This is a genomic window from Bacillus sp. EKM208B, from assembly GCF_011800725.1.
GTDB classification, from domain to species: Bacteria; Bacillota; Bacilli; order Bacillales; family Bacillaceae; genus Bacillus; species Bacillus velezensis.
Window position 1 is genome coordinate 110,949 of record NZ_JAANHO010000005.1, and the last position, 114,123, is coordinate 225,071.

General features: G+C 46.0%; 128 protein-coding genes, 1 other RNA gene, 2 pseudogenes and 2 riboswitches (1 of these 133 cut by a window edge). Of the genes and pseudogenes, 21 read left to right on the top strand and 110 right to left on the bottom strand.

The window, feature by feature from the left end; genetic code table 11:
- The 7 genes from G9F75_RS10905 to G9F75_RS10935 form a co-directional block, all read right to left on the bottom strand.
- On the bottom strand, positions 1-537 hold the 5' portion of the coding sequence (locus G9F75_RS10905) for a YpjP family protein (protein WP_167409099.1). 72 nt of this gene lie to the left of the window's left edge; the window shows 537 of its 609 coding nt (coding positions 1-537); it begins with the start codon at positions 535-537; its stop codon lies beyond the left edge, outside the window.
- Positions 538-799: 262 nt separating this feature from the next.
- Positions 800-1,570 (bottom strand): class I SAM-dependent methyltransferase, encoded by a 771-nt coding sequence (locus tag G9F75_RS10910; protein WP_017418003.1) that lies wholly within the window; start codon positions 1,568-1,570, stop codon positions 800-802.
- A gap of 39 nt (positions 1,571-1,609) precedes the next feature.
- Positions 1,610-2,044 carry a BrxA/BrxB family bacilliredoxin gene (locus tag G9F75_RS10915; protein WP_003153619.1) on the bottom strand — a complete coding sequence of 145 codons (435 nt, stop codon included), beginning with the start codon at positions 2,042-2,044 and terminating at the stop codon, positions 1,610-1,612.
- An 81-nt stretch (positions 2,045-2,125) separates the two neighbouring features.
- Positions 2,126-3,802 carry a dihydroxy-acid dehydratase gene (ilvD, locus tag G9F75_RS10920; RefSeq protein ID WP_007409524.1) on the bottom strand — a complete coding sequence of 559 codons (1,677 nt, stop codon included), beginning with the start codon at positions 3,800-3,802 and terminating at the stop codon, positions 2,126-2,128.
- A gap of 252 nt (positions 3,803-4,054) precedes the next feature.
- Positions 4,055-5,188, bottom strand: a complete 1,134-nt coding sequence (locus G9F75_RS10925; protein WP_032873313.1) for a conserved virulence factor C family protein — start codon at positions 5,186-5,188, stop codon at positions 4,055-4,057.
- A gap of 68 nt (positions 5,189-5,256) precedes the next feature.
- Positions 5,257-5,865, bottom strand: coding sequence for an HD domain-containing protein (locus G9F75_RS10930; RefSeq protein ID WP_021494211.1), 609 nt, complete (start codon positions 5,863-5,865; stop codon positions 5,257-5,259).
- 11 nt (positions 5,866-5,876) lie between these two features.
- A complete protein-coding gene (locus tag G9F75_RS10935) occupies positions 5,877-6,359 on the bottom strand; it encodes a glutathione peroxidase (protein WP_014418163.1) in 483 nt (160 codons plus the stop codon).
- Positions 6,360-6,642: 283 nt separating this feature from the next.
- Between G9F75_RS10935 and metA the strand changes: the two genes are divergently transcribed.
- The 4 genes and pseudogenes from metA to cspD all read left to right on the top strand — a co-directional run bounded on the left by metA (position 6,643) and on the right by cspD (position 9,336).
- Positions 6,643-7,548, top strand: a complete 906-nt coding sequence (gene metA / locus G9F75_RS10940; protein ID WP_014418164.1) for a homoserine O-acetyltransferase MetA — start codon at positions 6,643-6,645, stop codon at positions 7,546-7,548.
- Positions 7,549-7,772: 224 nt separating this feature from the next.
- Entirely contained in the window at positions 7,773-8,915 is a 1,143-nt protein-coding gene (locus tag G9F75_RS10945) for a diglucosyl diacylglycerol synthase (protein ID WP_022553174.1), read from the top strand.
- A gap of 93 nt (positions 8,916-9,008) precedes the next feature.
- Positions 9,009-9,120 (top strand): annotated as a pseudogene (locus G9F75_RS10950) (hypothetical protein); the annotation flags it as partial.
- A 15-nt stretch (positions 9,121-9,135) separates the two neighbouring features.
- Entirely contained in the window at positions 9,136-9,336 is a 201-nt protein-coding gene (gene cspD / locus G9F75_RS10955) for a cold-shock protein CspD (RefSeq protein WP_003153604.1), read from the top strand.
- 51 nt (positions 9,337-9,387) lie between these two features.
- Here cspD and G9F75_RS10960 read toward each other — a convergent pair whose 3' ends face one another.
- Positions 9,388-9,570, bottom strand: a complete 183-nt coding sequence (locus tag G9F75_RS10960) for a hypothetical protein (RefSeq protein ID WP_012117812.1) — start codon at positions 9,568-9,570, stop codon at positions 9,388-9,390.
- Between the two features lie 161 nt (positions 9,571-9,731).
- Here G9F75_RS10960 and G9F75_RS10965 point away from each other — a divergent pair, with 161 nt between their 5' ends.
- Positions 9,732-9,989, top strand: coding sequence for a DUF2564 family protein (locus tag G9F75_RS10965; protein WP_014418165.1), 258 nt, complete (start codon positions 9,732-9,734; stop codon positions 9,987-9,989).
- Between the two features lie 26 nt (positions 9,990-10,015).
- Here G9F75_RS10965 and G9F75_RS10970 read toward each other — a convergent pair whose 3' ends face one another.
- Both G9F75_RS10970 and G9F75_RS10975 read right to left on the bottom strand, forming a co-directional pair.
- Positions 10,016-10,198, bottom strand: a complete 183-nt coding sequence (locus tag G9F75_RS10970; protein WP_003153581.1) for a zinc-finger domain-containing protein — start codon at positions 10,196-10,198, stop codon at positions 10,016-10,018.
- A gap of 2 nt (positions 10,199-10,200) precedes the next feature.
- Positions 10,201-10,872 (bottom strand): ribonuclease H family protein, encoded by a 672-nt coding sequence (locus G9F75_RS10975; protein ID WP_014418166.1) that lies wholly within the window; start codon positions 10,870-10,872, stop codon positions 10,201-10,203.
- Positions 10,873-10,953: 81 nt separating this feature from the next.
- On the opposite strand from G9F75_RS10975, the gene G9F75_RS10980 reads away from it, so the two are divergent.
- The 3 genes from G9F75_RS10980 to sspL are packed head-to-tail and all read left to right on the top strand — an operon-like array spanning position 10,954 to position 12,213.
- Positions 10,954-11,634 carry a queuosine precursor transporter gene (locus G9F75_RS10980; protein ID WP_012117815.1) on the top strand — a complete coding sequence of 227 codons (681 nt, stop codon included), beginning with the start codon at positions 10,954-10,956 and terminating at the stop codon, positions 11,632-11,634.
- A 6-nt stretch (positions 11,635-11,640) separates the two neighbouring features.
- Positions 11,641-12,033, top strand: coding sequence for a reverse transcriptase-like protein (locus tag G9F75_RS10985; protein ID WP_103527232.1), 393 nt, complete (start codon positions 11,641-11,643; stop codon positions 12,031-12,033).
- A 51-nt stretch (positions 12,034-12,084) separates the two neighbouring features.
- The gene (gene sspL / locus G9F75_RS10990) at positions 12,085-12,213 is read left to right on the top strand and encodes a small, acid-soluble spore protein L (protein WP_003153575.1); all 129 of its coding nucleotides are present in this window, start codon (positions 12,085-12,087) and stop codon (positions 12,211-12,213) included.
- Positions 12,214-12,218: 5 nt separating this feature from the next.
- Here the strand turns inward: sspL and G9F75_RS10995 are convergent, their stop codons facing one another.
- The 7 genes from G9F75_RS10995 to G9F75_RS11025 all read right to left on the bottom strand — a co-directional run bounded on the left by G9F75_RS10995 (position 12,219) and on the right by G9F75_RS11025 (position 19,283).
- The gene (locus tag G9F75_RS10995) at positions 12,219-13,106 is read right to left on the bottom strand and encodes a 5'-3' exonuclease (protein ID WP_021494215.1); all 888 of its coding nucleotides are present in this window, start codon (positions 13,104-13,106) and stop codon (positions 12,219-12,221) included.
- Positions 13,107-13,199: 93 nt separating this feature from the next.
- Positions 13,200-13,343, bottom strand: coding sequence for a hypothetical protein (locus G9F75_RS11000; RefSeq protein WP_014418168.1), 144 nt, complete (start codon positions 13,341-13,343; stop codon positions 13,200-13,202).
- 76 nt (positions 13,344-13,419) lie between these two features.
- On the bottom strand, positions 13,420-13,677 hold the full coding sequence (locus G9F75_RS11005; RefSeq protein ID WP_012117818.1) for a YpbS family protein: 258 nt from the start codon (positions 13,675-13,677) through the stop codon (positions 13,420-13,422).
- Positions 13,678-13,744: 67 nt separating this feature from the next.
- The gene (gene dynA, locus G9F75_RS11010) at positions 13,745-17,326 is read right to left on the bottom strand and encodes a dynamin GTPase (RefSeq protein WP_167409100.1); all 3,582 of its coding nucleotides are present in this window, start codon (positions 17,324-17,326) and stop codon (positions 13,745-13,747) included.
- A 182-nt stretch (positions 17,327-17,508) separates the two neighbouring features.
- Positions 17,509-17,604, bottom strand: coding sequence for a Fur-regulated basic protein FbpC (gene fbpC / locus G9F75_RS11015; RefSeq protein WP_025284905.1), 96 nt, complete (start codon positions 17,602-17,604; stop codon positions 17,509-17,511).
- Positions 17,605-17,676: 72 nt separating this feature from the next.
- Positions 17,677-18,183: an isoprenylcysteine carboxyl methyltransferase family protein gene (locus G9F75_RS11020; protein ID WP_014418171.1), complete on the bottom strand. Its 507-nt coding sequence runs from the start codon at positions 18,181-18,183 to the stop codon at positions 17,677-17,679.
- Entirely contained in the window at positions 18,183-19,283 is a 1,101-nt protein-coding gene (locus G9F75_RS11025) for a type III polyketide synthase (RefSeq protein ID WP_014418172.1), read from the bottom strand. The genes G9F75_RS11020 and G9F75_RS11025 overlap by 1 nt, the downstream gene beginning before the upstream one ends.
- Positions 19,284-19,449: 166 nt before the next feature.
- Between G9F75_RS11025 and G9F75_RS11030 the strand changes: the two genes are divergently transcribed.
- The gene (locus G9F75_RS11030) at positions 19,450-20,058 is read left to right on the top strand and encodes a GNAT family N-acetyltransferase (protein ID WP_014418173.1); all 609 of its coding nucleotides are present in this window, start codon (positions 19,450-19,452) and stop codon (positions 20,056-20,058) included.
- Between the two features lie 28 nt (positions 20,059-20,086).
- On the opposite strand, the gene G9F75_RS11035 is transcribed toward G9F75_RS11030, so the two are convergent.
- Positions 20,087-20,395, bottom strand: a complete 309-nt coding sequence (locus G9F75_RS11035; RefSeq protein ID WP_167409101.1) for an MGMT family protein — start codon at positions 20,393-20,395, stop codon at positions 20,087-20,089.
- Between the two features lie 222 nt (positions 20,396-20,617).
- Here G9F75_RS11035 and G9F75_RS11040 point away from each other — a divergent pair, with 222 nt between their 5' ends.
- Entirely contained in the window at positions 20,618-20,881 is a 264-nt protein-coding gene (locus G9F75_RS11040) for a transcriptional regulator (RefSeq protein ID WP_167409102.1), read from the top strand.
- 729 nt (positions 20,882-21,610) lie between these two features.
- On the opposite strand, the gene G9F75_RS11045 is transcribed toward G9F75_RS11040, so the two are convergent.
- Entirely contained in the window at positions 21,611-22,174 is a 564-nt protein-coding gene (locus G9F75_RS11045) for a cysteine hydrolase family protein (protein WP_021494221.1), read from the bottom strand.
- Between the two features lie 347 nt (positions 22,175-22,521).
- Here G9F75_RS11045 and G9F75_RS11050 point away from each other — a divergent pair, with 347 nt between their 5' ends.
- Entirely contained in the window at positions 22,522-22,797 is a 276-nt protein-coding gene (locus tag G9F75_RS11050) for a hypothetical protein (RefSeq protein WP_007409505.1), read from the top strand.
- Positions 22,798-23,051: 254 nt separating this feature from the next.
- Here the strand turns inward: G9F75_RS11050 and pbuX are convergent, their stop codons facing one another.
- From pbuX to G9F75_RS11075, 5 genes are all read right to left on the bottom strand, one after another.
- Positions 23,052-24,356 carry a xanthine permease PbuX gene (gene pbuX, locus G9F75_RS11055; RefSeq protein ID WP_110085500.1) on the bottom strand — a complete coding sequence of 435 codons (1,305 nt, stop codon included), beginning with the start codon at positions 24,354-24,356 and terminating at the stop codon, positions 23,052-23,054.
- Entirely contained in the window at positions 24,353-24,937 is a 585-nt protein-coding gene (xpt, locus tag G9F75_RS11060) for a xanthine phosphoribosyltransferase (RefSeq protein ID WP_167409103.1), read from the bottom strand. The genes pbuX and xpt overlap by 4 nt, the downstream gene beginning before the upstream one ends.
- Before the next feature lie 99 nt (positions 24,938-25,036).
- A riboswitch (purine riboswitch) is annotated at positions 25,037-25,136 on the bottom strand.
- Positions 25,137-25,269: 133 nt separating this feature from the next.
- Positions 25,270-26,772: a carboxypeptidase M32 gene (locus G9F75_RS11065; protein WP_167409104.1), complete on the bottom strand. Its 1,503-nt coding sequence runs from the start codon at positions 26,770-26,772 to the stop codon at positions 25,270-25,272.
- A 110-nt stretch (positions 26,773-26,882) separates the two neighbouring features.
- Positions 26,883-28,802 carry an ATP-dependent DNA helicase gene (locus tag G9F75_RS11070; protein WP_137988088.1) on the bottom strand — a complete coding sequence of 640 codons (1,920 nt, stop codon included), beginning with the start codon at positions 28,800-28,802 and terminating at the stop codon, positions 26,883-26,885.
- Positions 28,803-28,905: 103 nt separating this feature from the next.
- Positions 28,906-29,097, bottom strand: a complete 192-nt coding sequence (locus tag G9F75_RS11075) for a hypothetical protein (protein ID WP_115940589.1) — start codon at positions 29,095-29,097, stop codon at positions 28,906-28,908.
- Positions 29,098-29,263: 166 nt separating this feature from the next.
- Here G9F75_RS11075 and G9F75_RS11080 point away from each other — a divergent pair, with 166 nt between their 5' ends.
- Positions 29,264-29,416 carry a YpzG family protein gene (locus G9F75_RS11080; RefSeq protein WP_003153548.1) on the top strand — a complete coding sequence of 51 codons (153 nt, stop codon included), beginning with the start codon at positions 29,264-29,266 and terminating at the stop codon, positions 29,414-29,416.
- Positions 29,417-29,456: 40 nt separating this feature from the next.
- Here G9F75_RS11080 and G9F75_RS11085 read toward each other — a convergent pair whose 3' ends face one another.
- The 9 genes and pseudogenes from G9F75_RS11085 to G9F75_RS11125 all read right to left on the bottom strand — a co-directional run bounded on the left by G9F75_RS11085 (position 29,457) and on the right by G9F75_RS11125 (position 36,831).
- Positions 29,457-30,623 (bottom strand): THUMP domain-containing class I SAM-dependent RNA methyltransferase, encoded by a 1,167-nt coding sequence (locus G9F75_RS11085; protein ID WP_022553050.1) that lies wholly within the window; start codon positions 30,621-30,623, stop codon positions 29,457-29,459.
- Positions 30,624-30,719: 96 nt separating this feature from the next.
- An RNA gene (gene rnpB / locus G9F75_RS11090) (RNase P RNA component class B) lies at positions 30,720-31,101 on the bottom strand.
- Positions 31,102-31,156: 55 nt separating this feature from the next.
- On the bottom strand, positions 31,157-31,456 hold the full coding sequence (gene gpsB / locus G9F75_RS11095; protein ID WP_003153541.1) for a cell division regulator GpsB: 300 nt from the start codon (positions 31,454-31,456) through the stop codon (positions 31,157-31,159).
- Positions 31,457-31,535: 79 nt separating this feature from the next.
- The gene (locus G9F75_RS11100; RefSeq protein WP_167409105.1) at positions 31,536-32,084 is read right to left on the bottom strand and encodes an SLOG family protein; all 549 of its coding nucleotides are present in this window, start codon (positions 32,082-32,084) and stop codon (positions 31,536-31,538) included.
- An 88-nt stretch (positions 32,085-32,172) separates the two neighbouring features.
- Positions 32,173-32,409, bottom strand: coding sequence for a spore coat protein CotD (gene cotD, locus G9F75_RS11105; RefSeq protein WP_003153539.1), 237 nt, complete (start codon positions 32,407-32,409; stop codon positions 32,173-32,175).
- Positions 32,410-32,492: 83 nt separating this feature from the next.
- Positions 32,493-32,600 (bottom strand): annotated as a pseudogene (locus G9F75_RS11110) (hypothetical protein); the annotation flags it as partial.
- Between the two features lie 121 nt (positions 32,601-32,721).
- Entirely contained in the window at positions 32,722-33,960 is a 1,239-nt protein-coding gene (locus G9F75_RS11115) for a ribonuclease H-like domain-containing protein (protein WP_012117831.1), read from the bottom strand.
- A 19-nt stretch (positions 33,961-33,979) separates the two neighbouring features.
- On the bottom strand, positions 33,980-36,226 hold the full coding sequence (locus G9F75_RS11120; RefSeq protein WP_014418230.1) for a DEAD/DEAH box helicase: 2,247 nt from the start codon (positions 36,224-36,226) through the stop codon (positions 33,980-33,982).
- A 98-nt stretch (positions 36,227-36,324) separates the two neighbouring features.
- Positions 36,325-36,831 (bottom strand): PTS sugar transporter subunit IIA, encoded by a 507-nt coding sequence (locus tag G9F75_RS11125; RefSeq protein WP_012117833.1) that lies wholly within the window; start codon positions 36,829-36,831, stop codon positions 36,325-36,327.
- A 138-nt stretch (positions 36,832-36,969) separates the two neighbouring features.
- On the opposite strand from G9F75_RS11125, the gene G9F75_RS11130 reads away from it, so the two are divergent.
- On the top strand, positions 36,970-37,383 hold the full coding sequence (locus G9F75_RS11130; protein ID WP_017418017.1) for an Hsp20/alpha crystallin family protein: 414 nt from the start codon (positions 36,970-36,972) through the stop codon (positions 37,381-37,383).
- Positions 37,384-37,412: 29 nt separating this feature from the next.
- Here the strand turns inward: G9F75_RS11130 and G9F75_RS11135 are convergent, their stop codons facing one another.
- Positions 37,413-37,880 (bottom strand): YppG family protein, encoded by a 468-nt coding sequence (locus G9F75_RS11135; RefSeq protein WP_105937586.1) that lies wholly within the window; start codon positions 37,878-37,880, stop codon positions 37,413-37,415.
- 186 nt (positions 37,881-38,066) lie between these two features.
- Here G9F75_RS11135 and G9F75_RS11140 point away from each other — a divergent pair, with 186 nt between their 5' ends.
- A complete protein-coding gene (locus G9F75_RS11140) occupies positions 38,067-38,249 on the top strand; it encodes a YppF family protein (protein WP_107994338.1) in 183 nt (60 codons plus the stop codon).
- Positions 38,250-38,287: 38 nt separating this feature from the next.
- Here the strand turns inward: G9F75_RS11140 and G9F75_RS11145 are convergent, their stop codons facing one another.
- Positions 38,288-38,656 (bottom strand): YppE family protein, encoded by a 369-nt coding sequence (locus G9F75_RS11145; protein ID WP_061862317.1) that lies wholly within the window; start codon positions 38,654-38,656, stop codon positions 38,288-38,290.
- Positions 38,657-38,701: 45 nt separating this feature from the next.
- Entirely contained in the window at positions 38,702-38,947 is a 246-nt protein-coding gene (locus G9F75_RS11150) for a DUF5446 family protein (RefSeq protein ID WP_014418233.1), read from the bottom strand.
- A gap of 205 nt (positions 38,948-39,152) precedes the next feature.
- Here G9F75_RS11150 and sspM point away from each other — a divergent pair, with 205 nt between their 5' ends.
- Positions 39,153-39,257: an acid-soluble spore protein SspM gene (gene sspM / locus G9F75_RS11155; protein ID WP_003153525.1), complete on the top strand. Its 105-nt coding sequence runs from the start codon at positions 39,153-39,155 to the stop codon at positions 39,255-39,257.
- A gap of 43 nt (positions 39,258-39,300) precedes the next feature.
- Here the strand turns inward: sspM and G9F75_RS11160 are convergent, their stop codons facing one another.
- Positions 39,301-40,263 (bottom strand): DUF2515 domain-containing protein, encoded by a 963-nt coding sequence (locus G9F75_RS11160; protein WP_022553046.1) that lies wholly within the window; start codon positions 40,261-40,263, stop codon positions 39,301-39,303.
- Between the two features lie 41 nt (positions 40,264-40,304).
- Here G9F75_RS11160 and recU point away from each other — a divergent pair, with 41 nt between their 5' ends.
- Positions 40,305-40,913: a Holliday junction resolvase RecU gene (recU, locus tag G9F75_RS11165; protein WP_014418235.1), complete on the top strand. Its 609-nt coding sequence runs from the start codon at positions 40,305-40,307 to the stop codon at positions 40,911-40,913.
- Between the two features lie 38 nt (positions 40,914-40,951).
- Positions 40,952-43,735 (top strand): PBP1A family penicillin-binding protein, encoded by a 2,784-nt coding sequence (locus G9F75_RS11170; protein WP_022553045.1) that lies wholly within the window; start codon positions 40,952-40,954, stop codon positions 43,733-43,735.
- Between the two features lie 77 nt (positions 43,736-43,812).
- Here G9F75_RS11170 and G9F75_RS11175 read toward each other — a convergent pair whose 3' ends face one another.
- The 18 genes from G9F75_RS11175 to G9F75_RS11260 all read right to left on the bottom strand — a co-directional run bounded on the left by G9F75_RS11175 (position 43,813) and on the right by G9F75_RS11260 (position 60,028).
- Positions 43,813-44,304: a YpoC family protein gene (locus G9F75_RS11175; RefSeq protein ID WP_021494228.1), complete on the bottom strand. Its 492-nt coding sequence runs from the start codon at positions 44,302-44,304 to the stop codon at positions 43,813-43,815.
- Positions 44,301-44,960 carry an endonuclease III gene (gene nth / locus G9F75_RS11180; protein ID WP_007612187.1) on the bottom strand — a complete coding sequence of 220 codons (660 nt, stop codon included), beginning with the start codon at positions 44,958-44,960 and terminating at the stop codon, positions 44,301-44,303. Before nth ends, G9F75_RS11175 begins: the two co-directional genes overlap by 4 nt.
- A gap of 18 nt (positions 44,961-44,978) precedes the next feature.
- Positions 44,979-45,677 (bottom strand): DNA replication protein DnaD, encoded by a 699-nt coding sequence (gene dnaD, locus G9F75_RS11185; protein ID WP_003153516.1) that lies wholly within the window; start codon positions 45,675-45,677, stop codon positions 44,979-44,981.
- 94 nt (positions 45,678-45,771) lie between these two features.
- Positions 45,772-47,064: an asparagine--tRNA ligase gene (gene asnS, locus G9F75_RS11190; RefSeq protein ID WP_003153515.1), complete on the bottom strand. Its 1,293-nt coding sequence runs from the start codon at positions 47,062-47,064 to the stop codon at positions 45,772-45,774.
- 134 nt (positions 47,065-47,198) lie between these two features.
- Entirely contained in the window at positions 47,199-48,380 is a 1,182-nt protein-coding gene (locus tag G9F75_RS11195; protein WP_014418237.1) for a pyridoxal phosphate-dependent aminotransferase, read from the bottom strand.
- A 22-nt stretch (positions 48,381-48,402) separates the two neighbouring features.
- The gene (tseB, locus tag G9F75_RS11200) at positions 48,403-48,888 is read right to left on the bottom strand and encodes a cell wall elongation/penicillin-binding protein regulator TseB (RefSeq protein ID WP_007409483.1); all 486 of its coding nucleotides are present in this window, start codon (positions 48,886-48,888) and stop codon (positions 48,403-48,405) included.
- A 9-nt stretch (positions 48,889-48,897) separates the two neighbouring features.
- Positions 48,898-49,068 (bottom strand): YpmA family protein, encoded by a 171-nt coding sequence (locus tag G9F75_RS11205; RefSeq protein WP_003153512.1) that lies wholly within the window; start codon positions 49,066-49,068, stop codon positions 48,898-48,900.
- A gap of 147 nt (positions 49,069-49,215) precedes the next feature.
- On the bottom strand, positions 49,216-52,002 hold the full coding sequence (gene dinG, locus G9F75_RS11210) for an ATP-dependent DNA helicase DinG (RefSeq protein ID WP_072177161.1): 2,787 nt from the start codon (positions 52,000-52,002) through the stop codon (positions 49,216-49,218).
- 121 nt (positions 52,003-52,123) lie between these two features.
- On the bottom strand, positions 52,124-52,507 hold the full coding sequence (gene panD / locus G9F75_RS11215) for an aspartate 1-decarboxylase (RefSeq protein ID WP_003153510.1): 384 nt from the start codon (positions 52,505-52,507) through the stop codon (positions 52,124-52,126).
- A 1-nt stretch (position 52,508) separates the two neighbouring features.
- Positions 52,509-53,369, bottom strand: coding sequence for a pantoate--beta-alanine ligase (panC, locus tag G9F75_RS11220; protein WP_029973653.1), 861 nt, complete (start codon positions 53,367-53,369; stop codon positions 52,509-52,511).
- 3 nt (positions 53,370-53,372) lie between these two features.
- On the bottom strand, positions 53,373-54,206 hold the full coding sequence (gene panB, locus G9F75_RS11225) for a 3-methyl-2-oxobutanoate hydroxymethyltransferase (RefSeq protein WP_007409480.1): 834 nt from the start codon (positions 54,204-54,206) through the stop codon (positions 53,373-53,375).
- A gap of 244 nt (positions 54,207-54,450) precedes the next feature.
- The gene (locus G9F75_RS11230; RefSeq protein ID WP_053284890.1) at positions 54,451-55,428 is read right to left on the bottom strand and encodes a biotin--[acetyl-CoA-carboxylase] ligase; all 978 of its coding nucleotides are present in this window, start codon (positions 55,426-55,428) and stop codon (positions 54,451-54,453) included.
- Positions 55,413-56,603, bottom strand: coding sequence for a CCA tRNA nucleotidyltransferase (locus G9F75_RS11235; protein WP_014418242.1), 1,191 nt, complete (start codon positions 56,601-56,603; stop codon positions 55,413-55,415). Before G9F75_RS11235 ends, G9F75_RS11230 begins: the two co-directional genes overlap by 16 nt.
- A 4-nt stretch (positions 56,604-56,607) precedes the next feature.
- Positions 56,608-57,741, bottom strand: coding sequence for an N-acetyl-alpha-D-glucosaminyl L-malate synthase BshA (gene bshA, locus G9F75_RS11240; RefSeq protein WP_015240093.1), 1,134 nt, complete (start codon positions 57,739-57,741; stop codon positions 56,608-56,610).
- Positions 57,738-58,451 carry a bacillithiol biosynthesis deacetylase BshB1 gene (gene bshB1 / locus G9F75_RS11245; protein WP_032873264.1) on the bottom strand — a complete coding sequence of 238 codons (714 nt, stop codon included), beginning with the start codon at positions 58,449-58,451 and terminating at the stop codon, positions 57,738-57,740. The genes bshA and bshB1 overlap by 4 nt, the downstream gene beginning before the upstream one ends.
- The gene (gene mgsA, locus G9F75_RS11250; RefSeq protein ID WP_003153499.1) at positions 58,444-58,857 is read right to left on the bottom strand and encodes a methylglyoxal synthase; all 414 of its coding nucleotides are present in this window, start codon (positions 58,855-58,857) and stop codon (positions 58,444-58,446) included. Before mgsA ends, bshB1 begins: the two co-directional genes overlap by 8 nt.
- Before the next feature lie 23 nt (positions 58,858-58,880).
- Positions 58,881-59,684, bottom strand: coding sequence for a 4-hydroxy-tetrahydrodipicolinate reductase (gene dapB / locus G9F75_RS11255; RefSeq protein ID WP_003153497.1), 804 nt, complete (start codon positions 59,682-59,684; stop codon positions 58,881-58,883).
- 8 nt (positions 59,685-59,692) lie between these two features.
- Complete coding sequence (locus tag G9F75_RS11260; protein ID WP_003153495.1) at positions 59,693-60,028, bottom strand: nucleotide pyrophosphohydrolase; 336 nt, start codon at positions 60,026-60,028, stop codon at positions 59,693-59,695.
- Positions 60,029-60,170: 142 nt separating this feature from the next.
- On the opposite strand from G9F75_RS11260, the gene G9F75_RS11265 reads away from it, so the two are divergent.
- On the top strand, positions 60,171-61,043 hold the full coding sequence (locus G9F75_RS11265) for a YitT family protein (protein WP_003153493.1): 873 nt from the start codon (positions 60,171-60,173) through the stop codon (positions 61,041-61,043).
- Between the two features lie 23 nt (positions 61,044-61,066).
- Here the strand turns inward: G9F75_RS11265 and G9F75_RS11270 are convergent, their stop codons facing one another.
- The 35 genes from G9F75_RS11270 to G9F75_RS11440 form a co-directional block, all read right to left on the bottom strand.
- A complete protein-coding gene (locus tag G9F75_RS11270) occupies positions 61,067-62,242 on the bottom strand; it encodes an oxalate decarboxylase family bicupin (protein ID WP_167409106.1) in 1,176 nt (391 codons plus the stop codon).
- A gap of 29 nt (positions 62,243-62,271) precedes the next feature.
- Complete coding sequence (gene ypjB / locus G9F75_RS11275) at positions 62,272-63,054, bottom strand: sporulation protein YpjB (RefSeq protein ID WP_025649791.1); 783 nt, start codon at positions 63,052-63,054, stop codon at positions 62,272-62,274.
- A gap of 67 nt (positions 63,055-63,121) precedes the next feature.
- Complete coding sequence (gene lhaT / locus G9F75_RS11280) at positions 63,122-63,715, bottom strand: lipoprotein heptaprenylglyceryl N-acetyltransferase LhaT (RefSeq protein ID WP_167409107.1); 594 nt, start codon at positions 63,713-63,715, stop codon at positions 63,122-63,124.
- A 106-nt stretch (positions 63,716-63,821) separates the two neighbouring features.
- The gene (locus tag G9F75_RS11285) at positions 63,822-64,589 is read right to left on the bottom strand and encodes a menaquinol-cytochrome c reductase cytochrome b/c subunit (protein WP_007409471.1); all 768 of its coding nucleotides are present in this window, start codon (positions 64,587-64,589) and stop codon (positions 63,822-63,824) included.
- A gap of 31 nt (positions 64,590-64,620) precedes the next feature.
- A complete protein-coding gene (gene qcrB, locus G9F75_RS11290; protein WP_003153485.1) occupies positions 64,621-65,295 on the bottom strand; it encodes a menaquinol-cytochrome c reductase cytochrome b subunit in 675 nt (224 codons plus the stop codon).
- 1 nt (position 65,296) lies between these two features.
- Positions 65,297-65,800 (bottom strand): Rieske (2Fe-2S) protein, encoded by a 504-nt coding sequence (locus G9F75_RS11295; RefSeq protein ID WP_003153484.1) that lies wholly within the window; start codon positions 65,798-65,800, stop codon positions 65,297-65,299.
- Between the two features lie 137 nt (positions 65,801-65,937).
- Positions 65,938-66,384, bottom strand: coding sequence for a YpiF family protein (locus G9F75_RS11300; protein WP_160216903.1), 447 nt, complete (start codon positions 66,382-66,384; stop codon positions 65,938-65,940).
- A 54-nt stretch (positions 66,385-66,438) separates the two neighbouring features.
- On the bottom strand, positions 66,439-66,978 hold the full coding sequence (locus tag G9F75_RS11305; protein ID WP_003153482.1) for a ReoY family proteolytic degradation factor: 540 nt from the start codon (positions 66,976-66,978) through the stop codon (positions 66,439-66,441).
- A 73-nt stretch (positions 66,979-67,051) separates the two neighbouring features.
- On the bottom strand, positions 67,052-68,323 hold the full coding sequence (locus tag G9F75_RS11310; RefSeq protein ID WP_085342147.1) for a tetratricopeptide repeat protein: 1,272 nt from the start codon (positions 68,321-68,323) through the stop codon (positions 67,052-67,054).
- Between the two features lie 316 nt (positions 68,324-68,639).
- Entirely contained in the window at positions 68,640-69,926 is a 1,287-nt protein-coding gene (aroA, locus tag G9F75_RS11315) for a 3-phosphoshikimate 1-carboxyvinyltransferase (RefSeq protein ID WP_029973648.1), read from the bottom strand.
- A gap of 11 nt (positions 69,927-69,937) precedes the next feature.
- Positions 69,938-71,053, bottom strand: coding sequence for a prephenate dehydrogenase (locus G9F75_RS11320; RefSeq protein WP_025284926.1), 1,116 nt, complete (start codon positions 71,051-71,053; stop codon positions 69,938-69,940).
- Positions 71,054-71,104: 51 nt separating this feature from the next.
- Complete coding sequence (gene hisC / locus G9F75_RS11325; protein ID WP_029973647.1) at positions 71,105-72,187, bottom strand: histidinol-phosphate transaminase; 1,083 nt, start codon at positions 72,185-72,187, stop codon at positions 71,105-71,107.
- A gap of 11 nt (positions 72,188-72,198) precedes the next feature.
- Positions 72,199-72,996: a tryptophan synthase subunit alpha gene (gene trpA / locus G9F75_RS11330; protein WP_007612229.1), complete on the bottom strand. Its 798-nt coding sequence runs from the start codon at positions 72,994-72,996 to the stop codon at positions 72,199-72,201.
- On the bottom strand, positions 72,989-74,191 hold the full coding sequence (trpB, locus tag G9F75_RS11335) for a tryptophan synthase subunit beta (RefSeq protein ID WP_014418255.1): 1,203 nt from the start codon (positions 74,189-74,191) through the stop codon (positions 72,989-72,991). The genes trpA and trpB overlap by 8 nt, the downstream gene beginning before the upstream one ends.
- Entirely contained in the window at positions 74,172-74,825 is a 654-nt protein-coding gene (locus G9F75_RS11340; RefSeq protein ID WP_095272875.1) for a phosphoribosylanthranilate isomerase, read from the bottom strand. The genes trpB and G9F75_RS11340 overlap by 20 nt, the downstream gene beginning before the upstream one ends.
- A 4-nt stretch (positions 74,826-74,829) precedes the next feature.
- On the bottom strand, positions 74,830-75,582 hold the full coding sequence (gene trpC, locus G9F75_RS11345; RefSeq protein WP_109567035.1) for an indole-3-glycerol phosphate synthase TrpC: 753 nt from the start codon (positions 75,580-75,582) through the stop codon (positions 74,830-74,832).
- Positions 75,575-76,591 (bottom strand): anthranilate phosphoribosyltransferase, encoded by a 1,017-nt coding sequence (gene trpD / locus G9F75_RS11350; RefSeq protein ID WP_109567036.1) that lies wholly within the window; start codon positions 76,589-76,591, stop codon positions 75,575-75,577. The genes trpC and trpD overlap by 8 nt, the downstream gene beginning before the upstream one ends.
- Positions 76,563-78,110, bottom strand: a complete 1,548-nt coding sequence (gene trpE / locus G9F75_RS11355) for an anthranilate synthase component I (protein ID WP_095272877.1) — start codon at positions 78,108-78,110, stop codon at positions 76,563-76,565. The genes trpD and trpE overlap by 29 nt, the downstream gene beginning before the upstream one ends.
- A gap of 223 nt (positions 78,111-78,333) precedes the next feature.
- A complete protein-coding gene (gene aroH / locus G9F75_RS11360) occupies positions 78,334-78,717 on the bottom strand; it encodes a chorismate mutase (RefSeq protein WP_061862332.1) in 384 nt (127 codons plus the stop codon).
- On the bottom strand, positions 78,714-79,802 hold the full coding sequence (gene aroB / locus G9F75_RS11365) for a 3-dehydroquinate synthase (RefSeq protein ID WP_014305310.1): 1,089 nt from the start codon (positions 79,800-79,802) through the stop codon (positions 78,714-78,716). Before aroB ends, aroH begins: the two co-directional genes overlap by 4 nt.
- Positions 79,802-80,974, bottom strand: coding sequence for a chorismate synthase (gene aroC, locus G9F75_RS11370; protein ID WP_003153459.1), 1,173 nt, complete (start codon positions 80,972-80,974; stop codon positions 79,802-79,804). The genes aroB and aroC overlap by 1 nt, the downstream gene beginning before the upstream one ends.
- A gap of 71 nt (positions 80,975-81,045) precedes the next feature.
- Positions 81,046-81,816, bottom strand: coding sequence for a protein-glutamate O-methyltransferase (locus tag G9F75_RS11375; protein WP_021494243.1), 771 nt, complete (start codon positions 81,814-81,816; stop codon positions 81,046-81,048).
- A 189-nt stretch (positions 81,817-82,005) separates the two neighbouring features.
- The gene (gene ndk, locus G9F75_RS11380; protein WP_007409456.1) at positions 82,006-82,452 is read right to left on the bottom strand and encodes a nucleoside-diphosphate kinase; all 447 of its coding nucleotides are present in this window, start codon (positions 82,450-82,452) and stop codon (positions 82,006-82,008) included.
- A gap of 120 nt (positions 82,453-82,572) precedes the next feature.
- Positions 82,573-83,535 (bottom strand): heptaprenyl diphosphate synthase component II, encoded by a 963-nt coding sequence (gene hepT / locus G9F75_RS11385; protein WP_003153454.1) that lies wholly within the window; start codon positions 83,533-83,535, stop codon positions 82,573-82,575.
- 28 nt (positions 83,536-83,563) lie between these two features.
- Positions 83,564-84,265 carry a demethylmenaquinone methyltransferase gene (gene menG / locus G9F75_RS11390; RefSeq protein ID WP_003153453.1) on the bottom strand — a complete coding sequence of 234 codons (702 nt, stop codon included), beginning with the start codon at positions 84,263-84,265 and terminating at the stop codon, positions 83,564-83,566.
- A gap of 5 nt (positions 84,266-84,270) precedes the next feature.
- Positions 84,271-85,026, bottom strand: coding sequence for a heptaprenyl diphosphate synthase component 1 (hepS, locus tag G9F75_RS11395; RefSeq protein WP_021494244.1), 756 nt, complete (start codon positions 85,024-85,026; stop codon positions 84,271-84,273).
- A gap of 156 nt (positions 85,027-85,182) precedes the next feature.
- Entirely contained in the window at positions 85,183-85,410 is a 228-nt protein-coding gene (mtrB, locus tag G9F75_RS11400; protein ID WP_003153449.1) for a trp RNA-binding attenuation protein MtrB, read from the bottom strand.
- 20 nt (positions 85,411-85,430) lie between these two features.
- Positions 85,431-86,003 carry a GTP cyclohydrolase I FolE gene (gene folE, locus G9F75_RS11405; RefSeq protein WP_003153448.1) on the bottom strand — a complete coding sequence of 191 codons (573 nt, stop codon included), beginning with the start codon at positions 86,001-86,003 and terminating at the stop codon, positions 85,431-85,433.
- 186 nt (positions 86,004-86,189) lie between these two features.
- Positions 86,190-86,468 (bottom strand): non-specific DNA-binding protein Hbs, encoded by a 279-nt coding sequence (gene hbs, locus G9F75_RS11410; RefSeq protein ID WP_003153447.1) that lies wholly within the window; start codon positions 86,466-86,468, stop codon positions 86,190-86,192.
- A 374-nt stretch (positions 86,469-86,842) separates the two neighbouring features.
- Complete coding sequence (gene spoIVA / locus G9F75_RS11415; protein WP_003153438.1) at positions 86,843-88,321, bottom strand: stage IV sporulation protein A; 1,479 nt, start codon at positions 88,319-88,321, stop codon at positions 86,843-86,845.
- Between the two features lie 185 nt (positions 88,322-88,506).
- Entirely contained in the window at positions 88,507-89,241 is a 735-nt protein-coding gene (locus tag G9F75_RS11420; RefSeq protein ID WP_014418263.1) for a hypothetical protein, read from the bottom strand.
- A gap of 19 nt (positions 89,242-89,260) precedes the next feature.
- Positions 89,261-89,464 carry a DUF2768 domain-containing protein gene (locus tag G9F75_RS11425; protein ID WP_003153435.1) on the bottom strand — a complete coding sequence of 68 codons (204 nt, stop codon included), beginning with the start codon at positions 89,462-89,464 and terminating at the stop codon, positions 89,261-89,263.
- Between the two features lie 318 nt (positions 89,465-89,782).
- Positions 89,783-90,820, bottom strand: a complete 1,038-nt coding sequence (locus G9F75_RS11430) for an NAD(P)H-dependent glycerol-3-phosphate dehydrogenase (protein WP_029973642.1) — start codon at positions 90,818-90,820, stop codon at positions 89,783-89,785.
- A 17-nt stretch (positions 90,821-90,837) separates the two neighbouring features.
- A complete protein-coding gene (gene der, locus G9F75_RS11435) occupies positions 90,838-92,148 on the bottom strand; it encodes a ribosome biogenesis GTPase Der (protein ID WP_003153433.1) in 1,311 nt (436 codons plus the stop codon).
- Positions 92,149-92,340: 192 nt separating this feature from the next.
- The gene (locus G9F75_RS11440) at positions 92,341-92,943 is read right to left on the bottom strand and encodes a YphA family membrane protein (protein WP_012117870.1); all 603 of its coding nucleotides are present in this window, start codon (positions 92,941-92,943) and stop codon (positions 92,341-92,343) included.
- A gap of 76 nt (positions 92,944-93,019) precedes the next feature.
- Between G9F75_RS11440 and G9F75_RS11445 the strand changes: the two genes are divergently transcribed.
- A complete protein-coding gene (locus G9F75_RS11445) occupies positions 93,020-93,151 on the top strand; it encodes a YpzI family protein (protein ID WP_003153429.1) in 132 nt (43 codons plus the stop codon).
- Positions 93,152-93,185: 34 nt separating this feature from the next.
- Here G9F75_RS11445 and fni read toward each other — a convergent pair whose 3' ends face one another.
- The 17 genes from fni to G9F75_RS11530 all read right to left on the bottom strand — a co-directional run bounded on the left by fni (position 93,186) and on the right by G9F75_RS11530 (position 109,026).
- Positions 93,186-94,235, bottom strand: coding sequence for a type 2 isopentenyl-diphosphate Delta-isomerase (fni, locus tag G9F75_RS11450; RefSeq protein ID WP_167409108.1), 1,050 nt, complete (start codon positions 94,233-94,235; stop codon positions 93,186-93,188).
- 14 nt (positions 94,236-94,249) lie between these two features.
- On the bottom strand, positions 94,250-95,398 hold the full coding sequence (rpsA, locus tag G9F75_RS11455) for a 30S ribosomal protein S1 (protein ID WP_003153426.1): 1,149 nt from the start codon (positions 95,396-95,398) through the stop codon (positions 94,250-94,252).
- 227 nt (positions 95,399-95,625) lie between these two features.
- Positions 95,626-96,300 (bottom strand): (d)CMP kinase, encoded by a 675-nt coding sequence (gene cmk / locus G9F75_RS11460; RefSeq protein ID WP_014418267.1) that lies wholly within the window; start codon positions 96,298-96,300, stop codon positions 95,626-95,628.
- Positions 96,301-96,378: 78 nt separating this feature from the next.
- Positions 96,379-96,555, bottom strand: coding sequence for a YpfB family protein (locus G9F75_RS11465; RefSeq protein WP_014418268.1), 177 nt, complete (start codon positions 96,553-96,555; stop codon positions 96,379-96,381).
- 46 nt (positions 96,556-96,601) lie between these two features.
- On the bottom strand, positions 96,602-97,258 hold the full coding sequence (locus tag G9F75_RS11470; protein WP_014418269.1) for a flagellar brake protein: 657 nt from the start codon (positions 97,256-97,258) through the stop codon (positions 96,602-96,604).
- Positions 97,259-97,345: 87 nt separating this feature from the next.
- Positions 97,346-98,695 carry a germination protein YpeB gene (gene ypeB / locus G9F75_RS11475; protein WP_007409448.1) on the bottom strand — a complete coding sequence of 450 codons (1,350 nt, stop codon included), beginning with the start codon at positions 98,693-98,695 and terminating at the stop codon, positions 97,346-97,348.
- A gap of 24 nt (positions 98,696-98,719) precedes the next feature.
- Positions 98,720-99,589, bottom strand: coding sequence for a spore cortex-lytic enzyme (sleB, locus tag G9F75_RS11480; protein WP_167409109.1), 870 nt, complete (start codon positions 99,587-99,589; stop codon positions 98,720-98,722).
- A 130-nt stretch (positions 99,590-99,719) separates the two neighbouring features.
- Complete coding sequence (gene prsW, locus G9F75_RS11485; RefSeq protein WP_003153415.1) at positions 99,720-100,376, bottom strand: glutamic-type intramembrane protease PrsW; 657 nt, start codon at positions 100,374-100,376, stop codon at positions 99,720-99,722.
- A 96-nt stretch (positions 100,377-100,472) separates the two neighbouring features.
- Positions 100,473-101,456 (bottom strand): YpdA family putative bacillithiol disulfide reductase, encoded by a 984-nt coding sequence (locus G9F75_RS11490; RefSeq protein ID WP_014418270.1) that lies wholly within the window; start codon positions 101,454-101,456, stop codon positions 100,473-100,475.
- A gap of 105 nt (positions 101,457-101,561) precedes the next feature.
- Positions 101,562-102,836: an NAD-specific glutamate dehydrogenase gene (gene gudB, locus G9F75_RS11495; protein ID WP_003153413.1), complete on the bottom strand. Its 1,275-nt coding sequence runs from the start codon at positions 102,834-102,836 to the stop codon at positions 101,562-101,564.
- A gap of 160 nt (positions 102,837-102,996) precedes the next feature.
- Positions 102,997-103,581, bottom strand: coding sequence for a genetic competence negative regulator (locus G9F75_RS11500; RefSeq protein ID WP_003153412.1), 585 nt, complete (start codon positions 103,579-103,581; stop codon positions 102,997-102,999).
- Between the two features lie 151 nt (positions 103,582-103,732).
- Positions 103,733-104,521 carry a metallophosphoesterase gene (locus G9F75_RS11505; protein WP_167409110.1) on the bottom strand — a complete coding sequence of 263 codons (789 nt, stop codon included), beginning with the start codon at positions 104,519-104,521 and terminating at the stop codon, positions 103,733-103,735.
- Positions 104,522-104,607: 86 nt separating this feature from the next.
- Positions 104,608-105,066, bottom strand: a complete 459-nt coding sequence (locus G9F75_RS11510) for a YpbF family protein (protein WP_007409443.1) — start codon at positions 105,064-105,066, stop codon at positions 104,608-104,610.
- A gap of 68 nt (positions 105,067-105,134) precedes the next feature.
- Entirely contained in the window at positions 105,135-105,905 is a 771-nt protein-coding gene (locus tag G9F75_RS11515; protein ID WP_014418272.1) for a LysM peptidoglycan-binding domain-containing protein, read from the bottom strand.
- The gene (locus G9F75_RS11520) at positions 105,883-106,470 is read right to left on the bottom strand and encodes a CPBP family intramembrane glutamic endopeptidase (protein WP_007409441.1); all 588 of its coding nucleotides are present in this window, start codon (positions 106,468-106,470) and stop codon (positions 105,883-105,885) included. Before G9F75_RS11520 ends, G9F75_RS11515 begins: the two co-directional genes overlap by 23 nt.
- Before the next feature lie 14 nt (positions 106,471-106,484).
- On the bottom strand, positions 106,485-107,975 hold the full coding sequence (locus G9F75_RS11525; RefSeq protein WP_014418273.1) for a RecQ family ATP-dependent DNA helicase: 1,491 nt from the start codon (positions 107,973-107,975) through the stop codon (positions 106,485-106,487).
- The gene (locus G9F75_RS11530; RefSeq protein WP_167409111.1) at positions 107,968-109,026 is read right to left on the bottom strand and encodes a YpbB family protein; all 1,059 of its coding nucleotides are present in this window, start codon (positions 109,024-109,026) and stop codon (positions 107,968-107,970) included. The genes G9F75_RS11525 and G9F75_RS11530 overlap by 8 nt, the downstream gene beginning before the upstream one ends.
- A 268-nt stretch (positions 109,027-109,294) precedes the next feature.
- Here G9F75_RS11530 and G9F75_RS11535 point away from each other — a divergent pair, with 268 nt between their 5' ends.
- Positions 109,295-109,543: a ferredoxin gene (locus G9F75_RS11535; RefSeq protein ID WP_003153403.1), complete on the top strand. Its 249-nt coding sequence runs from the start codon at positions 109,295-109,297 to the stop codon at positions 109,541-109,543.
- A 135-nt stretch (positions 109,544-109,678) separates the two neighbouring features.
- On the opposite strand, the gene fmnP is transcribed toward G9F75_RS11535, so the two are convergent.
- A complete protein-coding gene (gene fmnP / locus G9F75_RS11540) occupies positions 109,679-110,251 on the bottom strand; it encodes a riboflavin transporter FmnP (protein ID WP_003153402.1) in 573 nt (190 codons plus the stop codon).
- A gap of 147 nt (positions 110,252-110,398) precedes the next feature.
- A riboswitch (FMN riboswitch) is annotated at positions 110,399-110,533 on the bottom strand.
- A gap of 207 nt (positions 110,534-110,740) precedes the next feature.
- On the opposite strand from fmnP, the gene serA reads away from it, so the two are divergent.
- Positions 110,741-112,318, top strand: a complete 1,578-nt coding sequence (serA, locus tag G9F75_RS11545) for a phosphoglycerate dehydrogenase (protein ID WP_017418054.1) — start codon at positions 110,741-110,743, stop codon at positions 112,316-112,318.
- 46 nt (positions 112,319-112,364) lie between these two features.
- On the opposite strand, the gene G9F75_RS11550 is transcribed toward serA, so the two are convergent.
- Both G9F75_RS11550 and sigX read right to left on the bottom strand, forming a co-directional pair.
- Positions 112,365-113,468, bottom strand: coding sequence for a hypothetical protein (locus G9F75_RS11550; RefSeq protein WP_014418275.1), 1,104 nt, complete (start codon positions 113,466-113,468; stop codon positions 112,365-112,367).
- Positions 113,404-113,988, bottom strand: a complete 585-nt coding sequence (gene sigX / locus G9F75_RS11555) for an RNA polymerase sigma factor SigX (protein ID WP_014418276.1) — start codon at positions 113,986-113,988, stop codon at positions 113,404-113,406. The genes G9F75_RS11550 and sigX overlap by 65 nt, the downstream gene beginning before the upstream one ends.
- Positions 113,989-114,123: the final 135 nt, after the last annotated feature.

A 114,123-nucleotide genomic window follows, 5' to 3' on the forward strand; every position in this document is an offset into this window, starting at 1 on the left:
TCCGTCTTCAGCGGTATGGTAATGAAAATTAAACCAGTAGCCGTCTTGCGGAGGATGATCCCGGCGGACGTGGAACCTTAAAAGATCTTCACCCGTCAGCCTGTTATACACATGAAAAATTTTTTCGGTTTTTCCGGCCGACGGTTTACTGGAAATAACCACATCCTGATACGCTTCATCACCTTGAAACTTGGCTAAATGTCCTGTGATCACATCTTCGATTTTCGGCAGAATTTCACTTCTGTAATCATCTTCAATGACCGGAGAGATTTTGCTGCCGAATTTTAAAAATGATTGATTTTCAGCATCACCGAGAAGCTGCTGCTGATACGATTGAAACAGTAATTCAGGCTCCCGCCCTGCCTTCTCTTCTCCCGGCAGGGCATGTTCATCATAAAAAGCGGTGTAATCATTCTGCTCAAGACTGCTCGACTGTCCTGAAGGCTTGTCTGTCATCAAAGCAGCCGGAGGAGACACGAGACCGAACGTTACAATGGTAAACAGAACCACAAGGGTCTTTTTCATCCACAATTTCATGACAGATTGTTCCCCTCTGTTTTATTGTCCTCTTTTCCTTTATTTTAGCATAGATGAAAGCGCGGCGTCATGTCCGGCAGCGTATTATCATGCAATATGGGAAATTGGTAACTGTGACCGAGCGGATAAACCGCTTACAATAAGAAGGAGAAAAAGGAGGGGATGAGATGATTAACGCTTTATTTGCGACTGTATCACTTCTCACGCTGCTTTATTTTGTCGTTATGGAAATCACTGATTAACGAAAAAGAAGCCCATGATATCATGAGCTTACATGGATGACACCGAAGTGGAAAAGCGCCGTCTTTCTTTTCAGCACCTTGAAGCCGTATCGTTCAAACCGCGGGCTTTTCCAATGGTCTTTAAGCACTACGCATTTTTTCGCCGCCCGGACGGCTTGCGTGATGCACTCTTCGTTAAAACCCTCTTCTGCCAGCGCGCGGAGCGGTGCAATGCCGTCTGACGTTTCAACAGGTTCGTGAAACATCGGGTCAAAATAAATGACATCTACCGATGAATCAGGAAGCTCCCGCAAATAATCGGCGCAGTCGGCATGTTTGACCTGAATGCGTTTCATGGCGGTTTGGAGCTGCTCCATTCCGGTTTCCCACGTTTGAAGTCCTGTTTCAACAAGCAATGAGACAAGCTTGTTTTTCTCCAGGCCGATAACTTGTCCGCTTTTTCCGACTGCCAGGCTTGCCAAAATCGCATCAGATGCCAGGCCGAGCGTACAATCTAAAAAGGAATCCCCCTCGCGTAATCCGGCTGCTTTTAACAACGGCTCGGCTTCCCCTCTCAAAAACCGCTTTGCACGGAACATCGCTGTATTCGGGTGAAAAAAGAACTTCTCCCCTTGCTTCGTGTAAAGTTCGAACCGTTCCTTTCCGATGACTAAAAGATCGCCAGCCGCTCGTTCCAGCATTTTTTCAATGGGCTGTTTATTGCGGCTGCAGTAAGTGTCACCCAGCCTGACACTGAGTGACTGCGCTGTGTGTATCGTATATTCGCTTGGTCTGTAACTCGTTGTGATCATTTTTTTCTCCAAAAAGAAAATGCCCGGAAATCGGGCATTTCAGCAGTGCGCATCGAAGGCATCCGTCAGATTTTTCATAATTTCCTCCATGTCATGCCCTTCAATTTCGTGGCGGGGAATAAAATGAACGACCTCTTTCCCTTTTAACAGCGCCATTGATGGCGATGAAGGTTCCTGCCCCGTAAAATATTCACGCATTTTTGCAGTTGCGTCTTTATCTTGACCGGCAAATACGGTAACCGTATGATCAGGCGCTTTTTCATGCTGTAAAACAGCCTGAGTCGCAGCCGGACGGGCAAGACCGGCTGCACAGCCGCACACGGAGTTGACAACGACCAATGTCGTGCCCTCTGCCTGTTCCATAAAACTTTCTACTTCTTCAGCAGTCGTTAATTCCTGAAAACCCGCACCCGTCAGCTCACGGCGCATCGGCACGACCAGCTGGCGCATATATTCTTCATAAGCCATTGACATAAAAAAGCCCCCTCTAAAATCCTTATATGAAGTCAAGGATACTATAGAGGGGGCCGGAATTCAATTGTTCAGGCCTCTGTTTTATATTTTCATGATTCCGCCTGTATTGGCGCTTGTTACGAGTTTGGAATACCGGGCCAGATATCCTGTTTTTACTTTCGGCTCGAAGCCTTTCCATTCGGCCTTGCGTTTTTCCCATTCTTCTTCAGGCACTTGTACGTCCAAAATCCGTTTTTCTATGTCAACGATGACATGGTCGCCGTTTTCTACGAATGCGAGCGGGCCGCCTTCAGCCGCTTCAGGCGATACGTGCCCGATTGAAAGGCCCCGGGACGCTCCTGAAAAACGGCCGTCTGTAATAAGCGCCACTTTCGGGCCAAGCCCCATTCCGACAATCTGAGACGTCGGAGCAAGCATCTCCGGCATGCCCGGGCCGCCCTTTGGCCCTTCATAACGGATAATGACAACATCTCCTTCTTTTACTTTGCGGTTTATAATGCCTTCAAGCGCGGCATCCTGGGAATCAAAGACGACAGCGGGACCTTCATGTCTTGTAATCCCGTCCTGTACACCGCCTGTTTTGATAATGGCGCCGTCCGGAGCCAGATTCCCAAACAGGACGGCCAAACCGCCTTTTTCGGTAAACGGATTGTCAAGCGGATGAATCACGTCATAATCCTTTACTTCATGACCCGCAATTGTTTCTCCGAGTGTGCGGCCTGTTACAGTCAGCGCGTCAAGATGAAGCGCCCCTTCTTTTTTCGCCAATTCATTAAGGGCCGCCGAGACTCCGCCCGCTTCGTGCAGATCTTCAATGAAGACGTCCGAGGCCGGCGCCAATTTCGATAAGTGAGGCACTCGTTCAGCCACTTCGTTAATGCGTTCTAAAGAGTACTCAACCCCAGCTTCATTGGCAAGCGCAAGCGTATGAAGCACCGTGTTGGTTGAGCCGCCGAGAGCCATGTCTAACGCAAACGCGTTGTCAATCGCTTTTTCGGTGACGATATCGCGCGGCTTAATGTCTTTTTTGATGGTCTCCATCAATTGGGCCGCTGATTTTCTCACAAACTCTCTTCTCTCCGGTGAAGTTGCTAGAATTGTTCCGTTGCCCGGAAGCGCCAGACCGAGCGCTTCAGACAGACAGTTCATGGAGTTTGCCGTAAACATGCCCGAACAAGATCCGCATGTCGGGCAGCCGAACTGTTCCAGCTCCTGCAGGTCGCTTTCACCGATTTTCCCGGCTTGATATGCGCCGACGCCTTCAAATACTGAAGAAAGCGAAATTTTGCGGCCGTCGCTTGTACGGCCGGCTGCCATCGGCCCCCCGCTGACAAAAATGGTCGGAATATTAATCCGCATAGCCGCCATCAGCATTCCCGGCGTAATTTTGTCGCAGTTCGGAATGCAGACCATTCCGTCAAACCAGTGCGCCGAGACGACCGTTTCAACTGAATCGGCAATGATTTCGCGGCTCGGCAGCGAATATCTCATGCCGATATGCCCCATCGCGATTCCGTCATCTACTCCGATCGTGTTAAATTCAAAAGGCACACCGCCCGCTTCCCTGATTGCTTCTTTTACGATTTTTCCAAATTCCTGCAGGTGAACATGCCCGGGAACGATATCGATGTATGAATTACAGACCGCGATAAACGGCTTGCCGAAGTCTTCTTCTTTTACGCCGGCAGCGCGAAGAAGGCTGCGGTGCGGCGCTCTGTCAATTCCCTGTGTGATCATGTTGCTGCGTAATTCTGCCATGGTGATCCCCCTACTGTTTTTAGACTGTGCATTATTTTTAAAATTTTCAGTTTATTCTAGGGCGCGTTCTGCAAATTTTACAGTATCTTTGCCCTGTCTCGCTTTTCTATTCTTTCTGTATTTCGATAAAAACCCTCCAACAATTAATATTGTACTTACTATATAGAGTTTTGAATCATTTTTCAACAATATTCTAAATAATTTTTATAAAAAGTGAATTCAAATAAAAAAGGTGCATGGCGCACCTTTTTGTTATAACTGTTCTTTTTTTCTGCTTTCAGTCATCTGTTTCCAGACTGAACCTTTCGCCTCTTCTCCGTGCTCAATCCGTTCAATCGCCATTTTGACTTGCAGGCTGACTTCGAATTCCGGATCGTCTTCCGCCGCTTTTAATGCTTCCAGCGCGCTTTCATCGCCGACTTCATATAAAAACATGGCCGCGCGCCAGCGCACAAGCTTGCTTGAGTCACTGAGCGATTTCATCATGGCCGGGATGGCGCTCGCATCGCCGAGATCCGACAGACAGTCACCCGCCGTCCTTCTGACCGTCACCGTTTTGTCTTCAAGCGCTTTGTATAACAGCGGAAGCACAGACGGCTTTTCGATCATTCCCAAATAAACGACGGCTTGTCTTCTGATCGAAGTCTTCGGATCATGCAGCGCCTTTTCCAATACTGGTAAATCGTCTTCATCCGGATCCATTTGCTCAAGATGGGCATAGCGCTGTTTCCAGTCTTCATCATCGAGCATCTCCAATGTCACTTTATAAGCTTTCCGCTGCACTGCCGGTTTGGCCTCACCCTTTTGCTGTGCGGCTGCTTCTGTCAGACGTTTGAGCCGTTCATCACTGTAGGCGGCCTGAAGCTCTTCTGTGACATCATGTCCGATTTCGGTAAAATCTCCGAAGCGCACACCTTGTTCTTTCCAAGCCCGCTCAAATACGACATTTGAAGCTTCGGAACGCAGCTTTAAAATGGCTTCTTGGAAACGTTCCGGAAGGCCGAAGCGTTCTTCACGTTCGCCGTCCGTCAATTTGACCTGCATCGGGATTCCGCTGAACATTTGTACGAAAACCTTCACTTCACCGAACGATTCCTGTTCAGAACGGCTCTCAGACTGCTCCGTATGTTCCATTCCGAAAGCGGAACGGACCTGAGGCAGAATTTCCTTCCAGTCAAAACGGGCGTTTCTCTCCACAGCCAGGAAATCGGCAACGTGATAAACGCCCTTTACTCCTTCAATGTTTAAAATATCACGTACGACAGCCGGAGCATCATCTGCCTGATCGGGCTTGTAATTGTTGCTTTTCCCTGCCGGAAGCTCTTCAGTCAAAATCACTTTCATCGTGTTCGGACTCGGCGTCGGTTCTATTGATTTAATCTTCATATTGGTCCTCCTATGCGCAATCTGACACTTATTCTAACATAGTCGGCACAAGCGTTCTATTGCGCCGCTTAGCTTTTGCATATGCCGGCCTCTTTTTGGATACGGGCGGCGAACTGCAAAAGAAATTGATGCCGCTCCTCTGCTAAACCGGCCCCCGTTTTTGTATTCATTAAGCCTTTAAGCTTGATTAATTTATCCTCTATATGGGCCAGCACACTTGTTTGAGTTCCGTACATCGGATGACCCTTCGCCCCGGCAAACATAAAAGCCCTGCCGATGCCCGCTGCGCCGATCGCATCAAGCATGTCTGCATCCTGAACAACTTTCCCCTCCAATGAAAGCGGCCGCTTTTTCAGCAGTTCCCTGTGTCTGAATGACATTCTCGTGATAATATCCGTGATCTCCTGAATGGGGCCATCCGCGATGTTGAAAGCAGCCAGCCGTTCTGTCACTTCGCCTGCCGTCAGCCTTTCGCTTTTTTCGAGCTTGGCGTCAATCAGATCATGAACCAGCGCGGCCGTCTCAGTGATAAATAAGTCGGCGCCTTCTTCTTTTGCCATATAAACAGAAAGTGTTGCGACCCGGGAAATATGAAGCCAGTCATGGCCCGTTCGTTCATTGATAAGCTTGTCTCTGACCCAATTCCTAACGCTTTCCAGCTGCTCTTTTTCGTTCACCGTATCACCTCTTATCGGGCCAAAAGCTTCTGCACCGTATCTTCAAGCTCTTTTGGGTTGACGTTCGGTGAAAAACGCCCGGTGACTTCACCGTTTCGGTCCACGATAAACTTAGTGAAATTCCATTTGACCGCTTTTGTGCCGAGCATCCCCTTTGCCTGTTCCGTCAGATATGTGAAGAGAGGATGAGCGTCTGCTCCATTGACATCAACTTTCGCAAACATCGGGAATGTGACCCCGTAGTTTTTCACACAGAACTCTTGAATTTCCGCTTCGTTTCCAGGTTCTTGGTTCATGAATTGGTTGCAGGGAAATCCTAATATTTCAAGACCTTCCTCCCGATATGTATCATAGAGCTCCTGAAGCTGCTTGAGCTGGGATGTGAACCCGCATTTGCTTGCTGTATTCACAATGATCATCACCTTGCCTCTGTAAGCCGATAGCGTCATGTCTTCGCCTGTTATGGTCCGTACGTTTATATCGTAAATTGTCATCTGCGGCCCTCCTTTTTACATTCTTCATTTATTTTACCTGTTTTACACTGCAAAACAAACGGTAACCGCTTTTTCCTTCCACTTAACGGAAAACGTTTTTTTCGAGGAACCAAACGGCTCTTTACCCGTCATAATAAAGAGCCGCTCCGAATTTATGCCCATTTGCCGCTTTTATCCCTGTCATTATGCGTTAAATACGGTTTATTACGCCGGGATGGATTGAAAAATGGCTTAAAAATTTCTATAATGAAGAAAATTAACGGGGAATAACGGAGGTGGCATGTTGCCTATTAATATACCAAATCACCTGCCCGCTAAGCAGGTGCTTGAAAGTGAACACATCTTTGTAATGGATGAAAGCCGGGCTTTTCATCAGGATATCCGGCCGCAGAAGATCGTGATTTTAAATCTGATGCCGAAAAAAATCCAAACGGAAACCCAGCTCCTCAGGATGCTTGGGAATTCACCTTTACAAGTTCACTTTACGTTCTTAATTCCGAGCACACATACTCCAAAAAATACGGCAAGGCAGCATCTGGATGAATTTTATACGGATTTTTCCAACATCCGCCACAAACGGTTTGACGGAATGATTATTACCGGGGCTCCGATTGAGCACCTGCCGTTTGAAGATGTTTCTTACTGGGAAGAATTGAAGGAAATCATGGAATGGAGCAAAACGAACGTCACTTCAACACTCCATATCTGCTGGGGCGCTCAAGCCGGTTTATACTATCATTACGGCATTGAGAAAGTGGAGCTGCCGAAAAAAATCTTCGGTGTGTTTGAGCATACCGTTCTTAAAAAACATGAGAGATTGGTAAGAGGATTTGACGAGCTATACTATGTGCCCCACTCACGGCATACAGATATTAATACGGAGCAGCTGCAATCGGCTTCGGATCTGGATGTGCTCAGCGTTTCAGAGGAAGCGGGGGTCTGTTTAATCGTTTCAAAAGACGAAAAACAGATTTTCTTAACCGGTCATCCGGAATATGATACCGATACGCTACTTCAGGAGTATGAGAGAGACATAGAGAGAAATCTTTCAAACGTAGAAGCTCCTAAGCACTATTTTGCGCCCGGCGGGAAAGAACCTGTTAACCGCTGGAAAGCTCATGCAACGTTATTGTTTATGAATTGGCTGAATTATTACGTATATCAGGAAACCCCGTATGAATGGGATTAATTTTTGTTTTGAGTGATACGGTGACAAAAATATGATAAAATACTCTTGATTCAGTATGCGTATAACAAAACTTTAAAATAATGGAACATATCAATTAAATTTAGTTTAAATATGTTGCCGCGCTTATTATAAAATGATGCACTTGTGTTATGTTTATCTATAGACAATAACTCCTTACGATGCATGAAGCTTGCTTGTTGTTGATTACATTGAGGTGAATTTACTTGAATACCAATAAAAAAGTATTAATTTTGACTGCAAATTACGGAAACGGGCATGTTCAAGTGGCCAAAACGCTCTACGAACAATGTCTGCGTCTCGGCTTAGATGTGACGGTTTCCAATTTGTATCAAGAGTCAAATCCGATTGTTTCAGAGGTTACTCAATACCTTTATTTAAAAAGCTTCTCAATCGGAAAACAGTTTTATCGTTTGTTTTATTACGGAGTTGACAAAATCTATAATAAACGCAAATTCAATATTTATTTTAAAATGGGAAATAAACGTTTAGGCCAGCTCGTCGAAGAGCATAAGCCGGACATTATTATCAATACATTTCCGATGATTGTCGTACCGGAATACAGACGGAGAACCGGAAAAGTGATCCCGACGTTCAACGTTATGACCGATTTCTGCCTTCACAAAATCTGGGTTCATGAAAATGTTGATAAATATTATGTCGCCACAGATTACGTGAAGGAAAAACTGATTGAAATCGGCACTCACCCGAACAACGTAAAGATTACGGGCATTCCCATCAGGCCTCAATTCGAGGAATCGATGCCGAAAGAGGCGATTTACAAAAAATACAATCTCTCTCCCGACAAAAAAGTTCTTCTTATTATGGCGGGAGCGCATGGTGTGCTGAAAAACGTAAAAGAACTGTGCGAAAATCTCGTTCATGACGATCAGGTGCAGGTTGTGGTGGTATGCGGCAAAAACAGCTCGCTGAAAGAATCCCTCAGCAGCTTGGAAGGTGACAATGCCGACCGGCTGAAAGTGCTGGGCTATGTAGAAAGAATTGACGAGCTGTTCCGTATTACGGACTGCATGATCACGAAACCGGGCGGCATCACACTGACGGAAGCGACGGCGATCGGAGTACCCGTTATTTTGTACAAACCGGTTCCCGGACAGGAAAAAGAAAATGCCATTTTCTTTGAAGATCGCGGTGCGGCTGTCGTGGTCAACCGCCACGAAGAAATTTTAGAGTCTGTCACCTCCCTTCTTGCGGATGAGGAGAAGCTGAACCGGATGAAGGACAATATTAAAAGCCTTCACCTCCCCAACTCTTCTGAAGTCATTTTGCAGGACATTATAAAAGAATCTGAAATGATGGCCGGGAAGGCGGATATGGCATTATCGTAAAAGAAAAGCACACGAACGGTTCGTGTGCTTTTTGTTTTTTCCGGTTAAGCTTTGTTACTGGAAAAATAAAGATAAAAAATAGGGAGCTGCCGCTTGACGCCCGCTCCCATATGGTGTATAGTTGAACCATCATTTAACAACGTTTACATACGTACGGTTGGATGATGACAAAATTTTTTTTAGCACGAAGGTGCTACAGTACTAGGAGGAATTAAGCAATATGCAAAACGGTAAAGTAAAATGGTTCAACAACGAAAAAGGATTCGGCTTCATCGAAGTTGAAGGCGGAGACGACGTATTTGTTCACTTCACTGCTATCGAAGGAGAAGGATACAAATCATTAGAAGAAGGACAAGAAGTTTCTTTTGAAATTGTCGAAGGTAATCGTGGACCTCAAGCTTCTAATGTTGTAAAACTCTAAACTCAATACATGTTGATCAGATGACAAATAGAGGAGAGGCGTATGCCTCTCCTATTTGATTGCCGTCTGAATCTCGATGGCGACAAGATTCTGCTTGCAGCGCTGCTCGATTTCTTCAATTTGTTTCTCCATTGATGGCATTCCTTTTTTTGCCATTTCCGCTAAACTTCCCAAATCACCGTATATTTCTTTAAATGTCTGCTGAAGGATTGTTTTTAAATCTTTATCATTCACGGCTGGTTTTTCCCTTCTCTCCCAAGATACCCCGAATAATAGTAAATTAGCCCTAATTAATCAGGTTCAATAGTTATATCGGCTTATTTTCTATATTTTTTTCTATTTTCCGTACATATTTCAAAAAAAAATCTCCAAACTATTTGCGGAGGTGTTTTTTAATGGACTCTGAATTTTTTCCAAACGGACTGACGGATAAACGCCAGCTTGAATTAGCGGTGGAAACGGCCCAGAAAACAACGGGAGCGGCTACCCGGGGCCAAAATTCAACTTTGGTGGAATCTGCGCACCAGGCGATTCAGGATGCCAGAACGATGTCACAATCCAGTGAACTGCAGGCTCTCGACCAGGATTTTCTGCAAAAGCAGCGAATGCTTCTCGACGATTGCCAGCATCAGCTCGATGAATTCGAAAAATAAAACCGCAGAAGCTGCGGTTTTATTTTTTATTGATTTGTCAGCACCTTGCCGTAGGCTTTCAGCTTCTCCCCCACCGTGCATTGGTTGATGCAGAAAGAATGAGCGTGCGTTTTTCCAAACTCTTTGCGGAAATGCTTTTTTACGAAACAGTCTTTGCAATATTCATCCTGAAGCTCTGTCAATTCTTTATAAATGCTTTTTTTATCCAATATCAGTCATCTCCGTTACCTTCTAATGTTATGCGGCTTTCAATCTGCCGGTCCGAGAGAATTTTTCTGGCAAGGTCATCCGCTTCTTGATTTTCCTTTCTGTTTACGGCTTCATATGTCGGTGTCAGCTTTAAGGATTCGAGCAGCGCTTCAATTTTATCCAGCCATTCGTTTTGCGTTTCATCATAACACGGCCAGCTGCCGTCAAGCTGATGTAAAACAACGAGGGAATCCCCTCTTATCGTGATTGAATTTCTGCTTGCGCCAAGTTCCTGCACTTCCTTAAGCGCTTCGTACAAAGCGGCATATTCCGCCTCATTGTTCGTCTGAAGCGTTAAGCTTTTGTTTTTCCGTATGCGGTGCCGCTTGCCGCCGAGAGAATAATACACGACAATTCCGAGTCCGGCGCGTCCGCTTGTTTTGTCAAAGCCGCCGTCGAAATACACTGTAATGTCGTCAGGTTCGTGCGCAAGCTCTTCAGTAAGCTTTTCTAATTCTTTAAGCGTCCAGCTCGCGCCTTTTTCATCCTCAAAATAAATGTCTTTTATATAAGGAAAGCGGCTGACTTCTCTTGCAAGCATGCGCGCTTTCGGAACGGTCAGCCAATCTTCGGAAAAAAACGCGACGGGGCCTGTTCCTTTTGCTTCTATTTCGATATACGGCTTAAGATTCATTGAAATCACCTTACCATTCATTAGTTGACGGGCGTGTGCTATAATCAAACCATTCTCAAATTGAAAGGAAGTCAGCAGGTTTTGTTTAACGATGTGTTATGGATCTTATTTGCGGTCATTCATTTTATCATTGTTCTTCTGTTTTATAAAGGATTTGGCAAAACGGGCCTATTCGTATGGATCGGTTTCGCCACGGTGTGCGCCAACTTGCAGGTTGTCAAAACAGTCGAGCTGTTCGGGCTTACGGCGACACTGGGAAATATCATGTACGGCACCGTTTTCTTCGCAACGGATGTGCTGAATGAAAAATACGGTCCCAGGGAAGCGCGCAAAGCCGTCTGGCTCGGGTTTTCCACTCTGCTCGCTTTGACATGCGCCATGCAGGGGGCTCTTTTATATAAACCGGCTGCGTCAGATATCGCACAGCCGGCCCTTGAGACGATTTTCGGTTTTCTGCCGCGTGTTGCGCTCGGAAGCCTCTTGGCTTTTATTTTCAGCCAAACGATAGATGTTTATGTATATTCAGCCATTCGGAGAATCTTTCCTTCAGACAGGCTTCTCTGGCTCAGAAACAGCGGAAGCACGGCGCTCAGCCAGCTGCTGGATACATTTATCTTCACTGCCGTGGCCTTTATCGGCGTTTATTCCGCGGGAGTATGGTTCAGCATCTTCATTTCAACTTACCTGATTAAATTTGCGGTGTCACTCATTTCTGTCCCTTATGCGTATGCGGCAAAACGAATGACGCCGAATGGAGAGTGACGGATGATGCCCGCTGAAATTTATGTAGACGGTGCAAGCGCCGGAAACCCGGGCCCGTCCGGTATCGGTATTTTTATTAAACATGACGGGAAAACAGAATCTTTCTCAATTCCGATCGGCGACCATTCAAATCAGGAAGCTGAATTTCTCGCTTTAATTGAAGGAATGAAGCTGTGTGCCGCCCGCGGATTTGAGTCCGTGTCATTCCGGACGGATTCGGATATCGTGGAGCGGGCCGCAGATCTTGAAGTGGTTAAAAACAAGGCCTTTCAACCGTTTGTGGACGAAATCATCCGCTTAAAGGCCGGATTTCCATTGTTTTTCATTAAGTGGATTCCCGGCAGACAAAACCAAACAGCCGATCAGCTCGCAAAAAAAGCGATTCGGCTGAATAAATAACCGGAATGAAATTGCGTCTCACTGTTCATCCTACAAATGAGGTGAACAGCTATGAGAAAAGAAAATAAAGGCCGGCTGACCGGGGGCGTGAATCCTCAGGGAAATATGGAAGGAAACGCGCATAAAGACCCGAAATCAGCCCTTGAAAACAACGCAAAAAAAAGCAATACAAAACGCTAGAGGGATCAGCTGATCTCTCTGGCGTTCAGCTTTTCGAGCATTCTTTCAATTCCTTTTATCTGATGGCGTCTGAGCATTAAGGATGCTTCTTCCATCTTCAATGAAAAAAGTGCTTCTTCAAGCGTACAGACTAACGGCACCTCGCAATGTATTTCAGCAAGCTGCCTTGACAGCTCCAATTCTTTCAGGCTTTGCTGAATTTTCGTTTGCTGGCCCTTCGGCAAGAGAGCGAGGCTTTCTAATAACCGGTCTATGTTTTGATATTCACGGATCAGCTTGTACGCCGTTTTTTCCCCGATCCCTTTAACGCCTGGATAGTTATCGCTCGTGTCTCCCATCAGCGCCTTAATGTCAATCAGCGCTTTTGGCGGAACTCCCGTTTCTTCTCTGAATATCTCATCTGTATATACCTTATAATTGCCGATACCCTTTTGCAGCAGCGCTACTTGAACTTGATGATTCAGCAATTGAAGCAGATCTTTATCACCCGTTACAATCGTAATTTCCGCTTCCCCGGAAAATAGGGCAGAAAGCGTACCGATACAGTCATCCGCCTCATAGCCTTTTATGCCGATGTTTAAAAAACCGAGCTCTCGCGCTGCTTCTTTCGCCAGATCAAATTGCGGAATCAGCTCTAGCGGCGGTTCGCTTCTGTTGGCCTTATAATCTTGAAACAAATCATTACGGTACGTTTTGCTTCCCATATCCCAGCAGCAGACGACATGTGTGGGCTGAAACGTATCAACCGCCGTAATAAGATGCTTTAAAAAACCGTTGACGCCGTTTGTGGGAATTCCGTTTTCATTTATCATAAAATTGCGATGAACGGCCGTCGCGAAAAACGAGCGGAATAAAAGCGCCATGCCGTCAACGAGCAGTAATTTGTTATTCATATATCGAAACTCCTTTTTATTCAATGTTCCTATTTTACCAAAGAAGGCGGTAAAAAAACAGCATCCCCCCATTTGGAAGATGCTGCCGTCACGTTACTCACCGTGTCTTTTATTGCTTGCTATCAGCTTTTCAGCTTCACGGCCGGCATAAGAATCAAATTTCTGTCCGAAGCCGTTTTTCTTTTTGGCATTGTTGTTCTGCTGAGCATTTCTGTTTCCCAGTTTTGTTCTGCCCATGGTCATATCCCCCTTTAGAGAAGATACGAATAGTATGTACAGCAAGCGCTGATGACACACGCGGCAGGTTCATCCATTACTGTCTGCTGACGAATTCTTTCACCATCTCTTCACTTACGAATCGTCTTTGCGGCACGATGCCCTTTTTCGCCAGCTGGTTCATTTTTGCGGTGATGCCATTGATGGCATCTGTCGTGAACGGTTTATTCTGTCTGCATTTTACAATGGCTTCTTCAATGGCCTGTTCACGCTCATAATCAAGCTGTACAAATGTTTTGACGTGCTGATGCTGTTTTGCGGAATGTGCTGAAATTGCTTTATGGACTTCTGACATAAAAGGTTTCATCTCGCTTTTTTCATTTTAGTCTACCACGACTGATATCTGCCCGCCAACCGGATTTTTAAATTTTCAGCATTTCATCTTTCTTTTTCCATGCTTTTTCGGCTTCGTAAAGGTGTTCAATTTCCCTTGCACTCGTATTTTCCGCAAGACCTTGTAAATAAGTGTCCCGCTGCTCGCGGATCTGGGACAGGCTTTTATCCGCCATGTCTTCTTGCAGACGGCGCACCTGCTCAGCATATCGCTCTGAAAGGCTTTCTTTCTCCTGCTCAAGCCACTTTTCTGTCACTTTTTGCAGGCTGAGCCTGAGCCCTTCTACAAACGCTGCTTTTCCGTTCTGTTCAAAAAACTGCTTCGGTGATTTAACTTCCTTTACGTGATGTGAGAATGCCGAGACGTCAATGACCGGAGCGACCTCTTTCAGCTGAACGGCAAATTCGTTTTCACCGCTGACATAAATGGAGAAATCTCCGTCTTCCATAAGCTTCTTCTGACAGTTTTCCATCCATTCCTCAGTCATATGGCGCTCAATAAAACCGGTCATCCGGATATCGAGCGTTTTCAGCTCTTGAATATATTCAAAACGGAATTCCTTGAGCGCTTCATTCAGCGCCGCTGATATATTTTGTTTCCAATCACCGTTTTGAAGACCCGGATGGAAGGCGGTTTTCAGCATATCATTCGCATAAAACGTCAGGCGATGTTTAATGTGATAGAGCTGTTCTTCCGTATCTTTCATCACTTTTCGAATGATGACCTCAGACGTACGGCGCTTTGAAATGTCACCGAGAGCTTTTTCATAGGAAGACTCCAGACGCTGTTTCTTTTTCTCTTTTTCTTCTGCCGACTGGTGAAGAGATTCGTGAAGCTGTTCCACCATACCGCACAATTTGTCCGCCTCTGTTTTCAGCTGGGCGCAGCTGGCCCTCATTACATCTTCCTCAATAAAGTGCTCAAGCCCGGTTCTTACATCAGAGAACCTGTTATAAAAAGCTTCTTTTTTACCCGCAAGCTCTTCTTTACTTGAGACATGATATAATTTCGGCCGGTTAATTCCCTCTTTTGAGAGTTCTGAGCGGACATAGTCTTTGACGGTTTCCAGCTCGCTTTCGGTTTTGGCCAGATCGGCGGCGTTAATGACAAAAAACATTTTATCCATGCCGAATGATTCTTTGACGAGGCCGAGTTTCTTCAGAAAAGACCTGTCTCCTTTTGAAAAAGAATGCTGATAGTACGTCATATAAAAGAACGCGTCAGCATCTTTTATATATTGAAAGGCAAGTTCCGTATGGCGCTTATTGATACTGCTTGCTCCCGGCGTATCAACAATGGTGATGCCTTTTTGCGTGAGAGGCGAATCATAATAGACGGTGACTTCTTTTACGCAGCAGGCCGTTTTTTCTTCGGCTGCGTACGGTTTTACATCTTCAACCGGCACCGTCAGTGTCAGCCTTTGACGGATCTGTTCTTCATACGTATCAAACGCCTGCAGCATCGTCTGAATCACAGGAATAAGTTCACCCGGAACTTTTCCCTTTTTAATGGCATAATTCCATCTCTCTTTCAGTGAACGCCCCTTTACGTCAGCGTCTTTCAGCTCAGTCAGCTGAAGCATTTCAGCGTCCAGCTCCTCCTCCGTTTTAAAAACGATCTCCGCAGATTTATGCGGTTTGCCGTCTTGCGGTTTCGTTATTTTGTTGATCGTAGCCGTTGTGGGCGTCGGAGATGACGGAAGCACGTATTCACCGACAAGCGCATTTGCAAATGATGATTTACCGGAACTGAATCCGCCGAATAACGCCAAGGTAAACTGGCGCTTTTCAAGCCGCTCAATCCTGCTTCGAAAGGCTTCTGCCTGTTTTCCTAATATGCTTGAGGATTCAAGAATCCCGGCAAGCTCATAGAACCGATCAGTCTGCTCTTTTATAGGAAGTTCCTTCATCGCATTTTTTTCGGGCTTGCTTACTTCATGCCGTACAGCCTCTTTTGGTTTCTCTTTTTGGACGGGCGCTTTTGCAAGGCGTTTTTTTCGCGTATACCAGTCGCCGTTTCCCGTATCACAGGTCAATTCTTCTTCCCACAAAGCGCGGACTCGGGCTGCTTTTTCCAAGGCATTGCGTTCTTCTTTTGCCGATTGCGCGAGCTCATCCCTTATTTTCTTTTCTTTTTCGAGCCGGTTTTTCAAGTTCTCAATGAGCGGTCCGTTTTTTGTCTGAACATAAGCGGTCAGCTCCTCAATGAGTTCCGCTGTCTGTCTTTTGGCTTCCCTTCTGATCATTTCAGCGAGGTCTTTCGTATAAGTTAATACGTATTCAGATGAAAAGGCCGCTCCCTGCTTAAGGGCCTGAGCGGTGATATCATCAGAAAGCGGTGTACGGTACGCCTGGATTTTCCTGATCAGTTCGTCCGAATCCGCTTCATACCGCTTGGCCGCTTTCGTAAATGTGTCGATAATATGCCAATCCGCTTCCCCTTCCGTTCTTTTTTTAATATCGGCAAAAAATTCAGCACGCCTTCTTTCTTTTTCCGAAGCCGTTTTCGCTTTTGAAAAGAATAACCCAGTTTTAAATGAGGGCTGCTGTGATTCAATATAAGCAGATGCAAGCTCCCTCATCTCAAAGGGTGTCAGATTAGCGTTTTGCAATATGTTCTGCACGTCTTTTCTGATGTCTTTCTCTGCTGTTTCAGCCTGTTGAACGGCTTTTTTAAGCTCATCTTCAACAGAACGGACAAGTGCTTCTTGTTTGTCAAACTGCTCTCCGCTGCCGTTTTTATCTTCTTTTACGAGCATCTCTGTATGCTCTGTGACTAAGTGTGCGACTTTTCTCTCCGTTAAGGACCATAAATTTGTTTTTGCCTGCTGTTTCAGCTTCTGCAGATGTTTTTTCAGCTGTTCCATGCCGTTTAAAGGATGGTCAGGCTCAGTGACAGACGTAAAGAAAAGCGATTCTTTCGGTATTCCCGCGTCTTCAAGCATATCTTCCACCTGCCTGCGGTACGCTTCAAACTTCGTTTCAGTTTCATCATGCCTGTCAATTTGGTTGACGATCAGAAACAAATTCGGAATACGGTCTTTGATGGAACTGAGAAACATCATATTTTCTTCTGAATGAACGTGATTATAATGAACGACGTAAAATAAAGCGTCAGCCTGATGGAGAACCGAAGACGCAGATAAAAAATGCGCTTCGTCCGTCGAATCAATTCCCGGTGTGTCGATGTAGGCCGCATAAGGCTCTGACTCCTTAAAGCCGGCATAGACTTCCACCGTCTCAATTTGCTCACCATCTTTACAGAATTGCTGCACTTGTTCTTTATCGTAACTTCCTTTGATCTCTGCATAAGCACCGTCCGTCGTATGAAGCACGACTTTATCTTCACCGTGCCGGATGACAACGAGGTTGGCGCTTGTAGGAATCGGGCTTGTCGGCAGTATGTCTTCACCGAGCAATGTGTTTAATAAAGAGGACTTTCCGGCCGAATAATGCCCGGTAAACGCGATATAAACCTCTTCATCAGCCGCTTTTTTCATAATGGCCGCGAGCTGATCGGCCCTTTTTTCATCCTGATGATCCAAAAATTGTGCGTATAAGGCACCCGTTCTGCTGAAAATCTCCCTGTTATGGCGTTCTTCTTCTGTCATGTGTCTTTACCCCTTTGTGTCTGTCGCATCAAATGACGTTTTCATTTTTAGAAAGCTCTGAAAAAAACCTCTCCCCCATTTTACACAAGAATGGCACACTTTTCTTCAGGAAACGCAAAAAAGCCGCCGATATCGGCAGCTGATAAAGAAAAAACACCCGCGGCAGGAAAAACCGCAGATGTTTAAGAAGACATCGATTTATTCGAAACTTTTTTCAATACGAAACCAATTAAAACACTGTATGTACAAACGGCTGCAAATAAAAATAACATTGTCATTTTCGGCACCACCTTGAATGAGAATCATTTTCATATTTATACCTTATCATGAGTGAGAATGATTTTCAATCTCTATTTTGCGGTGTTTTCTTCTAGCGCTTTCTCTTCGGCGCGAATCCTCACAGTGAGCATGCAGGCATTGAGAATCGAAAAGAGAAACAGTGTCCAATACGCTCCGTATAACAGCGGCAGAAAAATAAATTCTAAGATGACGACCGCGTAGTTCGGGTGTTTCATCCACCTGTACGGCCCCTTTCTGACAAGCTCCGCATCCGGCACGACAAGGATTTTAGTATTCCAATACCGTCCTAATGATAATAGCGCCCAATACCTGATCCCCTGTACAAATAAAATGATACATATAATGGCGGCCCACCTTGGAGAAAGCGTTTTTTGAAACGCCGCCACCTCAGCTGTAAGAGAGACAAAAAAGAGCACATGCATCAGGACGAGAAAGGGATAATGTCCTTCTCCGTATTCGACTGCGCCTTGCTTTTTCACCTTTTGCTCATTGCGCCGGGCCACGATCATCTCCGCAATCCGCTGGGCCGCAAGCAGCATGATAAACAGCAAAAACATTAAGAAGCCCCCTTTTCCCAGCTGAACAGCAAAAGCTCAGACGAAAATCCCGGCCCGAGAGCGCCGATCAGCCCTTTTTCGTTTTCTTTCTGCCGTCCGTGGAGCAACTGTTCTTTTATCACATGAAAAATAGTTGCGGAAGACATGTTCCCGTGTTTTTGCAGCACCTTCCGAGATGCCGCAAGCTGACCGGTGTCCATTGAAAGACTCGTTAAATAGGCGTCAATGACCTTTTTCCCGCCTGGATGGGCAAGAAAGGTTTTAATGTCGTGAGGACTGACACCATATTCAAATAAAAATTCATCAACATTGTCCTTCAGCCACTGTGAAACCAGGGTGGGAATATCTCTTGAAAAAATGACTTGAAAACCGCTGTCGGTGAATTCCCAGCCCATCACATCTTCCGCATCCGGCATCATCACCGATTGAGTGGCGAATATCCGCGGAAGAAGCGGCTGTTTGACGTCGTTTCGGTTCGCCTTTTCTCCTCCGATTAGTACTGCGGCAATTCCGTCCGCAAACAGGGAAGTTCCGATTAAGTTGCTTTTTGACTTGTCGTTCGGCTGAAACGTTAAGCTGCAGAGTTCAGCCGCGATGACAAGCGCGTATGCTTCAGGATACGCGCGGCAGTATTCGTACGCCCTGGACAGGCCGGCCGCTCCGCCCGCGCATCCTAAACCCCAGATCGGTATCCGTTTTGTTTTCGCAGAAAACGGAAGCTGATTCATCACTTTCGCTTCAATGCTGGGTGTCGAAAGCCCGGTGCTGGAAATAAAAAAGATCGCATCCACTTTTTCATACGGAAAGGGATTTGTTAAACAATCCGGGTTTGTTAAACAATCAAGTGCCGCATCCGCACTGTGCTTGACGGTTTCTTCCGTATACAGCCGGTTTTTTTCTGAAAAACCCCGTGCCGTTTTATACCATTCAATCGGCCGGACAAACTGCCTTGATTCAATTTCGCCGTTTTGAAAGGCTTTTAACAGCCGGTCAATATCCTTAAATGAATCGGCAAACATCCCTCTCGCAAAATCCGCCGCCGTTTCTTGCGAGACATGATACTTCGGAATGCTCGTTCCGACAGATAACACATATGCCATGCCCATCACCTCTTTACATAAAGGTTTCCGCTTTTTTCCTGAATGTATGCATAAGTGTGAATCGAGAATTTCACTGACATGCCATTTTAATAGGAAATTGGCCCTTTTGAATAAGAAACCGTTCGACTATACTTGATCCATTCATAAAAAAAAGGTTGTGATAGGAATGCTGAAGCCTGTCATTCTTAAAGGGTCACTCGTTCAGTTAGAGCCGCTGGCGATTGATCACACTCAGGCACTTTGTGACGCTGCTTCAGAAAATAGGACGACTTACGCTTACACCCATGTTCCTGACGGAATCGAAGAAACAAAGCGTTATATTGAGCGCGCGCTTTCCGATTATGAAAAAAGACTTGCATTGCCTTTTGCAGTACGGAGTCTTGAAACAGACCGAATCGTCGGGAGCACGAGGTTTATGGATGCGGAAGTGTTTACGCGGCCGACAGATGCATCTCCGGAAGTGTGTGAGATCGGCAGCACTTGGTATGCCTCTGCCGTGCAGCGGACCGGTGTCAATACGGAATGTAAACTTCTGATGCTGACCCATGCGTTTGACGTGTGGCAAGCTGTCAGGGTGACGCTGAAAACCGACGTTCGCAACCAGCGCTCACGGACTGCGATTTTGCGGATCGGAGCCCAATTTGAAGGGATCCGCCGCGCACACATTCCGGCTGTCGACGGCGGCCTCAGAGATACCGCCTACTACTCCATCCTTCGGGAGGAATGGCCTTATATCCGGCAAAACCTTTCTGGCCGGCTCAAAGCATATAACTGAAAAACCTGCCGATATACGGCAGGTTTTTTTACATATTCGGATCATAGACGTATAAATTGAGATCGATCCGTCCGTCTGACGTGACCGCTACCCCCTCAGCTTCAAGAGACAGCTTCTGTACGAAAAACATCTCTTCATCTCTCAATCCGATTTCGCCCTTTGCATTGATGACCCTGTGCCAAGGAAGATGATGCTTTTTACTCATGGAGTGAAGAATCCGCACAACCTGCCTCGCTCCCCGCGGACTTCCCGCAAGACCGGCAATTTGACCATACGTCATCACTTTTCCTTCAGGTATCTGTTTGATAATGGCTACCGCCCGTGCCGTAAATGTCATGCAACTCCTCATTTCGCAAGAGCAGATGATTTTTGAGAAAATCAGCTACTTCCTGATCTTATTTTTATAGATGATAATTGCTTCATCATCATACTTATTTCAACTCTGCGTTTAAATAGATTATCTGTTTGTTCACAAAAAATTAACAAAGATAAGCATGTACTTATTTAACATAATATGTAATAATACAATTGTATTAAAAAAAGAAAAGGAGTGTTTACAATGAAAATGAAAAAAACTTTAGCCGGCTCAGCCCTATCACTCGCTTTACTCTGTTCTGCCGCCCCTGCTTTTGCCGCAGGTCCTGCTGATACACCTTCTGCAGAAAGTAAAACGAAGGAAGTATCTGCTTTGGCGACGTTCATACTTAATGGTTCTGGCCCTGATTATCCTACTTCAATTTACCGGAATGGAATCACCTATTATTTTGACAACATCACCTTCCATGGTGCTGATGGCACTTGGACAGCCGTCTACAAAAGCTGATTTTTCATGACGGGCGGAAAGTTTGTCTTAAGTAATAACTAAAAATAATCCGTATGTTACCGTGCAGATGAGAGAATAAATGATTGCTAACATGTATCTAAGAAGTGTCAAAATTGAAAATTATGACAGATTCTGTATTATCTCTTGCTCTACTTGTATCAGCATCTCCTGCTTTTGCAACTGCTGGACGGTATCAACAATTGGTATCTAAAAGGAGTTTCTTTCTGGAACGGAATCTGGTATGGGAATGATGAGCGCTGTTACGAATATGAAGGGGGCTCTGTCCCCTTTTTCTAGTTTCACTGACCTTAATAATTGATCCGATATATATGCCACTTTAGAAACTAATGGACAATTAGGCTACGAATTAAAAGATGACTGTAAACCATCAAAGATCTTAAAAATGTGATCGATCCAAAATGTCTTAACAAAGAGCCTCGGCCTCAAAAAGATGATCAAGCCAATATATTCGAGGAAATCAAAAAACACCAGACTCAGCACAAGCCAAAAAATCTTGAATAATTCGCGGATTAGTAAGCCTTTTGTTATTCAAAACCGAAGCCGAATCAGACCGTTAACCGCCGATCATTTTTTACCGAAACCGGTTTACAAGAAACAAAAAAAGCATCTGAAGCAGATGCCTTTTTTCAATCGATATTGCGATGATGAAAAGAGTCGGTAATCCCCGTATTTTCCGACGAGGTCCTTGTATGCGCCTGAATATGCTTTTCAGCCGGCTATAAAATCATTGATTAATTGATCAGTCGTTAATATTGTGGCGAATTCATCATGCAATGTTGCCAGAGATATATTGTGAATAGTCTCTGCATCATAATATGTATCATTTTGGTCTCTCATTCCAAAGGCTGCTGTTGCATCTGAAATCAGGTATGTATCAAATCCTAAATTACCGCTCATCCTTGTGGTTGTTGAAACACAGTGCGGTGTAGTCAAGCCAGTGATTACGACAGTTGTTATATCATTTGCTTTTAAAAGCTCTTCCAGATTAGTACCAATAAAGCTGCTGTTTACTTTCTTGGTTATAATGACTTCTTTATCCATAGGTTTAACGATTTCCTTTATAGCAACCCCCTCATTTTTTGGATAAAATAAAGAACCAGGTTTATCAGAAATATGTTGTATGTATATGACTGTCCATCCTTTTTCTCTCCATAATTTCAGTATTTTGCTGATATTTTCTTCCGCCTTTACGTTATTTCGGTCTCCCCACTTTTTATCATCAAAGGCTTTTTGTACATCCACAATGATTAAAGCTTTTTTCTTTTCTGCCATCAGATAACCTCCTATATTGAAAATTCTTATTTATAACATTTTAAATAAAGATTTTACTTTTGTACAATTGTTTCAGTGTTAAATTTCATATCGCACCTTCCCCGTTGGAAAAGCATTGAAATATCTAAAGCAAGCACTCACTCAAAAGCTGCAGATCACCAGAGGCCAGCAATATTCAACTCTTTTTCTCTATATACTTATCAATATCCTGACATAAGCCGCAACGGTGAATGAAAGGATTGCCCCTAACTAAATTTACACTCACAAAATATTAACAAAAAAACCCTTGGTTATTTTTGTATTTTATGTAATAATACAAGTGTATTAAAAACAAAGGAGTGTTTAAAATGAAATTGAAAAAGGTTTTAACTGGTTCTGCCTTGTCTCTCGCTTTACTCGTTTCCGCTGCCCCTGCTTTTGCATCCAGCCCTGGCAATACAAATAGCGACTCAACTCAAACAAAAATTTCGACACAAGCGACCAAAGATTCTTTTACAATGGATTACCTTCATAGATGGGATATCCCAAATACAACTGTTAAGAATGGTGTTACTTATTACCTTAAGAAAGTAGAGATAATCGAAGGGTTCTATCGAGCAACTTTTGAAGGATGGATTAATTAAAAGAAGGGGCATTCCCTTCTTTTCACTCTCTTTTGTAAGGATCTGTGCACAAAATACTCGTTCACGTACATATAGTGCGGGACGGTTTTTCGGCGAAATAAGGCGGATGCCTCATCACTCAATTTAGTTTCTTTTTCAAAAAATGAAAGAGAATGCCTCACAAAAAGTTCAGCAAACTTTCGGAAGCATCCTCGATCTCGGGATTTCATAAAGAAATGTTATTAAAATGTTATTTTTTTAAGAAAAACGGGTAACTAACCCTCTTGAACCCTTGTCACATCAAGGGTTTTTTTCGTTTTAGGAATCATGTTATAAACAATATTCAAAATCACGGCGGTAAAGCTTCCGGCGACGATTCCGTTTGTGGTCAGCAGATTTAAGTAAGACGGCAGGTGCTTAAACATATCGGGAACGACGGTTACACCGAGTCCCAATCCGACCGAACACGCGACGATCAGAAGATTTTCCTGCTTTTTAAAGTCAATTTGACTGAGCATTTTAATGCCGTAGGAAATGACCATGCCGAACATGGCCACCATCGCGCCTCCCAGCACCGAAGACGGGATGATGGTCGTGAAGGCTGCGATTTTCGGAAAAAGGCCGAAGAGCATTAAAAGTGCGCCCGTGACACCGATGACCGCGTTTTTCTTAATTCCCGTCAGCTGCACGAGGCCGACGTTTTGGGAATAAGCCGTGTACGGAAAAGCATTAAAAATGCCGCTGATGAATACCGCCAGGCCTTCCGCACGGTAGCCTTTTGCTAAATCACGTTCAGACAGGCGCCGGTTTGTCAGGTCACCGAGAGCGAAATAGACGCCGGTTGACTCAACAAGGCTGACAATGGCAACGATGGACATCGTAATAATCGGTGCCGCATGAAATGTCGGCGTCCCGAAATAAAACGGTTTAATCATTTGAATGGCGTCAGCATTCGCCACATTGTCAAATTGCACTTTTCCCATAAAATATGCGATGGCCGTCCCGATGACAATGCCGATTAAAATCGAAATGGATTTCAAAAATCCTTTTGTAAACCGATAAAGCAGCACGATGATGACGAGCACCGTAAATCCGAGGGCAAGGTTAGCCGGATCACCGAAATCCTTGCTGCCTTCCCCGCCGGCAATATGATTCATCGCGACCGGCATTAAGGTCATCCCGATAATCGTCACGACAGATCCGGTTACGACAGGCGGGAAAAACGATACGAGCTTACCGAAGAAAAACGACAGCAGAATGACAAGCAGACCCGATGCCAAAATGCTTCCGTAAATGGCTGAAATCCCGTACTCCTTACCGATGGAAATAATCGGCGCTACCGCGGTGAACGTACAGCCGAGCACAACGGGCAAGCCGATACCGAAAAATTTATTTCTCCATACTTGAAGCAGCGTAGCCGCCCCGCACATAAAAATATCAATTGATACGAGATATGTCAGCTGTTCTGCGTTCAGTCCCAATGCCGCTCCTACAATTAAAGGAACGACGACGGCGCCGGCATACATGGCAAGCACATGTTGGATACCGAGGGAAAGTGTTTTGGCATAGCCGTTTTTCATGAACGGACCTCCTGTACAAATGTCACTTTTCCGTCTTCAAGCGATTGAATTCTCGCCAGTGATTCGATCCGGCATCCTTTTTTCACCAGCTCATCTCTTCCCGGCTGAAATGACTTTTCAATGACGATTCCGATCCCGCAAACCGCTGCGCCTGCTTGTTTTACGATGGATAAAAGCCCTTCTGCCGCCTGTCCGTTCGCTAAAAAGTCGTCAATGATTAACACGCGGTCTTCTTTCGACAGATGATTTCCGGAGATTGCAATCTGACTTTCTGTTTTTTTCGTGAAAGAATAGACGGATGCCGTCAGCAGATCATCCGTTAATGTGAGAGACTTCCTTTTTCTCGCAAAGATGACGGGAACGCCGAGTTCAAGGCCGGCCATCACCGCAGGGGCAATGCCCGAAGATTCAATTGTGACGATTTTGGTTATCTCGTCTTTTTCAAAACGGCGCGCAAATTCCCGGCCAATCTGCTGCATGAGAACCGGATCAATTTGATGGTTTAAAAAAGAATCCACTTTCAGCACTTGATCAGAAAGAACAATTCCGTCTTCTGCTATTTTTCGTTTTAATGCTTCCACAATGATTACCCCCGCTTATAAAAAATAAAAAAAGCATTGCCCGCTCTCCAAAAAAAGAGCAAGCAATGCCGAATGATCTACACGCAACGGCCGAATAAAGCCGTTCCATTGCTCACTCATAGTCGGACATTTACGGTGACCGGTAGAAACTTGCGTGCCATATCCACGCGATTATATGAGTGTTCGTATGATATTAATCAAATTATAACAAGATACACTTCTTTTGCATAGTGAAATTTGAATATTTCCGAACTTTTACAAAGAATTGGTTTTCGATTATTCGTCTTTTTAGAATTTTTAGAAAAACACCCGGTGTATACCGGGCGTTTCGTTTATAAATATAAATTTGAATATTTGCCGACGAGATACTCAATGAGATATTGAACGTTCAGCTCTTCTCCCGTTGCATCTTTTATGATGTCAAGCGGCATTTTGCGTCTTCCGTGCTGATGAACCTTTTCTGTCAGCCATTGTTTGATCGGCTCAAAGTCGCCCCGTTCTATTAATTGATCAAATTCAGGCAGATCGTCAAGCATGGTATGCTTCAGCTGTGCCGCATACATATATCCTAGCGCATAGGAAGGGAAATAGCCGAAATCGCCGCCCGCCCAATGTACGTCCTGCAAAATGCCTTTTGCGTCAGATGGCGGTGTAATGCCTAAATAATCATGATATTTTTGATTCCACAATGCAGGCAGTTCTTCCACTGTCACTTCATTACTGAAGATCGCTTTTTCAATTTCATAACGGATAATAATATGAAGCGGATATGTCAGCTCATCGGCTTCAATTCGGATAAAGGTCGGTTTCGCCTCGTTGACAGCGCGTACAAAATCTTCTCTTTTCACATCTTGAAATTGATCAGGCGAAGCCTCAACCATTTTTTCATAATAGGCGGTCCAGAAATGTTGATTTCTGGCGATAAAGTTTTCATAAAATAACGATTGGGATTCATGAATTCCCATGGATGCACCGTCAGATAAGTTCGATCCGCTCAGTGCTTCGTCAATATTCTGCTCGTAGATCGCATGCCCGCATTCATGAATCGTTCCGAAAATTGCCGTACGGAAATCGTTTTCGTCATATCTGGTCGTCACCCGTACATCGCCCCGGTTGATTGTCGTCGCAAACGGATGCACCGTCTCGTCCAGGCGGCCGCCGTCAAAATCATACCCGAACTCTTTTAAGAAATACAAGGAGAGGTCTCTTTGTTGTTCTTTCGGAAACGTTTTCGTTATAAAGGAAGTGTCCGGTTTATTGCCGGATTCCGTCACTTTTTTGATAAGCGGAATGATCGCTTCCTTCAATTCAGAAAACAGCTGATCCAGCACCTTTACCGTAACACCCGGTTCGAAAATATCGAGCAATGCGTTGTACGGATGATCTTCATAGCCCCAATACGAAATAAACCGCTTATTAAAATCAATCAGCTTCTCAAGGTACGGAGCAAACATAGAGAAATCAGAGGCAGCCTTTGCATCCTCCCAAGCCGTTTCAGCTTTCGATGTTAAAATGACATATTCTTTATACTCATCTTCAGGAATTTTTTTATTATGATCATAATCTTTTTTCGCAAGTTCCGCCGCTTTCACTGTATCTTCAGGCAGCTCTTCTGCATGCGCGAGAAGGATGTCGATCAGCTCTTTCATCCGGTCGGATGTCTGGATTTGAAAAACGTCAGCCGAAAGCTGTCCGATGCTTTCCGCCCGGTCATCAGAGCCTTTTTTCGGGGCTCCCGTTCTTAAGTCCCAATGCATAAGCGCAATGGCTTCGACATAGTGGGATACTCTTTTTAACAGATCAAAAAACTCTTTTTCATATGTATGTAAATCCATATCCGTTCCCCTCCCTTTTCACTATCAATTACAGGCTAATGGAATGCCGTGATAAAGTCAACTTCCCGGATTTAAAAAAGCCGCAGGAGAGAATCCTGCAGCTTTTGTTTTTATACGATTTTCGGTGTAACAGGCAAGATCTTTTTGACTTCGGCCAAGACTCGTTCACTTTCTCCGCCCGCATAAATGGATATGGTTCCGCTGTCCTGATTAGAACGGATGAGGCGGCCGATTCCCTGCCGGACTCTCAAGAGCATGTATGGCAGATCAACTTCCTCAAACGGATCTTTTTTCGCTCCGTTCCGCTTTGCGGTAAACACCGGATCATGAGGCGGATACGGCAATGCCCAAATGGTCACATTCCGGAGCGAGTCACCGGGAATGTCAAGACCTTCCCATAAGTGGACGGAACAAAGCACGGATTCTTCATCCCGCTGGAACTTTTCGACCAGACTGCTGATCTCTTCGTCACCTTCGTAGTATATCGGATACGGCAGCTCCCACGCGGCAGCCTGTTCTTTAAATTCTTTCATGTCTTCAAAGGAAGGGAAAAGAACGAGGGTGCGTCCTTCATTCTCCTTAATGGTTTCAATCGTTTCGGCTGTTTTCTGCTCAGACGTCATGTCACCGTGAAGCGCAACAGACATTTGCTCCTCGTAATCGTACGGAGATTCAACGGTGAATGATAAAGGATCACGGATTCCGAGGCTGTCAGCGATATAATCAAATGAACCGCCCTCAGAAAGAGTGGCCGATGAGAAGATATAAGGAATCTTTTTAGAAAAGACCTTTTCTCCCAGCACTTCGGCTACAGTTCTCGGCATAACGACAAACGTTGAGTCTGTATCCCGCGTTTCAAGCCAGCTGATGGCATCCTTCTGATACAGCGACAGCGAATATGCCATTTGTTCGACGTATTCTTCTACAACTGACAGCTCGTACTTATCAATCGTATACATTTCCGATTCAAATACGAGCGCCTCGCCGATTTTATCGAGCAGACGGCACAGTTCGTCAGCCGCACGCTTAACGCGCTGGTCGTTTTGGATGTCCAATCGGTGAGAGCCGGCGATTTCCTTCGATTCCTCTGACAGCACATAGAAAAACTCATCGTTTGCGGCAAGGGCATCTTCAATCAGTTCGGCGAATTCCTCTCTGATGTCATTTTGAAGCAGACGCTCTAAAAACAGCTCGAGCGTCGACTGCTTCACGCGATAGGTTAACGCTTTTTGCGCGGCGAATTCCAGCAGATGTCCTTCATCAAACACGACGGCGCTGTGATCCGGCAAAAGCGGCAGCTGTCCTTCCCTTTTACGTGATTCTTCCGTCCATACATGCTCCATGTAGAAATCATGGGAGCAAACAATCAGATCCGTTGATTTTCTGTAATGATCTCTTGAAAGTGTTAAACCGCATCTATGTCTCATATCACAAGTTAAACAATCTTGGAAGGAATCATAGCTGACGCCTGCCCACTCTTCATTCGTCAAATCAGCGTACTGTTTGCGGTCGCCGTACGGATAAAAGCGCTGCATCGCTTGTGATTGGTGTACGAATGAAGGCAGCGACTCATAAAGATCCAGCCACTTTTCATCATCAGAACGCTGCATTGTTTTCTCAAGCTTTTTCAGACACAGATACTGCTCATGGGATTTGGACAGCCGTGTATCAATCTGCAGATCCAAATGTTCTGTCAGCTTGGAAATGTCGCCTTCTTTTTTGACAAGCTGTTCAATTAACGTTTCATCGGCGCATGCGATAATGGCCGGTTTACCCGTATATCTGGCATAGCTGATGGCAAACAGCAGATACACCAGCGTTTTCCCCGTACCGACTCCTGCCTCAGCGAACATGACCTTTTTCTCTTTAAATGCCCGTTCAAGCTGAAACGCCATAAATACCTGCTCATCCCGAAGGTCAAAGCCTTTCTCGGGAAGGATATCGTAAAACACGTCACCAATCCAATTGTTCAATTCTTCGTAAAAATTCTTTTCTTTTGTTAAAGCAAAAGGCAAACGTGATGTTGTCACCCAACTCCAACCCCTAACTATTCGGCATTCAGACCATCTATAATATCATTTAACCCTTTTCAATACAACAAAAAAACTTGGCCTCGCCAAGTTTTTGTCATGATCATTTCCAGTTAATGATATGTGTACATAGGAACGGATGGTCTGTTGAATGTGTATGTTTTACCGCATTTTCAAGTTCTTCCTGTGCGTGTGTCATGGCGGAAGGACCGAACTCCGATCCAGCTTCCTCCAGCCGGAAAGCAGTTGCGTCTAACGCCTTTTGTATTTTACTGAAGTGCTCGCTGTTCAGCATAAAATAAGATCACCTCTCAAATAGAAATAATCATCATTCTATGCCGATGTTTCACTTTCTATACATGCCATCCTGAATGATCCGCACCTGACCTGCACAAACTACAACAGATATTCGATCGAATATCCATCTTCACAAATTTATTCTACCCGGGAGTGATGGTTACATGAGTTATAAAGATCGATTAGATCAGCATTCTGAATTGTTTCATCACAATTGGACGCGGCCGAAACGCTCTAAATCACAAGTGAACGGCCACACCGAAATGTCCCAGACCAACATTATTTTACGGAGCAACGCAAAAGCGCACCGCTGGTAATGGCAGAATAAAACGTAAAGATGCCGGAGAAGACGCTGTTTCAGGCGTCTTCTCTTTGTTGCGGCTTTTTCCGCTGCGGCCGCACTTTAGCCCAGTACTGATAATAATCCGTTTTGATAAAACCGTTAAAGAGCTTCCGTTTTTTGGTTGCTTTTCTCCCGTAGGCCTCTTCAAATTGTTCATTTGACGTTAACATGTAGACAGACCATGTATCAAGAGATTCAAATGCCCGGCCCATTTCTTTATACATCTGCTCGACTTCTCTTTTTTCGCCGAGACGTTCGCCGTACGGAGGGTTTCCGACGATTACTCCGAATTCGAGTTTTGTCGTAAAATCCTGCACCCGCATTTGCTTGCATTCGATCAGGTCACCAAGTCCCGCTTCTTCTGCGTTTTCTTTGGCGATGTTTACCATCCGGTGATCCACATCACTGGCAAAAATCTGCAGCGGCTGATCATAGTTCGCCTTTTCCTCCACTTCAAGACGCGCCTTGTCCCACAGTTCTTTTCCGATCCATTCCCAGTCTTCTGAAACAAAATCACGGTTAAAACCGGGAGCAATGTTTTGTCCGATTAAAGCGGCTTCAATGGCGATCGTGCCGGAACCGCAGAACGGATCGACGAACGGACGGTCAGGCGTCCAGTTGGTTAACTGAATTAACGCGGCAGCGAGCGTCTCTTTAATCGGAGCTCCTCCCTGATCAACCCTGTATCCCCGTTTGTGAAGGCCTGTTCCTGATGAATCCAGTGTAAGTACGGCTTTATCTTTTAAAAGGGAAATCTCCACCTTATACTCGGGTCCCGTTTCTTCAATCCATTCATTTTGTTTTCCTGATTGCAGTTTCAGCTTTTCCGCTATCGCCTTTTTGACGATCCGCTGGCAGTCAGGCACACTGGCAAGCACTGATTTCACAGATTTTCCGATAACGGGGAACTTTGCGTTTTCCGGAATGTACGCGCGCCAGTCAATCGCTTTTGTTTTTTCAAACAGCTCATCAAACGTTTTCGCCTGAAACTCGGCGACCTGTACTTTGATGCGGTCAGCCGTCCGCAGCCATAAGTTAGCGCGGCAGATCGCAAGCGCATCTCCTTCAAAAATGACTTTTCCGTTGTCTACTTTGCATTCATAACCTAAATCACGCACTTCTTTGGCGACGATCGCTTCAATTCCCATCGGCGCCGTCGCTATTAGTGTGTACTTCTTCATCGTATCACCCTGTCTCTTTTAAGCTTTCGTTTCATTCAAGATAAAAGCTCCCCTTTTAAGGAGAGCTCTAATTTGTCATATCAATAATGTTTAACGTTCTGTAAGCCATGTTTTGTTCCGTCGTACTGCAATCGGCTCATCACCTCGTACTCAGGCGGCAATCATCTATCTACAGAAAGTATTCTGTCCTTCTATCTGTTCAGTTCCTTCAAGAAGGTTCCCCTACCAAAATTTGGGTTTCTCGCTCGAGGGGTTTACCGCGTTCCACTCTCACCATTTCTGATGAGACTTCGTCACTGTGGCACTTTCAAGGATACTCAGCCATATCCGGAGACGTAGGCTTTTTTCCTGCCGTCAGCCTATCAAGGCTGCCCTAGCTTATTTCTTCGCTAGGCACGAACACTACGGGCATCTCAGCACCGTGCGAGCATGGACTTTCCTCTACAGATTCAAAGATCTGCAGCGATTACCCGAACGTTAAGAACACTTGTTCATTATAAAGCAACTTGTCTCATTTGACAAGTGCTTCTGCCTTATTCGTCATAAAGTTTGCTGCCGAATACATGTTTCTCAAGGTTGGACAGCCTTTTCAGAATGTCAAAGTTGGTCGTATTGGACTGCACCGGCTGTTTTTTACTTGCTTCTTCAAGCTGTTTTTTCAGCTGCAGATTTTCCTGCTGCAGTTCTTCAATTTCTTGATGAAAGGTTTCATAATCCTTAATAATCATATCTAAAAATTTGTCAACGTCTTCTTGTCTGTAACCTCTAACGCCTGTTTTAAATTCTTTTTCCAAAATGTCTTTCGCAGAAAGCTTTACTTTATCAGCAAGCATCTTTTTCACCTCATATCGTGAATCATCATGTTATATTTTATTCAGAAACACGTCCCGTTGTCAAATATTCTCTGACGTGTTATGTAAAGAAATCTTCTTCTTCAACGGCGGCACGGAGATCATCCATCGTAATCGAATAAATCGGATATCCGTCTGTTTCACGGCGTTTTTCTGCCTGCTGCAGCATATATTTCGGCGATCCTTCCATTTCAGGATCATATAATAGCAAAAGCGCATCTGACTTTTCAATAAAGAACGCGTTTTTCTGCCGGAATTGGAGCGGACTTTCGTACGGCCGATGCGTCAGGCTCTCCTCATAATCTGCCTGAGCAAGCACCGCTTCATACATTTCTTTATTCGGCTCCTTCCACTTTTCCTCCTGGTCGTAGAAAGGCGTGATAACGGCAACCTTTAATTCCGGATACTCTTCTCTGAGATCGTACGCCGTTTCTGCCGCCCAAAGCTCAGTCCCCAGCTGTCCGGATATGAGAATCCATTCCAAGCCTTCGTCAATAAAGCTTCTGAGTCTGGTTTCTATCGCCTTTTTTATATAAACAAGCGCCCGGTCATCCTGTTTAAAAATCCCGAGTTCAAACGGCTTGTATCCTGTTACGGCTAATACTTTCAATTGATCACCTGCTTAAAAAATGGGGCTCCCCATCGGGCCCCATTTTGATTTGCTGATATCCTAACCGATCTTGCTTAAGCGTTCAATACTAATGATCGCAGCAAGGGCTTCCGCACTGAAAATGCTGGTGAGTTGTCGGGTCAACATTTGAAAAAGTGTGCGGATAGTAATGAACGTGCTCAAAGTTGTGGTGATTTACGTTAGTTGTATGTTGCGGATGAATATGCGGCACAACTGTGTTAGAAAAACAATGGTGTTCACAGCAATGAGTCGGATGGACAATCGGCGGCATCACGTTTGGTCTGCAACAATGATGATGAAACATGCTAAATCCCCTCTCCATTAACTTTTATTACACTGTTAGGTTATGAAGAAAAGAGGGTGCATGTTCTAATTCAATCACCCAATTTAAAAGTGTGTCAGCAAGCTGTCTTTAAAATTCGAAAATACAAACGCAATCAAAAAAACCACGACAAAGAACAAGTAAAAAACACCTTTATACATACCAACTCTCCCCTATAAATAACTAACGCTATTTTACAAGATGCGGCACCATTCTACAACAAAATCGATGCGGATTCAGAAAAAAATATTTTTGGCGAAACAGCTCGGCTTTTGCGCTTTCCCGGGCAATATTTCAAGAGGAATATTTCCTCTTGAGCCGGGCAATTCTCACATGGAGCTTCTCGGCTTCTTTTTCCGATATTTCCCCGTCTTCTGCCGCCTGCTGCGCGGCCTGCAGAGCTTTTTTGTAATCTTTTGCGTGATGCTCAAAATAGATCGCCAGCTCTACCGCTGATTGGTGTCTGCATATGTGAAGATCAGAGCCCGTCAGTTTCTCCCAAAGGGGCACGGCGTCTTGCCTGCGGTTTTGTTTTTTATAAAGCATTGCTAAGTCAAAAAGGGCCCGATCTGAATCTTCAAAGGCTTTGCCTTGCAGCGCTTCCAGCTGTGAAACAGCCCGGTCGGTTTCTTTATGAGCGATAAACCATTTCGCCATGGCGTATGCTTCCTGACGTTCTGACGTCTGATCAGAAGATGCAAAAATCTTTTTTGACATATGGATGTAAAGAGCGATGAGGGAAAGCACATCTTGTTCATTATGCGAGAGCACTCCCTTTAAAAGAGCCGGGTCCTCCGCCTTTAAAAATTGAAAATACAGCATCGGCGCCAAATAACCAGGTGTGTCTTCGTCCCTTTTAAAAGCAAGCTCTTCATTTTCAACCGCCGAAAGCGATACACGCTCTAATTTATGTTTCCAAAGCCGTCTCGCTCCGTGCAGAAGATCAAAGTGTCCGAAGTCAGGAAGTTTCGGAAGCCTGTCCCGCAGCAATGTATGCCTAGTTTTTACCTGCGGCCAGTCAAAGGCTTTTCCGTTATACGTAACAAGAGACGTAATGTCAACCTCACTTAAAAAGCTTTTGTAAAGAGCCGTCTCGTTTCCCGGTTTAGGAAGCAGATGCTGTTTAACCGCGACACGGTCTTCATACACTCTTGCATGACCGAGCAAAAAGATCATATTGCCGGCCCCGCCGCCGAGGCCGGTCGTTTCAGTATCAAAGAAGAACAGCTGGCTTTTTTCGTATCCTTCTGCTGATAAAGTATGTGTCAAACCGCCTTTATTCCATAATGCCATGACGTCATCAAGTTCACTGAAGCTGTACCGTCCGTGACGGTGCGAAAGCGGATAGACGGTTTCGCGGATAAGACAGTATTCATCCTCAAAAAAGAAAGGCTTCACTCCGAATGCCTCCCATTCTTCTCTAAATGGGACTTGAATATCCGGCACCGAAAGTTGTGAAGCTGCCGGCTTTTTTTCAGCTTCCGGCACATTCAGGTGGTTTTTCATCCGCTTTAATTTATTTTTCAAGGACATCTTTCGTCCCCCTTTTCTTTTACACGTAATTCAAGAGCCGGAGTATCGCTTTCTTTGCATCTATTCCTTCTATTTCGGAGCCGATGCAGGAAGGACATCCGTCTTGACATGGACATTGTCTGATCAGGCGCTCAGCCCCTTCATTGATTTCATCAAATCGCTTATATACTTCATCAGCAAGTCCGATTCCGCCCGGATAATGATCATACAGAAAGATGGTCGGAAGTCCGGTATGTGCGGCTTTGATTTGCGGCACGACATGCACGTCATTTCGGTCGCACATGACGTATACAGGCACGATATGCTGCAGGACGTGGGCAATGCCTAAAAGCAGCTGTTCAAGCGTTTTTTCGCCGATCTCCGAATCCGTCTCTTTCAATTCAAGCCAGGCAGCACTGGTATGCAGTTCTTCTTCTGGAAGATGAATCGGCCCTGATCCTATATTTTCAAATGTCGTCATTTTAATTTTTTTAAATATTGTCGGAAGTGCGTTCACGGTTACATCGCCGAAATGTAAGGCCGTTTTCTTTCTGCTGTCCGTTCTGTCAATGTCCAGCACTTTCAGCTGCACCGCTAAATTGGCATCTGTATAATATTCGACATCGACCTTTCGTACGTACGCTTTTTTATGGTCCCAATCAAGCTTTTCAACCTGGTACTGCACCCCTTCATGAAGATAAATCGCTTCATCATGAAGAAGCGTCATCGCGCTGAAACGGTCCATTTCTCCGATGATTTTTACATCAGCCGTCTCTGACCGGTCAACGATGACCACGTTTTCCTGTGACGCCGAACGGAGACTGATGTTGGAGGCGGGAAAAGATTCGCTCGCCCAGTGATAGCGTTCGCGGTTTTCGTGAAGCACCCCTTCTTCTTCTAAATACTCGAGAATGTCTCTTGCATCATTTTCTCCGAATGTTTCATCGGCTCTGAAAGGCAGCTCATACGCAGCGCATTTCAGGTGATCGACCAATATAATGAGATTATCAGGATTAATCCTTGCAGATTCAGGCGAGCGTTTAAAGAAATAATCAGGATGGCGCACAATATATTGGTCAATCGGATCAGAGTTCGCCACCATCACGATAAGCGCCTCTCCCTGCCGCCGTCCGGCCCGGCCCGCCTGCTGCCATGCGCTCGCGACACTGCCCGGGTACCCCGTCATCACGCAGACCTGAAGCTGGCCGATATCAACGCCAAGCTCCAGCGCGTTTGTGCTGACAACCCCGAGAATGCTGCCGTCTCTTAACCCCCGCTCTATATCTCTTCTTTCTTTCGGAAGATATCCGCCGCGATAACCTCTGACAGACTTCGCGCCGATTTCCTTTTTTACGATCTCCTGAATGTGGCTTAAAATAATTTCAACCCGCACACGGCTTCTTGCAAAAACAATCGTCTGGATCTTATTTTTCAAAAAAGTTTTGGCAAGTTCGTTCACTTCCACGGTGGCGCTTTTTCGAATATGCAACGGTTTATTTATAATCGGAGGGTTGTAAAAAGCAAAATGCTTTCTTCCGGCCGGGGCGCCGTTGTCGTCAATCAGGCGCACTGATTTTCCCGTCAGCTGCTCCGCCAATTCCATCGGATTGGCGATTGTGGCGGATGTGCAGATAAATGACGGCTTGCTTCCGTAAAAAGCGCAGATTCTCATTAAACGGCGGATGACGTTCGCCACATGGCTGCCGAATACGCCGCGATACGTATGTAATTCATCAATGACGATATATTTCAGGTTTTCAAACAGACTCACCCATTTTGTATGGTGGGGAAGAATGGCTGAATGAAGCATATCGGGATTTGTGATCACAATATGCCCGGCTTTTCTGACTTTCTGCCTGATGGCCGGAGACGTATCTCCGTCATAGGTGAAGCTTTTAATGTCCATGCCCGTCTCGTCTATGATTTCGTTCAGCTCGCTTTTTTGATCCTGTGCGAGCGCCTTTGTCGGAAATAAATAAAGCGCGCGGCTTGAGGCATCTTCCGCGATAGACTGAAGAACCGGAAGATTATAGCACAGTGTTTTTCCGGAGGCCGTCGGTGTGACAGCCACAATGCTTTCTCCGTTTTGAACCGTCTGAAAAGCGGAGTATTGATGTGTAAAGAGCCGCTCGATCCCCCTCTTTTCGAGAGCCGCCCGAATGTTCGGATCTACTTGCTCCGGCATCGGCATGGTTTTCGCCTCCCGCGGTTCCTCTTCATGCCAATGCACAATATTTTCATGATTTTTTAATTCCTGTATCAGTTCGCTCAGTGATTTTTTCTTCATCGTTCACACCTCTTTATGAGGTACAGTTTACCGAATATTTGTTTGCCTGGCTAGATGAAAATCCTGCACAAGAAAAAAAGCAGGGAATCAGCCCCTGCCTACTTCATTTTTATCGTAAAAAGCTCTGTTTGTCCTTTTTTCGCTTCATTTGCGCCTGCAAATTGCAAAGGTTCTGCGGCATCGCCATTCATAATCACCATAGGGATGACGGTGCTGCTTGCTTTTTCTTTTATTAAATCCAGCCGGCACGTTAAAAGCAGATCGCCTGTTTTCACTTTGTCGCCTTCTTTTACATGCGCTTCAAAGCCTTCACCGTTCATATTGACGGTATCCAAGCCGACATGTATCAAAAGTTCCGCTCCGGAAAGGGTGCGGATGCCGACAGCATGTTTTGTATGGAACAGCTGAATCACTTCTCCCTCAACCGGTGAAACAATGTCTCCGTTTGCAGGCTCGACGGCGATCCCATCCCCCATCATTTTTTGTGAAAATACAGGATCCGGCACTGAAGCCAAATCCATCACCGCTCCGTCAGCCGGAGAAAAAATCACTTCTTCGGCCGGCTTTTTCCGGCTGTCTCCCAATCCAAATAATTTTTTCAGCAATGTGTTGTGCTCCCCTTCCTAAATGTGAATCCGTTACCAGTTTATTCTCCACTATTTAACCATACTTTCTTTTTTCCTTCAATTCTTAACCATACGGCATAACATCGCATAGTCTGTTTGTAAAAAGGCGGTGGTCATATGGATCAATCACAAAACGATAAACTTGATCCGCAAAGAAATGAGGACATCATCAGCCATGCGATGGACCAATTTTTTCACTCAGGTCCCTTCGCAGAATTGATGCAGGGTTTTCAACACCTTGTCAATTCGGCTTTTACTGAAGCGCAAGTGACGATTGACGTCAGAGAAGAGCCGACGGGCCTCGCGGTTGATATCAGCGTTCCCGAGACATTCCGTGACGGGGATATGCTGGTGGAAACGAAAGGGTGCTACCTTCACGTTACAATCCGCTACGATCATAAACAGGCTCATTCATCCCACGTGTCTTCAAGCATGACAAGAACCGTTGTCCTCCCGTATAAGGTGAGTGAAGAAGATATGGAAACATCCTGGAATGAACAGACGCTTACCCTCTTTTTCCCTAAAAAATAAGCATGAATGATGGATATCATTCATGCTTTTTATTTGAAGATACTGGTGAGGCCTTTCACCAGCGATCCGACCTGATTTACGGCGCTTACCATCTGCCCCGTTGTATCCATCATTTTATTAAAGTCAAACTGTCCGTTCGTTTTTTTAAACTGGGAGAGTATGCCTGAGAATTGGGAAGACTGCTGCTGATTCGGTCTGGGAACAGGGTAAGGATTCACAAACCCCGGCTGCCCCCCGGGCATGGCTGCCTGAGGAGGAGGGGGAGCAAACGGCTGCTGCATATGACCGTATTCCTGATTCGGATAAAATTGCTGCGGGTACTGCCCTTGCTGTTGATATGGCGGCGGCTGCAATGGCTGTATCTGCTGCGGATACGGCGGCTGTAATGACTGTATCTGCTGCGGACTCGGCTGCTGTAATGGCTGTATCTGCTGCGGGTAGAAATATCCCGCCGGCTGCTGGTACATATTTTGATAGGGCTGCGCTCTCCATTGCATATGACATTCCCCCTTGTCTCTCACTAAGTTTCTGCTATATATGTATGAATTTCGCCTTGGTTATGTGCTTTCGGAGATTCTGATCTTTGTCAAATGCTGTCGAAAGTCTTAATTTTTTAAAAACAGAAAAAAGTCGAATCGTTATGTTACCATAATCTCAACATACATGAGAGGGGATGCACCATTATGAACGTATCATACTTAAGAAAGCGTTTTGCTGAAGTGAAAAAATATGAAACAGATTGTGCAGATAAACTGATGGACTTTGCAAAATTCCTCTATATTCAAGGCCATTTCACCGCAACCGAATTTCGAAACAGTATGAAGGTTCTCGAAGCAAGTGGAGCAGAAAACCCGGCGTATGAATAACATACCCGACCCCTTTATATAAAAGAAGGCAGCCGTTTTCAGCTGCCTTCTTTTTCAATTTCATCCCTTAATATACGAAGCGTATATAAAACAGATTCAGTTAAATCCCTGTATCTTTTTTTATGAATATGATGAACATATGATTGGAGCATCAGCTCTCCGAAATTTTCTGTAACGGCCTGAATTTGTGCGTGATGAACGTATTTCGGACGGTTTTCCTGAATAAACGCAAGCGCTGCTTTAGTCCAAAGCGCGCAAAGCCGGTCTCTTTTTTCAACATCGGGTTTAATAATCTCAAAAAAATCATATGAACGGCCGGACTCTTTTCCATCCTGATATCTTTTTTCGGCTTCAAGAACCGCCTCTATCATTAGTTCTGTCAGCTCCAATAACGACTGTGTCTGCAAACGGACTCACCTCAGTACATATGGTACCAAAGTTTTTGCATAAAATCAGCTGATCCGGCAGGCTCTCGGCAAATCCTTTTTACGCCGGTCAGCCAAAAACAGGTCATCAATACAAACATGAAGCTCCCGCGCCTCTTCCTCAAGGCGGGAAAGTTTCTCCTGTCTGATTTCTTCAGCTTCCGCCTGACAGGATCTGACTGCTTGGGTAAGCGTTTTTTCAGCAGCAGAAATCCGGATTTCAATATCAGAAAGCAGACGGAGAATATCAGCCTTGCTCGTGTAAACAGACATTCATGTTCCTCCCTTTTATCACTTGCGTCTCTTTAGAATATAATTCTCGTTTTCATACCGCTCTCCTCTGCACATGACAAAACTAGAAGCAGTTCGGCAAACAAACAGAGATTATCCTAAAAGGCGTGCCTTTCGACAAAAAAGTGCCGCAAACTTTGTATGAACCGGCACGTTAATGCAAACGATACAGTTGAGGAGGTGCCGTATGAAAACGAGACCGAAAAATGCAGGTAAACAGCAAAAAACCGAAGCAAAAACGACTGATACGCTTGATAAAAAATTAGGCGGCCCAAACCGCCCTTCCACGTAACACATCAGCAGCCCGAAACCCCAGCGAACGGTTTCGGGCTTTTTCATTTCTTCAGCCACTCTTTCACCGCGAAGAGCGCATGGAGCTCCCGTCTTTTTTGGAAGTACCAGTCCGTCAGTTCAAGCTGTTTCGGCATTTTCTCCTGTAAGAAAGCCCCTTTTCTTAACCTTTTTTGAAACCAATCCGCCCTTTCGCCGTCTAATGGGTGGGCAACAATGGGATAGGTTGTCCTCAGCATCGGTGATGTTCTTTTTTTGATGCCGATCATTTTCTCCATATCAAAGCGCGAACCGGTATGAGGCACGGTATCAAGAAAACGGTAAAAAGAAGCGTGCAGATCAGGACTGAACAGAAGGCGGGCCAGCTGTTTTCCGAGCGTAATTCTTTCTTCGATTTTCGAAAACCGTTTGACGGAAATTCCGTATAAATGTCCGTCAAATGAAGGGAATATCACCGTATTAAAGTGAAACCAATCACTTAAATAAAAAGGAATCGTGCCAAAAACATTCTTTTTAAACGAAGGATTTTGTATAATAGGTGCTTGGATAGTGTTTTGTTCATTTATAATAAGAGCATACATGAGCCGTTCCGTATCTCCGTCACGCCAAAAGCGAAACCATTCTTCCTGCATAAAAGCCGAGACGCGGAAATGAGGAAGATGACGGAAAAGAGGTTCGCCGATTTGTTTTGACCACTGGTAGACCAGAAGCTGAGGATAGGCATCAGAAAAAATCAGCCAATTCGCCCTTTCATACGAAAGGAAAAACCAGTTTTTCTGACTGCTGTCAAGACCCTCCTGATAAAGGACGCCTCTTAAATCAGTCATCGACCAGCCCGCATTGCGGGACACAAAGGATGCCAAAAGCGGCCACTTGATCTCAGGATGGCGGTCATAATATGCTTTATAGGCATTCGTCCGGGAAATATTATCGGCATTTTTTATTTTTGTCTCTTTTTCGATCAGGCGAAGAATGGCGGTTACGGTCTGTCGTTTATGCACGTTCATTCACTTCCGTCACTATTAGTTTGATAAGGAGGATGGAAAAAGTGATTCGGTACCCGAATGGAAAAACTTTTCAGCCGAACAAAACGGTTTCATCCCAAAACAGCCAGAAACGGACCCATTCATACAGTAATCGCGGCATGACCCTCGAAGACGACCTGAATGAAACGAATAAGTATTATCTGGCTAACCAAATTGCTGTCATTCACAAAAAGCCGACACCCGTCCAGATTGTAAACGTCCACTATCCGAAAAGAAGCGCCGCAGTCATTAAGGAAGCTTATTTTAAACAGTCTTCAACAACTGACTACAACGGCATTTATAAAGGACGCTACATTGATTTTGAGGCAAAAGAAACAAAAAACAAAACGGCATTTCCCCTGCAGAATTTTCATGATCATCAGATTGAGCATATGAAGCAGGTGGTCAGGCAAGACGGCATTTGTTTTGTTATTATATCCGCTTTCGGAAAGGTTTATTTCCTCGAAGCCGACAAGCTGTTTGTCTTTTGGGACAGAAAGGAGAAGAACGGCAGAAAATCGATTCGCAAAGACGAATTAGAAGATGCTTCCTTTCCGATTTCCCTTGGATACTCACCGAGAATTGATTATATTAGTATTATTGAACAGCTTTATTTTTCGCAGGAACAGTAGACTGAGCGAAAGGTTGATAAACGAAAGGTTGAGATGTTATGTCAGATCAATTTATGAGCCGTGAAGAACGCCGTAAGGCAAGGCAGACGAAAAGCACTAAGCCCTCTTCACCGAAAAAAGGCAAGAAACAGCGTAAAGGCGGTTTATTCAAAAAGATTGTGCTGTCCTTGGTTATTCTGTTTGTCCTTGGCATAGTCGGCGGAGCGGCGGCATTTGCCGTTTTGGTTTCCGGCGCGCCCTCTTTGGACGAAGCAAAGCTGAAAACGCCTTACTCTTCAACGATTTACGATAAAAACGGCAAAGAAATCGCGGAAGTGGGCGGCGAAAAACGAACCTACGTCCCGATTAAGGATATACCCGATGTTGTGAAAGAAGCATTTATCGCAACTGAAGACGCCCGTTTTTATAAGCACCACGGTATAGACCCGATCCGGATCGGAGGCGCCTTGGTCGCCAACTTTACGGATGGATTCGGTTCAGAGGGAGGAAGCACAATCACCCAGCAGGTTGTGAAAAACTCGCTTTTGACCCATCAGAAAACGATTAAACGGAAAGCACAGGAAGTGTGGCTTTCACTGCAGCTGGAGCGCCATTATTCTAAAGATGAAATCTTAGAAATGTATTTAAACAGAATTTATTTCTCACCGCGCGCCTATGGCGTCGGTAAAGCGGCTGAAGAATTCTTCGGCGTAAAAGATTTGAGCAAGCTTACGGTTGAACAGGCGGCGACGCTTGCCGGAATGCCGCAAAGCCCGACCGGATATAACCCGGTTAAAAATCCGAAGGCTTCCGAAAAACGCCGAAACATTGTTCTCAGCTTAATGGAAAAGCAAGGATTCATTTCAAATTCTGAATACCAAAAAGCGAAGAAAGTGTCCATGAAAGATGAAGGCGTCGTCAGCCAAAAGGAATACGATAAAAAGGACACAAATAAATACAGCGCTTTTGTTGAAGAAGTTATGAAAGAAATTGAGACAAAAGAAAAGAAAGACGTCGATATTTCAACTGACGGACTGAAAATTTATACGACTCTTGATACGAAAGCACAAGATTATCTTGATCAATTGATGAACGGCGACACAGCCGGATTTACCGAAGGCATGCAGGGCGGCGTCACGCTCCTTGATACGACAAACGGAGAAATCCGCGCCATCGGAGCAGGACGGAACAGAACTACCGGGGGATTCAATTATGCAACACAAGGTAAAACCCAGCCCGGTTCAACGATAAAACCGATTCTGGATTACGGCCCGGTCATTGAAAATAAAAAATGGTCGACGTATGAGCAGATTGATGATTCGGCTTATACGTACTCTGACGGCACACCGATTCACGACTACGACAATAAATACAGAAATATGATATCAATGCGAGAGGCCCTCTCAGACTCGCGTAATATTCCGGCTCTGAAAGCATATCAAGCAGCCGGTAAAGATAATGCCGTCGACTTCGCAAATGACTTAGGACTAGGATTAAACAAAGAGAGTGTAACCGAATCTTATTCGATCGGAGGATTTGGTCAGGATAACCGCGGTGTATCTACTATGACAATGGCGGGCGCCTACAGCGCTTTCGGAAATAACGGAACGTACAATGAACCGCATGCGGTCACATCGATTGAATTTAATGACGGCACTAAGCTTGATTTAACACCGAAACCGAAAAGTGCTATGAGCGATTACACGGCATTCATGATTACCGATATGCTCAAAACAGTCGTGCAGTCAGGAACAGGCAGACTAGCTCAAGTACCGAACGTGGAAGTCGCCGGTAAAACGGGTACCACTAACTTTACTAAAGAGGACATTCAAAAATATAATATCGCACAAGGCGGAGTCCCAGACTCATGGTTTGTCGGATACACCCCTCAATATACAGCAGCGGTTTGGACCGGAGTTGAGTCTGGCAACAAAGCAGGTAAGAAATCACTGTCTTCTGCTGACCAGCAAGTCGCAAAACGGATTTTCCAAAAGCTGATCTCATACGTTGATGACGGTAAAGGAAGCTTCAAGCAGCCTGACAGCGTCGTCAAAGAAACGGTTGAGAAAGGCTCGAATCCTGCCGCTTTAGCCGGACCGAATACACCGGATGATAAAAAAGTGACGGAGTACTTCGTGAAAGGAACGCAGCCAACTGCCGTTTCTAAAACGTACACGAAAGAAAAAGCCGATAAACCGACAGGATTGCAAGTGAAATACGACAAAGATAAAAAATCATTAACCTTAAGCTGGGATTATGACGGTGATGCAACATTCAATGTCAAACAATCCGTTGACGGCGGAAGCTATAGTGACATTCAAAACAGTTCGGCAAAAGAAGCCGTCGTCTCAGATGTCACGCCAGGCTCCACATACAGCTTCCAGGTGACAGCGGAAAACGATGACGGAAAAAGCGATACGGCATCAGCATCTTTCAAAGTCCCGAAAGATGAAGAAGACGATGCAGATAAAGATAAAGCGACTGACGATGAACAGAAGTCTGATGAAGATAAAGATAAAGACAAGACGCAAACCGATGATTCAAACACAGATGACAATCAGACAGATACGTCTGACGGATCGGATCAAACACCCACTGATGACTCAGATAAAAATCAGGATCAATCCGATAAGGATCAAACGGATGACAACAATCAGAATCAGCCCGGTAACGGGACGGATAACAACGGACAGCAAGATAACGGCTCTGATAATGATTCCGATTCCGGTTCAGACGGCACAAATAAACCTGACAGCGGTCAAACGGACAAAAACCAAGACTCATCTTCAAATATCAACGGGCAGTCCAATTCGTCAACCATCCAGTCAAATTCCGCTCATTAGCGGACGAAATCCTTCACCTCAAACAGGTGAAGGATTTTTTTCATACAAAAAAACCTCCTTATGAGAAAAGGAGGTTTTTAACATTTGTTCATGGCTTCATATTTATGATATTGTTTCTTCATCTCCGTCATCAATTCATCCAGCTGAATAAACGAGTGAAATTGAGTCGGTTTCGTTAAAATAAACGCCATTCGCTCCGCCCAATTGATCGGTTCGGCGGGAAAATGTTTTGTTTCAAGCACAGTCCAGTCGAGTGATGTAACCCGCTCCCCTGCCGTCCAGTGAAAAGCGGCAATCAGACAGGCAATTCCCTTCAGCATGTCATTTTGATCACATCTCGATTTTCTTGTTTGAAAAACGGGAAGCAGCGTTTCTTTCGTTTCGTTCCAAATCTGAAACAGAAACGGGACATATTCGCCCCTTTCCCTCCATGGCTGCACTGTTGGCTGACCGCTGAAATCCATATACAGCGGATGGCGGCGCAGCGCCGTTTTGATCTCGTGGCTTTCCAAGTCCGTAAGGCTGCGCAGGTATGTTTCATAGCCTGCCAGAATGTCAATCGCCGTCACCGTTTCACCAGCCCTTTTTTGTCACGCTTCTGCCCTTCTCTGCATAGCGGAAGCAAAGGACATTCCGCACAGCGGGGAGATTGCGCTTTACAATGATACCTGCCGAAAAATATTAATCTGTGATGCGTAACAGACCAATCCTCTTTCGGCACTTTTTTCATTAATGTTTTCTCTACTTCCAAAACAGAGTCCTTCCAGCGGCAGATACCGAGCCGTTTAGAGACCCGCTCCACATGAGTGTCTACTGCGATCGCAGGTACGCCGAAAGCAACAGACACGACCACATTTGCCGTTTTCCGTCCGACACCCGGCAGATTCACAAGCTCATCCCGGTCTTTCGGCACTTCTCCGCCGTACTCTTCGATGATCATTTTGCTCAGCTTTTGAATATTTTTGGCTTTATTACGGTACAGGCCGATTGATTTAATATCCTGCTGGAGTTCTTCCAGCGATACGGCAAGATAATCTTCGGGCCGTTTATATTTTTGAAATAGCGTTTTTGTCACTCTGTTGACGAGAGCATCCGTACATTGCGCGGATAATGCGACTGCCACAACCAATTCGAAAGGATTTGAATGGACAAGTTCACATTCTGCGTGCGGAAACATATCGCCGATTTTTTCAAGACAATATTCAATCTGCTTTAAATTTAACACGTTTCTCCCCTTCTCATGTTATTGTTCCAGCCAATTGTAAAAAGGCACCTGCCTCGTATACTCTTTTTGCGGATCATTTTGTTTCGTTTGAACACGCCGGAATTTTTGGCTGTGCGCCTTCGCCTGCTCAACCGTTTTGAAGCCGTTCTTTTTCCATTCAAATAAAATCCGGTCAATATAGCGAAAACTGAGTTTCCCCGATAAAACGGCTTCTTTTAAGGCGTGTTTAATCAGAATCGCATCATGCTGATCCTGATCCTGCCATATGGCCAGCGTCTCGCATTCAAGCGGCGACAGCGGTCTTCCGAACTCTTCTTCAAAGATGGTATACAGGCTTTTTTGTTCTCTTTCTGACGTTCTTTCCTGCGTTTCGTTTTGTGAATGCTGCATGTAATCATACAGCTTCGCCCATAACGGCTGCAGAGAATATTTTTCAAACTTTATGCCGTTATGGTCTTCACATTCTTCAATAAACAGAAAACCTTTTTGAATAAACATTCTCAGGCAGCTTGTACATTCTTCAGCAGAGATGGACATGCCTGATTGAAGTTCAAACGGCGTCGGAAAATAAGAGCCCTTTTCCAAATGCATTTTAATCTTCAAAAGCAGGATCAATTCGGTTTCATTCAGCCCAAGCTGCCGGTAATGTGTCAGCAGCAGGTTGGGAATGCTTGAAATGCCGAGTTCCTGCATATCTATAAATTGCTGTTTTTTCATCCTTACACCTCTTACTGTAAAAGGTTATCTCCGGGAGCTTTCCCCTTTACTTAGAAAAAGTCTCCCTTGCAGGAGACTTCGTTTTTCATAACTATTACGGATACAGACGGTTCAGAAGTCTCGGGAACGGGATCGTTTCACGCACGTGAGGCGCTCCGCTGATCCAAGCCACTGTCCGCTCAAGTCCAAGGCCGAAGCCGGAGTGCGGAACAGAACCGTATTGTCTGAGTTCAGCATACCATTTGTAAGCATCTGAATCCAGACCGTGTTCTTTTAATCTTTCTTCCAATAAATCCATATCATGAACGCGTTCTGAACCGCCGATGATTTCCCCGTAGCCTTCCGGAGCGATTAAGTCGGCACATAACACGACATCGTCACGATCTTTGGCAGGCTGCATATAAAATGGTTTTAATGACGTCGGGTAATGAGTGATAAACACCGGTTTGTCATAGCTTTCTGCGATCGCTGTTTCATGCGGCGCACCGAAGTCATCTCCCCACTCAATATCGTCAAAGCCTTTTTCTTTCAGGAATTCGATCGCTTTATCGTACGTAATGCGCGGGAATGGCGCTTTGATTTGTTCAAGCTTCGATGTGTCTCTTCCTAATGTGTTCAGCTCGATCTTACAATGTTCCAGCACGCTTTGTACGATGTACGCAACATAATTCTCCTGAACTTCAAGGTTTTCTTCAAATTCAACAAATGCCATTTCAGGCTCAATCATCCAGAATTCGATGAGATGACGTTTCGTTTTCGATTTTTCCGCTCTGAACGTCGGTCCGAAAGAGAATACTTTTCCGAGCGCCATTGCAGCTGCTTCCATATACAGCTGGCCGCTTTGAGACAAGAAGGCGTCTTCATCAAAATATTTCGTCGCGAACAGCTCAGTCGTGCCTTCCGGAGCGCTTCCCGTCAAAATCGGCGGATCAACTTTCACGAAGCCTTCTTTGTTGAAAAATTCATAAGTCGCACGGATGATTTCGTTGCGGATTTTCATAATTGCGTGCTGGCGTTTCGAACGGAGCCATAAATGTCTGTGATCCATTAAGAATTCCGTACCGTGCTCTTTAGGCGTAATCGGATAATCAGTCGCTTCGTGAATGACTTCAATGGATGTAACAGCAAGCTCATAGCCAAGCGGTGAACGCTCGTCCTCTTTCACAATTCCTTTTACATAAAGTGACGTTTCCTGCGTCACTGATTTCGCGATTTGGAAGATGTCTTCTTCTACTTCAGCTTTGACGACAACTCCCTGAATGAAGCCGGTACCGTCTCTCAGCTGTAAAAATGCGATTTTACCGCTTGAGCGTTTATTAGCGACCCAAGCTCCAATCGTTACTTCCTCGCCTGTGTGTTTATACACTTGGTTGATTGTTGTTTTCAAACTCTTTCCCTCCAGAACAAGAAAGACATTCAGGAATCTGCCTGAATCTCTTTTTTCATCACTTTATTATACCCGTTCTACTCTAACGGGGTCAATGCAAGTGAAAAGCGGCTTTAAAAGCCGCTTTTTCAGAATCAGCTGTGTTTTTCCGTGAAGCGGCGGATTCTTTCGACCGCTTCTTCTAAAAGATCAAGTGACGTTGCGTAAGATAAACGGACGTTGTCCGGTGAGCCGAAGCCCGAGCCCGGCACGATGGCGACTTTTTCTTCTTCCAGAAGCGCCTTGACGTATTCATCGACATCTTTGAATCCGCAGTTTTCTGCGGCCGCTTTGGCGTTAGGGAACAAGTAAAACGCCCCTTCAGGCTTGACACAGGTGAATCCGGGAATTTCACTGAACTGAGCGTAAATGGTGTTCAGTCTGTGCTCAAATGCCTGTCTCATCTCTTCCAGCGGCTCAGCCGGACCGTTATAGGCCGCAATAGCGCCGTATTGAGCGATGGACGTCGGATTTGATGTGCTGTGGCTCGCAAGGCTCGTCATCGCTTTAATAATCGTCTCCGAACCCGCCGCATAGCCGATCCTCCAGCCCGTCATGCTGTGAGATTTCGAAACGCCGTTAATGATGATCGTCTGCTCTTTCAATTCATCTGAAAGCTGTGCGATTGAGACGTGTTTTTTTCCTCCGTATGTAAGCTTCTCATAAATCTCGTCAGAAACGATCAGAATGCCATGCTCCAGACACACTTTTCCGAGTTCCGCAAGCTCTTCTTTCGTATACATAACACCTGTCGGGTTGCTCGGTGAATTGATAATGAGCGCTTTTGTTTTCTCGGTGATGGCCTGCTTCAGCTGCTCCGGTGAAATTTTAAACTGATTGGATTCCAGCCCTTCTGCATAGACGGGACGCCCCCCTGCCAGTTTCACCTGCTCAGGGTAGCTGACCCAGTAAGGAGTCGGTATAATCACTTCGTCCCCTTCATCAAGAATGACCTGAAATAATGTATACAGAGCGTGTTTCGCTCCGGTGCAGACAATGATTTCTGACGGCTTATATTCAATCCCCTGATCGTTTTTGAATTTTTTTGCGATACTGTCTTTCAGCGCCGGCAGACCGCCTGAAGGCGTATATTTTGTGTGGCCTTCATTCATGGAACGCACCGCGGCATCTATAATGTGCTGAGGCGTATTAAAATCCGGTTCTCCTGCTCCGAGGCCGATGACATCATGGCCTTCTGCTTTCAGCTCTTTCGCTTTTGCAGTAATTGCAAGTGTTGCAGACGGTGTTAATGCGGATACTCTTTTTGCCAATTTCAACTTGAACTCCCCCTAATACGTCTCACGGTGTGATGTTTTTGAGAATCTTGCCGCTTGTAAAGTCCACATAGCTAAAGCTATACTGCCCGCTTTTGTTGATATAGGTCACTTCCCATAACGGAACATTGTTTTCTCTCGCCGGGTGAACGCCATTCAGCTTGGAAACAAGCCCTTCGTCCCGAACGATCTTGGCAGCCTTGCCGCTTGAAATGCCGTCACTGGCTTTTTTTGAGAGAATTTTTGCTTTTTTGTCGGCCGGAACCCATACATACATATCTTTTCCATGTTTATCCGTTCCGGTAACAACATAATATTTCTGTTTGCCGACAAAGGTCTCCACTTTCTCAGCATCTGTCAGATCCGTTTTTTCTTTAGCGGCTGCGGCAGCTGTTTCGTGGCCTTCTTCTTTTTGAGCCATTGCAGATTTAAAAATGCTGGCCGAAAATAAAAGAACTGCTAAAAAAATAATACCAAATACAGCTGTAAATATTAATGCTTTTTTTCTCATCTTTTTCACCTATGTACGATAAATGGTGAAGACCGCTTCATTTTGATTTTCTTCGTCGAGCGCAAGGCCGAACATCAGATTGTCCCGTTTCAAAGTCCGGTTTAATGTATCGACGATTTTATATAAATCATCTGAATGCTCCACATTAATCGTTGACAGAATTTCAATTTTGCTTTCCATTTTTATACCCTCCATCGGTCGAACAAATTTTGTTAGTCATAACGGGATGCGCCCGCGGCATAATAAAATCACAAGGCGGCATGAACCCGCTTTTACTATAAAAACAATTCCTCATCCCACACCACGAAAGCCGCGTTTATGCGGCTTTTATTCCGTTTGGCTGACATAAGCCCCGAGTTCGGCATCCGTCAGCTCCAAAAGAGATGAAGTCGGGAGCGCTTCAAGAAACAGCCGTCCGTAACCCGCCGTCTTTACACGCTGATCTAAAAGAACGATTGTTCCCTTGTCTCCCGCCGTACGGAGCAGGCGCCCGATCCCCTGTCTGAACGTTAACACAGCCTCAGGCAGGGAAATCGTCTGAAACGGATTTTTCCCCTGCTTCTTGGCAAATTCGCATTTTGCGGCGTGAAGCGGATTGTCAGGCGCCCTGAAAGGAAGTCTTGCGATCATGACAGTTGACAATTCATCCCCCGGAAAATCAACGCCTTCCCAGAAATGATTCGTCCCGAGCAAAATCGCCCGGCTTGCCGTTTTAAAGGTTTTCATTAATTTACCGGGACTCCCGCCCGAAATACCTTGGGCGAGAAGCTGAATGCCTGAGATCTCCATACTGAGTTTCAGTTCCTGATACACTTTTTTCAGCATATCATGAGACGTAAACAGGACAAGGATCTTCGGCTGTTTTCCCTTTGACATGATTTCCGCATACTTGGCAATATGCTCAATGACTTCCCGCTCCCCGTCATATTTAACGGATTTCATCTCTTTCGGAATGATGACGTTCATCTGATCATCGTAAGAAAAAGGAGACGGGATGCTTTTGGTGCGCGGATAAAAATCCGCAAGTCCGAGCCTTTCAATCATAAATTGAAAAGACTGCTCCACCATTAAGGTCGCTGATGTGAGCACAACGCTTTTTTTGCGGGCGAAAAACTGGTCTGCCAGCATTTCACCGGGCTCCAAAGGCTGCGCATAGATGCTGACGGCGTTTTTTGCGCCTTTCGCGTCAATTTCAACCCAAACGGCTTCTTTCTCATCATTTTCAAACAGCAGCCTGCTGAACGTATCGCGATATTCTTTCAGCCCCCTGATACACTTTACATATTCGGCCGCTAAAAAAGCCGCTCCGCTTTTCATCTGATCAAGCTTTTGATGTAACAGTTTCTCCTGTACTGAAAACATGTCAAGCAGCTGATCCAGCATCGCACAAAGCCGCTCCGCTCCGTCCGTTATCATGTGAAACCCTTTATCCTGGCTTTTATGATTGAGACTATAGACGAGACGGTTCAGATCGTCTTTAGGTTTTCTTCGTTTGACAAAAGAATGCACTGAACTGAAAAATGCGTCGCTTTCCGATTGAATATGCTTCATCCACTCATCGGCGTCAAAAAAACTTTCCGCCGGCAGTTCATACGTATAAAACAGTTTCCTCATCCGCTTTAACAGTCCGTGTTCCTTTAAGGTTCCGATTCGGCTGAGCTTTGTGTGCAGTCCGATGTATGAAGCTCTCTTCCCGAGGTGCTCGCTGGCGGCGCGTTCGAAATGATGCGCTTCATCAATGATGACCGTTCCGCTTGCAGGCAGTTTTTTCGTTTCACTGCTTTGATCTGAAAACAGCAAAGCATGGTTTGTGATAATCAGATCTGCGGCCTGCGCTTTTTCTTTAGCCCGTTCATAAAACCCGGCAGCCGAGTCCTTCCCTTTTTTCAAAAAAGAATTCTCATCGTAAGCCATGCGCTCCCACAGCAATCTGCCGCCTGATGGAAGATTCAGCTCAGCGGCGTCGCCCGTTTCAGTCTCCGTCAGCCAGACGAGAAGCTGTGCTTTCGTCAAAACCGCATCATAGTTGTCATCTTCCTCATGCAGAATATGTTCAAACTTAGGCAGGCACAGATAATGTGATTTCCCTTTTAAAATAGCGGCTTTGACCGGCCAAGGAAACATACGCTCCAAAAGCGGAAGATCTTTAGACATGATCTGCTGCTGCAAAAGAGTAGAGTACGTGCTGATAATCACGGGAGTTTGTTCCGCTTTGGCAAATAAAACAGCCGGAACGAGATAACCGATCGTTTTTCCGATGCCGGGCGCCGCTTCAATCAGCGCATGCTCCCGATTGCGGAAGGCGCCAAGCACTTCATCCATCATCGAAAGCTGCCCTTTCCGCTTTTCATAGCGGGGGATGATATCGGATAAGATCTGTTCTTTTTCTTCGTTCCACTTTTCAAGGTCAATGGCCGCATTCACCGGACGGGAAACCGGAATGTGATCGGGCTCTTTGATTGAAAAAGAGGCGTATGGAATGCAGCTCTTTTCTTCCGCCGGCCTGCTTTCATGTATAAAAGAATCCAAAAGCAGCGTCAAATCGCTGATAAAATGCTGTGAAAGCCTTCTAAGCTGCTTTAACGTCGGTAAAGGCAAATGTTTCAGTTTATGTAAAATGTCTAAAAAGACCAGTCCCGTAACCTCCGCATCGCTGTCTGCGCGGTGAGGGCGGTCATGAACAATATTCAGCTCCGCGCACAACTCACCGAGCTTATATCCTTCAAACCCCGGGAAAACAATACGCGAAAGCTCAACCGTATCAAGCACTTCACAATCCGGCAGCTCATAGCCCGCTTCGCTCAGTTCATGCCGGACAAATCCGAGGTCGAAATGAATATTGTGGGCAACAAAATACGCGCCGTCAAGCAGATGAAAAATCTCCTCTGCGACCGCTTCAAACGGCAGTTCATTTTCAACCATTCCGGACGAAATTCCCGTCAGCTGTTCAATAAACGGCGGGATGGCCTGATTCGGATTGATATATTTTGAAAACCGCTCAGTTATTTGTCCATTTTCAATGACAACCGCTGCGATTTGAATGATTTTATCGCCCTTTTTCGGCGAATTTCCTGTTGTTTCGACATCTATGACAACGAACCGTTGTTTGTTCATTAAAATGGACACCTCAATTCTTGCATACGAGAAAAGTGTAACACGTTTTATTGAGAAATGGAGCGGAAAAACAGCTTTTGCCCCTAAATCTTAAAAGAAAACCCCCATGAAGGGGGCTCTTTTACAAAATCGTGTGTGCCGGCTCCTGGCCCAGCATCTGCTCGATTTTATTCTGATCATCCAGTACGGCCACCTTCGGCTGATGGCTTTTTGCTTCCTGATCAGACATCATTTGATAAGAAATAATAATGACTTTATCTCCTTCTTGGACGAGACGGGCGGCAGCTCCGTTTAAACAGATGACGCCGCTCCCCCGCTTACCGGGAATAATATACGTTTCAAGTCTCGCTCCGTTGTTATTATTCACAATCTGAACTTTTTCATTAGCGAGCATTCCGACGGCATCTAAAAGATCTTCATCAATCGTAATGCTGCCGACATAGTTTAAATTGGCTTCCGTCACGGTAGCGCGGTGCAGTTTTCCGGCCATCATAGTGCGGTACATATTATGATCTCTCCCATTCATCAATATCAATAATGATATTATCAATCAGTCTGGCTTTAGAAAATTGGACGGCGCAGGCCAGAATGACCTTGCCGTTTAATGTTTTAAGCGGAGTCAGCTCCGGATAAGCGTACAGTTCGGCATAATCAATGACGCCGCTTGTGTTTTCGATGATATCGGTGACGGTTTTTATGACGGTTTCCGGATTTCTTTCACCGTCTTTGATCAGTTCGGCACCTTGCTGCAATGCTTTATAGATCATCGGCGCTTCTTTGCGTTCCTGCTCAGTCAGATAGACGTTGCGAGAGCTTTTGGCAAGTCCGTCTTCTTCTCTGACCGTGTCCACTGCAACCAATTCGATATCCATAAAGAAATCCTCAATCAATCCGTCCACAACCGCTGCCTGCTGGGCATCTTTCAGGCCGAAGTAGGCGCGGGTCGGTTTAACGAGATTGAAAAACTTCGTCAGCACAGTGGCCACTCCGTCAAAATGGCCGACGCGGGAGGCGCCGCACAACACGTCAGTTCTCCTTTTCACTTGCACGGCAACATTTTGCTCGCCTTTATACATGTCACTTGGAGACGGCGTAAACAAAACATCTGCCCCCGCCTGTTCTGCAAGCCGGGCATCGCGCTTTAAATCCCGCGGATATGCTTCGTAATCCTCGCCCGGTCCGAATTGAGTCGGATTGACAAAGATGCTCATCACGACAATATCGTTTTCTTTGCTTGCTTTTTCAACCAGCGTCAGATGTCCTTCATGAAGAAAACCCATTGTCGGGACGAATCCGATCGTCCGGCCTTCTGAGCGGTATTGTGCAATTAATTCTTTCAGCTGTTGAGTTTCTGTCAGTTGTTTCATCGCTTACTTTCCTCCGTACAAGCCTTGCAGCACAGTTTGGTTTATCTGAAAGGAATGCTTTTCTTCCGGGAAAACCCGTTCTTTCACATCACGGACATAATCACTGAGGGCCGACTCAATCGTGCCGTCGATTTTGGCGTATTGCTTCACGAACTTGGGTGTTCTGTCCACGCCGTGGCCGACGACGTCATGATAAACAAGGACTTGGCCGTCCGCTTTTGAACCGGCTCCGATTCCGATGACGGGAATGGATACTTCTTCTTTTATTTTAGCAGTCAGTTCAGCAGGCACGCATTCAAGCACGAGCATCATCGCTCCCGCCTGCTCGCATTTGATGCTGTCTTCAATGAGCTTTTTCGCGCTTTGCTCATCTTTTCCCTGCACTTTATATCCGCCTAATACGCCGACAGACTGCGGTGTAAGGCCTAAATGGCTGACGACGGGAATTCCGCCGAGAGTCAGCGCACGGATGGATTCGAAAACGCCGTCTCCGCCTTCCAGCTTTAACGCGTCCGCGCCGCTTTCCTGAATAATGGCCGCGGCGTTTTTCAATGTATCCTCTTTTGAAAGGTGGTAAGACATAAACGGCATGTCAGTTACGATAAACGTATTTTTCGCACCGCGTTTTACCGCTTTTGTATGGTGAATCATGTCACTGACCGTTACGCCGACTGTTGAATCGAGTCCGAGCACGACCATTCCGAGCGAATCCCCGACTAAAATCATGTCGACTCCCGCCTGTTCCGCAAGCTTTGCCTGCGGATAATCGTAAGCGGTGAGCATCACGATCGGCTCTCCGTTTTCCTTCATTTTCATGAAATCCAGTTTTGTTTTCATTCTGTTTCTCCTCCTCTAAACGGTGAGGAGATGAGCCGCCAATTCTTCGCAAGCAAAAAAGCCTTCTGTAAAATAAGAAGGATTCCCACTTGTTTAACGTTCGGCGAATGTCATCCCTCTGTCCCAGTCCTTTTTTGGATCAAGGCAGACTTTTCGTAATCTCTGTTCTGCTGATCAGGTGCAGTTCATTATGATACTGCCCATAGGAAGTATACCAAATTCACGAGGCTTGTACCAACTAAGATTAATTGAGCTCAATATCGGCAGAATAGATCTTCTTTATACCGGCTCTCGTTTCCAGGAGAAGAACTCCCTCATCATCAATGCCGAGCGATTTCCCGTAAAACGTTCCTTGCAGCGTTCTCGCTCTGAGCTCGTTCCCCAGTCCGACCGCATAGCTTTCCCATAACAGCTTGATCGGTGTAAAGCCGTGCTTCAAATAATCCTGATAGCGTTTTTCAAAAGTCAGCAAAATCTCTTGTATCAGACCCGCTCTGTCAATTTTTTCGCCGGCTTCCATGCTGAGGCTTGTCGCAATGTCCTGAAGCTCGCCGGGAAAATCGGTTTCCTGCTGGTTCACGTTGATGCCGATCCCAAGAATAACCGAACGGACACGGTCTTCTTCTGCCTGCAGCTCAGTTAAAATCCCGACGGCTTTTTTGCCGTGAATCATTAAATCATTCGGCCATTTAATGGCGGGCTGTACACCTGTAAAAGCCTCGATGGCCTGTACGACCGCAACGGCGGATAACAGGGTGAGCTGAGGCGTTTTTTGCAAAGGAACGTCGGGTCTCAGAATGAGGCTCATCCAAATCCCGTTTCCCTCCTGTGAATGCCACACTCTGGCCATTCTTCCTCTGCCTGCCGTTTGTTTATCGGCGACTACGAGCGTCCCTTCCGGCGCACCGTCATTGGCAAGTTCATGAGCGGTTTTTTGGGTGGACGGCAGGACGTCCCGGTAATGAAGCTGTTTGCCCAAAACCTCTGTTTTCAGCCCGAAACGGATTTCGGATTCACTGAGTTTCCCCGGTTTTTTAATGAGCCTGTACCCTTTTCGTCTGACCGCCTCAACCTCATAGCCCTCTTTGCGGAGCTCCTCTATATGTTTCCAAACGGCGGTTCTCGAGCAGCCGAGCGCGTCACTTATTTTCTGCCCGGAGATAAAGCCGTCACCCGCCTCAGAAAATAAATCAATTAATCGGGTTCTTAATGTTGATCCCATGATGCGAGCCACTCCTTTATGTCATGTTTTCGGTTAGGGAGCTTCCCTGCCAATACCGCTTCTTCAATCCGGCGAAGTTCTTCGGCCACCCATTTACCCGCGCGGCGGTTTCTGAGCTCCATCAGATCAGCGCCTGAAATGTCGAGGTCTCGAAGGCTTTTGATCGGCAGCTGCTCATACAGGCTCTGAACCTCTTTCAGCTTTTGTTCATCAATCGTCTTATGCTTTTTCAGCATCCCGATTTTAACGGCTGAAAACAGCGCCTCTCCCGCCCGGTACATCGCTTCCGCTTCCAGCTGCGCCGGATAAACGCTTATGATCTGCACCGCTTTTTTTATGACTTTTCCCGGCAGTTTCCATTGTTTTAAAAACGCCTCGGCGCTTTTCGGACAAAGACCGAGAAACAATAACAGCGCTGCCCAGCGTTCTTCGCGTGCATCTAAAGAAGAAAACGGAAATCCGCTTGCTTCAAGCATTTGCTGCTCATAACCGGAAAGGCCGGGCAGCTCTTGTATCAGACCTGTTTGCACCATCGTTTGAATCGCTTCTTGTGAGGAAGCGCCCTGCAGCAGCTTTTCAAACTCGACGGTCTTTCGTTCTACTGATACATGTGCCAAAAGCTCCCTGTCTTTTATGACGGCCTCTCTTGTTTCTTTTTCTAACAGAAAGCCGAGCTGACTCATAAAACGGACGGCTCTCATCATCCGCAGAGCGTCTTCCCGAAAACGGTCTTCAGGATTACCCACCGTACGGATCAGCTTTTGACCGATATCATGCGCGCCTCCGAAATAATCAAGCAGCTCTCCCTCGGCAGACATCGCCATCGCATTAATCGTTAAGTCTCTCCGCTTTAAGTCTTCTGATAAAGAAGTAATGAACCGCACAGCTTCAGGGCGCCGGTAGTCCTTATATTCTGATTCGGCACGAAAAGTGGTGACTTCATAGGTTTCATCTTCCCACAAGACGATGACGGTGCCGTGCTCTTTTCCTACATCGACAGTCCGCTTAAAGAGGCGCTCCACCTCATTCGGCGAAGCGCTGGTTGCGATGTCCACATCACCTATTTTTCGTTTCATATAGCTGTCTCTGACGGCTCCCCCGACAAAGTACGCCTGATGGCCCGCCTTCATCAGATGATGAAGGATGGGGAGGGCTTTGACAAATTCCTGTTCCATAAGATCACTCCGGTCCTGCCAATTCGTCATAAATCCGTTCATACTGACTGACGATTCTTTGCGAAGAAAAGGCGGTCTCCACCATTTTCAGCGCATGATCAGTCAATCGTTTGCTGAGCTGTTTATCTTCTAAAACGGCAAGCGCTTTTTCAGATGCCGCCTGAATATCTCCGACTTCCACCAGAAAACCGCTTACTTGATCTTTAATCACTTCCGGGATTCCGCCGATATTTGTTCCGATGCACGGCACGCCGCAGGCCATTGCTTCAAGGAGGACGAGTCCGAAACTTTCTTTTTCAGACAGAAGAAGCTTAAGGTCGCTGATGGAATACAGCTCTTCCACCCTGTCCTGATTTCCGAGGAGCAGCACTTGATCCTGCAGTCCGTATTTTTCGACAAGCTGCCAAGCGACGCACTTTTCCGGCCCGTCGCCGACAAGCAGGAGCTTCGCCTTTGTTTTGGCTGCGATATTACGGAAAACACGGATGACATCTTTAACACGTTTTACTTTTCTGAAGTTCGAAACATGGATGACGACCTTTTCATCCGGCAAAATGCCATGTTTCTCTTTTATACTCTCTGTATTTTTCTTAAGATAAACACGTTCATCAATAAAGTTGTAGATGGTCTCAATTTTTTTATCCGGCTTGATTAAGTCATATGTTTCTCCGGCAAGCGCGGTTGATACCGCCGTCACTCTGTCGGACGCTTCGATGGCAAAACGGATTAAATCCTTTAATGACGGATCATATCCTAAAACGGTGATGTCCGTACCGTGAAGCGTCGTCACGATGCCGATGTCGCGCTTGAGCATCTGCTTGGCGAGATAAGCGCATACCGCATGCGGCAGCGCATAATGCGCGTGAATGATATCAAGATTTTCCCTCGCGGCAACCTCGGCGATTTTGCTCGCCAGCGTAAGGTCATAAGGCGGATATTTAAATACCGCGTATTGGTTGACTTCCACCTCATGAAAATGAATATTCGGATGATATGTATTTAATCTGAACGGGATGCTTGATGTGATGAAATGAACCTGGTGCCCTTTTTCCGCAAGCAGCTTGCCGAGTTCCGTCGCAATAATACCCGAGCCTCCGACACTCGGGTAGCATGTAATCCCTATTTTTAATGGTCTCATTGTCCGCCCCCAAAAACATCATCATTCAAAACGGGAAGCTGTTTTGAAAAGAAGCCTTCGGCATACCCCGTCCCGGCTTCTTTGCCATACAGTCTTTCCCGTGCTTCCACCATTTCGATATAACCGTTGGTCAGCGGTGTATTCACTGACTGCGCTGTAGGAATAAACTGGCTTTCATAGGCGTGCAGGCTTTCTTTTTTCAAATCGATGGTTTCCGTTATGTCGATTACAAAGTCCGGACGGTGAAACCCGTTGATCATATAATAGTATACGCGCTGAGCCTTATGAGCCGGCAGTTCCTGGTGATCTCTGTATTTATGAATTCCCGCCGAGAACACCGCTTCTTCGACCAAAGCCGCCGCATTGCCGTGGTCAGGATGGCGGTCTTTCGGATAAGGCATGAAAACGGTTTTCGGCCGGCAGGCTCTGATGACACTGACAATCCGGCGGATGCCGTCCTCACTTTTCAAAAGCCCGCGGTCGGGAAGCGTAAGCTGGATTCTCTCTTTTACGCCGAGAATTCGGGCCGCCTTTGCCGCTTCTTCTTTTCTTATCCCTACCGTTCCGTTAGATGATAGTTCGGCCTCGGTCAAATCGCATATCACCGCGGTTTTTCCTTGAGCCGTAAATTTTGCGATCGTGCCGCCCATACCGATCTCGACATCATCACTATGGGCGCCGAACGCCAGAATATCAACGTGTTCAGACATTCGGTTCTCCTCCGCGCACAAGATTGCGGAAATCAAATGCCCCGCCATCCAGCGTCCGGACGAGGATTTCCGCTGTTCCCATATTTGTGGCGAGCGGGATCGCGTATACGTCACACAGCCGGATCAGCGCCGAGACATCCGGTTCGTGAGGCTGCGCAGTTAACGGATCGCGCAGAAAAATGACGAGATCCAGGGCATTTGCTGCAATCAATGCGCCGATTTGCTGATCTCCGCCGAGCGGGCCGGATTGAAAACGTTCAACAGACAATCCGGTCGCTTCCTGGATTTTCAGGCCCGTCGTACCTGTCGCGTATAACTCATGATGGCTCAGTATATCTTTATATGCGGTCGTAAACTGAACCATATCCTGCTTTTTTTTATCGTGAGCAATCAAAGCAATTTTCATTTGATGTTCTCCCCCTTGCCGATTCAGTCGATAATATTTTCGAGTCCGTATACAAGCTGGTCGATTTTCATCACTTGCTCCACTGACAGCTTCACTCCTGACATAAAGGAAGCCCGGTTATAGGAGTCATGGCGCAGTTTCAGCGTCTGGCCGTCCATGCCGAACATGACTTCCTGGTGGGCGATAAGGCCCGGCAGACGCACGCTGTGAAGGCGGATGCCGTTTAATTCAGCACCGCGGGCGCCCGGCAGAATTTCTTTTTCATCAGGATGGCCCTGCTGCTTTTCTGTACGGACGCTTGAGATCATTTCCGCTGTTTTCAGCGCCGTTCCGCTCGGGGCATCCAGCTTTTGATCATGATGAAGCTCAATGATTTCTACATCTTCAAAATAGTTGGCGGCCATTTGTGAGAACTTCATCATCAGCACCGCGCCCAATGCAAAGTTCGGAGCGATGATGGCGCCGATTCCTTTTTCTTCAGTTAAAGCTTGAAGCTCCTCTAAATCCGCTTCAGAAAATCCGGTCGTTCCCACAACGGGGCGGACGCCGTGTTCAAGAGCGGCTTTCGTATGTTTTTTGCCGATTTCAGGCGTTGTCAAATCGATCAGCACATCCGGTTTTGTTTCTTGGAAACATGCGCGGATATCCGTATAAATAAGAGCGTCTGAATCAGCTGACATCACTTCCCGCAATGTTTGCTGATCGTATGTATGGTCAATAGCGCCGACAAGCTCAAAATGAGGCGTGCGGACGGCAAGTTTTACGGCCTCCTGGCCCATTCTGCCTCTCGGTCCGGCAATGACGACTTTAATGGTTTCATTTGACATGGTTTCTCCTACTTTCCTTCTTCTTTTCTAGTCCAGCGGTCTTTATCACGTGTATTAAATTTATGCATGACGCGGTTATGAGCTTCCTCCAATGAAATATCAAGGGAGTTGGCGAGGCAGATCAGGACGAACAGCACATCGCCCATTTCCTCTTCCATGCTTTTCTCATTTTCCGTCGTTTTCTTCGGCTTTTCCCCATAATAATGGTTGACTTCTCTTGCAAGTTCGCCCAGTTCTTCCGTGAGACGGGCCATCATGGCAAGCGGGCTGAAATAGCCTTCTTTGAATTGGCCGATATATTCATCGACCTCAGCTTGTAAGTCTTTCATCGTTTTGTCACTCACTGTGCGAATACCTCCTGTCATCTCTTCCATGTTAGCTAATTCAAGTACATTTGACAAATGTTAAAAACGGCAGTTTGCTGTTTTCTTTTGTATCCACTATAATATTTACGCAATCTTATGGAAGGAAAAGGGGTTTGATGCAATGCTTGGAGAAATCAGAATCAAAAACATTTGCTTTATTTTAATCGGCGCCGCTGTTTTTTCATTCGGACTGGTTCACTTTAATATGCAGAACAATTTGGCGGAAGGCGGATTTACCGGCATTACGCTGCTTTTATATGCGTTATTCCACATCAGCCCTTCTATTTCCAACCTGGTATTGAACATTCCTATCTTTTTCATCGGCTGGCGTATGCTCGGCCGGACGATGTTTGTCTATACCCTGATCGGCACCGTCTCTCTTTCTGTTTTTCTGAGTGTTTTTCAGCGCTACGAAATTCATATGCCGCTGTCCCATGATTTAGCGCTGGCCGCCTTGTTCGCCGGTGTATTTATCGGCGCGGGTCTCGGCATTATTTTTAAATACGGCGGCACGACGGGCGGGGTCGATATCATCGCCAGGCTGATCAACAAATTTTTCGGAATCCCGATGGGCCGGACGATGTTTGCCTTTGACGCCTGTGTCATTCTTCTTTCTTTGTTTACGTATCTTTCTTACAAGGAAGCGATGTACACGCTTGTAGCCGTTTTTGTCGCTGCGAGATTGATTGATTTTATACAGGAAGGCGGCTATGCCGCAAAAGGGGCAACGATTATTTCTTCGAAAAACGATTTGATCCAGCAAAAAATCATTGAAGAGATGGAGCGCGGCGTCACCGTTTTGAAAGGACAGGGATCATATACAAAAGAAGACAGGGACGTTCTTTACTGCGTCGTTCCGAAAAACGAAATTGTGCTTTTGAAAAGCGTCATCACTTCCGTTGACCCGCACGCCTTTGTTGCAGTAAGCGACGTCCATGATGTGCTCGGCGAAGGATTTACGCTTGATGAAAATAAAAATCCGATCAGACGATAATAAAAAGGCGGCTTTTGCCGCCTTTACTGTTCGTGTTTCCATTTGACAACCGGTGATTTTTTCTTTTTCAATCGGCGGGCGAATGCCGGACTGACATTGAGCGTCTGCTCGACGAAGCGCTGCGGCGTCAGTGCCAGCCATTGGTTTAAAGAGACGTCTTCGAAACGGTCGCTTTTGAAGATTTCCAGAAAGCGAAGCACGGTGTCACCGGTATTCTGAACATAATGTCCCATTGCAAAAGGAACATATCCTACGTCACCCGCTTGATAGTTAAATGTCCGCGCTCTTCCTTCCGCCGCAAACACCGTCATTTTCGCTTCTCCTGAAAGATAATACTGCCACTCGTCCGTATTCGGATGCCAATGCAATTCTCTCATGCCCCCGGGTTCGACCTCCACAAGAGCTGCGGCAATCGTTTTTGACACCTTAAACGTTTTTGAATCGACAATCTTTACTCTTCCCCCGCTGGTAACAAGGGGCTCCTGCCGGGAAAGCTTGTAGCTGAACGGCTCCAAAACGGTGCCTTCCGGGGAAGAAACTGCTGCCTGCTCGATAGGTGGAGGAGGTTCCAACTGGAACATGTAACGCTCTTTCTTGTGAATATAAGCCAACTCATATCCGGGAACACCGAAGTTCGCCTCCAGCACGCTGCGCGGGGTATGGGCAAACCAGTCCGTTACTGAAAAGGTGCTGTTTTCTGAAAAAGAGCCGTCATCAAAGACGAGCAAAAACTCACTTCCCTGCTCTAATCCTTGAATGGAATGAGGAATGCCGGAAGGAAAATACCACAGATCCCCTTCACTGACATTATCAATAAAATTCCGCCCATTTTGATCGACCGCAGTTAAACGGACTCCTCCGTAAATCACATATCCCCATTCGGCTTCTTTATGCCAATGAAGCTCCCGCACAGCTCCCGGCTTCAGTCTCATGTTCACCGCCGCGATGTTTTTGGATACCGGCAGTTCCCTGACCGTCACCTCTCTGGACCATCCGCCGTCTTCAAGCCTCATATGCGTATCAGAAAATGAGAATTTCAAGTTTTGAACCGTTCCTGCATCCGTTGAAGGCGGAACGAGCATGTCAGGATTCTGGAAGTCACGCGCGAGGTTTCGCGGTCCTTCGTCAGTCGCCCCTTTTCTGCCTCTGATCGGCTGCGGGAGGTGTTTTGAAGCCAATTGCTGGATGAGTTTTTTCACTGGCTTAGCTCCTTTACAGCAATTTGTGTTTATTTAGACTTAGGATATTCACGCTTTTTCTCTTTCTTTTTTTCCGCTCTGTATTTTCGGTAGCCGACATATGTCAGCGCAGTAATAATGATACCGCCTGTTGTCAGAATGACCCAGAGCAGCGAAGGATCAGCGTCATCCCGCTCCACCTTGTCAAAAACCCGCTTTAAATCCTGCTGCAGGAGCGTCAGACGCTCAAGCTTTGTTCCTTTTGTCATCTGCTGAAACCCTTCCTGCTCAATTACCTCGATATGTTTCGCCACCGTATCAAGCTGGCCGGCCGACACATCCATTGTCAGGCTGGGATAAATTAAATCATATAATGATATAAATTCATTCCACTTTTCATTGAAATTTTCACTTCCGTTTCCGCTGACATCTTCTTTTAAGGCGCTGAATGTCGCCATAATCGGTCTTTCAAGCGAACCCCACAGCGGATCGGAGTGGTCTTCCATCGCATCCATTACCAACCTGAACTGGGCGGCTGCCCGGATTTTTTCGTTATCTGAGGCGTCTGCCTGTTTCAGAACGCGCACTAAATCATTGAAACCCAGAGTCACCTGCCTGACTTCGGCGCCGTTCAGTGAGTTTACGTGTGTCATTTTTTTCTTAAAGTAGCCAAGCACTTGCAGAGCCTCATCATACTGCGAATGCCGCGTCATTTGGAAAACGGTATCCGAAAGGTCGTTCAGTTCCTTGAGACCGCCCTCATCTTCAGCTTTGGCAGTTGTGATGAAACACATAAGAGCAAGTAAAAGACAGATCGTCAGCTTTCGTTTCATAGAGGTCCCTCCCACTCCTTCTCTTTACAGAATATGAGGAGCGGGACAAGGTTAGACCAAGATTCTATCAGTGTAAGTCAAGCTTTATCCGTCTTTTGGAAATCACCAAATAGTATGCAAGGCCGAGTGAAAATATGCTCAGCCAGAATGTAGCATAGCCGATCTCTTGCATATAGTCATTGAGCATTGAGTAGCGGGGCATCATGCCGAAAAGATAATCAATGACATCATTATGAAGCGTCCAAACAGCGGCAACGGCAAGATGCCATAACCGGAACCGAAAATACGGGCTGTATAAAACGCCTTGAACGGCCATGGCAAAATGTGAAGCAATCAGCATGTACCCTTCCCAAGGCATCTGCCCCATTTTGGCCAACACAAAGACATTCATTCCGACCGCCCACAGCCCGTATTTTACAAGGGTTACAAGAGCCAGCGCTTCAAACAGCGGCGCGTTTCTTCCCATGAGAAATGCCAGAAGCACGAACAGGAAGAAAAACGTCGCCGTCGGGCTGTCAGGCACAAATATCAGAAATCGGAACGGCGTGTCCGCAAGCTGAGGCACATACCAATAATAGCCGTACACCGTACCGATAAAATTAACGGCAAGAACAAGCAGAAGCATGCCGCGCAACCCTAAAAGATAAGAAATCCACCTCATACCATCAACTCTCAGTCCGTAAAAGTATGTATCATGCAAAAAAAGCTGACATCCGGTCAGCTCTTTTCATAAAAGTATATCCTGCTATTGTCTGCTTCACAATACGTTATTTCGCTGTCGTTTCAGAAATGAACTTCGCCAGCTGATCAAGCTGTTTGTCATTCCCTTTAAAAATACCGGCTGGCATCTGTCCTTTCCCTTTGACGGCGATTTTTTTAATTTCTTCCGGGCTCAGCCCGTTATCGACCAGGGACGGACCGGCGCTTCCGCCTTGAAGATTATCCCCGTGACAGGAAATACAGCCTTGTTCTTTAAATACCTTATAACCGTCTGATTCAGTATCAATGGCGGCTTCTTTTTTGATTTTCCCTTGCTCCTCCGCCTTCGCCCAGTCATGCGTCGCGACTGACTGCCACGTTAAAAAGACCGTAGCACAAAGCGCCAAAAGCATCATCCCGACCGCAACCGGACGCTTCCACGGCCTTCTTTCAGACCCCCTGTCGAGAAACGGAGCCAAAAGCAGCGACCCGAAGGCAAGACCCGGTATAATCATCGCGCCGATAACGGTGTAGCTCCCTGCGGCATATTCATATTTTAATAGCTGGTATAAAAATAGAAAATACCAATCCGGCAGCGGAATATACCCTGTATCCGTCGGGTCCGCCACCCGTTCTAAAGGCGGCTCGTGCACAATCGTTAAAACGAGAAATCCGACGAGGAAAACGGCCCCGACCATCCATTCTTTCAGCAGGAAGTTCGGCCAAAACGCCTCTGTCTTTCCAGGATACTCTGAATAGTCTTTCGGTATATTCGGTTTTTTTTCAGCCGGTATCCTTGAATCTCCTACAAACTTCATTCCTTTCCCCCGGTGCATGTCATCCCCTCCCTTTTATATCAGATTTGTATTAAAGCGGTCCTGAAATTCCCTGCTTGCGGATCATGACAAAGTGGGCGCCCATGAGCGCAAACAAAGCGGCAGGGAGAAAAAATACGTGAATCGCAAAAAATCTCGTCAGCGTTTGGGCGCCGACAATATCGTGGTGGCCGGCAAGAAGAGTTTTCACCTGCGCTCCGATCAATGGCGTCGCCTCCGCAATCTGAAGACCTACCTTTGTCGCAAACAGCGCCTTCATATCCCACGGAAGCAGATACCCTGTAAAACCGAGACCGAGCATCACAAAAAAGATCAGAACACCGACGATCCAGTTCAATTCCCGAGGCTTTTTATAAGCTCCCTGAAAGAAAACCCGCAGCGTATGTAAAAACATCATCACAATGACTAAACTTGCGCCCCAATGGTGCATACCCCTTACAATCTGCCCGAAAGCGACTTCATTCTGCAAATAATACACGGATTCCCACGCGTTTTTTATATCCGGCACATAATACATCGTTAAAAACATCCCGGACAGCACTTGGATAACGGTTACAAAAAACGTCAAACCGCCGAAACAATAGACAAAAGCCGAGAAATGGTGAGCGGGATTTACATGTTCCGGCACTTCATGGTCGGCGATATCCCGCCACATCGGCGTAATATCGAGGCGTTCATCCACCCAGTCATAAATTTTATTCAGCATGTCACCCTTCCCCCCTAGGCTTTGCTTTTCCAAGATACAAAAAGCCGTCCTTTACTTTTTGCTCATAACGGTCAAGAGGCGCGAGCGGCGGCGTGCCCGGAACGTTCGTGCCGTCTTTTTCATACAGCCCGTAATGGCAGGGACAAAAGAATTTGTTCGGATTTTTAGGATCATTGTTCCAGTTTACGGTGCAGCCCAAATGTTTACAGATCGGAGAAAGCGCTATAATTTCATCCCCGTGCTTGTAAACCCAGGCTGACCTGGATTCTTCCGATTCGTACCAGGCGTCGACTTGATGAATTTTAAAGTCAAACCGCTTCGGCTCCTTCGTCAGCTCATCCACACTGACAACCTGCACCATTTTTTGATCTCCCGTCGGTTTTAATACCGGGTCCAGCGCAAAACGGACCATGGGCATAAGCGCACTGGCGGCCATAAATCCCCCCACGCCGGTGAGCGCATAGTTTAAAAATTGTCTTCTTGATATATCTTGTTTTCCGCCCATCTCTTCCCCCCCTAAAGATTGACCAAAAATTAACTAAAATAGAAAATAATTCTGAGATTTGACACCCTCATAATATATGAATCTTTCAGCAAGGTCAACAGAGGCAAAACGGGTGTTTTGCGGGATGTATGGAGTTTTTAAGAATTGTTCCACTTCTGTAACAAAACGTTCAAAATTTCTCCGCACTTGTCATCCGCAATTTTTCTCTTTAAAGAGTCTTTCATATGTTCAAACGGAACGGCAGGTATGTATATGACATCAGACCCTATTTCAGAATCCTTCCATTTTTCGTCTGCCGTCAGGAACAAGGCGTTCCGGAAGTTGGTCATCACCTCTTCTTTGAGTTTTTGAAGCAGGGCGATTTGTGATTGGTCTATATCAACATATGTATAAGAGGGAAATAAATATACCCGTCCCTTCAATTGGCGCTCAAGCTCTTCAGAAAGCAATTGGGTGCTTTCCCCCTGTTCAACGGCCTCTTTTAAGCCTCCTGAAGATGTTATGGAAATTAACGGAATGACAGCGGTATCAATGTAATCCGCAGATTGTAAATAGGCATCGGCATCAGCGGCCCTCCATCTCATGTCTCGTTCCTCCTCTTTACGCAACAAGCCTTGCATACTCTGCAAGGCTGTCATTTATGTGAGCTGATTCAATTGGCGGGAAAGCTTTTCAAATGTTTCTTTGTCGTGGCGGTCCAGCGCCTCGTCGATATCTTTAAGCAGCTTTTCCCGCTGGAAAGTGGAAATGGCATGTTCTAATATTTTTTCGGCCATTCCCTGATCCTGTTTATTTTCAAACAGGTCTTTCGGCAGATGCGGATTTGATTCAAGAACAGCGGCATATTCCGGTGAGCTGTAGGCCGAACGGAAATTCAGCTGGATAAATAAATCCTGCTGTTTATTTAACCGGATGTCGTGAAAAGATTTTTCCGCGTCCGTAGTCATGACATTTTCTTTGTAAAACCTAAACGGCACCTCATCAACGCAATGAGTAGACATGATAATGCCTCGCGGGCAAAATTCGGCTTGTTCTACAAAATGGACTTTTTCCATTAATGAATCATGACTCATTAAATAATTTAAAATCCAGACGCACTCCCGGCGTTTAAGCTGATAATGATTTAAAAACCAACGGATAAAATCCTTTTTTTCATTGACAGAAACAGGGGTCTGCATGTAATTCCCTCCTCTATCGATCGTATAATCTGACATCACTTATACATTCAGCAAGCGTGGTCCAAAATCCTGCTTATCTTAAAAATTCATCCTCTATCCGTAAGATTGTTTCTTCAAGCTCTTCGTTTGTTCCATCCATTGAAAGCACTTGTTTTAAAAGCGGCAGCGCTTCTTTCTGGAGACCCTCTTCCAATAAGAAGTGAGCGTATTCATATAAGAAATCCCGATCATCCTGATAATGGAGATACGCAGCTTCGAAGCTTTTTTTCGCTTCAGCGTATTGCTCAAGGCCTGTATAGGCACCCGCCAAATACCAATTGTATTTCGGATCTTCTTCTCCGTAGCCGCGGACTTCCTGAATCAGATCAATAATCTCTTCAAAGCTTTCTTCTTTATGATAGACGGCTAAAAGCGTATGGAGCGCTTCCACGTAACCCGGATCGAGCGCCAGCGCTTCCTGAAGAAGCTTTTTGCCTTCCTCTTCGCTGCCGAGCTTTAACGCCATTTTCGCCGCATAGAGAAAAAGCTCTTTATTGTATTCATCGTAAGTAATACCTTCTTTAGCAGTTTTTAATGCATCTTCATACATGCCTTCTGCCTCGTAGCTTTTTGCAAGCGGCATATAAAGCGATGAATAGGAAGGGTCAAGCCCTTTTAAATCAGACAGCTGCTTGATGGCTGTTTTGACCATTCCCGCCTGATAGGCTGTGAACCCGTACCCGAAAATCGTATTCGGTTCTGTATGTTCTGCCGCCGCTTTTTCATACCATGAAATCGCTTCCTCAAATTCACCCGCCGCGCTCAATGACTCAGCCAGCCTCTGATGAACATTTACGCCGCCGATTTCGTGCCGTTCTTTTGCCGTCTCTTCATAGTACGGAACGGCTTTTGCGTATGACCCCTGAGTGAAGTATAATTCCCCCAGAGCGAAATCAATAACAGGTTCATCTTGTAACATCGCTTTCGCCTGTAACAGCTTTTGCTCACTTACTTCAAATAAGCCCTGCATCTGATACAGATCAGCCATTAAAAGAAGGCTTTCCGCGTAAGACGGGTCTTCCGGAGAAATCGTCTCCAGCACCTCAAGAGCTTTTTCTTCTTCATCAATATCTATTAACAATTCGGCGTAAAAATTCGTCAGCTCAGACTCATCCGGATAAAGGTCATGCAGATCACTGATCAGCGCTAACGCTTTTTCGGCGTTTCCCCATTCATAGTAGAGCTGGGCTGCAATGGCTTTGTCTTCGTCATGAAGCTGCGTTTCAGCTTTTGAAAGCGCTTTGAGTCCCTTTTCGGTTTCACCTGCTTCAACTAATTTTATGGCTTCTTGAATCAATGTATTCAAATCAGACCGGTCCTTTCTTTTCCTATACCTCATCAACCAATGAAAAGGGTTTTTATTCGGGTTATTCTTATCATAATTCAGACAGGGCCTGCCCGCAAATAAGATGCTTCACCCGGCATTATAGTTTATCAGAAAATAGTTAAGAGGAAAACGGCAAAAAAGGGGACGGCATCTTTATACGCAAACAGCACAATTTGTTCCGGCTGTTTCTGTAACGAAAACGCATTCCCCCTTTCTGTTATTTTCTGTTTAAGACAAGCTATGTCAAAGCCCAAGATTTTATGACACATGAAGAAAAAAGCCCGAAGAATCGTCTTCAGGCTTTTTTGGCTAATTGATCTAAATGCTCAAAAAATGACGGATATGAGACATGAATCGCCTCAGTATCACGGATGTCAATCGGCTCTTCTGTCAGGCATGAAGCGATACCGAGCATCATGCCGATGCGGTGGTCGCCGTGGCTTGACACATCGGCTCCGCCCGCAAGCGTTTTTTTGCCGTGTATTTTCATGCCGTCTTCAGTCGGTTCAATGTCTGCACCGATTTTCCGGAGCTCTGATACGACGGTGTCGATCCGGTTCGTTTCCTTCACCTTCAGCTCCGCAGCGTCTTTAATGACAGTTGTGCCTTCAGCCTGCGTTGCCAAAAGGGCGATAATCGGGATCTCGTCAATTAAACGGGGAATGATTTCTCCGCCGATTTCTGCCGCTTTCAGATCTGAAGACTCAATAACCAGGTCTCCGTAAGGCTCCGCGCTGTCCGCTTCTGAAGGAATCACTTCAAGTGAAGCCCCCATTTGCTTTAAGACATCAATCATTCCCGTGCGTGTCGGATTCAGGCCGACATTTTTCAGCACAATCCGGCTTCCGGGAACGACAGCACCTGCCGCGAGGAAAAAGGCTGCTGAAGAAATATCACCGGGCACGAAAATATCAGCCCCCCGAAGCTTCTGACCGCCCGTTACGGAAGCGCTCGTCTCCGTTTCCGCAAGCTCGGCGCCAAAAGCGTTCAGCATCCGTTCCGTATGGTCTCTTGATTTATGAGGCTCAGTGACGGTCGTCGTCCCTTCAGCCTGCAATCCGGCAAGCAGCACGGCGGATTTGATCTGCGCGCTTGCAACAGGGGAGACGTAATCAATGCCTTTCAATTGTCCGCCTCTTACGGATAAAGGCGTAAATCCTCCGTCCGCTCTTCCGTCAATCGCGGCTCCCATCTGTTTTAAAGGCTCCGTCACCCTCTTCATCGGGCGCTTTGCAATACTTTCGTCGCCCGCTACCGTACTGTGAAATGGGCGTCCGGCTAAAATGCCGAGCATCAGGCGGATGGTCGTGCCGGAATTTCCGACATCAAGAAGGCTGTCAGGCTCACAAAGTGCGTCAATGCCCTTCCCGTATATCGTTACATCACTTCCGTTTTGTTCAATGGAGACACCCATTTTTCTGAAGCAGGCAATGGTGCTCAGACAATCGGCTCCGGGCAAAAAGTTTTTTACCGTTGTCGTTCCTTCCGCAAGCGCTCCGAACATAACAGAACGGTGGGAGATGGATTTATCCCCCGGAATATGAATTTCACCGTTTAAAGACGTCACTTTTTCTCTTTTCAATGTTTTCCACCTCAGTCAGCGTAAAATGTGTCATATTTAGCGCGGGATTGAATGCAGGTTTCCGCCCGCTTCCTGTCATCATCAGTCTGGAAACTGATTCTGAGAATTCCGTTAATATCTTCTCTTGTTTCGATAATGCGGATGTTGGTGATACTGATTTTTTCTTCTGCCAATATCGCCGTAATTTCCGAAATGACCCCCGGATGATCGGGAACATCGACATAAAGGTCATAAAAGGACGGGATCGCTCCTTTTTGACGGAGCGGCAGACCGTCGCGATAATCTTTCGCTTTTTTAAAATATCCGAACAGGCTGTCCGCATCTTCATTTTCTACATAAGATTCGATCGTGTCAATCTCCCGTTTCCATTCTTTGAAGCGGTCAAGCAGTTTATCTTTGTTATGAAGAAGTATGTCCCTCCACATCGCCGGACTGCTTGAGGCGATCCTGGTGATGTCCCGAAAACCGCCGGCTGCGAAACGTTTCAAAAACGGATAATCTTCTTCAGCATGATGAGCCTGATGTACGAGGCTTGCAGCAACGATATGAGGGAAATGGCTGATGACGCTCGTTACGCCGTCATGCTCCTCGGGAGTCATCTCCACAAAGTGGGCGTTTGCCGCTTTCAAGAGTTCCTTCAGATGCGTTACTGACTCTTTAGAAGTTGATTTTCCGGGTGTTAAAATGTAAAACGCATTTTCGAATAAAAATTCTTTCGCGGCAGCGGCCCCGGATTTATGAGATCCCGCCATCGGATGGCCGCCGACAAATTGATAGTGAGCCGGAAGCACTTTGTCGGCGTAGCTGACGACTTTCTGTTTCGTGCTGCCGACATCCGTAATCAGGAGTTCATGGGTGATGTCTGATGCGGCCAGCACATCGAGCATTTTCAGCGTTTGGGCGACAGGCGTGGCGATAATGACAACAGACGCTTGCTGCGCCCCTTCCGTAAATGAGCCGGCCCGCTCGTCAATAATTCCGAGCTTCAGCGCGGCAGTGAGCTGTTCTTCCGAAATATCCACACCGATAATCCGTTTATGCGGATGCTCCTTTTTGATGGCCAATGCGATCGATCCGCCGATCAGCCCGATCCCCGCAAGCAATATAGTATCCTTCATTTCACTCATTTCCTTTTTCAACTATTTTAATAGAGCAAAGAGGTGATGCCTGATCACCTCTTATAATATTGCAGCTAAAATTGTGAGAATTTCCTCATTCTGCTCTTTCGTACCGACCGTAATCCTTAACGCTGTCGGAAATCCGAGCGCCTGTCCTGAGCGGACGATATATCCTTTTTCCAACAGGGCTTGGAACAGTTCATCCGCCGGGCGGTTAAAATCAATGAGCACAAAGTTGGTTTGTGAAGGATAACAAGTTAATCCGTGAGTTTCTGCAAAATCATAATACTGCTTAAGGCCTGCTTTATTTTTCTCGACGCATTCCTGAATAAATGTCTGGTCATCAAGCGCTGCCAGTGCCGAAGCCTGACCGATTCTGCTCGTATTGAACGGCTCTCTCGCCGGTTCAATCTGGCGGATCAGCGCTTCGTCCGCAATGCCGTATCCGACACGCAGCGCGGCAAGTCCGTACGCTTTAGAGAAGGTGCGGAGGATCATGACATTCGCATATTGCTTTAAAAGCGGAATGCTTTCTGGGTAATCTTCCGCCGTGACATACTCGTAGTACGCTTCATCAAGTACAACGAGTATATGCTCGGGAACTCTGTTTAAAAAGGCAATTAGCTCTTGCTCAGAAGTATATGTCCCCGTCGGATTATTGGGGTTGCATACCCATATGACTTTCGTCTTGCCGTCAATTGCTTCCAGCATCCGGTCCAAATCATGAGCGCCGTCACTGCGGAGCGGCACCTCGCGCACCTCAGCGCCTTCAATCACCGCATTGTGTCTGTATTGCGGGAAAGTCGGGGCGGCGGTAATCGTGTTTGCCTGATCATTTAATAAAGAACGGCAGATAATCTGCACAAGCTCATCAGAGCCGTTGCCAAAAATGATCGAAGATTCACTGACCTGCAGATGCTCACTGAGCCGCGTTCTCAAAGCGGCACTGTAACCGTCGGGATACAGCGCAAGCTGCTCAATCTCCTGATGCAGCGCATCTTTAACGGCCTGTGAACAGCCGAACGGATTTTCGTTAGAAGCGAGTTTTACTACTTTCTCAAGCCCGTATTCCATTTTCACTTCTTCTATTGGTTTGCCCGGCTGATACGGTTTCAGCTGCCGCAGCTGTTCTTTAATCTGCAAATCCAGTCACCTCATTTTACACTGTACAGTCGTCCGAACGTCTTTGCGTATTCTTCAAATTCAAGAAGCGCATCAGCTCTTGTGCCGGGATTCACAAGCTTTGTTTTAAGCTCTTCAACTTTTTTGACAAGCGCGCTGCCGACAACGACACCGTCAGATATTTCATTCATCCCGTCAACCTGTTTGCGGTTTGAAATGCCAAAACCGACCGCCACCGGAACAGAGCTGAATTCTTTCACCTTACGAATGAAAGAGTATACAGACGGATCGAATTCGCTGCGTACGCCCGTCACTCCTAAAGAGGATACACAATACACAAAGCCGCAGGCCTGTTCAGTAATTATTTTCAAACGGTCTTCACTTGTCGGCGCAACCAGTGAGATATAAGCGATGTTCTCCTTTTTGCATGTCATTTGCAAAAGGGCGCTTTCCTCTAATGGAAGGTCGGGTACAAGCAGACCGTCTATGTCGTTTTCCCGCAGTAAAGCGAAAAAGTATTCTTTTTCTAATTGTAACACAGGATTATAATACGTAAAGAGGATAATTGGAATATGAACGCCGTTTTTTTTCATTTTGCCGCCAAGTTCAATTGCTTTTACGATATTCATTCCGTTTTCCAGAGCCCGTTTTGAAGCCCGTTGTATGACGGGTCCGTCCGCGAGCGGATCTGTGTAAGGTACGCCTATTTCAAGGGCAGAAGCGCCTGCATTCTGCAATGATATTGCCAGCTCAACAGAAATGTCAGGAAGCGGATCGCCAGCTGTAATAAAAGGGATAAATAATTTTTCAGAATCTCGCAGATTAAACATGTGTCTCCACCCCGTTTTCCAAAACATTCATCAGCGTATGAACGTCTTTATCTCCTCTTCCCGATAAACTGACGAGAATGATTTTATCTTTATCCATGTCTTTTGCCATTTCAAACGCTTTTGCCAGGGCGTGGGCAGATTCAATAGCCGGAAGAATACCTTCTGTTTCAGAAAGCAGACGTAACGCGGCAATCGCTTCATCGTCTGTCACGCTTTCGTACGTTACACGGCCGCTTTTATGCAGATAGGCGTGCTCAGGGCCGATCCCCGGGTAATCAAGGCCTGCTGAAATGGAATACGGTTCGATAATCTGCCCGTATTCATCTTGTATTAAATAGGTCATTGAACCGTGAATCACCCCGAGCGTCCCTTTTGCGATCGTTGCCGCATGCAGCGGCGTATCAATTCCTTTTCCGGCCGCCTCGGCGCCGATCAGCTCAGTATCTTCGTCTAAAAAGGCCTGAAAAATGCCCATCGCATTGCTTCCGCCGCCGACACATGCAACAACCTTATCCGGGAGCGTTCCTTCAACCCGGCGGAGCTGTTCTTTCGCTTCCTCGCCGATGATTTTCTGGAATTCGCGAACGATATACGGATACGGGTGCGGCCCCACTACAGAACCGATAAGGTAGAAATGATCTTCACAATGCTGGACCCAATACCTGATTGCCTCATTCGTCGCATCTTTCAGCGTGCCGTTGCCGCTTGTGACCGGCACCACTTCCGCGCCGAGCAGTTTCATCCGGAATACGTTCAGCGACTGGCGTGCAACGTCTTCTTCACCCATAAAAACCGTACACTTAAAACCGAATTTTGCGGCGGCTGTCGCGGCAGCCACACCGTGCTGTCCCGCACCGGTTTCGGCGATGATTTTCGTTTTGCCCATCTTTTTGGCAAGCAGAATCTGGCCTAGCGCGTTGTTAATTTTATGAGAGCCGGTATGGTTTAAATCTTCTCTTTTCAGATAGATTTTCGCCCCTCCCAAATACTCCGACACCCTGTCTGCGAACGTTAATGCAGTCGGTCTTCCGGAGTAATCAAACAATAGTTTTTTATATTCGGCATGAAAAACGGGATCATTCTTTAATTCTGTGAAAGCCGTTTCGATTTCCTCAAGGGGCCGCATCAATGTTTCAGGGACAAATTTGCCGCCGAATTCGCCGTATCTTCCGATTTCATTTGGATATGGATACATAGTGGTTCATCCTTTCTTCTAAAAGCCGGATCAGTGTTTGATCCTTTTGTCCGTTTTTTTCAATTCCGCTGGCAAGATCTATACCGCACGGACGCGATCTCAGTAAGCCGGTAATCGTTTCAGGATTAACGCCGCCCGCGATAAAACAGCGCTTGTTTGCATTTTGAGCCTGCTTTCGGTACAAGGGGACACGGGCCCATGAAAACGCGATTCCCGTGCCGCCTCTCATTCCTTTTACTGAAGAATCAATGACATAGCCGTCGACAGCAGGTGCAAATTGAGCCATCTGACGGAGCGTCCCTTCCCCGTGATGGAGCGCTTTCCATATCTCCGAGCGCACAAGCGGACGGAGGCGGAGGGCATCCTCAGGCGATTCATCACCATGAAGCTGGATGACGTCAAGTGCCAGATCAGAGGCGATTTGCGCGATGTTTTCTATCGTTTCATTTACAAATACTCCGACATGTTTCTTGTCTGTCCGGACCTGCTCTTTCCATTTCCGGACCTCATCCGGCGTTACTCTCCGTTTGCTTGCAGCAAAAATAAATCCCAGATAATCCGCTTCTGAAGCTGCCGCAAGTTCATAATCACGCTTCGATCGTATTCCGCAGTACTTTAACTCAGGCTTTTTCATATCGTCACTCCCCGAACAGTCCGCGGATCGCCTTTTGCTGCGAATCCTCTCTCATTAAGGATTCTCCGGCCAATACAGCCTGCGCCCCGTGCTTGTTGACAAATTGCAGGTCAGCCAAAGAACCGATTCCGCTTTCGCTGACCAGCAGGCAGCCGTCCGGTACAAGCTGCGCTATTTTTTCCGTTTGCGAAACAGAAGTACAGAACGTTTTTAAGTCCCGGTTGTTTATGCCGAGAATGTCCGGCTGAAACACTTGTAAAATCCGTTCAAGCACAGTTTCATCATGGACTTCAACGAGAACGTCCATGCCCTTCTCGCGGGCTTCCAGATAAAGCTCATGAAGCTCTGAAGGTTCCAGCGCTTCCCCGATCAGCAAAATGGCATCGGCGCCGATCCTGAACGATTCCTCCACCTGAAGGGAATCAATAATAAAATCTTTTCTCAGCACGGGAAGAGACACGGTTTGTTTAACATCTGTCAGAAATTGATTTCTCCCCTGAAAAAAACGGGTATCCGTGAGAACTGAAAGGGCGTCGGCTTTAGCCGCTTCATAATCCGCCGCAATCGTTTCCGGAACAAAATGCTCTTTAATCAATCCTTTAGACGGCGAAGCTTTTTTCACTTCGGCAATCAGCCCGATAAAACGGTTCGGGTTCAGGAGCGCTTTTTTAAAGGATCTCCGTTCAATTTGATAGGTTTCCGGCAGCACGATGGATTTAATTTCTTCTTTTTTCTGCTCAATGATTTGATCAAGCATACATTTCTTCCTCTTTCTGTTTCAGACGTTCGAGCTGCCTTTTGGCATCTCCGTTTTGAATCGCTTCTAAGGCGGTTTTCATTCCTTCTTTCAGATCGTTTGCAAGACCTGCCGTATAAATGGCCGCGCCCGCATTTAAGGCGGTAATATGCAGAGCGGATGACGGAGCTTTATTTGCAAAAATATTCTGAATGAGGAGCGCGCTTTCTTCCGATGAACTCACTTGAATATCCTTCAATGAACCTTCTGCAAAACCGAATTGTTCAGGTGAAACGGAATATTCCAGACGTTCACCGTTTTTCAGTTCAATGATATCGGTCGGTGCTGAGATGGACAATTCATCTAATCCGTCACGGGCAGAGACAAGCATGACGTGTCTGACATCAAATTGTTCCAAAGCGCTTGCCATCAGGCGCGCTTTATCAAATGAATAGACGCCGATCACCTGCCGCTTCACCTGCAGCGGGTTGCTGAGCGGGCCCAGCAGATTAAATACGGTTCGGAAGCCAAGCTCTTTTCTTGCGGCGGCGACGTGCTTCATTGACAAATGAAACAGCGGCGCAAACAAAAACCCCATTTGTTTCATTTCAATGCTGCGTTTAACGCTTTCTGGAGTGGCTTGAATGGAAACCCCCAGCTTTTCCAGCACATCCGCGCTGCCGCTTTTAGACGAAACGGAGCGATTTCCGTGCTTGGCAACTTTAGCTCCGGCGGCAGAAGCTGTAATCGCCGCTGCCGTGGATATGTTAAACGTAGAAATCCCGTCTCCGCCTGTTCCGCACGTATCAACGACATCCGCCAAGCCACCTGATGTCTGTGCCCGCGCCCGCATCACTTTTACAAATCCGGCAAGCTCCTCCGCCGTTTCACCCCGGTGGGCTAATACCGATAAAATCCCGCCTATCTCAGACTGCGACATGTCCCCGTTCATCATCATCTCCATCAGCTTTTCGGCTTCTCCAATTTTCAGCGTACGGCCATTAACGCACGATTGCAGAAATTTGTTCATCCGTCTTCTCCTCCCCGCCAGAAAAGATGTCTTCTGCGATTTGAATCGTTTTTAAAAGCGCCCCCGCTTTGTTACAGCTTTCTTCATATTCGGCTTCCGGGACGGAATCGGCGACTATTCCAGCGCCCGCCTGCACCGACGCCGTACCGTTTTTGACACTCATGGTGCGGATGGTAATACACGAATCAATTGACCCGTCAAATCCGATATAAGCGATACATCCGCCGTAGGTTTCTCTGGAAGTCGGTTCTAATTCATTTAAAAGCTGCATCGCGCGGATTTTCGGAGCGCCCGTGAGTGTTCCTGCCGGGAATGCTGACATCAGCGCGTCAACGGGATGGACGCCCTGTTTTAAACGGCCGGTTACAACAGAGATGATGTGCATCACATGTGAAAAAGAAACGACCTTTGTGAATTCCGGAACGGCTACGGAACCGTACTCCGCAACTCTGCCGATGTCATTGCGCGCAAGATCGACGAGCATGTAATGTTCAGCTTTTTCTTTTTCGTCATTCATCAGCTCTTTTTTCAGGCGTTCATCTTCTTTTTTTCCGGCGCCCCTTCTTCTCGTTCCGGCAATCGGATGAATTTCCAGGTGCCTGTCATGCACGCGGATCAGACGTTCAGGCGAACTCCCGACAATGTCTCTGTCAGGCAGTTTGATATAGTACATATAGGGTGAAGGATTGATGATGCGGAGCACCCTGTACAGCTCAAATGAATGTCTGGATACCGGAATGTCAAACTTTTGCGAAAGCACCCCTTGAAAAATGTCTCCCGCTTTTATATATTCTTTCAGTTTATTAACGCCGGCCATAAACTCTTCTTTCGTATAATTGGATGTCACATCGGCAAAACTTGGCGTGTCAAACGTTTCTTTAGAAAAAAACGGCTCTTTCATATCTTTCGATTCTGTCAAAATACCGATAAGCTTACGAAGCTCCGCGCAATTTTCTTTAAAAACGGCCCGCTTTTCTTCCTCCGTCTCCCGGCCGTTAAGCTCCGCATATTGAATGAAATGCACTTGTTTCGTTTCGTGGTCGTACGCGATGATTTTCCGGCAGACAAACAGCATGCATTTTTCGAAATCTGTTTCTTTCGCGTGGCTTGGCACGGAAGGCTCAATCAAAGGAATCATGTCATAGCTCAGATAACCGACCGCCCCTCCCGAAAATGGGATATCAAGCTCGGGTGTTTTAATGCGGAAGCTCTCATTCATCCAGTCAAGCACGGCTTTTAATTCTCCGCCTTCAAACAGCGTATGCCCATTTGGATCAGCGGCAGTGAATGTGTTATGACTTTCTTTAATGGTGATAAAAGGATCGAGGCCGATAAAAGAGTATCTCGACCAGCTTGACGACTCATCCTTGCTTTCTAAAAGATACGTAATGTTTCTGTCCAGTTTTTCAACCATCTGAATGGGTGTGATCGTGTCGACCGTAAAAGTCTCTGCGATTGGAATGGTGCGGTGTGTCAGACTGTCCTTTAAAAATAAAGAAACATCCGATTGTAAATTCATGATTCTCCTCCTTACGGTAAGGAGAATGAGATGAAGAGTGAGAGGAGTCTTGCGTATAAGAAATAAACCCAAAAGAAAGGATTCTTTTGGGCAGAATAAAAACGTGTTTATCTCAGCTCAGCTAAACTCATTCTCTGCTACCCTATTCTAAACTCAACTGTTCAATATCTTACTTACCAGCTCTATACACACTCTTGTGTATTTCTAAGCTTTGTTTATCGTATTACATGTCAGTATTTTTTGTCAATGATAAATCCGGCCTTAACACAACGGCTTTTTCTAAATAGACATGCTTGATTTCATCCTGAGGCGCATCCGTCTGAACCGTCATCAGGACACGGATACACTTTTGCAGAGCACCGGTGACATCCATTTCCTGCATGCACGTCACCGGGACGTACTGCCACCCGGAAAGGCGGCGGACCGCTTTTGCCGGAAATACGGAATGGATATCAGGCGTGGCGGATAACAGGATCTGCACAACGTCTTCCGGCTTGCATCCATTTTGTTCAATGATTTTTTCAAGCAGCTGCTGTGTTTTTTCTAAAATTTCTTGTTCGGTGTCTTGTTCCACCGTTGTTGCTCCGCGAATGCCGCGTATCATCATGCTGTTTCCTCCATTCGCCATTTGTTCAGCAAATTTTCGAGCTCATCTTTTGAAAGCATGCAGTCCCGCGCTTCGCCTAATTCCTTTAACACGATGAACTGTGTCATGCCTCCGCGCGTTTTTTTATCATTCATCATCCGGGCGGAGAGAACCGGCGTTTCAATATCTTGTCTGATGCTTCCCGGGTAGCCGAGCCCAATCAGCCATTGCGTGAGTTCTTTTCTGTTCATCTTGCATCCAGCAACCTGTTCACTCACGTAAAGGGCAAACTGCATGCCGAGGGCGACCGCATCTCCATGTGTAATCCGGCCGTAGCCGTATTCCGCCTCAACGGCATGGCCGAGCGTATGGCCGAAATTCAGAAAAGCTCTTATCCCCTCTTCCTTTTCGTCCTCACGCACGACGGCCGATTTGATTGAAATTCCTTTATAAATCATTTCATTCAGCTCAGCGCTTGTCAGTCCTTGCAACGTGTCAAACGTGAGAAGTTTTTCTAAAAAAGCATGATCGGCGATAAACGCGTGTTTGATCACTTCAGCCATACCCGATCTCAGCTCTTGTTCCGGCAGGGTTTTCAGTAGCTCCGTATCGTAAATCACCGCTTTCGGCTGATAAAACGCGCCGATTAAGTTCTTTCCGAGTTTATGGTTGACGGCCACCTTGCCGCCGACCGCGCTGTCATGGGCAAGCAGTGTCGTCGGCATTTGAATGAAATCAATTCCGCGCATAAAAGTTGCTGCGCAAAAGCCGGCCAAATCACCCGTCACGCCGCCTCCGAAGGCGATCATACATGAGGAGCGGTCCATATGGAAAGCGATCGCTTCCGTTTGAATCCGTTCATACTCTTTCAGAGACTTCGCTTCTTCTCCGCTTGGAACGATCACTTTTTTCACGGGCCATGTTTCGTTTAAAAGCCGGAACATCTCATCACCGTATAGCCGGTCAACTTCAGCATCGATGACGAGAAGGATCTTTGTCAGCGGCCTGTTCAGTGAAGACAAAAGGGCAGCGGCCTGTTTCCTTATGCCTTCACCGATATACACGGGATATGCGGAGGAAGCTGTCCGAACCTCAAGCTCTTTCATCAGAATTCCCTCGATAGTTTTTTCATGTTTTCAACATTTTCTTTAATGCGGTCGATCTGGTCAAGCCCGAATTGTTCGACGACGGCATTTGCGATTTCCCAGGCCACTGCTGCTTCAGCCACTACACTTGCTGCCGGAACCGCGCAGCTGTCTGAACGTTCAATGCTCGCTGTAAACGGTTCTTTCGTTTCAATGTCGACGCTTTTCAGCGGCTTGTACAAAGTAGGGATCGGTTTCATAACGCCGCGGACGACAATCGGCATTCCCGTCGTCATACCGCCTTCTAATCCTCCGAGCCTGTTTGTGGCGCGTGTATAGCCTTTCTCTTCATCCCATACGATTTCATCATGAACTTCACTGCCGTTTTTACCGGCCGCTTCAAAACCGATGCCGAACTCTACGCCTTTAAACGCGTTAATCGACAGAACGGCAGCAGCGAGCTTGCTGTCCAGCTTACGGTCATAGTGGACATAGCTTCCGACACCGACCGGCATACCTTCGACGATCACTTCAACGATTCCGCCGATCGAGTCGCCGTTTGCCTTCGCTTCATCAATGGCTGCCATCATTTGACGGCCAGCTTCTTCATCGTAGCATCTGACCGGTGATTCTTCCGTTACCCGTTTGAGATCCTCAATGGATGTGTAATCGGTTTTCTCTGCTTTTACGCTGCCGATTTGCAGGACATGCCCGGCGACTTTAATGCCAAGCTCCGCTAAAATCTTTTTAGCGACGGCTCCGGCAGCCACGCGAACCGTTGTCTCACGCGCGGAAGATCGTTCTAACACATTTCTCATATCGCGGTGATTATACTTAATAGCACCGTTCAAATCTGCGTGTCCCGGTCTCGGTCTTGAAATCTGGCGTTTCATTTCACTTTCTTCTTCTTCTGTAATCGGTGCGGCGCCCATGATTTTTGTCCAGTGGGTCCAATCTTTATTCTCTACAACGAGCGCGATAGGTGAACCGAGTGTCCGGGCATGCCGCACACCGCTTGTGATCTTCGCTCTGTCCGTTTCAATCTGCATGCGGCGTCCGCGGCCGTGCCCTTTTTGACGTCTGGCAAGCTCAAAATTAATGTCTTCTTCAGTTATATAAAGCCCCGCAGGCACACCTTCTATAATTGTCGTCAGCTGCGGACCGTGTGATTCTCCGGCTGTTAAGTATCTCATTTCTTTTTTCTCCCTTCATCGCATTAACGCTTTTAAGTAAAACTATAACACAAGTTTTCATTAAATGTCTTCTATCTTTTTTGATAAAAAAATGTATCAGTGCTCTCAAGGCCGAATTTTTCCGGGCTGAAAATTTGTTCTGTACTGCCGACAAACAGAATTCCGTTCTTTTTCAGACTGCCCGCCATTTTCACATACAGCTCTTCTTTTGCTTTTTCAGTAAAATAAATAAAGACGTTGCGGCAGACGATCAGGTCAAAATCCTGTTCATAGCTGTCGGCAAGCAGGTTGTGCCGCTTAAACCGGATGTTTTTCTGAATCTCTTGTTTTACTTGATAGCTGCTGTCAGCCTGCTTGGTGAAATAACGGCTTTTCACGGAAGCCGGCACCTCTTGCAGCGAGCGTTCCTGATAGATGCCCCGCTTGGCTTTGCTTAGCGCCTTTTCATCAATATCTGTCGCCAATATATCAAATCCGGCCAGTCCCGTCTGCTGATTGAGAATCATAGCCAAAGTATAGGGCTCCTCTCCCGTTGAACAGGCCGCACTCCATATTTTTAACGGTTTGTTATGCTTTATTAACGGAAGAATTGAGGTTTCAAGAACTTCCCACCGTTTATAATTTCGGTAAAATTCAGAAACATTGATCGTCATTCTGTCCAATGTTTCGTTTAATAAAAGCTTGTCCTTTTCCAAAGCGGCGGCAAATTCCTGAAAATCTCTGAACCCCTTCTTTTCATAAAGGGACGTCAGCCGCCTTTTCATCTGTGCTTCTTTGTATAAAGATAAATCAACGCCGGTTATTTGTTTCCACTTGGTGATAAAAATGTCGTAAGGCTCCATTGCTTCTCTCCCAATCTCGCTGTCTTTTGTCCTAGTATAGCCTGTTTTCTGTCGAAATTGTACGATTTCAATAAAAAAATCAGCCCGCGGGCTGATTTGTGAGAAACGAAAAGACAGGGCGGCGCAGCCTCTGTCTTTCATAAATGATGTAAACCTTTTCATAATACGAGAAAAAGAAAGGCTGACGGCTTAGTACACCCAGTCGGCCATTAATTTTTGATACGGTACAAGCTCTTCCTGTTTAAAGAAAATGTGAATTTCCCGCTCAGCGCTTTCTAAGGAGTCTGAACCGTGAATGATATTTTTGCCGACAAACATGCCGTAGTCACCGCGGATCGTGCCCGGCAGTGCATCTTTCGGGTTCGTTTTTCCGATCAGCTGTCTTGTGATCTCTACTACATTTTCCCCTTCCCATACCATTGCAAATACGGGTCCTGATGTAATGAATTCCACAAGCTCGCCGAAAAACGGCTTCCCTTTATGTTCAGCATAATGGTTTTCAGCCATCTGTTCTGAAACTTGCATTAGCTTGGCTCCTGCCAATTGTAAGCCCTTACGCTCAAATCTGGATAAAATCTCTCCGATCAGCTGGCGCTGTACGCCGTCCGGTTTTACCATGATAAAAGTTTTTTCCATAAGATTCTCCACCCCATCATTATGTATAGGCTTTCAAGTTGCACACCGAAATCGTAACATCTTTCTGACAATTAATCAATCCAGGGCGGAGAATGTTCACATCTTGTTCGTAAAAGGAATTTAAAATTTCCGTTTGCCGATATATTTGGCGATGGCGGCCAATGATGAGCGCGCACGTCCTCTCGGCAGTGTATTCAGTTTTTCAAACGCTTTTTTTAAGTACCTGTCACTGACGGCCATTGATTTTTCAATCGCGTCTGTGCGTTTAATATTTTCAATAATGGGGGCGAGCTGCTCCTGTGTTGTTTCACTGTTAATTAATTTCAGCTGATTTTTCAATTCAGGCTGACGGAGCGCGTACAAAACGGGCAGAGTGACATTTCCTTGCAGCAGATCCCCTCCGACCGGTTTTCCCAGTTCCTCTTCCGTTGAAGTGAAATCAAGAATGTCGTCAATAATCTGATAGGACATGCCCACGTAATAACCGAACCAATATAATGCTTTGTGAATCTTCTCATCAGCTCCCGAAGCGATGGCGCCGAGCTGGCAGCTGACGGCAATGAGAAGAGCCGTTTTCCGTTTGATGCGGCGCAAATAGGTTCTGAGGTTTTGCTCCATATTGTATTTATCTCTGATCTGTTCAATTTCTCCGAGGCATACTTCTACGATGGTTTTGGACAGGATCCGGTGGGCTTTCGGCTCATCCAATCTCGTCATCATCTCAAGTGAGCCCGCTAGCATATAATCACCGGTATACATGGCGATGCGGTTGTCCCACTTGGCTTTGATGGTCGGTTTTCCCCTCCGCAGCTCGGCGTCATCAATGACGTCGTCATGCACGAGGGACGCCATATGAATCATTTCCAGCGTCACCGCAACATATTTTATTTTATTAATGTCATAGTCGCCGAACATGCCGGAAAGCAATACGAAAACGGGGCGGATCCTCTTGCCTCCCGCCTGGAGCAGATGGAGCCCGGCTTCACTCAGCAAGGGATAGTCTGACCGCACCGTTTGCTCAAGCTCCCTTTCGATCACATCAATATCGTCATTTAAAAAAGAATAGGCCATTTTAAATTTCATATCATTCACCCAAACATCTGTATATTCATCATTTCCAACCGATATGCGTAGCGGCCACTCCGCCGGTAAACGAATGGTATTTGACATTCGTCAGGCCCGCTTCTTCAAACAGACGCGCAAGTTCTTTCATACCGGGAAATTCTCTTGCCGATTCTTGAAGCCAAGAATATTCTTTATAGCTCTTCGCAAACATTTTTCCGAAGAAAGGCATGATGTATTTAAAATAAAGAAAATATGCCTGTCTGAATCCGAACATTTCCGGCTGGGATGTTTCCAGACATACGACCTGCCCGCCCGGTTTGACGACCCGCCGCATTTCTTTCAGCACGGTCAGATAGTCGGGAACGTTTCGCAGCCCGAAGCCGATGGTGACAAAATCAAAAGAATCATCAGCGAAAGGAAGCTCCATCGCATTTCCGTGCAAAAGCTCAATTTGGCTGTAACCGCCCTCTTTCACTTTTTTCTCACCGATGCTCAGCATATTTTTGCTGAAATCCAGTCCTTTGATTTCGCCGCTTTTTCCGGCCGCTTCTGCGAGGGCAATCGTCCAGTCAGCCGTTCCGCAGCAGACATCAAGCGCTTTTGCGCCTTCTTTTACATTCATGATCTGCATCGTTTTATCGCGCCATTTTTTATGCTGCTGAAAACTGATAACAGAGTTCATTTGGTCATAATTTTTATAGATTTTTTCAAACACGCCGTGTACGCGCTGTTCTTTTGACTCCTGCATGTTGATTACCCTTCTTCCACTTTCTGATGATATGTTTTGTCCCGGCTGATCGCCGTAAGCCGGTTCAGCATTAGGTTTTGGATTGGTGAATTGAGCGGCAGCAGCGTTTCAATGCTTTGCTTTGCCTTTCGGAAGCTATCTTCCATTATGTCAGCCTTTGATTTCCCTGACTTTACAATATTGCCGATGACATCGAGAAATATAGCATTGCCGTTCATCAGCCGCTTATATACAAAAAAATCACTCGCCAGCTCTTTCCAGCGCGGAAGATTAAAGTGGTCTGACACTCTGTGAAACAGGGCCGCTTCCACAATCGCCATGCTTTCGATCAATTGATTCAAGTCATTGACAGACCGATCGTACAGACGGATTTTATGCTCATTGATTTCTTTAATTGCCGTAGCGAGCGTCCGTATCATATAGATATCCTTCATTTCAGATAAAAGCGAATAATACAGTCCGCTGAAATAGTCGCCGGCAAGCACGGTGAGCTGCCGGTTTTTATTTTCGTCTCGCTTTAACGCTCTGGCTGTTGTCACTTCATCGTGGGTATCAAGGGCGCTTTGGACAAGCATCGCAGTTACTATGTAATTTTCTCTGTCGTTGTTCTTAATGTCCGCCTCTTCAAACAAAGCGTGAAAAAGAAGAAGCTTATCCTCATCGATTTTAGGCGCAGAAATATGTTTCGCTAAATAAGGATGAGACAGCTTTTGTTTTAATTTCGTATTTAGATTCGCTAAAGTTCCGTAGATGTCTTGCAAAAATATCACCCTTGTCCCCAAATTCACATTTATTCTAATATGTATGAGATTTACTCGTCATTATTATACGCAGGTATCATTATAGCATAAAAAAAAGAAATTGGCTGTATTCTCCCGCCGTTTGCGGGCATTTGGCAAAAGCGGGAAACAGCCGGCTTATTTTTTTTCGCTGTTCATTTCTCCGTAAGCGGTCTGGATGAGGGCGTTGCCTCTCACTTTGATGGCAGAGGTATGCTCAGTAAACTGAGCGATAATTACTTCGCCTTTGTCCAGTTTTTCGGAATGGTGAAATTTCGTATCCGTTCCTCTCGTTAAACCGATGACGTTCACGCCATCCTCGACCGCTTTAATGACGACAAAATCACTTGAATGCTTGGAATTCATATCTGCACCCTCTATCATTATTAATCCGCACGTTTAATATGTTCTAACACTTCGGAACGCGCCGCTGCATCATCTTTAAAAATACCTCTTACAGCGGAAGTCACTGTTTTTGCACCCGGCTTTCTTACGCCCCTCATCGTCATGCACATATGCTCAGCTTCGACGACAACCATGACGCCGTGGGGATCTAAGGTCTCTACGATGCTTTCGGCAATCGTTGAAGTGATGCGCTCCTGCAGCTGCGGGCGTTTTGAGACGGCTTCCACCGCCCGCGCCAATTTACTCAGGCCCGTCACTTTGCCGCCGCGCGGAATGTAGGCAATATGCGCTTTTCCGTAAAAAGGAACAAGGTGATGTTCACACATGGAATGAAACGCGATATCTTTTACAAGAACAAGCTCCTCATGGTCTTCTCCGAAAACGGTTTTAAAGTGTTCTTTCGGGTCTTCATTTAATCCCGAGAATACTTCCGCGTACATTTTTGCCACGCGTTTCGGCGTATCTAAAAGCCCTTCCCGGTCCGGGTCTTCTCCAATCGCCTCTAAAATCTGGCGAACCGCCTGTTCAATCTGTTCTTTATTAACTTCTTTCATTGTCTGTGTCCTCCACCATTGAATACATTTAATTTCGATTCTAGCACATTTGCCGCGCCAAAAGCAAAACGAAAGTCCTGCCCGGTGACCGAGGCTGCTTAAATATGAAAAGCCCCTTTATCAAGGGGCTTTTCTGTGAAGAAACAAAGTGTATGTATCAGATGCATACACGATCTATATTCACAATTATTTTCCTGCAACAGCGTCTTTAAGAGCTTTACCTGGTTTGAAAGCAGGTACCTTGCTTGCAGGGATTTCGATTTCTTCACCTGTTTGCGGGTTACGTCCTTTACGTGCAGAGCGCTCGCGCACCTCAAAGTTACCGAAACCGATCAGTTGGATTTTATCACCGTTTTTAAGTGCATCTAAAATCGTATCAAAAACAGAATCAACTGCTTTTGTAGCGTCTTTTTTAGACAATTCGCTTGCTTCAGCAACCGCATTGATTAGTTCTGTCTTGTTCATGCCTTTCACCTCCTCCCAAAAGGGTATCAAATCAGCAGTTTATTATCATTTCTTCACAGTTCAGCCTGATTCTAAACCTGTCTGATAAAAAATCAAAGCAGGGAAGAACAGACAAGTAAACGGCTTTTCATAAGAAAACAGACACTTTGAGGAATGTTTGTCCAACAAAGTGAAGATTTTCTGTATGTAGAGTAACACATATAAAAAGCCATATCAAGCATTTTAAAGCCTCAATCCCTTGCTCGTCAAGGTTTTCACGTGTTTTACCGAACAAATATTCCTTTTTTTGCTTTTTTCCTCCTAATCCTTGATTGATTTCCAGTATCTAAAAAGAATAAAAAAAGACCCCCCGTTTCAGGAAGAGGTCCTTCAGCTTACAAAATAATGGCGATCAGGCCGCCTGAGCCTTCGTTAATAATTCTCTCCAGCGTTTCTTTCAGTTTATATCTCGCATTTTCCGGCATGAGTGACAGTTTTGCGGAGATTCCTTCTCTTACGATAGAGCTCAATGATCTGCCGAAAATATCGGAGTTCCAGATAGAAAGCGGATCATCTTCAAAGTCCTGCATTAAGTAGCGGACAAGCTCTTCACTTTGTTTTTCCGTCCCGATGATCGGCGCGAATTCACTTTCCACATCCACTTTGATCATATGAATGGACGGAGCGACCGCTTTGAGCCTTACTCCGAACCTTGATCCCTGTCTGATGATTTCCGGTTCATCAAGGCTCATATCGGTTAAGGCCGGGGCGGCAATGCCGTAGCCGGTCTGTTTCACCATTTTCAGCGCATCTGATACCTGATCATATTCTTTTTTCGCGTGGGCGAAGTCCTGCATTAATTCAAGCAGGTGGTCTTTCCCCCGGATTTCAACACCGACCACTTCTTTTAAAATCTGGTCATATAAATGATCCGGCGCATACAAATCAATTTCTGCGACACCCTGGCCAAGTTCGATTCCGGCCAGACCGGCGCTTTCAATAAACTCAAATTCACTGAAGTGGCCGACAACCCGGTCGACATCGCGCAGGCGTTTAATATCTTTTACGGTTTCTTTCACTGATTCCTGGTAGCTCTCTCTGAGCCAGTGATTTTCCTTCAGCACCATGACCCAGCTCGGAAGGTTGACATTGACTTCCAGCACAGGGAACTCGTAAAGCGCTTCTCTGAGGACGCTTAACACATCTGTTTCCCGCATGCTTTCAACACTCATGGCGAGGACGGGAATATCATATTTCGCGCTTAATTCAGCTCTGAGCGCTTCTGTTTCCGGGTGGTACGGTTTTACCGAGTTGATGACCATAATAAACGGTTTGCCGACTTCCTTCAGCTCGTCGATGACTCTTTCTTCCGCTTCCACGTAATCGCCCCGCGCAATATCGCCGATTGAGCCGTCTGTCGTAATGACGACCCCGATTGTGGAGTGTTCCTGGATGACTTTTCTCGTACCGATTTCCGCTGCCTCATGAAAGGGAATCGGTTCTTCGTACCAAGGTGTATTGATCATTCTCGGGCCGTTTTCATCCTCATATCCCTTCGCCCCGGGAACCGTATATCCCACACAATCCACAAGACGGATGTTGACATCAAGTCCTTCCGCGACATGAACGGACATGGCTTGATTCGGGACAAATTTTGGTTCTGTGGTCATTATCGTTTTTCCTGCTGCGCTTTGCGGAAGCTCATCCTGCGCCCGCGCTCGATCGGCCTCATTGCTGATATTCGGGAGCACCACGAGCTCCATAAATTTTTTAATGAATGTAGATTTCCCTGTACGGACAGCGCCAACGACTCCTAAGTATATATCGCCCCCTGTTCGTTCAGCGATATCCTTGAAAATATCGACCTTTTCCAAGTGATCCCCTCCCGGACTTCCTATCCTTATCATTTTTCATTCACCATTCTCCAATCAAATACAGGACACTATATGTGTATGACGTTGTCCTATTTCAATATGACATCTTTAGAAAATTTTCAGGCAGTCTTTTCTATCAAAATCAAAAAAACCTTTCTCCCTATTTGTATGCGCGGGAAAAAGGTTCATTCCTGTTTCGTTTGACTTTCTAAAAAAACGGGTTCCTGTTTTTCATTTACGGTGTATGTGACTGAAAAGGCCGGGACGAAAGGAGTCTCTTTCCATAAAATATCCTGAATTTCCGCGCCCGGTTTGATTTTCTTTTTGTTTTCCTTCAGGCAGCGGGCTAGATCGACGCGATAGTCGGCATAGATTTCTCCGTCAGCGCCGATTAAAAGCGGCAGAGACGTGCCTGAAACCGGACTTTTGACTGAAGGAGAGTCTTTCATGCCGAGCTTTTTTTTATTTAAAGTGAACAGCCCTTTTGAAACGGCGTCCTCATAGGGAGGATATGTATGCTTTTCCTGATACATTTTGACACGCAGCTTCATGTCGCGGATTGCTTCCGCCATTTGGAGATCGACCAGCTTGACGGTCGGCTTATTTTCCACGTCGACAAGCACGTATTGGTACATTCCTCCGCTTTCATAAGCTGAGGCCGGCGGCTCCTCTATGTATCTGGGCGCGAGCCGCTTAAAATCTATCGGATATTTTTGATAGAGCGGTGTTTTCATATCTTTTGTCTGAATCGGCAGAAGTCCGCCGTTCGCCTTTTTAAATTCATCCACTGCCGCTTGCACCTGCTGAAGCTGATGTTTGTAAGATACTTTATTTTCAGTTTTTTCCGCTTCAGGGTACAGACAGCCGGACAGCAGAAGCACCGCCATTGCCGTTATGACGGCCATTTTAAACTTATGCATTCCGCGCCCCCTTTTTGCTTTATTCATTGACAGGCCCGCTGAAAACGACCATTAACACGATCAATCCCGAGATGACCATGCAGGCATAAGCGAGTGAAGAAACCGCTGCTTTTATCAGTTTGTTTTTCACTTTGTACCTGCTGACATAAATAGAGGCCACCGCAACAAACATTAATCCCATAGCACCAAGCGCAAACCACATTTTCATCAATGCCACACTCACGTTCGTGCCCCCCGTCCCATCATTGTAAGCGTTATATTTCATTTTAATATACAAATGTTGAAAAGATCAACAGGTTTTCCATCTATTGAAAAAACAAAAAAACTGAAGCAAAGAGGGGGACTTTGCTTCAGTCAAGTTGACTATATTCACCTGTACGTCTGAGATACACTCTCTTGGACTTCGATGCTATAGTATGCGCAGATGCGTACGTCTGCATCCTCTTCTGCCTAAATCAGCAAATGTTTTAAGCGATTTCAGCCGGAGAGTTCTGCGTTTTGGACTTTCGTCACTTCAGAATATGCTGACGGCATGTTATTGTCACTTCACCCGGTTTTCGAATGTGTTGACCAAGTCTTCCATCTCATGGGTTTTCACTCTGGCCATTAAGGATTCTACGGCCGTTTCTACCTTCTGCCCGTTAAATAATACTTGGTGAAGCGCCTCTGTGATCGGCATTTTCACTTGGTATTTTTGAGACAGCTGATACGCAGCTTTCGTCGTCCGCACGCCTTCAACAACCATCCCCATCTTATCCAGGACAGCTTCCAGCTTATATCCTTTGCCGAGCAGGTTGCCGGCGCGCCAGTTTCGGGAATGAACGCTTGTACACGTCACGATCAAATCGCCTACGCCGGTCAGGCCGGAAAAGGTGAGCGGATTTCCGCCCATCTTTGTGCCGAGTCTGGCGATTTCAGCAAGACCTCGGGTGATTAAGGCCGCTTTTGCATTATCTCCGTATCCCAATCCGTCTGTAATCCCCGCTGCAAGAGCGATGATATTCTTTAACGCTCCCCCTATTTCAACACCGATCATATCCGGATTGGTATAGACGCGGAAATGCTGGTTCATGAATAAATCCTGAACCGCTTCTGCAGCCTTGATATTTTTTGAAGATGATGTAACAGTCGTCGGGTGTCTTAATCCGACTTCCTCAGCGTGGCTCGGCCCTGAAAGCACGACGATGTCTTTTCTGTACTCCTCAGGCAGCTCCTCTTCCATTAATTCTGAAATACGGAGAAGCGAATCCGGCTCAATTCCCTTGCTGACATGAACAAAAATCGATTGTTTCGGGATGTACGGCAGAGCCTTTTTCAGCACTTCCCGAATGGCTTTTGTCGGAACTGCCACAATGATGAAGTCCGCTCCTTTTAAAGCCTCGTTTAAATCAGCTGTACCGATGATAGAACTTGATAGCTCCACCCCCGGCAGGTAATCTTTGTTTTCATGCAGATCGTTGATTTGATCGATCAATTCGGCACGGTGTCCCCACATCATAACTTGATGTCCGTTATCAGCCAGCACTAAAGAAAGTGCAGTGCCCCAGCTTCCCGCTCCAAGCATTGCCACTTTTTTCATCTCTGTATCACACCTTTTTATTTTCTTGCTCTTGCAAATATTTTAATTGGCGTACCTTCAAATCCGAAAGCGTCCCGGATTCGGTTTTCTAAAAAGCGTTCATAAGAAAAATGCATCAGTTCCGGATCGTTGACAAAAACAACGAAGCTCGGCGGCTTAACAGCGACTTGAGTCGCATAATAAATTTTCAGACGGGAGCCGTTGTGCGTCGGAGTCGGATTCATGGCGACCGCATCCATGATGACATCATTTAAGACATTTGTCTGCACGCGGAGAGAGTGGTTTTCACTCGCTTTAATAATCGCAGGCATGAGTGTATGAATCCGCTTTGTCGTCAGTGCCGACATAAACAGCACCGGCGCATAATCAAGAAATTGGAAATGTTCCCGAATATTCTGTTCAAATTCTTTCATCGTGCGCTCGTCTTTATCAACGGCATCCCATTTGTTTACGATAATGACGACGGCTTTCCCGGCTTCATGGGCGTATCCGGCGATCCGCTTGTCCTGCTCAAGGATGCCTTCTTCTGCATTCAGCACAACCCCGACGACGTCTGAGCGGTCAATGGCTTTTAACGCCCGAAGCACACTGTATTTTTCTGTTGTTTCATATACTTTACCCTTTTTTCTCATTCCCGCCGTGTCAACGATTACAAATTCCTGCTGATTGTAGGTGAACGCCGTATCCACAGCGTCTCTAGTCGTTCCGGCTACGTTGCTCACGATAACCCGCTCTTCGCCGAGCATCGCATTGACAAGGGATGATTTTCCGACATTCGGGCGGCCGATCAGGCAGAATTGAACGACATCATCACTGTACTTCGTCTCCGGAATGTTTTTAAAATGCTCGGCACAAGCATCGAGCAAATCTCCCAATCCTAAACCGTGTGTGCCCGAAATCGGATACGGTTCTCCAAAGCCGAGCGCATAAAAGTCATAGATGTTCGCTCTCATTTCGGTATTATCTAATTTATTAACGGCTAATACGACCGGTTTTTTTGTCCGGTACAGTATTTTTGCCACTTCTTCATCAGCAGACGTCACACCTTCGCGGCCGTTCACCATAAAGATGATCACATCAGCCTCGTCCATGGCGATTTCAGCCTGCTGGCGGATCTGTGTCAGAAACGGTTCGTCTCCGATATCAATTCCGCCCGTATCAATCAGGTTAAAATCATAATTCAGCCATTCCGCCGAACTGTATATCCGGTCCCGCGTCACTCCGGGGGTATCTTCTACTATTGAAATTCTTTCACCCGCAATCCGGTTAAAGATTGTGGATTTTCCCACATTCGGTCTTCCGACAATGGCTACGACAGGTTTACCCATAGTACCCTTCCTTTCAATCCAGCCGCTTACATTTTCACAAAAAATTGTTCAACCGGTTATTAAAAATCATCTTCGCTATGAAAAGAACCCTTCAAACAGAAGGGCTTAACTCATTTATTATATCAGTTTTCACTGAGATCACAATGTATTCTTCAAAATGTTTCGCATTCATGTAACAGTCTTCGTCTGTTTTCAAGACATTTTTGTCGCTCCTTTGCCCTGCTTTTTGCTTTTTTGGCTGATGCGCGCCGCAAGCTGTTCATATGTAGTCAGCCCGACGAGCAGAATCACTCCCGCCGAACAGCCTGAAAGCCATTTATAATCACCGACGGCTGCCGCACCCGCAATATTGCGGATGACCGCAGCATACAATAGCTCCCCCTGGCACATGCCGAGAACAAAAAGACAAAGCCTCTCAGGGAACCGCCCCTCAACGGAAAGCGTAATAACGGTAAGCAGTATAACCGCCGCCCATTCAGGTTTTATGATAAACCAAACAGGATCATATAATGCAAAAAGAAAAATAAAGCCGTACGCCGCAGCCGCCGTCAGATGAATCACAATATTACGGAGCCGTTTATGCATGCCGAGGCTTCCCGCATAAACAAATGCCGCAGCAAAAAACATGACATATGCCGCATTCAGCGTAAAATAAGCCGTAATCTGATGTATGCTTGCCATCATATTAGTCAAAATAAAGACTGATACGTAAAAACGGCTTTTCGTTTTGGCAAAAATAAAAGTCGCAAGTATCCATAAAAACCACATTGACCAGTAATAATAAAACGGTTCCATAATCGCTCCTCCTCTGATCAGTATGGAGCGGGAACGCATTTTTTAAACCAATTATGCCTGAAAGGAGCGGATAAGGATGGGAAAAGACAGACAGGAGAAAAAACTGAAAGCCTCCCGACGAGTGGAATCTGATCGCGATGATTCGATTCACCATAAAGGAGCGACAAGCCTTGAGCAAAACGGGGAATTCCGAAAAAGAAAATCGTAAAAAACAGAAAAAGGCATGCGGGTCCGCATGCCTTTTAACGTCTGCTGAAACGGGATGTGTCAATTCCCCGTTCAGAAAGCCAGTGATGTGTGTCACCTTTTATGACCAAAGGCGCCTTTTGCAATTGGGCAACCGATTGGCATCCGAGGGCGGTCATAATCATTTTCAGCTCTTGTAAAAGCGCCGTCATCTCGTCAAACAGGCCCTCTTCTCCTTTAGAGGTGAGAGCTTTCAGGAAAGTGCCCGCCATTCCCGCGCTGGAAGCACCGAGGGCAATCGATTTGGCGACATCCAGGGCACTTTGCAGCCCGCCGGATGCGATAATTGATTGATCAGCGGAGAGCGAGTGGATTTCCGCTAAGCTTGCGGCAGTGGAAATTCCCCACGTATTAAAAAATTGAAGCGCCTTCTCTCTGCGCATATTTTCGATCTTAGAGAAATTTGTACCGCCGTATCCGCCGGCATCAACTGCTGCTGCGCCGGCATCAAATAACTGCCGTGCCGATTCCTTGCTCATTCCGAAGCCGACTTCTTTGACAAAAACGGGCACTCCCGCTTCCGCCGCAATCCGCTCAATACGGCCGAGAGCGCCAGTAAAGCTTCTGTCACCCTCTGGCATGACGATCTCCTGAATCACATTTAAATGAATCTGCAGGGCATCTGCTTGAATCATATCAACTGCCCTTTTCGCCTGCTCGGCATCCGCCTCGCTGCCTAAATTGGCAAATATCAGCCCGTCCGGATTCTCTTTTCTGACGATCTCGTAAGAATACCGTTCGGAGGGATCTTTTAAAGCTGACATTTGCGAACCGACAGCCAGCGGCATGCCGGCTTTGCGCGCAGCTCTTGTCAGCGATCTGTTAATTTCGTATGTAAGCTGTCCGCCGCCGCCTGTCATCGCATTGATAAAAATCGGCGAACTGCTTGTGAGTCCGCCGATTTTCGTTGATATATCCACTTTTTCCAATGCTAGGTTCGGTAGGCTGACATGAACAAACGTAATATCATCAAGCCCCGTTTCCCGGTTTTGGCCGGTAGACAGCGCATGATTTATATGTTCTCTTTTTCGTTCTGCTCGTGTCACGTTTTATCACCAATTTATTTTAATTTATTAAGCTTGTCTCCGATTAAATCGCCAAGCTGGAAGCCGGTGCTCGGCTCTTCTTTCGCCTGGTATTGGCGGAAGTCCTCCTGATCGGCTTTCGGCGCTTCTTCAAGCTCACGCATGCTTAAGGAAATGCGCTCTTCGCTTTCGTTCACGTCAAGCACTTTCACTTTAACAGTCTGTCCTTCTTCAAGCACTTCATGCGGCGTTCCGATATGTTTATTGGAAATTTGCGAAATGTGCACAAGTCCTTCCACGCCCGGAAGAATTTCAACGAAGGCGCCGAAGCTTACAAGGCGCTGCACTTTTCCTTCAAGCACATCTCCCTGTTTTACCTTTTCGCCGATCTGGCTCCAAGGTCCCGGCAGCGTTTCTTTAATAGATAAAGAAATACGCTCGTTATCGCGGTCTACGGACAGTACTTTCACTTTTACGTCCTGACCTTCTTCCACCACGTCAGACGGTTTTTCGACGTGTGAATGAGACAGCTGCGAAATATGAACAAGCCCGTCAATTCCGCCGATGTCGACAAATGCGCCGAAATCAGTCAGACGCTGCACTTTTCCTTCAAGCACGCTTCCAACCTCAAGCGTTTGGAGAAAATCATGCTTTTTGGCTGTCTGTTCTTTTTCAACTACAGCCCGGTGTGACAGAATCACCCGGTTTTTATCACGGTCGAGTTCAACGACGATAAGAGAGAGGGTTTTCCCTTTATAGTCAGTGAAATCCTCGACGAAATGAGCTTCGACAAGTGATGCGGGAATGAAGCCGCGAACGCCGATATCAACGACGAGACCGCCTTTCACCACATCTTTCACTTCAGCTTCAAACACTTCTTTTGTGTCGAATTTTTTTTCAAGGTCTTCCCAAGCGCGGTCAGCATCAACGGCACGTTTAGATAAAATCAAAGCATCGTCTTCCACTTTTGTTACTTTCAGGTCAAGCTCGTCGTCAACTTTTACGACATCCGATGCTTTCTCTACATGAAGACTTGATAATTCACTGATTGGAATGATTCCGGACTGTTTGACATTGACAATTTCGACATCTACATGCTTGTCCTCTACCTTTGTCACAATCCCTTTTACTACATCTCCAACCTCTGGCACTTGAACATCAATTTGATTCATTTCCTCTGTCATTTGAATAACCTCCTTGGTCCAAACCTACACAGCTTAATTAATACGGTTTGAAAGCTGAACATGTGAATGTCCGCTTTTCAGCCGAATATGTATTAAAGAATCATCCAAAAAAGATTTTGAATGATCAATAAAAAGTTTTATTAGTATTAACTTCTAATAAATGGACTGGTTTGTCAAGCAATAACATCTTGTCTTTCGAAAAAAATTATAAAGCGCTCCGCCCGGGCTTAACGTGATTTCTGATCGACGATCTCCAGAATTTTTCCTGCGACTTCGGCAATGCTTAGTGACGTCGTATCGATTTCAATCGCGTCTTCCGCTTTGCGCAGCGGGGAAACTTCCCTCTCTGAATCGAGTTTGTCGCGTCTGGCAATTTCTTCAATGAGCGTCTCGTAATTCACGTCATAGCCTTTTTTCTTATTCTCTTCATATCGGCGCTTCGCTCTTTCCTCTACGGACGCGAGCAGAAAAATTTTCACTTCGGCATCAGGCAGCACGTGAGTACCGATATCACGGCCGTCCATGACGACACCGCCTTTTTCTCCGAGCTGCTGCTGTCTTTTGACCATTTCTTCTCTGACGCCTTTATGCTTGGCGGCGATTGATACTTGGTTGCTGACTTCGTCTTTTCGGATTTCTTCTGTCACATCTTCTCCGTTTACCAGAACGATTTGTCCTTCCGGAGCGGATACAAGCTCAATTTCCGTATGCTTCAGCAGCTCTGTAAGCGCGGCTTCATCGGTTAAATCGGCATTCTGCTTGAGCGCCGTATATGTAATGGCACGATACATCGCTCCTGTATCAATGTACACATATGATTTTTTCTCAGCCACTATTTTAGCAACGGTGCTTTTTCCGGCAGCGGCCGGCCCGTCGATCGCAATTGATAATTTCTTGTCCATAATCTCTCTCCTTGCTCTTTACTCCTCTATGGATTGTATCATGAACTGCCGGAAAAGGGGCGAAAAAATTGAGCTGATTTACCGCTTTACCGTTTCAATCCATTCTTTTTTCTCCATTTTATCAACTCCCTCATATTTCACAGCTTTCGAAATATAAGGTTCAATAGGCTGATAATGAAGCAAAAACTGCACCGCGCCCAAAATGATAAGCTGAATGCAGACCAATTTGATCAGCAGACGTTCAAACGTTTTCATACACGCGCACCTCCATTAGGATTAGTATGGAAAAGTGCGCTGCTGTTTATTCCGACAGACTGTTTCTTCTCTGCTGCAGCTGCGCGCGCATACAATATTGGAGTAAAAGCTGCTGCGAAGCGGGAGCGATTTCTGCAAATTCAAGCGTCATTTTTTGTTTATCCGCCTTTTCATCATAAAAAATCCGCTGGATAACAGCCTCGGCAATAATATCCGCCGTATTTTCCTTGCCGGGAAGAGAAAATGAGACATACAGCTTTTCACCTGGTTCCGCGGAAATATGCTCAGGCATCACAACAGCGATTCCGCCGGCGCTGATATTAGAGGAAACCGTTTGGAAAGCGGTTTTTTTCGCTTCCATTTTGACGGATACATCCAATACTGCGTCTGCACGGACGTATCGGCGTCTTTGAATCCGCTTCATTTCCTCCTGAGGGGGGATGTCCAATCCGATCATCGGGATGGGGTCTTTTTTCTTTCCTTTGATTATGCTTTTAAATTGATACGGCACTTGGCCATTCCCCATAAATTCCGCTGTTATTTCCAATCCTTTATGCAAAAAGACCGTCCGTCCCGAATCCAGATCGACGGGATATGAGATGTGCAGTTCGCCGTTTTCAACGCTTACTGCTTTGCTCCTCGCTTTTTTGGGCTCATTGTTCTCTATGTATTCAATCCAAATATAATCTCCGACAGCTATCATGGGCCTTCACTCTTTCATTATTTATGCTTTTATTAAAGCATGTAACGAAAAAAAGGAAAAGACTTTTAGTCCTTTCCTCCTTTATTTTTATAGGTCTTTATATATAGGTTCTGCACTTTTTAACTTTTCTATTTTTTCCTCTTTTCCGTCGTCCGCATTAATGAACATTTGATACGTGTCTTTCCCGATCGTTCCGAGCATTTCATAGCAAAGCACTTCCTGACCGAGTTCATTCGTGATCAGCGCCTGCCGGGTCTCCCGCACTTCAACATTTTTATTCAGCTTCGCTTTCGCTTCATCAGCTGACAAAGCGGGAGCCGGAATCGTTCTCGTGCGGTGCGCCGCCAGGTAATCACGCGCGGAAAAACCGACGACTTCACCATCATCCAGCGCCACTTTCATTCGGATGGCTTCCGGATAAATGCGGACATTTTTCTCCACGGGGATAAAAGAAAAGACGCCGATGTTATTATATTGCGCGCTTTCATCAATTTCGAGGCCTTTTGTTTCATATCCATTTTTCTTTAAAAACGCGACGGCCCGGTTAGATGCTTCATTGAGGCTGATCTTTTGTTTCTTCACGGCCCGTTTTTGAATCAAATAGACCGGATGTCCGCCTTTTTGGGTAATATCCATATAGATAAAAGACTTGTTGTCGGCGTCTTTCATGCGGATGCTGTATACGTCCCGATTCGTCTTCCTGCCGCTTTTGACCACTTTAATTGAATAATTATGATCAGGCGCAAACCGTTGTGCGATTTTGACCGCTTCTTTTTCCGTAATTTGTTTTCCTTTCAGATGCGTAAAACCTTTTCGTTCTGTATTTGCTCCCGTAAATGTGGGGCTGATGCTGTCTTCAGAAAAAGCGCCTACATTTTTTTCGACTGTTTTAAAGCTGTCGACGATCGTATTATCGCTTTGTTTTTTGTCAGAGGCGAGTGCCATCTCAACATCCATCCACCGTAAATTTTTGCTCATGACGAGATGCTGAACGCTGCGGAGCTGGTTTTGAATGTTCTCCGCCTGTTTGTACAGGCTGTTCAGTGTTGTATATTCTTTCTTATCAAGCGGTTTTTGATCTAAATCCCGGACGGATGTTTTATAGCTGAAATCTCCTATGTTGGATAAAAACTCCTCCGTTTTATTAAAAGGCATGAGAGTCAGCGGCAGCTGGCTCACATTGTTATGAGCTTCAGATGTTATTCTCCATACATCAATGAGCGCCGGAGACAGAGATTTTTTACTGTTCATCGCAAGCGTCGTCCCGATTTTGTCGTGAAGCTGATCTACATGGTACGTCAATTCATGAAAAGCCCTCTGATAATTATTTTCCGCATGCAGAAGGACCGCATCTTTTTCCTGATGCTCTTTATATCCCCAATATCCGGTTGCGGCGATCGCGACACCGAGAACAGCGATAATGATTCCTCTAATCATGTTAACACCTCATTTTTCGTACTTTTACTCACAGAAAATGTGTTTTCCGATTCTTTTTATCTGCGGACGTCCCCAAATCCATTTGCTTGTCGCCGTATCAGGATTGAAATAATAAATCGCGTTTTCAGAAGGGTCCCAGCCGTTGATTGCATCAAGAACCGCTTCTTTTGCTCTTTCATTCGGCTGCATATATATTTGGCCGTCGGCAACAGCGGTAAACGCGAGCGGTTCGAAAATGACGCCGGCCACCGTATTCGGAAATAACGGGCTTTTAATACGGTTTAAAATAACCGCGGCGATGGCAACCTGCCCTTCAAACGGCTCACCGCGCGCTTCCCCGTACACAGCCTGTGCCAAAAGATTGATGTCGTTGTTTGAGAAACCGCCAGGCATATTGGCCGCTGTCGTATTTTGCTTTTGATTTGACTGACCGCCTGTATTGTTTTGCGGCTTTTGAGCAGGCTTATTCGTTCCCGCCGGCTTCTGCGTTCCGGCTCTCGGTTTTGTTTGGTTTTCCAATGGGACGTTGCCATAATGAGTGAACGTATTCCCTTTTTGGATCTGCTCCATTACATATTCACGGTAATATTTTGATTTTGAAATCAGCACCTGTTTGGTTTTCGCGCCGACGAGGCCGTCAACCGGCTTCATGCCGAATTTCTCCTGAAAATTTCTCACGGCCCAGTATGTGGTCCAGCCGTAAACACCATCGATTTTCCCGTTATAAAATCCGTTATATTGAAGACGGGCCTGCAATTCTATAACATCATCACCTGTCGCGCCTCTTTGAATCACTTGACTTGAAAACGCATGAACCGTTTCATGATGATCGAAGAAAGCGGCGGCGAAAGAAAATAGAATGAGACATGCCATAAAGGCTCCTTTGCACTTCATCTCTTCAAGCCTCCTACTGCAAAATTTAAAGTGTACCCGTATTGTCTGTCACGAGGTTATTTTTATGCACGTTTCCTTCTTATCCCCTGTCAAGGCATAAAAAAGAAACCGCACGCGACGCGCGGTTTCTTCACACTTGGATCATATTGACGGAGCGTGCTTTTTTTGCCTTTCGCAGCCCGAACCACCATAAAAACAGCATAAACGGCAGCATATAATATACCCAATGATTGAGGGCGGTAAGAATAAAATCGTAAGAACCGTGCAGACATGAAGGCACGGCCAGCGAAATCACAAGCCATTTGACACGGGCTTTTTTCTGCGAAAAGCGGGCTTTTCCGAGATAAAATCCCATAATCACTCCGATCAGCGCATGGCAGGAGACCGGCAGAAGCGCCCTGATGAAAGCATGCTCAACGCCGTGGCCGAATAGATACAGAATATTTTCAAGCGTGGCAAATCCTAAAGACACACTGGCCCCGTAAACGATTCCGTCATAATGCTCATCAAAATGAGCATGCGGATACACACTGATCATCAGAACGAACCATTTCACCGATTCTTCCAGAAATCCCGAAGACAAAAACGAAACGAAAAAGCTTCCTCCCCCCACATGCTCTTTTTCAAGAACATATTGGATAAACATGGTCGGAAACACAAGGACAACCCCGAGAAAAAAAGACCTCAGCACCATATGTACGGGTTCATTGTCATACTGATCTTTTAAATAAAAATAGCTTAACAGCGCAATGCCGGGAGCAATTCCTGCAGAGATGATTGCAAACATCAGGCAACCTCTTTCCTTTATATTCCTATATCTATGGTACCATGTTGTTCATATTTTTACATCTTTCAATTTTTTTAAAAAAGAGCATATGAATGATCATATGCTCTCTCTACCCAGCCGTTTTGATATTTCGTTTGCGATCAAGCCGCCGTGAAAACGGCCGTTCTCGATAAAAATTTCATTGGCGTTATTTCCAGCCGCAATGACTCCGGCGATAAAAACACCGTCAACATTTGTTTCCATCGTTTCTTCCCGGAAAAACGGCCGGCCTGATTCAGCATCAATCCGCACACCGATTTTTTCGAGGAAACCGTGATCGGGATGGTATCCCGTCATGGCAAATACGAAATCGTTTTTCAGCCGGACCGTCTCATTTCGGCCGGAGCGGAAAATGATTTCATCTTCCGTCACTTCTTCAAGACAAGCGCCGAATTCCATCCGGATTGTGCCGTTTCTGACAAGGGCCTCAAACTCAGGCAGAATCCACGGCTTGATGCTCGGGGAGTACTCATGTCCTCTGTAGAGCACCGTGACGCGCGCACCGGACTTCACCAGTTCCAAAGCCGCGTCCACACTTGAGTTTTTCCCGCCGATCACAGCAACATCTTTATCAAAATAAGGATGGCCTTCTTTAAAGTAATGAAATACCTTAGGAAGCCCTTCACCCGGGATGTTCATATAATTCGGATGATCATAATATCCTGTCGCAATGATACAAAACGGAGTGAGGTAGCGGTCTTTTGATGTTTCTACAAGAAAACGGCCGTCTTCCTGTTTCGTTACGCGCTCCACTGTTTCAAAGGCGTTTACGCGCAGCTCTTTTCTTCTGACGACCTCTCTGTAGTAAGAGAGAGCCTGTATTCGGACCGGTTTTCTGTTTTCCGTAATAAAGGCAACATCGCCGATCTCCAATTTTTCACTTGAACTGAAAAAAGTTTGGTGGGTCGGATAGTTATAAATGCTGTTTACGACATTCCCTTTTTCGATCACAAGCGCGTTCACGCCAATTTGCTTCAGATGTATAGCCGCCGATAATCCGCAAGGACCTCCGCCTATTATAATTGCTTTTTCTTCTGTCATGTCCTTCAACTCCTGCGATTGGCATTTCCATCATAAGTTTCCACTCATATAAAAAATCTCCTATATTATCATAGGAGATTTTTTTTGTTTATGCAAACGATTGGTTTATATCCAGCCTCTGAAACGCGAAGCCTCAGCCATTTTCCGCACGCCGACCATGTAAGCCGCAAGCCTCATGTCAATCCGGCGGTTTTGGGACATTTCATAAATATTATTAAACGATTTTATCATCATATTTTCCAGTTTTTCCTCGACTTCTTCTTCACTCCAGTAGAAGCCTTGGTTGTTTTGAACCCATTCGAAATAAGAAACCGTTACACCGCCGGCGCTCGCCAGAACATCGGGAACCAGCAGCGTTCCTTTGTCTGTCAGGATTTTCGTTCCTTCCAGTGTCGTCGGTCCGTTTGCCGCTTCTACAACGATTTTCGCTTTGATGCGGTCAGCGTTTTCTTCTGTAATTTGGTTTTCGATCGCCGCCGGGACAAGTATATCACAGTCCAGCTCAAGCAGCTCCTGATTCGTAATGGTGTCATTGAAAAGCTTCGTCACCGTTCCGAAGCTGTCTCTGCGGTCAAGCAGATAATCAATATCAAGACCGTCCGGATCGTAAAGGCCTCCGTACGCGTCAGAAATTCCGACAACTTTCGCGCCGGCGTCATGCATAAACTTGGCCAGATAGCTGCCCGCATTTCCGAAACCTTGTACGACGACGCGCGCGTTCTGAATATCGAGACCTTTTTTCTTGGCCGCTTCTTTTATACAGATGGTAACGCCTTTTGCCGTAGCTGATTCCCTGCCGTGGGACCCGCCGAGTACAAGCGGTTTTCCCGTAATAAAGCCGGGTGAGTTAAATTCATCAATTCTTGAATATTCATCCATCATCCAAGCCATAATCTGCGAGTTTGTAAATACGTCAGGTGCCGGGACGTCTTTAGTCGGTCCGACAATCTGACTGATTGCTCTGACATATCCCCTGCTCAGCCTTTCAAGCTCTCTGAATGACATATTTCTCGGATCACAAACAATTCCGCCTTTACCACCGCCATAAGGAAGATCAATAATTCCGCATTTTAAACTCATCCAGATGGAAAGTGCTTTCACCTCTTTTTCAGTTACATTCGGGTGAAAACGAATGCCGCCTTTTGTCGGACCTACGGAATCATTGTGCTGCGCACGATAGCCTGTAAATATTTTCACAGACCCGTCATCCATCCGAACAGGAATTTTAACCGTTAATAATCTGAGCGGCTCTTTCAGCAGTTCATACACTTCTTCTGGATACCCCAATTTTTCCAGAGCTTTATGTATTACGGTTTGGGTTGATTTTAATACATCATGTTTGTCTTCTTCATTATGACCGGTGAATCGATCGGCTGCCATTTGAGTTAACCTCCTAAAATCTTCTGTTTCTCTCATGCTCCCTTTCAGTGACTAGTATACACCTTCAATATCTCCGTGCATAGAAGAAAGACAATGATTTTTCCATTATTTCGCTTAAAAAAAGACGGCCGCTGAAAACAGCTGCCGTTTCAAATCTTTTTTATGAAAAATGTTTCTGGATGGTCTCCACAGCATTGCCGTCCATGATGAGTTTTCCGTACTCATGGAGCCTGTAAATCGTAATCGTCGCCGGGTGTCCGTATTCAGCCAGCACCGCGATGACGCCTTCGGCGGAACGGGAGCCGAGGTCTTCAAGGCTTACATAGTATTGGTTCTCATAGTGGTAGACAGTGCCGCCGGTAATCCCGATTCGGTGAAGGCTTCCGGCAAGCTGAATGATATCTTCAAACGAATGGAACTGATAAATAATATCCGGGCTTTCGTCAAGTTTGACCTGCATCTCGATATAATCATCGTCATATTCGTCATCTTCTGCGTCCGCGTCATGATTTTTCGTTACAATCACAACCATGCCTTGTGCCTGAAGAGAATATACTTCCACCGCGATCGGACCATTCGCTTCAAAGCCGAGCTCTGTATTTGCTTCATTCATCATATCTTTAAATAACTGGTGGACTTTAAACGAGTCCTTCCAGAGGTCTTCTTTTGTCAGTCCCCGATCAGTCAGATCGTCGAGGGTTAAAAAGATTTTAATCTTATTATAGTTCAGACGCTCAAGCCGCATAATGTTCCCTCCTGCCTCTTCTTGCACACAAATCATATAACACAGTATATGAATAAATGAGTCATAGGTTCTTAATTTGTTATCAGTTTACACCGTGTACAGCGGGAAGACAAGCAGAACGCCGTTTTTTATCACCGCGGCCGGATTAGTTTCATGAAAACGGCTCATCCGGTCCGCACAGCGTAATCATATGCGTCTCCGGTTTCGCCCCGAGCCTCAGCGGAACTTTTGTCGTCCCGTAGCCGTTGCTGATCAGGTAATGCGCTTTTTTTACCGTTCCCGTCCCGCCCAATTCGTACGGCCCGAACCGGCCGAAACGGATTTGGCCGCCATGCGTATGGCCGCTGAACACAGCGTCAATCCCGTCTGACTCCCTCATCTGCTCATGGATGTCGGGGTTATGGCAAAGCAGGAGGTTTACTTTGTCAGCATCCGTATATCTGATTGCAGAATCGTAATCATCCATCATCATCCTGATATCATCCACCCCGCAGATCGTAACGGTTTCCCCTTTATAAGCAAACTGAACCGATTCATTTCTCAGCGGGATCACTTTATATGCCCGTAAAAGAGAGAGCAGTTTTTGCTGGCTGACCTCGTAATCGTTATTTCCCCACACATACATGACAGGCGCAAGAGCCGTCAGACGTTTGATGTTTTCTTCAATTCTGGCGTAAGGAACTCCGCCCTCCGCCAAATCACCGCCGAGCAAAACGGCATCCGGCTTATGAACTGCCGCTTCGCGGAGAAGCTTTTCATCAATTAAACGGCGGTGCACGTCAGATATAAAGAAGATGGTGAGCGGCTTCATCCCCTTCATTTTATCAAGCGTAAATGTATGTGTTTTCAGATGGCTGCCGTTTGCCGTTTTGTACATAACGGCCGCCATAACCGCAGCCGCTCCCGCCAATGAGCCGAGAATTCCCGCTGTAAGCTTCATAAACGCACTCTCCATTCTGTCATTGTCTTATATTAGACGGACAAACAAAAAAAGACGTTTCTATCCTTTCCGGAAAACGCCTCATTTTATTTGCTTTCAAAATAAAGATTGATATCATACCGATGTTTCATCAAGTGAAAAACAGATTCTCTCGCCCTCCATTTTTCAGGCTGGGGCCATAAATCCGTGCTTTTTTGGATAATTTCACATCTCAGTTTATGAAATTCACCCTCAGCTTTTTCTTCCTTTTTTTTAAAATAATAAGAAGTGCAATACGCAAAAGCGGAAGCCATAATCCAGCACAAGTAAACCGTATGGCCTAATATTTCCTGCAGAATCAGCTGCGGAGAGGCTTGGGGGGCATTAAAGCTTTTAAACATCAGCAGTATGCACATCAGGGAAAAACAAACGAGGGACGCCCACTGCCATCTTCGGCATTGTGCGGCATAATTTTCGTATTTTAATTTCCGTTTCACCAGCGCCTGAAGCATTTGTTTCGTCGGTCCGTCAGCAAATCGGTCTAATTGCTTCCATAAAGAATCCATGCGCTTCACACCTTGTCCGTTTTCATTGGTACACTATATGAAAAACACGGTGAAAACATGCATTTATTTTAATCAGACAGCGGAATGTTCAGAACCTGGCCGGTGTACACGTCGTTTCCGTTTAATCCGTTGTAGCTGCGGATTTTTTCTTCGCCCGCCCGGCTTTTATAATATTTCATTGAAATGCGGTAAAGCGTTTCTTTCGGCTGTACAGTATGCTGTACGGTCCGCACTTTTTTCGGGACAGTCCCGGCTTGATCACTCGCGGAAGCCGGAGCCGCTTTTTCACGGACAGCCGGCGGAGACTGCTGTTTTGTCTCCGCGTATTCGGTGTCTGTCGGCTTTACTTGTTTTTCTGAGGGCGTTTCCGTTTTTTCAGGTGTTTTTTCACTTGGTTTTTCTTTCGTTTTTTCAGATGCAGCCGCTTCTTTCTTATCTTTGTCGTCAGACTTTTTTTTCTGTTGTTCTAAAAGAGCGGTTTCTGACGTTTCTTTCTGAGCGCCTTTCGGAATAACGGCAGGCGCGCTTTCACTGTGGTCTATGAAGACATCTTCATAGTCCTTCGGGTCAAATCTGCTGCTGTTCGTCATATAAAGAAGACCGAAAAAGACACCGATTGTTACGATAATGAACAGGACGGTCAGAAAAGTGAACAGCGGCGTTTTTGTTTTGGTTTTTTCCTTTACCTGCTCTTCCTTTTTTTTACGCTCCTCTTTTACAGATTGTCTTGTCGGGAGGCTGTCTTCAAGATATTCAATTTGTTCATCCGCGGCCGCGGCAACCTGCTGCTCGGCACGCAGCTGAGCTTTTCTTCTTTCAACTCTTGACATTTCCGTCATGCAAACCCCTCCTAACATATTGAAAACGGATCTGACAGGCAAATACCGCATCAATAATAAAATGCGCTGTAACCGGAACGAATAAATTGCCGGTCCATTCATAGATAAGCCCCAGCAAAAGACTGATGCCCGCAACCATCATAAACAGAAGCCACTTCGCCAAGTATCTGAAATGAAGCACGGTAAAAATGAAGCTGGCGGCCCATAAGCCGATATGTGTCTGCAGAACACCTCTGAACAAAATCTCTTCGCTGAACGAAATGAGAAGCGTCAAAAACAAAATGTGCAAAACCGGCCTGTTCTTAAAAAGCAATACATTAATGCCGCCGTCATCATATAAATGCGAAGGACACCATTTCATCACCGCAAGATCGGCAAAAATGACAAGGACGGCAAGAGTTACACCGTACCATATGATATTATCGTCACGTATATGCCACAGCTTTAAAAAATCGTGAATGTCGGTGAAAAAGAAAAAGCCAATAACAGCTGAAACCGCCAATATGAGCAATTGGGTGGCATACAGCTGCATCACAATCTCCCGGTCTGAGAGCTGCCGGATCAATTCGCTTTGCCGTCTCAGCTGAACTCACCCGCAGACTCTGAACCGAAAATCCGGCCTAATTCCAGCTTCCAATCTTCAAACCGTTCCATGTTTTTACGTTCTCCTTTTTGCTCGTACGGAGCCAGATCAAGTCCGCAGCTGCTGCAGCATTGTCCGGTTTGACCATCAGGCTCATACGGTTCATCAAAATAAGACAGCAGCGCTTCTCTTATACATTCTTTCCGCTCTAATAACGCCGAAAAACGATTCATTTTACGCAGCTTTTTTTCCACGCGGTATGTCAGTTCTTCCTGCAGCTGCTCTTTTGTGGTTTTTCCTTGCAGATACAGATGGACGGCCGTTCGCGCCTGTGTTTCCTGGACGCCCTTATTGATCAGAACGTCCCGAAGCTTTCGCTCATCACCCGTACCGGCATCCCGTATGACGGCCAGAATGGCTTCCAGGTCATAATCAGACAGGCTTTCTGTCTGAATAATCTGCTGCTGAAGCTCGGTATCGCCGGGCGCCCTCAGCAAAATACTGACACTCGGGCTGCCGTCGCGTCCCGCTCTGCCGATTTCCTGCATAAAGGCCTCGGCCGTTTGGGGAGGATAAAAGTGAATGACAAAGCGGATATCTGACTTATCCACACCCATGCCGAACGCATTGGTGCAGCAGATGCAATCAAGCTGGTTATGGATAAATTGCTGCTGGATCAAGATTCTGTCCCCTGTATCCATTCCGCCGTGATAATAATCCGTCCGCTTTCCCGTTTTTTCATTCAGCTCAGCCGCAAGCTCTTCCGCCCATTTTCTGGTCGGACAATATATGATACCCGGGCCTTCAAGCTTTTCGGCAAGCTCCGTGAGCCTGCTTATTTTCTCGGCATTATCCGCCAAATGTTCTGCCGCCAGGAGAATATTCGGCCGGTTGACTGAATAAAGATGACGCACCGCATGCTCAAGGCCGAGCACATCCGTCACGTCTCTGAGCGTTTCTTTTGTCGCTGTTGCGGTCAGCGCCAATACAGGCGGCTTTCCGAGTGCCTGCCTGAAAGGTCCGAGCTTCGAATAATCAGGCCTGAAATCATGTCCCCATTCTGATATGCAATGAGCCTCATCAATAACAAATAAACTGACCGGGACATTTTTCAAACGGTTCAGCACATAAGGTGAAGAAAGGGCTTCAGGAGACATATAGAGAAATTTATACCGGCTGATGTTGCTGAGGATAAAATGCCGCTCTGCGGAATTCAGCATGCTGTTTAATGCCGCAACCCGCTTTTCCCCTTTCGCTTTCAGCTGCTGCACCTGATCTTCCATTAATGAAAGAAGCGGTGAAATAATCAGCACCAGCCCGTCCATCATGTAACCCGGGAGCTGATAGCATAATGATTTTCCCCCGCCGGTCGGAAGCATGGCGATCGTATCTTTTTTTTGGAGCACGCTAGTCATAATCTCTTCCTGCCCTTTTTTAAAGGAATGCAAACCAAAATACCTGGATAAAGCTTTATGCAGCTCAGTCATGCTGATTCACCGTCTTTGCCAGCGCCAGCCTGATCTGAAAATAGCTGAAGCGCATCTGCATTCCTTCGCGAATCCGTTTAATTTTATTCGTTTGATGCTGTTTTGCAAATGCCGTTATCATACGCTGTTCCTCTTCAGAAAGATACTGTTCTATAAAAAATGCAGGCTGGTGCAATGATATTTCTACGATATGATCTTCGATTGTGGCGGTTTTTAAATTTCTGACCGCGGCGATCCGTTCAATCGGAAACCCTTTTTCCAACAGCTCAAAGGTTTTTCTGGCAGACTGTGTCAGCGCGCTTTCCGCCTGCAGATCGGACAGCAGCTCGCGCAGAGCGGGATATGCACATTGCGGAAGCGATTGAATAACATAATGTACCGCTCCCCAAAACTGGACGGACACATACCATTCATCTTCGTTCAGCTGGAGAGCGAGCTGCTTATTCGTTTTGCCGATTCTGTTGAATGAAGTTAAAGAATAGACAAAAATAAGCGCCTGCCGTTCACTTACGCCTTGCAGAAGCTGAAACAGCACGTCATGCATTTGGACGGAAAGCTCTTTAGCATCTCTGTTTTTCCGCATGAACCGTTTGACCCATCTCAGCGTCTGCACATCGTTGGTAACCGGGATATATTGACTGCATTGATGCTCTTTGTTTGACAGGACTTGAATGAGCAGGGAAAGCCGCCTCCACAGGGTGCCAGCAGGCGTTTGATAATTCGCGCCGTGGCAGTGCTTCGGCCAAGGCCGCTCGGCAAACGCCCGTTCAAGCTTTTGAACGCCGCGCGCAGTCACTTTCCACGTCCCCTCTTCTTTTCCGGCTGTGATGTATGAGCTCTCGGTGAGTTTATGCAAAGAAGCAGCAATATCGCCGCGTTCACACTGTGAAGCCATGCCGAAATATTTAGCGATCTGAAATAAGCCGGCATCCTGAATGGTTTGAGACGACTTTTTTCCTTTTAATAAATGAAACACAGCACTCGGAGTCCGTTCGCCGTCTATTTTGTCCAGACAGTCGAGAACCACGGTATCAAAGAAGTTTATCGCCAATCTAAACACACCTACATTTCTTCTGTGACAAGTTTCGTTTTTTGGTTCTTTTTATTTTAACAGATTTTCATATAAATTTGACGTTTAAAGTCATCTTTTAGGGGGAAGTGCTAAAGAGAATCCCTTATGTGATAAGCATTCTCAATCATTTTTCTGTTGAAATTTGACACTAACATCATTACAATAAGTAAGAGGAATAGGTGTTATATTTAAAAATATATAAGGTAAACCATTTGTTCCAACACGAACAATCTGGGAGGTTTTATTCATGGCAAAGTACACAATTGTAGATAAAGATACGTGTATTGCATGCGGCGCCTGCGGAGCTGCGGCACCAGACATTTATGATTATGATGATGAAGGCATTGCGTTCGTTACGCTTGACGAAAATAAAGGCGTCGTCGAAGTTCCGGAAGTTCTGGAAGAAGATATGATTGACGCATTTGAAGGATGCCCTACTGATTCAATCAAAGTTGCGGATGAACCGTTCGAAGGCGACCCGCTGAAATACGAATAAAAAAGCCCTCCCCGTGAGAGGAGCTTTTTCGTCCTGAATAAGACTCCGGCTGTTATCGGCCGGAGTCTTATTTTTTGCGATCAGCACAAACAAAAAAGCGTCCGGCTGTTTTCACAGAGCGGACGCTTTCAGTCTTTATTGTGTTTGGATGCTGCGTTTTTGTTCAATCCAAGGTTTCAGCTTCGTAAAGATGAACGTAAAGACGATGGTGATGATAATGCCTTTTACAATGTTAAACGGCAGAATTCCTGCGACAACCGCCGTTTTTAACTGGCTGTTTGACAGTGCCGGTGAATGTAAAAACCAAGTATACGCGGGCAGGATAAGAATATAGTTCAAAATACTCATCAGCACGGTCATCGCCGCGGTTCCGGCCAGCAGGCTCACCGCAAGACCTTTTGCAGAATTGAGCTTTTTAAACATAAACGCCGTCGGCAGAATAAACAGCGTTCCCGCGATAAAATTGGCTGCCTGCCCGACAGGCACGCCGGCCATGCTTCCTTGAATGATATACTGCAGAATATTTTTAATCGCTTCAACCGCAATCCCCGCCGCAGGCCCGTAAACCAAAATGGCGATAATTGCAGGAACGTCACTGAAATCAATTTTCAAGTAATCCGGCAGACCCGGAAACGGGAAATTTAACAGCATAAGCACAAAAGCAATACTGCTAAGCATACTGATGACAACTAATTTTTTTACTTTCACAATGCTCTCTCCTTTTCGATCAAATCTCTCGAAAAGAGGAAAGGTTCTTTTGCGCCCCAATAAAAAAACCGCTTTTGTTAAAAAGCGGGAGCTTACTAAGGCTTGGCAAAGAAACGTTTGATATAAGCATCAAAACGTCTGCTGAACCTCCATCTTCTCCCATCCAGACTATACTGTCGGCTCCGGAATCTCACCGGATCCTGCCGCCGAAGCAGCTCGCGGGCTTAGAGCGTGATGCTCATCACCGCCGGTAGGGAATTTCACCCTGCCCCGAAGATTGATCTTATGAATTTATTCACATTATATATGATCAAGTTGCAATTGTATAGAGAACTGCTCAATTTTATATAAAATATTGGGGACACCCCATTTTCAGCTGATTCTGCGGTTTCCTTTTCTCCTTTACTGCGTCAATACACATTGACACTCTATTGAGAATATGATAAATTATCAGATATTTAGTCAGCTAAACTAGGAGGAAATCTAACAATGTTTCGAGTTTTGGTCTCAGATAAGATGAGCAATGACGGCTTAAAGCCGCTGATGGAATCAGACTTTATAGAAATTGTTCAAAAAAACGTCGCGGACGCAGAAGATGAATTACATACCTTTGATGCCCTGTTAGTCCGCAGTGCCACGAAAGTAACCGAAGATTTGTTTAAAAAAATGACTTCTTTAAAAATCGTCGGCAGAGCCGGTGTCGGCGTAGACAACATCGACATCGATGAGGCCACAAAACATGGAGTTATCGTGATAAACGCGCCGAATGGAAACACCATTTCAACGGCAGAGCATACATTCGCGATGATTTCTTCATTAATGAGACACATTCCGCAAGCCAATATCTCAGTAAAATCAAGAGAATGGAACCGGACGGCTTTTGTCGGGGCGGAGCTCTACGGAAAGACTTTAGGCATTGTCGGTCTGGGCCGGATCGGAAGCGAGATTGCCCAGCGCGCCAGAGCGTTCGGTATGACGGTTCATGTATTCGATCCTTTCTTAACCGAAGAGAGAGCCGGCAAAATCGGCGTAAACAGCCGGACATTCGAAGAAGTGCTTGAAAGCGCGGATATCATTACCGTCCACACGCCTTTAACAAAGGAAACAAAAGGACTGCTTAACAGAGAAACCATTGCCAAAACAAAAAAAGGCGTCCGTCTTATCAACTGCGCAAGAGGCGGCATTATTGATGAAGCAGCGCTTTTGGAAGCGCTGGAAAGCGGCCATGTCGCAGGCGCTGCCCTTGACGTGTTTGAAGTGGAACCGCCTGTTGAATCAAAACTTCCCGACCATCCGCTGGTGATCGCCACACCTCACTTAGGCGCTTCAACGAAAGAAGCACAGCTGAATGTCGCGGCACAGGTTTCTGAAGAAGTGCTGCAGTTTGCAAAAGGTCTGCCTGTCATGTCAGCGATCAACCTGCCTGCGATGACGAAAGATGAATTCAAAAAAATCCAGCCTTATCACCAAATTGCCGATAAAATCGGAAGTCTCGTGTCACAATGTATGAAGGAACCCGTCAAAGATGTTGCGATTCAATATGAAGGCACCATCGCCAAACTTGAAACATCATTTATTACAAAAAGCCTGCTGTCCGGTTTCTTAAAACCGCGTGTAGACTCAACGGTCAATGAAGTGAACGCCGGCGGTGTAGCAAAAGAACGCGGAATCAGCTTCAGCGAGAAGATTTCCTCCAATGAATCAGGATATGATAACTGCATCAGCGTAAAAGTGACCGGAGACCGGAGCACATTTACGTTAACGGCTACGTATATCCCTCACTTCGGTGAACGAATCGTTGAACTGAACGGCTTTAATATTGACTTAAATCCTGCCGGCCACCTCGTTTATATCCAGCACCAGGATACGACTGGTGTAATCGGACGCGTCGGACGCATCCTCGGCGATAACGATATCAATATCGCTACCATGCAGGTAGGCCGTAAAGAAAAAGGCGGAGAAGCCATTATGATGCTTTCTTTTGATAAACATTTAGATGATAAAGTCGTCAATGAGCTGACTTCAGTTCAGGATATTGTTTCCGTTAAACTGATTGACCTTCCGTAACCAACAAAAAACCCAAAACATTCATATGTTTTGGGTTTTTTTACGTTTAATGGCTTGGAAGAGGATTAGGCGCGGCAGGCACAGCGATAGGTTTTGTCACATCATAATTACCGATTTTCTTTGTATGCGCATGTGTGAACAGCACCTCAGAATAACCGAATTCCTTCGCAGTTAACAGAAGCCCTTCGATCATTAAAATCCCTTCCAGCGAATCTTCAACCTTATGTTTTTCGGACAATTGAATCCGCAGCTGCTCGCCGTCTTCCCTTTCCGATACCGATGCAATCGCATCTGCTTCTATAATGCTCGCGGTCTGTGAGCCTCCGTCTGTTGTCTTCATCCCGTCAATAGCCTGATATACTGAATAATAGGTTTGTTCAGACGGGATGAGATACTCTTGTCCCAGACTGTCGCTGTAAGAAAAATACGCCCGGTTTGTCTGTTTATGTACGGACATCTCAGCGGAAATGCCGTAAGATTTATAAAAATCCTGTCCGGCTCCGTTTTGAACCTTTTTCAATTTAATCCGCTCGTAAGGACTCCATGTCAAAGTCTCTTTCAGCATCTTTTTCAATAAGTCAGCATCGGCAACTGATTCGATAGAAAGCCGTCCGTTTACCTGCACAAGCAAATCCTTCTTATCCGCCGTTACCTGCACACCGTCCAAAAGGTTCGGCACAGAAAGGAAGGATTCGGGCACTTCTAGGTTTTCCGCTTCGGATAAAGCCTCTGATACCGATTCATCCGGCTTCTTTTTTTCAAAACTGACCGGAATGACGGCGGATGTTTCTGAATCGGCAAATGCCAAAGTAATGTAATTGTTTTTGTTTTGGTTTGAGACGACGAACGTCTTCTGATCCGGCGGCTTGACAGAAGCTGACTGACTGGCTTTTTCAGTCTGGCGGCTGTCAGCGGTCAGATCACCGGAAGATTTGTTTGTCATCAGGTGAGGAGATATAATCAGAGCGATGCACAATGCGCAGACGCCGGCTGCGGCGGGGCCGATCCAGCTTCGGGCCGGCTTTTTCCTGTACGGTTTACCCGTTTCAATATTCCGGTAAATGGCCTCGGGTGAACGATGATCTCTAACCGCCGGAAGTTGTCTTAACAACTCCTCTACTCTTTCTTCGTTCCAATATGACTTCATCATCCATTAGCTCCTCCCTCAAAAGCTCCATCTGTTTCCGAAGTATTTTGAGCCCTCTGTGTTGGGTCGTTTTGACTTTGCTTTCCGAGAAGCGGAGAGCGGCGGCTGTTTCCTGAATGGAATATCCCTGAATAAATCTCAAGATAATAACAGCTCTTTGATCAATGGTGCAATGATCAAGCGCGGTATAAATTTCCCGGACGTTTTCATGCTGTACGGCGAGTTCGTCCGGAAGCAAATGCTGATCTCTGACATCTTGTGTATCCCAATCAAACGTACCCATAATACGCTGTCTGATCGTCTGCTGCTTGCGGAACCAGTCAATCGCCACATGGCGTGCGATGGACAACAGCCATGTTTTTTCACTGCTTCTTCCTTCAAATGTATGATAGGAATTCAAGACGCGGATATACACTTCCTGCGCCAAATCTTCAGCCTGCGACTTATCTTTTACCATATAAAATAAAAATTGATATAAATCTTGATGGTATGCATCATATAATATCTGAAAGGTTTCTTCCATGGGAAACCCCTCCGTTCACTTTTTTGTCGTAAAAATGCGTTGAAAAGTTACATTACAACTATATTACGAGAAACTGGAATTTGGAAGGGAATTTATATTAACATATTCTTAAATTTTTAAAGGAGAAACAAATAA

Coding starts and splice junctions, on each gene's coding strand:
- der (WP_003153433.1), bottom strand. CDS start 92,148: ATGGGTAAACCTGTCGTAGCCATTGTCGGAAGACCGAATGTGGGAAAA.
- hepT (WP_003153454.1), bottom strand. CDS start 83,535: ATGAAATTTAAAATGGCCTATTCTTTTTTAAATGACGATATTGATGTG.
- mgsA (WP_003153499.1), bottom strand. CDS start 58,857: ATGAAAATTGCTTTGATTGCTCACGATAAAAAAAAGCAGGATATGGTT.
- dynA (WP_167409100.1), bottom strand. CDS start 17,326: ATGACAGAAGAAGAACGCCATAACAGGGAGATTTTCAGCAGAACGGGT.
- panB (WP_007409480.1), bottom strand. CDS start 54,206: ATGAAAACAAAACTGGATTTCATGAAAATGAAGGAAAACGGAGAGCCG.
- G9F75_RS11295 (WP_003153484.1), bottom strand. CDS start 65,800: ATGGGCGGAAAACAAGATATATCAAGAAGACAATTTTTAAACTATGCG.
- bshA (WP_015240093.1), bottom strand. CDS start 57,741: ATGAGACCATTAAAAATAGGGATTACATGCTACCCGAGTGTCGGAGGC.
- G9F75_RS11285 (WP_007409471.1), bottom strand. CDS start 64,589: ATGCACCGGGGGAAAGGAATGAAGTTTGTAGGAGATTCAAGGATACCG.
- gudB (WP_003153413.1), bottom strand. CDS start 102,836: ATGGCAGCCGATCGATTCACCGGTCATAATGAAGAAGACAAACATGAT.
- G9F75_RS11465 (WP_014418268.1), bottom strand. CDS start 96,555: ATGAAAACGTTTGAACGTCTGCTGATCAAATTGGTCTGCATTCAGCTT.
- G9F75_RS11080 (WP_003153548.1), top strand. CDS start 29,264: ATGAGTTATAAAGATCGATTAGATCAGCATTCTGAATTGTTTCATCAC.
- G9F75_RS11000 (WP_014418168.1), bottom strand. CDS start 13,343: ATGGGCAGAACAAAACTGGGAAACAGAAATGCTCAGCAGAACAACAAT.
- G9F75_RS10935 (WP_014418163.1), bottom strand. CDS start 6,359: ATGACAATTTACGATATAAACGTACGGACCATAACAGGCGAAGACATG.
- G9F75_RS10995 (WP_021494215.1), bottom strand. CDS start 13,106: ATGAATAACAAATTACTGCTCGTTGACGGCATGGCGCTTTTATTCCGC.
- mtrB (WP_003153449.1), bottom strand. CDS start 85,410: ATGAATTCCAAGCATTCAAGTGATTTTGTCGTCATTAAAGCGGTCGAG.
- G9F75_RS10915 (WP_003153619.1), bottom strand. CDS start 2,044: ATGTCAATGGCTTATGAAGAATATATGCGCCAGCTGGTCGTGCCGATG.
- G9F75_RS11030 (WP_014418173.1), top strand. CDS start 19,450: ATGCTGAAGCCTGTCATTCTTAAAGGGTCACTCGTTCAGTTAGAGCCG.
- G9F75_RS11050 (WP_007409505.1), top strand. CDS start 22,522: ATGAAATTGAAAAAGGTTTTAACTGGTTCTGCCTTGTCTCTCGCTTTA.
- dapB (WP_003153497.1), bottom strand. CDS start 59,684: ATGTCAAATGAAACCATTAAAGTCGTCATTGCCGGACCGAGAGGCAGA.
- G9F75_RS10985 (WP_103527232.1), top strand. CDS start 11,641: ATGCCCGCTGAAATTTATGTAGACGGTGCAAGCGCCGGAAACCCGGGC.
- G9F75_RS11085 (WP_022553050.1), bottom strand. CDS start 30,623: ATGAAGAAGTACACACTAATAGCGACGGCGCCGATGGGAATTGAAGCG.
- prsW (WP_003153415.1), bottom strand. CDS start 100,376: ATGTTTGCAATCATCTCTGCAGGAATTGCTCCCGGCATTGCGCTGTTA.
- menG (WP_003153453.1), bottom strand. CDS start 84,265: ATGCAGGAGTCAAAAGAACAGCGCGTACACGGCGTGTTTGAAAAAATC.
- sigX (WP_014418276.1), bottom strand. CDS start 113,988: ATGGAAGAAACCTTTCAGATATTATATGATGCATACCATCAAGATTTA.
- G9F75_RS10975 (WP_014418166.1), bottom strand. CDS start 10,872: ATGAATCTTAAGCCGTATATCGAAATAGAAGCAAAAGGAACAGGCCCC.
- dinG (WP_072177161.1), bottom strand. CDS start 52,002: ATGAACAAACAACGGTTCGTTGTCATAGATGTCGAAACAACAGGAAAT.
- G9F75_RS11020 (WP_014418171.1), bottom strand. CDS start 18,183: ATGTTTTTGCTGTTTATCATGCTGCTTGCGGCCCAGCGGATTGCGGAG.
- G9F75_RS11340 (WP_095272875.1), bottom strand. CDS start 74,825: ATGAAAAAGCCTGAGTTAAAGTACTGCGGAATACGATCGAAGCGTGAT.
- fbpC (WP_025284905.1), bottom strand. CDS start 17,604: ATGACAATGTTATTTTTATTTGCAGCCGTTTGTACATACAGTGTTTTA.
- gpsB (WP_003153541.1), bottom strand. CDS start 31,456: ATGCTTGCTGATAAAGTAAAGCTTTCTGCGAAAGACATTTTGGAAAAA.
- sspM (WP_003153525.1), top strand. CDS start 39,153: ATGAAAACGAGACCGAAAAATGCAGGTAAACAGCAAAAAACCGAAGCA.
- G9F75_RS11170 (WP_022553045.1), top strand. CDS start 40,952: ATGTCAGATCAATTTATGAGCCGTGAAGAACGCCGTAAGGCAAGGCAG.
- panC (WP_029973653.1), bottom strand. CDS start 53,369: ATGAAACAACTGACAGAAACTCAACAGCTGAAAGAATTAATTGCACAA.
- G9F75_RS10910 (WP_017418003.1), bottom strand. CDS start 1,570: ATGATCACAACGAGTTACAGACCAAGCGAATATACGATACACACAGCG.
- G9F75_RS11265 (WP_003153493.1), top strand. CDS start 60,171: ATGCTTGGAGAAATCAGAATCAAAAACATTTGCTTTATTTTAATCGGC.
- G9F75_RS11510 (WP_007409443.1), bottom strand. CDS start 105,066: ATGGATTCTTTATGGAAGCAATTAGACCGATTTGCTGACGGACCGACG.
- sspL (WP_003153575.1), top strand. CDS start 12,085: ATGAGAAAAGAAAATAAAGGCCGGCTGACCGGGGGCGTGAATCCTCAG.
- trpE (WP_095272877.1), bottom strand. CDS start 78,110: ATGAATTTACAATCGGATGTTTCTTTATTTTTAAAGGACAGTCTGACA.
- ypjB (WP_025649791.1), bottom strand. CDS start 63,054: ATGAAACGAAAGCTGACGATCTGTCTTTTACTTGCTCTTATGTGTTTC.
- rpsA (WP_003153426.1), bottom strand. CDS start 95,398: ATGACAGAGGAAATGAATCAAATTGATGTTCAAGTGCCAGAGGTTGGA.
- G9F75_RS11140 (WP_107994338.1), top strand. CDS start 38,067: ATGAACGTATCATACTTAAGAAAGCGTTTTGCTGAAGTGAAAAAATAT.
- ypeB (WP_007409448.1), bottom strand. CDS start 98,695: ATGATTAGAGGAATCATTATCGCTGTTCTCGGTGTCGCGATCGCCGCA.
- G9F75_RS11440 (WP_012117870.1), bottom strand. CDS start 92,943: ATGGAACCGTTTTATTATTACTGGTCAATGTGGTTTTTATGGATACTT.
- G9F75_RS11130 (WP_017418017.1), top strand. CDS start 36,970: ATGGATCAATCACAAAACGATAAACTTGATCCGCAAAGAAATGAGGAC.
- tseB (WP_007409483.1), bottom strand. CDS start 48,888: ATGAGAAAAAAAGCATTAATATTTACAGCTGTATTTGGTATTATTTTT.
- G9F75_RS11305 (WP_003153482.1), bottom strand. CDS start 66,978: ATGCAGACCCCTGTTTCTGTCAATGAAAAAAAGGATTTTATCCGTTGG.
- G9F75_RS11490 (WP_014418270.1), bottom strand. CDS start 101,456: ATGACAGAAGAAAAAGCAATTATAATAGGCGGAGGTCCTTGCGGATTA.
- G9F75_RS11065 (WP_167409104.1), bottom strand. CDS start 26,772: ATGGATTTACATACATATGAAAAAGAGTTTTTTGATCTGTTAAAAAGA.
- sleB (WP_167409109.1), bottom strand. CDS start 99,589: ATGAAGTGCAAAGGAGCCTTTATGGCATGTCTCATTCTATTTTCTTTC.
- G9F75_RS11525 (WP_014418273.1), bottom strand. CDS start 107,975: ATGACTGAGCTGCATAAAGCTTTATCCAGGTATTTTGGTTTGCATTCC.
- G9F75_RS11430 (WP_029973642.1), bottom strand. CDS start 90,820: ATGAAAAAAGTGGCAATGCTTGGAGCGGGAAGCTGGGGCACTGCACTT.
- G9F75_RS11230 (WP_053284890.1), bottom strand. CDS start 55,428: ATGGGATCAACATTAAGAACCCGATTAATTGATTTATTTTCTGAGGCG.
- trpA (WP_007612229.1), bottom strand. CDS start 72,996: ATGTTTAATCTGCGAGATTCTGAAAAATTATTTATCCCTTTTATTACA.
- trpB (WP_014418255.1), bottom strand. CDS start 74,191: ATGTATCCATATCCAAATGAAATCGGAAGATACGGCGAATTCGGCGGC.
- G9F75_RS11320 (WP_025284926.1), bottom strand. CDS start 71,053: ATGAGTGAAATGAAGGATACTATATTGCTTGCGGGGATCGGGCTGATC.
- G9F75_RS11150 (WP_014418233.1), bottom strand. CDS start 38,947: ATGTCTGTTTACACGAGCAAGGCTGATATTCTCCGTCTGCTTTCTGAT.
- folE (WP_003153448.1), bottom strand. CDS start 86,003: ATGAAAGAAGTTAATAAAGAACAGATTGAACAGGCGGTTCGCCAGATT.
- qcrB (WP_003153485.1), bottom strand. CDS start 65,295: ATGCTGAATAAAATTTATGACTGGGTGGATGAACGCCTCGATATTACG.
- G9F75_RS11445 (WP_003153429.1), top strand. CDS start 93,020: ATGGGAAAAGACAGACAGGAGAAAAAACTGAAAGCCTCCCGACGAGTG.
- G9F75_RS11515 (WP_014418272.1), bottom strand. CDS start 105,905: ATGACGGAAATGTCAAGAGTTGAAAGAAGAAAAGCTCAGCTGCGTGCC.
- G9F75_RS11470 (WP_014418269.1), bottom strand. CDS start 97,258: ATGATAGCTGTCGGAGATTATATTTGGATTGAATACATAGAGAACAAT.
- pbuX (WP_110085500.1), bottom strand. CDS start 24,356: ATGAAAAACGGCTATGCCAAAACACTTTCCCTCGGTATCCAACATGTG.
- trpC (WP_109567035.1), bottom strand. CDS start 75,582: ATGCTTGATCAAATCATTGAGCAGAAAAAAGAAGAAATTAAATCCATC.
- aroC (WP_003153459.1), bottom strand. CDS start 80,974: ATGAGATACTTAACAGCCGGAGAATCACACGGTCCGCAGCTGACGACA.
- G9F75_RS11025 (WP_014418172.1), bottom strand. CDS start 19,283: ATGGCATATGTGTTATCTGTCGGAACGAGCATTCCGAAGTATCATGTC.
- G9F75_RS11375 (WP_021494243.1), bottom strand. CDS start 81,816: ATGGAGCCTTACGACATTTTTATCACCAAGTGGAAACAAATAACCGGC.
- G9F75_RS11420 (WP_014418263.1), bottom strand. CDS start 89,241: ATGCATAAGTTTAAAATGGCCGTCATAACGGCAATGGCGGTGCTTCTG.
- cmk (WP_014418267.1), bottom strand. CDS start 96,300: ATGGACAAGAAATTATCAATTGCGATCGACGGGCCGGCCGCTGCCGGA.
- ndk (WP_007409456.1), bottom strand. CDS start 82,452: ATGGAAAAAACTTTTATCATGGTAAAACCGGACGGCGTACAGCGCCAG.
- G9F75_RS11535 (WP_003153403.1), top strand. CDS start 109,295: ATGGCAAAGTACACAATTGTAGATAAAGATACGTGTATTGCATGCGGC.
- G9F75_RS11550 (WP_014418275.1), bottom strand. CDS start 113,468: ATGATGAAGTCATATTGGAACGAAGAAAGAGTAGAGGAGTTGTTAAGA.
- hbs (WP_003153447.1), bottom strand. CDS start 86,468: ATGAACAAGACAGAACTAATCAATGCGGTTGCTGAAGCAAGCGAATTG.
- G9F75_RS11500 (WP_003153412.1), bottom strand. CDS start 103,581: ATGCGGCTTGAGCGTCTGAACTATAATAAGATTAAAATCTTTTTAACC.
- panD (WP_003153510.1), bottom strand. CDS start 52,507: ATGTACCGCACTATGATGGCCGGAAAACTGCACCGCGCTACCGTGACG.
- G9F75_RS11205 (WP_003153512.1), bottom strand. CDS start 49,068: ATGGAAAGCAAAATTGAAATTCTGTCAACGATTAATGTGGAGCATTCA.
- G9F75_RS11035 (WP_167409101.1), bottom strand. CDS start 20,395: ATGACATTTACGGCACGGGCGGTAGCCATTATCAAACAGATACCTGAA.
- lhaT (WP_167409107.1), bottom strand. CDS start 63,715: ATGAGGTGGATTTCTTATCTTTTAGGGTTGCGCGGCATGCTTCTGCTT.
- G9F75_RS11040 (WP_167409102.1), top strand. CDS start 20,618: ATGAAAATGAAAAAAACTTTAGCCGGCTCAGCCCTATCACTCGCTTTA.
- ilvD (WP_007409524.1), bottom strand. CDS start 3,802: ATGGCAGAATTACGCAGCAACATGATCACACAGGGAATTGACAGAGCG.
- cspD (WP_003153604.1), top strand. CDS start 9,136: ATGCAAAACGGTAAAGTAAAATGGTTCAACAACGAAAAAGGATTCGGC.
- G9F75_RS11505 (WP_167409110.1), bottom strand. CDS start 104,521: ATGAAGCTTACAGCGGGAATTCTCGGCTCATTGGCGGGAGCGGCTGCG.
- G9F75_RS11120 (WP_014418230.1), bottom strand. CDS start 36,226: ATGAAGAAAAAATCACTGAGCGAACTGATACAGGAATTAAAAAATCAT.
- G9F75_RS11005 (WP_012117818.1), bottom strand. CDS start 13,677: ATGTCAGAAGTCCATAAAGCAATTTCAGCACATTCCGCAAAACAGCAT.
- G9F75_RS11045 (WP_021494221.1), bottom strand. CDS start 22,174: ATGGCAGAAAAGAAAAAAGCTTTAATCATTGTGGATGTACAAAAAGCC.
- aroH (WP_061862332.1), bottom strand. CDS start 78,717: ATGATGATACGCGGCATTCGCGGAGCAACAACGGTGGAACAAGACACC.
- G9F75_RS11235 (WP_014418242.1), bottom strand. CDS start 56,603: ATGGAACAGGAATTTGTCAAAGCCCTCCCCATCCTTCATCATCTGATG.
- trpD (WP_109567036.1), bottom strand. CDS start 76,591: ATGAACAAATTTCTGCAATCGTGCGTTAATGGCCGTACGCTGAAAATT.
- G9F75_RS11300 (WP_160216903.1), bottom strand. CDS start 66,384: ATGAGATGGAGGGCCGCTGATGCCGATGCCTATTTACAATCTGCGGAT.
- bshB1 (WP_032873264.1), bottom strand. CDS start 58,451: ATGTCTGAACACGTTGATATTCTGGCGTTCGGCGCCCATAGTGATGAT.
- G9F75_RS11160 (WP_022553046.1), bottom strand. CDS start 40,263: ATGAACGTGCATAAACGACAGACCGTAACCGCCATTCTTCGCCTGATC.
- serA (WP_017418054.1), top strand. CDS start 110,741: ATGTTTCGAGTTTTGGTCTCAGATAAGATGAGCAATGACGGCTTAAAG.
- G9F75_RS11115 (WP_012117831.1), bottom strand. CDS start 33,960: ATGTCCTTGAAAAATAAATTAAAGCGGATGAAAAACCACCTGAATGTG.
- G9F75_RS11135 (WP_105937586.1), bottom strand. CDS start 37,880: ATGCAATGGAGAGCGCAGCCCTATCAAAATATGTACCAGCAGCCGGCG.
- G9F75_RS11075 (WP_115940589.1), bottom strand. CDS start 29,097: ATGCTGAACAGCGAGCACTTCAGTAAAATACAAAAGGCGTTAGACGCA.
- aroB (WP_014305310.1), bottom strand. CDS start 79,802: ATGAAAGAGCTTGAGGTTCGGACAGCTTCCTCCGCATATCCCGTGTAT.
- G9F75_RS10965 (WP_014418165.1), top strand. CDS start 9,732: ATGGACTCTGAATTTTTTCCAAACGGACTGACGGATAAACGCCAGCTT.
- G9F75_RS10925 (WP_032873313.1), bottom strand. CDS start 5,188: ATGAAGATTAAATCAATAGAACCGACGCCGAGTCCGAACACGATGAAA.
- dnaD (WP_003153516.1), bottom strand. CDS start 45,677: ATGAAAAAACAGCAATTTATAGATATGCAGGAACTCGGCATTTCAAGC.
- cotD (WP_003153539.1), bottom strand. CDS start 32,409: ATGTTTCATCATCATTGTTGCAGACCAAACGTGATGCCGCCGATTGTC.